This window comes from Pedobacter sp., from assembly GCF_037719805.1.
Taxonomy (GTDB): Bacteria; Bacteroidota; Bacteroidia; order Sphingobacteriales; family Sphingobacteriaceae; genus Pedobacter.
In genome coordinates, this window is the sequence record NZ_JBBJLZ010000001.1 from 173,015 (window position 1) to 288,357 (window position 115,343).

The window sequence follows — 115,343 nt, forward strand, 5'->3', positions numbered from 1 at the left end:
AACGCAACTTGTCAATGAAATCAGAAACATCCGGATTACTGTAATCTGCTGCACCCACATGTTTAAAAACGACATTTCCAGATTTATCAAGAATAACCGTTGTAGGCATAGCGCCAGAAAAGTACATTACGGGCGTGGCAATTGCAGGTACATAAACAGGCATCCCGAAATCACGCTTTTTCATAAATTCCATCGATGATTCCATTTTGCTGTCTACATCCACCATTAGGAAAACAATGTCATCTTCATTTTTGTATCTCCTGTGTAACCGATCAATGGAGGGCATTTCCGCGATGCAGGGGGGACACCAGGTAGCCCAAAAATTCAGGAATACAACTTTACCTTTCAGATCAGAAAGCCTGATCAATTTCACTTCCTGACTTTTGAAAGCCGCATCTTCAATGCCTGACGGCCTATTGTTTTTATTTATACTGATCGGAATGGCCGGCTGAAATAAGCCAATGTACATTAGCCCTTGAATAAGGCGTCCCTTCAATTCAGGACTAAAAAACATTGCAATAACAAAAGCCGCCATAGCAACGGCACCAATATTAGAAAAACTATACCACCTAGTGTCAGGTTTGCTTTTAAAATGCTTGTTCATAGATGATCGGGTTAATGTGGCAGACTTTCTTTGAAAACTCCATAAACATAAGTTCCTAAAACAGCACCGAAAGCGACTACAATCATCCCCAAATAGCCGTAGCCTATTGCAACGAAGATGGGACCCGGACATGCCCCTGTCAATGCCCAACCCAGTCCAAAAATTATACCTCCAAAGAGGTATTTTCTCCAAGCAGGTTCTTTATCATTAAAAATAATCGGTTCGTCATTAAGGTCCTTGACGCTAAATTTCTTTATCAAATACACCGCTGTAGTACCTAGAAAAACTGCGGTACCTATTATTCCAAACATATGGAACGACTGAAACCGAAACATTTCTTGAATTCTAAACCAGGAGATTGCTTCCGATTTGGTCATTACAATACCGAATAATATCCCTGTAAAAGTGTATTTCAGAAACTTCATAGCTTAAAAGATAATAGGGAAAAGAAGATGGGTCATAATAAGGCCGCCGATAAAAAAGCCGAAAACGGCAATCAATGAGGGGACTTGGAGATTAGATAACCCACTAATCGCATGTCCTGATGTACAACCTCCAGCGTACCGGCTTCCAAAACCTACCATAATACCTCCGAACAATAATAAACTAATCACTTTGAAAGACGAAAGGGATTGCAAACTGAAAAGTTGTTCAGGATTTAGCTGACCATCGAACTTAATCCCTAGATTTTCGAGGTCTTTAATGGTGTCAAAAGAGAGGTTCATAGGTGAATTACTCGCTAAAAAAGTATTAGAAATATAGCCGCCAAGAATTGCTCCCACTAAAAACAGCAGGTTCCATTGTTGTTTGCGCCAATCGAAGTCAAAAAACTTAACGTTCTTGCCTGCTCCAACCAGAGTACATATAGTTTTCAAATTGGAAGAAAAGCCAAAAGATTTCCCAAAGTAAAGCAGCAGGATCATCACCATCGCAATGACAGCCCCGGACGTGTACCAAGGCCAGGGTTGACTTATATATTCTAACATATGATTTAAGTTTTAATCGCGTATTCTGGTTATTGAAACGCTCTATTTCACAACTAATATAACTAATAACGACAACCCAATTTGAGTGCTTTTAACATTCTCTTTATTATCCACGATGTGCTTCAAAGTCTAAGCTCGATAAAGTCCAATTATTTACACTACCATTCTAGAGTTTTAGAACGTCCAGACCTCTATATGAAGTCAAGCAGACACCTAACAGGGGAAAGCCGTAATAGACTAGTAGATCAGTCCTGACGGAGGCCAAAGGCGCTGTAGGAAAGATTGAAATTCAAGTACTTGTGTTCGCCGATGCGGTGAAGGTAAGCTGTAATTTGCGTTATAAATACGGCGATAAGTGTAAAAATAACTATATTTAACTATTAGGGATTTTTCCTTAACCATATATAATTGAACATGAATGAAACGCTCAATGATGCAGTAATTTGGTTTTGCATTGGATTTGCCTTCTTTGTTCTGGAGTTTCTAATTCCTGGCTTCATTCTATTTTTCTTTGGCTTAGGAGCTTGGTTTGTGGCCATTGTATCCCTATTCTTTGATGTCTCCATCAATCTTCAAATCATCTTATTTATTTCCAGTTCCTTACTTACAGTCTTGTTGTTTAGAAAGTGGGTTAAAACGAAACTAGGAATGATAGGTGTGAATTCCAAACAACTCGAAGATGAATTCATTGGAAAGATTGGCCGGGCAGAGACGTCTATTATTCCAGGTTCCAATGGAAAAGTTGACTTTAAAGGAACAAGCTGGGACGCGACATCAAACGATGTCATTTCCGCTGGAGAAAATGTAATGATCACCGAAACCAGAAGTATATTACTCGTTGTTAAATCCCATAAAAGCTTATGACCCCTTCTACGTACATTCTCATTATCTTATCAGTCTTTATCTTTATTGCGTTCCTTTCTACGTTTAAAATCGTACCTCAAAGGTCCGTATTTATTGTAGAACGACTTGGAAAGTATAGTCGCTCACTGGAAGCTGGGTTCCATATCTTAATCCCTTTTATTGACAAGATTGCCTACAAGCAGAACCTGAAGGAGCAGGCGATAGATGTTGCCTCACAAATTTGCATCACCAAAGATAATATCGCAGTAGAGGTTGATGGAATTTTGTATTTACAAGTAATGGATCCACAAAAGGCATCGTACGGTATTGATAATTATCGCTTTGCAGTCATCCAGATTTCACAAACAACTATGCGAAGCGTAATTGGTAAAATGGAACTAGACAAAACCTTTGAGGAAAGAGAAACTGTGAATGCGACCATTGTAGGCGCTGTTGATAAAGCTAGCGAGCCCTGGGGCATAAAGGTTTCAAGGTATGAGGTAAAGAATATTTCTCCTCCACAAAGTATAAGGGACGCAATGGAAAAGCAAATGCGAGCCGAAAGAGAGAAAAGAGCCTTAATTGCGGAATCTGAAGGTGATAAACAGGCGAAGATCAACCGCGCTGAAGGAGATAAGCAAGAAATGATCGCCAGATCTGAAGGAGAAAAAATGCGTAAAATTAATGAAGCCAGCGGTACGGCATCTGAGATAGAAATGGTTGCTATCGCCACAGCAAAAGGAATACTGGAAATTGCGAAATCCATCAATCAAGAGGGTGGAATGAATGCGGTAAATCTGCGTATTGCGGAGCAGTACCTTACTGAATTTGGAAAACTCGCGAAGGTAAATAATACCATGATTGTACCGGCAGATCTCTCCAATATCGCTGGCGTGATCTCTAGTGTAACTTCGGTACTGAATACGACCAATCCAGCAGGAGTTTTTCCGAGAAAGGTGTAAATAAACAACCAAATATTGCACCTGCCAATTAATTCCGATATTTCGAAAGCCGTATATTTGGAATTTACAGGTAACTAAATGGAAAAATCAGCGATTGACAAGATAATGGCACCGGTAAGCCGGTTTATTCATTTGGAATATACCAGTGGGATCGTACTGCTTGTTAGTGTAATAATTGCCATTGTATGGGCTAATTCACCCTATCACGACTTTTACGAGCATCTCTGGCACATCAACTTTTCTGTAGGTTTTGACACCACCGTATTGAGCAAACCATTGCACATTTGGATAAACGACGGCTTAATGGCGGTTTTCTTTTTTGTGATCGGTCTGGAGCTTAAACGTGAATTTATGGAGGGGGAGCTATCTTCCCTTCAAAAGGCGTCGCTTCCGATGGCGGCAGCGTTAGGGGGAATGCTGGTGCCAGCAATCATTTATTATGCGATTAACTTTGGTACCGATGCGGCGCACGGTTGGGGAATCCCTATGGCCACCGATATCGCCTTCGCACTTGCATTATTGTCTATGGCAAGCAACAATATACCATCTTCACTAAAGGTGTTTCTCTCAGCCCTGGCTGTTGCAGACGATCTTGGAGCGGTATTAGTTATTGCTTTTTTTTATACAGCTGAAATTAACTTTACCTCTCTAGCCATCGGCGGGGGCTTTCTTGCCCTGTTAATAATTGGAAACCTCTTAGGTGTAAGAAACAGCTTTTTCTACCTGATCATCGGTCTCGGAGTCTGGATAGGCTTTCTGCTTTCAGGGGTACATGCAACCATCGCTGGGGTGCTTGTTGCTTTTACTATCCCAGCAGTCACCAAAATAAATGAACAAGTATACGCTAGCAATTTGCGCAGGCTTTCGTACGATTTTGAAGTAGACATTCCCGAAAGAGGTAGTTTGATCACCCCAAAGCAAAATAAGACGATACAAAGCGTTAAGACGTTAAGTATGGCAGCTGAAACTCCTTTACAAACGATAGAACATGGACTTCATCCCTGGGTAGCCTTCGGTATTATGCCTTTGTTCGCTTTAGCAAATGCTGGCATTGTAATCAATGCTGATTTCTTTTCGTCCGTAATTAACCCAGTCTCCATTGGTGTAGCTTGTGGATTGATCATTGGTAAGTTTGCTGGCATCCTGTTGTTTTGCTGGATAATGGTAAAATTAGGCTTCGCAAGCCTTCCACATGAGGCGAGTTGGAAACATGTTGCGGGGGTCGCCTTACTTGCAGGAATCGGATTTACAATGTCTTTATTTATCAGCGGCCTTGCTTTTGAAAACCCGTTGTTGATCAATCAGGCGAAATATGGGATCCTGATTGCTTCGATCGCTGCAGGTATTTTAGGCACATTAGTCTTAAGACGGCTTGGCAACTCTAACAAGAAATTCTGATCTTATAATAAAAAAAGCCACTCGATTGAGTGGCTTTTGCGGACCGGACGGGACTCGAACCCGCGACCTCCGCCGTGACAGGGCGGCATTCTAACCAGCTGAACTACCGGTCCGTTTTCCCGTTACTTTCGTTTCGGGATTGCAAATATAGTGCGATTATTTTAATTAGCAACAAATATTTTAAATTAATTGTAAGTCCTTAAGCTACAGAACCATCTTTCATCTTCTCGGCATTTTCAGCGAACTGAAGTGCATCAATTAGTTCCTGTACGCCCCCATCCATCACCCCATTCAGATTATAAAGCGTCAAACCAATGCGATGATCAGTAACCCTTCCTTGCGGATAATTGTAGGTCCGGATCTTCGCAGAACGGTCTCCCGTAGACACCATCGTTTTGCGACGTGCAGCAATATCACCATTCTTCTTTTGTAATTCTATATCATAGAGCTTACTTCGAAGCATCTCCATCGCAATAACCCGGTTACCAAGCTGTGAACGATCCTGCTGACAAACCACAACGATTCCTGAAGGCTTATGTGTTAATTGAACCTTAGTCTCCACCTTATTTACATTCTGTCCCCCTGCTCCACCTGAACGTGAGGTGTGTAACTCAATATCTGCAGGGTTAATGTATAGATCTATCTCCTCTGCCTCTGGAAGAACAGCTACCGAAGCTGCGGACGTATGAACACGACCCTGAGTTTCTGTATCAGGTACGCGCTGTACGCGGTGTACACCGGACTCATACTTTAATTGGCCATAAACGTCCTCTCCAGTCACTTTTAGTATTACCTCTTTATAACCGCCAGCAGTACCTTCTGTAACATCTACTGTTTCAACTCTCCATCCTTTTTGATCAAAAAACCTGCTATACATACGGTAAAGATCTCCGGCAAACAAAGCCGCTTCATCACCTCCAGTACCACCTCTAATCTCAAACACAGCATTTTTAGCATCTTCAGGATCAACCGGGATCAGCATTAAACGAACACGCTCTTCCAGTTCCTCTTGTTGCTTTAACAACATATCAAGCTCCTCTTTAGCCATCTCCCGCATTTCAGAGTCTTTCTCTATACTTAAGATCTCTTTATTTGCATCAATATTACTCATCACATTCTTGTAGACTTTATATTCTTCTACAATTTTACCTAAGTCTTTATATTCTTTATTCAACGCTGCGAAACGCTTCATATCCTGCATAGTATCAGGGTTACTTAGCTGTTCCTCAACATCTTCCCACCGAATTTTGATGGCTTCTAACTTTTCTAACATATCCTTTTCAGAGAAATTAATAAATGTAATATTTATTTGGGGAGCAAAAATACGGCTTTGCCCTAATAGTTTTTGAAATATTTGAGGCTTAAGTCCTTGCCGTCAAACTCCGCGTAACTGCAATGATTGAGCCATTCACCTGTATTTATATACCTAGACCCGTTACCCAGATCCAGCGATATTGGTAAATGCCTGTGACCGAACACAAAATAGTCAAAGTGTTCTCTTTGCAATTGCTCTTTGGCATAAACGGCAAGCCATTCATTTTCGTCGCCCATGAAAACTTCCTCGGAACTGCTTGCAAGTCTACTATGGCTCGACCACCAGTAACCAAATCCAAGCCCAATTCTTGGCGGCACCAAAGAAAACAACCACTGACACACCGGATTTCTGAATATCTTTCTAAGAAACTTATATTTACTATCACCAGGACCTAAGCCATCACCATGATGGATATAGAACTTTTTGCCACTACGTTCGATTAACAGTTCGTCGCTGACAACCTGAATGCCCATTTCTAAAGTAAAATAATCATTAACCCACATATCGTGGTTACCCTTAAAAAAATAAACCTTAATGCCGGCATCAGTCATCTCCGCAAGTTTTCCTTGAAGTCTTACATACCCCTTAGGAACTACCGTATTATACTCATACCAAAAATCGAAAACATCTCCGATAAGAAACAGCTCCCCACAGGTGGGCTCTATGGAATTCAACCAGCGAATTATAAGGTCTTCCCGCTTGCGACTGGCTTCATGAGTAGGAGATCCAAGATGAAAGTCTGAGGCGAAATATAGGTTCTTAGTCATTAATTAACAAATATAAGTAAAATATCAGATCAGAGGATCGTCAGAAGTTCTACAGGTTATATAGTATAATCAACAATAGCTTAATTATTAAAACAAAAGTTCGTAAATTCGCACAAAATTTAAATACATGATTTCTACTGATATAGCCATTATTGGCGCCGGACCCGTAGGTTTATTTGCAATATTTGAAGCTGGTTTACTAAAAATGCGCTGTCATTTAATTGATTACTTACCTCAGGTTGGCGGGCAATTGTCAGAAATCTATCCAAAAAAACCAATTTACGACATACCTGGCTACCCAACTGTTTTAGCACAGGAATTGGTTGAAAACCTAATGGAGCAGGCTAAACCTTTCCACCCTGGTTTTACATTGGGAGAACGTATAGAAGGATTGGAAAAAAGAGGTGAGGCAGATTTTGTGTTAACCACTAACATGGGAACTATCATTGAAGCTAAAGTAGTAGTGATTGCTGGAGGGCTGGGTTGTTTTGAACCCCGCAAACCTGTTGTAGCTGGCCTGGAAACTTTTGAAAATGGAAGGGGTGTCAATTATATGATCCTGGATCCTGAGAAATACCGTGACCAGAAAATGGTGGTCGCCGGTGGTGGTGATTCCGCTTTAGACTGGACGATCTTTTTAGCTGACATTGTGAGTGAACTAACACTGGTCCATCGCAGTGAAAGCTTCCGTGGCGCCCCTGATTCTGTAAACAAAGTGATGGAACTGGCCGCCAGTGGTAAAATCAACCTGATATTAAACAGTAACCTGAACTCAGTATCAGGAGAAGGAAAGCTCGAGACGGTAGAGATCGTTCATAATAAATCTTTAGAGAAAACTGTAGTTGAAGCTGACCATCTTATTCCCTTGTTTGGATTAAGTCCAAAATTAGGACCTATTGAGCAATGGAACTTGAACATTAGCAAAAGTGCTATTGAAGTAAATACAGATGATTATTCAACGAACATTCCCGGTATTTACGCGATAGGTGACATTAACACGTATACTAATAAATTGAAATTGATCCTCTGCGGTTTCCATGAGGCAGCATTAATGAGCCATAGCGCCTATCAATACATGAACCCTGGTGTTAAGTATACAATGAAATATACCACAGTTAATGGAGTTTCTCAATTCTAGTTATGGACGAAAATAATATCCTCATTCAAGTACAAAATTCTGATGGTTCACTAACCGAACTGGAAGCGCCTGTAGACATGGGCTTAAGTTTAATGGAATTTCTAAAGGCCTGTGAGTACGACATCCTTGCTACCTGTGGAGGCATGGCACTTTGTGCGACATGCTGTGTAGACGTTTTGGAAGGTGAAGAAAAGCTTAACGAAATGACAGATGATGAGTATAGTATGCTGGATACGCTGCCAGACCTCTTGCCAAATAGCAGGTTAGCTTGTCAGCTTCAATTAAACCATGCAATGAACGGCTTAGTAGTTAAGCTTCACTAATTTTTAGCGGCTATTGATTTTACAGGGCTGCCGATAGTTTTATACTCTCCGTCACCCTTTAGGATTGCGAGCATCTTTGTGGAGCTTCCAAGCACGGCTTTAGCTGCTGCAAGTTCTTTGTCGTATTGAAAGCCCTGTAAAACCTTTCCTTTTTCGTAATAATAACGGCTTACAATCTGGGTTTCCAATACACGTTTGATCTCCGATTTATAAGTTGTCAGATCTGTTTTTTTAGCTCCAAGCATCTTTTCTTTGAGATCGTCCAAATCAGCCTTAACCGCAGCAAGCTTATTCTCTTTTTCAGCTTCAGATCGTAAATCTGTTAGAAGGCGCTCGATTTGAGAAGAGTAGGAGTAATCTTTTCCTGCTAGTGAGGAAACAAACTCGGTATATTCTGCATCTGTCATCTTAAAACTAGAAGCAGGCGCAATTTCCTTATTTTTCTTTTTATATGCATTCGCAAAGTCAAAGAACAAATTCTTTGTAACGATGGAAGAAGTGATTGGGCTAGGCTTATTCGCGTTTACAAAAACATCTGGATACACTCCATTGCCATCATACACACTTCGTCCTGAACTTGTATTGAACTTACTCATTACTGAATCTGCATACTTTATAGTGTTTCCGCTTGCGTCTTTATGTGCATAATCCAGCGCCTGAATACACCTTCCCGAAGGAGTGAAATATTTCGCTACTGTTACTTTAACTAAGCTATTGTAGGGAAGATTAAACGTTTGCTGTACCAATCCTTTACCATAGCTCCGTTGTCCTACAATTATCGCCCTGTCCAGGTCCTGTAATGAGCCGGCTACTATTTCTGAAGCAGATGCAGAGGAAGCTCCCACAAGCACCACTAATGGCATTTGTGGCAATAAGGGGTCATTATAAGTTTTGTAGGTTATTGTTTTTTGCGGATTCCTCCCCTTTTGAGTAACAACCAAGACGTTTTTATTAACAAAGAGGTTAACAATCTTAACCGCTTCCTGAAGGATGCCACCACCATTGTATCGTAGATCCAGAATCATCCCTTTGGGCTGCTGTTTGCTTAGTACGCTGGCTGCGTCTTTGACTTCCTGAGCAGAATTTTCAAGAAACTTGTCTAAACGAATGTAAGCAAATTGATCTTCTGTCATTCCAGAATAGGTAACATTCGGCTGCCTGATCTCGTCTCTGATAAGCTTTTTAGTAATCACTGCGCCGTCCCTGATCACGACAAGATCTACTGTGGAGCCCTTCGGTCCACGAAGCAATTGACTTATTTGCATCCGATCTTTCCCCTTAACCTCGTTACTGTTTATTTTGACGAGTTGATCTCCTGGTTTAATCCCTTGTTTATCCGCGGGATAACCTTCACTTACCTCATTAACGAATAGCTTACCTTCGATATACAGTGTGCTGGCTCCGATGCCACCATATTGAGTGCTGACATATTTCAGCTTATAGTCCTCAACCTCGGATTCCGGTATATATTCCGTGTATGGATCCAGATTTTCTAGCATAGCATCGATACCGTTTTTCATCAACTCGGAAGGATTGGTTTCTTCGACGTAGTTGATATTGATTTCCTTATATAAAGAGGCAAAAACGTCAATGTTTTTAGATACCTGAAAGAGATCTTCTTTAAAAGACCAGGTGAGGCTTGCGAAAGCAACAAGACAAAAAGCTGAAAGTATTCTAATTTTTTTCATCGTTTAAGATCCGGGTAGAAGTAAACTTAAAAAAAAATGCGGTTAAAAGCAATCAGCTGAATAAGAAAGGGTATTTCGCTTAAATACTACAGACGGTTTCCGTCAGGGTCAGCTAAAGCTTTTTTAATCGTGAATTCTATGTATTCTCTGTCACGCTTTACCAGACCCATAAGTTGTTCTACCAAAAGATCTTCTTTCCCCGGTTCAAAAACAAGATCGACCTGTGCTAAATCCCGGTACTTTCTCAAGAACTTGATCTTAACTTTTTTCCAGGTATCGGTAGTAAGCGCAAAACTTGCCATAGTAGTTGTTTTAATGCAAAAATAGAAAAAATTGTAGGTTACACAATAAAGATCTGCCGGCAGAGACGACAGTTCAGACGGAGACAAAATTATTGAAGTGCAGATGGGCTTCATTAGAATGGCAAACAAATTTTCCCCATGGTGATCGAGGGCAAACCACTTCTGTTTGCAAAGTCGATAGCGTCTCCAACTAGAGTTTCGTTAGCAAGCAATGCGAACAATACCGCTTCTTTCGCATCCGGGATAATCCCTAATACATCAGTCGATGCAAAACTAATCTCAGGAAGATCAGATTTCAAGTGTGCTATCAGCAATTTATTATTAATACCGCCGCCACTATAATAGACGGTCACAGGCGCATCGCTTTTAATACATAGCTTGATAGAATTAGCAATCACAGCAGCAGTTAACTTGTTCAAGGTAGCAAGCACATCCTGAAAAGGGATATTTTGAGTATCCGAATTCACTTGAGCGGAAGCAAGGAAATGCAAGTTAAACAACTCGGGCCCTGTTGTCTTAGGAAATGGAAGTTTGAAGAACTCAGCTTCCAACATTCTATCCAGTAATTTAAGATTCACCTCGCCCTCAGCCGCTATTAACCCGTCTACATCATACTGCATGCCTTCAAAATTAGCTTGAACAAATTGGTCCATAATGGTATTTCCCGGACCAACGTCCGTAGAAAAAATACTTGCAGCATCTGCATCACCAGGCAAATAAGTAAGGTTGGCGATACCCCCGATATTAAGCATAATTCGAATCTCCTCAGGTTGTGAAAAATACAAGTAATCTCCGTAAACAGCTAATGGAGCCCCCTCACCGCCAGCAGCAAGATGCTTTTGCCTGAAATCTGCAATGGTGATAATGCCTGTTTTAACCGCAATATGATCTCCGTCCCCAATTTGAAGCGTTGCATTCGGATAACCGCCCATATTATGCAATGACTTAGGAGCATGGAAGATCGTCTGCCCATGACTAGCAATTAAATCCACTTCTGAAGGCTTGATGCCCCATTCCTCTAGTAAGTTTAAAATCATTTCAGCATGCAGTAGGCCTACCCTTTCGTTCATCACTGCGATCATTTGAAGGTCAACCAGGGCTTTAGAAAAGATGGCTTTGAGGTCCTTCTTGAAATCGTCGCCATAAGGAACAGTTTGGAACTTCAATATATCGAGCTCGGTATGAAGCCCCCAGCCCTTAATCTTACACAGCGCAACATCAAGGCCATCAAGTGAAGTACCTGACATCAGTCCGATAATCATCCGCTCCTCTTTTTCTAATATCTTATAAAAGTTCCTCCAGTTGTTGTTCATAATCTTTAATAATCAAAAATAGGGAATTTAGCCCACATCAAATATGATAGCTGATAAAACCCTAATAATCAACGCACAACAGACATATAATTATATTAAAAAGAAATAAATACTTTTTAAATTAGTTGGTAAAGTGAGCACAGGCGGCTATATTTACTGCTCCGTCAACCTTTAACAACATTTAAATGGCAAGATTAAATCTCCTTGAGGAAACCCGTTTTGAGAAACTCCCTGTTTCTGTCTTCGAAAATCAAACAAAGGCTTCTCTTAATGTAGCGCATCGCATTGGGAACATCATAAAGTCTAAACAGCAAAAGAATGAAATGGCTGTTTTAGGCCTGGCAACAGGTGCTACGCCAATTTCTGTTTATGCAGAACTGGTTAGGATGCATAAAGAAGAAGGACTAAGCTTTAAAAATGTGATAACATTCAATTTAGATGAATATTATCCTATGCAACCGGATGCTGCCCAGAGCTATGTATCGTTTATGAACGAAAATCTTTTTAATCATCTGGATATAGATAAAGCGAATGTAAACATCCCGGATGGAACGTTGAAATTAGAAGACATACCTGCATTTTGTTTAGCCTACGAGAAAAAGATTGGGGAATTAGGAGGCTTGGACATACAGATATTAGGTATTGGTCGTACTGGCCACATTGGCTTTAACGAGCCTGGATCCGCTCCGAACTCTGGTACCAGGTTAGTAACCCTGGACGATCTAACAAGAAGGGATGCTGCCAGAGACTTTGGTGGAAAGACTTTCGTTCCAACAAAAGCAATTACGATGGGAATAGGAACGATTTTCAAAGCGAGAGAAATCATATTGATGGCCTGGAATAGAAAGAAGGCATCCATCATCAAGAAAGCAGTGGAAGGGGAAATATCCAGTGAAGTCCCAGCCACTTACCTCCAGTTGTCTCAAAATGTTGAATTTATTTTGGATCAGGATGCAGCATCATTGCTTACCAGGTTCGACACCCCATGGCTTGTGAAAGATTGCGTTTGGGATGAAGTACTAACCAGAAAAGCTGTATTGTGGTTGGCGAACTCTTTAAGTAAGCCTGTATTGAAACTTACAGAGGACGACTATAATAACCACGGGATGGCACAACTAGCCTTGGATAATGGGCCTGTCTACAACATTAACATTCACATTTTTAACAAACTACAACATACTATTACCGGCTGGCCAGGTGGAAAGCCGGATGCGGATGACTCTCAAAGACCGGAAAGGGCCGAACCTTCCAAAAAAAGGACTTTGATTTTTTCACCACATCCAGATGATGACGTCATTTCCATGGGAGGCACTTTTATTCGTTTGGTAGATCAACAACATGACGTCCATGTTGCTTATCAAACATCGGGTAATACCGCAGTTTGGGACGATGACGCTTTGCGTTTTGTAGAATTTAGCATCGACTTCTCTGAAAAAATGGGCTTTACAAACGTGGAACTAACAACGCTTTATCAAAGTATGCGTGGTTTTATGGAACAAAAACTTCCCAACCAAATCGATACTCCGGAGATACAAACTGTTAAAGGCTTAGTAAGAAAAGGAGAAGCGATGGCCGGTGCACGTTTCTGCGGTCTTGAAGATAATCACATTCATTTTATGGCACTGCCTTTCTATGAAAGTGGTAAAAATCAGAAGAACCCCGTAACGGACCTGGATGTACAGCTTACTATGGATTTATTGCAAAAAATAAAGCCACATCAGGTATTTGCAGCCGGAGATTTTGAAGATCCACATGGAACCCACATTGTTTGTTTTAATATCGTTATCGAAGCGCTGAAAAGACTTGCGAAAACGGAAACTTGGGTTGCTGACTGTTGGGTTTGGATGTACCGTGGCGCCTGGAAAGAGTTTGAAACACACGAGATCGAAATGGCAGTTCCTTTAAGCCCGCAAGAGGTAGAAAGAAAAAAATACGCTATATTCAAGCATCAGTCGCAAAAAGACAGGGCAGTATTTCCTGGAGACGATGCCAGAGAGTTTTGGAAGAGGGCTGAGGATAGGAATAGAGAAACCGCAGAATCTTATGACAAACTTGGACTTGCAGAATATGAAGCGATGGAAGCTTTTGTTCGCTACAAGTTTTAGTACTTATCAACCAGATTAACATCACATGGCTACAAATTACCCTCAAACGGAAGCCCCTGCTCGTTTGCTTTCACTGGACTTTTTTAGAGGCGCCACTGTTGCTGCCATGATTTTAGTGAATAACCCGGGTGACTGGGGAAACATTTATTCACCATTAGAACACGCGGAGTGGAATGGCTGTACCCCAACTGATCTAATATTCCCATCCTTCTTGTTCATTGTTGGCGTATCTATCGCCTATGCTATGAGCAGTAAAAAAGCGGATCCCAACTTACACGCCTCAACCTTATGGAAAGCTTTTCGAAGAGCGTTAATTTTATTTGGATTAGGGCTCTTCTTATCACTGTTTCCCAAAATATTCACCGCTCCAATGGAGGCCTTGGAACATGTCAGAATCCCAGGCGTCTTACAACGAATAGCATTGGTTTTCTTTTTTGCCTCAGTAATATTTTTGAAAACCTCCGAAAAGAATATATTTAGATTGATCATCGTCCTCTTGGGGTTCTATTGGGCACTGATGACGTTTGTACCAGTTCCCGGTGTCGGCGCCGCCAATTTAGAGAAAGAAACAAACCTTGGTGCCTGGATTGATAGATTAGTCTTAAGTGAAGCCCATCTTTGGAAATCTTCAAAGACTTGGGATCCGGAAGGCATTCTCGGAACAATTCCAGCAATCGCTACTGGACTGGTTGGCGTTTTAGCAGGCGCCTATTTAAAACGAAAGGACCGTGATCCGGCAGCAAAGGTCAGCTGGCTTTTTTGCACAGGGCTTGTTGCCACCGGGCTGGGTTTATTATGGGGACTACAGTTCCCAATTAACAAGGCATTATGGACCAGTTCTTTCGTGCTGTATGCAGGCGGCATTGCAACAATGATCTTGGCATGTTGTTATTGGGTCATCGATGTGCAGCAGTATACCAGGTTCACCAAGCCCTTTGTTGTATATGGCGTCAATGCCATCACCGTGTTCTTTGTCTCAGGGTTGCTGCCAAGAATCATGAACATGCTCTCCTGGGAGGCAGCCGATGGATCTGCATGGAACTTAAATACCTATTTATTTTCAGGATTTCAGAGCAACCTGTCGCCACTTAATGCTTCACTTGCCTGGGCAGTATCATTCGTCCTTTTCTGGCTTCTGATTCTCTGGGTGATGTACAATAAAAGAATCATTATAAAGGTTTAGCTAACGCTGAATACCCACTGGACCACTGGGGTCGCTTTCATTTTTAAGACGGTCTAACGCAGTAATAAGATAGTTATAGCGCTTCCCTTTCTCTGCATTTGTGTCTATAAATGAGGTAAAGTCTTCGAAGCTGATTTTTAAGATGTTTTTAGGGTTCAGGATTTGTATTTCCTCACCCTCGTCAAAACGGTAGATTACATAACCCGATGCAGTCTCCCCATCCTGCGCTTTAAGAGGCTTGATCCATTTCAAATGAACACCGTCAGCCATCGCCTCTGCAGAAAACTGTTGGGGCGCATTAGGCATTACACCATCCAGCCAGGGCATTTGCGGGGGCAAAGCAGGGTATTTGTACAAATCGTTTTTTAACGAGTCGCCAACGGCTCGTGCTACAGTCGAAAATGACTTAGAACTAAAGTATACACTTCCCTGAACTCGTGAATTTTGTCGAATATATCGCACTTGATCCGGTATTTGACCAGGAATGCTCCAGGCGGCCTCAGATCGTTGATTTACCAAATAGGCTGCCTGACCAATGTAAAGGTGCCTTCCAAACGTATTGTTGCTCCACCAATCTACGAGCGTTCCAAAAGGGGCAACGCGGCGGGAAAAACTAAAATAGATTTGTGGATTAATGTAATCTACCCAACCTTCTTGTACCCATTTCCTCGAGTCTGCAAATAGCTCCGCATAGTTTGATAAACCGCTGGTAGCTGATCCAAGGGTATCTTCAGACTTATTTCTCCATATCCCGAACGGACTTACCCCAAACTTTACGTAGTTTTTGTAAAAATGAACGCTGTCATTTAATTTCTTAATAAGCAGGTTTACATTGTTCCTTCTCCAGTCGTTGATATTTGTAAAACCATCCGAATACTTACTAAAAGTTGTGGCATCATTTATCCGCTGACCTTCCACTTTATAGGGATAAAAATAATCGTCAAAATGAATACCGTCAACGTCATAACCTTTGACGACGTCAAGAATCACCTGAACAATATATTCCCTCACTTCTGGTATGCCTGGATCGAATTGCTTCTTACCTGCATAACTAAAAAACCATTCCGGGCGCTGTTTGGTCATATGGCTTGGATGAGTAATGGCACCAGCGCTGGTGGTAGCTCTATATGGGTTAAACCAGGCATGAAGCTCCATGCCTCTAAAGTGAGCTTCCTTTATCGCAAATTCTAAAGGATCATATCCGGGAGCAGGACTAAGCCCTTGTCTACCCATTAACCATTGGCTCCAGGGCTCTCGTGATTTGGCATAAAAAGAATCGGCAGATGGGCGGACTTGTAGCATTATCGCATTCATACCTTGCGCTTTATGCCTTTCAAGCAATCCAATTAACTCTTGCTGCTGTTGGTCCGCACTAAGCCCAGGTTTAGATGGCCAGTCAATATTAGATACTGTAGCAACCCAAACCCCTCTAAACTCTCTTTTTGGAGCAATTTTTGAGGTATTCTGCGCAAGAATCGGTAACGGTATAATTAGACATAATAAAAGCCAATAGATGCTGGTTTTAAGCATTTTTAATTACTGTATTTAATATAAAAATTGGTTTCAGTTGTGTGGTCATGTATACATTTTAGTTACAGACTTCAGCAAGTAAACGATTTTTTTCAAAGTCTCATATAAAAACTGTGTTTTTTTTACCTTTTAAACATATTTTATCTATGTTCGCGCTTTACTTAAAACGAAAAGATTTTAATAATGAATGACAAGGCTGAGTTAGTAAATAAGGGTGACCGCAATAAGATCTATTTTCTTATTGTAGTTATTGCTGCATTACTAGGCACTAATGCTTACCTTTTTTTAAAAGACAAACATGAAAGCCAGCGTTTTGTCAACGTGAACACCGAAAAAGACCGTTTGGAGCTTGAGGTAGAAAAGATCGAGGTGGAACTGGATAAAGTAAATTCATTAAATGTATCTCTAAATAATAAACTTATATCCGAGCAAAAGCTAGCTCGGGAAAAGATAGCTCAACTTAAGCAAGCACTTCAAAAGGGCACATTAACTCAGGAAGAACTCACTAACGCACAAAACCAGGTAAGAGAACTTAGAGAGTTCCTTCAAACTTATAATGAAGACATCTTGAAACTTAAGAGAGAAAACTATGATCTTAAGTCGGAGATGGATAGCATGGAGTCATCCGCTGTTAAAGCGAATCAGGAGGCGGAAGCACTTACAAAGCAAAATGAAGAACTTAACGCCAGAATAAAAACAAGCGCTGCATTAAAGGCATCAACAGTAAGTATAACCGCCTTTAAAGTCAAAAGCAATGGCAAAAGCATCAAAGTAACAAAAGCGAATACTGCTAAAAAGCTTACCGTTACCTTCGAGATCATACCTAACCAACTCGCGGATAAAGACTATCATAAAATATATCTAAGAATATTTAACCCCTCCGGTAATCTCCTCGCAGACGAATCAAATATGTTCGAAGCAGATGGTCAGGAAATGCAATTTACAAGCTCAACGTCCATTTCTTTCAATGATGATAACACAGCTTATAAAATGGATTGGATAAACCCCGCAACGTTTGTTAAAGGTGTATATTCTGTTATATTATATGCCGACGGACATACAATGGGCCGCGCTTCAATCGATTTAAGATAGAGGAAAGGTCAAGTAAAATGTGGTGCCTACATTGAGGAAAGATTTAAATGAAATGGACCCACCCGCATTTTCTACTGCCTGCTTCACAAATGCCAATCCAAGGCCGGTTCCAGATGACTTTGTAGTAAAATTAGGTACGAAGATCTTAGTCCGAAGCTGTTCATCTATTCCCTTTCCATTGTCCTCCACTTCTATATAAACTTGCTTTCTGTCATTAACTATTGTAATCTTAATTAAAGACTTTTGATTGTCTTTTGATGCTTCAATGGAATTTTTCAAAAGGTTATTAAATACACGAAGCAGCTGGTCTTTATCCCCCTGAATGCTAAGCTCCCCCCTGGCGTGGTTCAAAATATAAATCTCGACCTGCTCAAAGCTAGTGAACACATTCCCCGCCTGATTTATAATTGGAAGCAGGGAAAGCTTTTCTAATTTTGTATCAGGCATCTTTGCGAAGTTTGAAAATTCTGAAGCGATAGTTGATAAGCTATCAATTTGTTCAATGAAAGACTTATTAAAGCGCTCAAACTTTGACTCGAAATTGGGATCCTTTTCTTTCCAAGACTTTTCTAATAGCTGGACACCCAGCTTAAGAGGTGTTAAAGGGTTCTTTATTTCGTGTGCAACTTGTTTCGCCATCTCCCGCCATGCACTCTCGCGCTCAGATCTCGCTAACTTACTCGCACTTTCTTCTAATGCTGCTATCATTTTATTATACTCACGAATCAATGAGCCAATTTCATCATGTCTCGACCACTGAATCGGCTGGTTCTTTTGCCCTAGTTTCGTTTTACGGATGCTTTCCTGGATGAACGTAAGCGGACTGGTAATCTGATTTGCAAGAAAAACAGCAAGAATACCAATCCCTACAAACACTAAAGCGTAAATGTTAATTAGGGTATTAATGAAAATTCCAATCTTACTCTGATAATCAGCTTCATTTGCATAGTATGGAACTGCTATGTAACCTACAGTCTGGTTTTGCGCATCTCGAATAGGCGCATATGCTGCAGAGTATGTAAAAGAGCCGATCTTCTCACCAGCATTGACATATTCTGATTTCTGAAGCTTACTAAGATTAATAAAAGCCAGGGCTCCCATTCTTTTGCTAATTATACCGAGATCAAACATTTTAGGCAAGGAAGTATAGATAAGCATCCCATTCGTATCAAATAGATTGAGATAAGCGGCATTAATGTCTGCAAATTGGTTGAAGTCATTAATTGAGTTATCTGAAACACGTGGAATGCCACTAACTGCAATCTGCTTTTCGTAAGACTGTTGAACCTTTCTTATTTTGTCCTTAATAAAATCGTCCTGCTGTATCCGATACTCTTTGCTTATATAAAAGTAAGTTGCCCATCCTACAATCAATAATGTCGCTACCACAGACAGAACAATGGACAACTGAATCCTCGTTTTATAAAGTATCTTGTTGGCATTTATCATAAGAGATCTGTTGATATTAAACCAACCGCCCCAACTCTCATCGATATTTTTTAAAAGCCAGATCATAGTGTACAATATGACAGAGAATATAATAAATACTAAAAAGAAAAATGACAAGGTTGCCAAAAGCATGATACTGGAAACGTTTTCCTTGCTAATCACAACTAGTTTCGACTTTACCGGAGAATAGACAAGGTGCGAATAGTAAGAGGTATCACTATAAAAGAATGATTTTGCCTGCTTCAGGCTATATTCAGCGCTCGATATCTTGTAGGTATATTTCCCAGACTGACTTTCCAACTTTCCGTCTTTATAAAAAGCAATTGAGTAGTTGTTATAGTCATTGTCATTCTTAATTAACTGATCCACAAGTATCCCGGGAAGCTGACCTTTATAGTTATAAGATTGCGATTTAAGTTCTATAACTAATGTCCCTAGATTTCTCCCAGCCTCATAAATCGGAATAATTCCGAAATAATTTTGAAAGCCGAAAGTATCATTGAGACGATAAAAGAAGTTTGATTCCGAAATCTTAATCGAGCCAGCCTGTACAAGCTTTTTAAAGTAAGAAAGTGGTAGCGTCTTCTGTACAGCTGTCGACGAATCAAGGCTGTTATAAACAAAAATATTGTATTCAAAGCGGGGTAAAAAATCATCAAGATACTGCTTCTCAATGTTTTTTGTAAGCCCAAAAACGCTATTTAGCGCAGGCTGCTTGTAATAGTTGATTACAAAGTTATTAGACAATATGCCATTCTCTAAATTCTCAATAGTACTGATCACAGAGATGTCATCGGGTTCAATGAGTTTTTGACCAATTGCAATCCTGTTTGTTCTTTCTTTGTCGTCAATAAATTGCTGATACTTAAGAGAGGATATAGTCGCGAGACAAAAAAACAATGCGGCAAATACACTTATTGAGAACTTGTTTTCTCTGATATAAAAGTTCCATCCAATGATAAATACGAACAAGGCGTATAGAACAAAGTAACTTGTAAATCCGGCTTGAAGTCTAAACAGAAAATAAGCCAGAAAAACTGAAAAGAATAACAATAGGCGCTCTCTGTTCGTTACATTAAGCTGCAAAGAAACCTGCATAAAAACACTTGCAATGATATAGATATTGAACCATACAAGACACAGGATAATTATACTAATCCAGCTGATCCAACCCAGGTTAATAACATCAGTAATGTCAAAATCAATCTTTGAATTCTCGATAAGCCCTAAAAATATCTGGTCAAACAGAAAAGCCAGGAGACCAAAAATAATTAGCAGTATAAATTGAAAGATCAATCCTCCAATTTTAGTTCGCGACAGCCAGTCAGGAATGGTATACTTACTAGCATAAGTAAATATAAAAAGCACTACCCAGGATATTGCAATCACGTTAAGTAACAGATCCCCCAATGATGGCAGGAAGAAACTTTCCGCATACACACTGGGATCAAATATCGCTAGTTCGAACTGCTGATTAAACCAACCATATTCAAGATCAGTTATTCTGATCGTCAAAAAGAACAAAGCAATCAGTGCGGTTGCCGGAAGCAGGTTTCCACGCTTGGCAAGCCAGGAACAAAATGAATTAAAAAACAAGCAGAAACTGAAAAGGCCGATTACCCACAGCCAAATCTCGACGCTGGCATAAATACTCTTCGAGTATCCTTGTTTAAGTTTTACTTCAAAAAGAACTTTGCCATTTAAGTTGACAATAGGATGAACCTCATAGTCAGAAAAAGTAGCCCTTGTAAGCGAATTGTTGTTGAGGAGATACTTAGAAATACCATTTTCCAGGTATTGGTTTTGTATGGCATACTTGGTTTCAACCTGAATCAAAAACAAGATAGTCTCGTCCTCAATCGTCTTCTTGATCACCTCATACCAGCCGTTACTAAACTGTAAAAACGATGAACCTTCCCTAATTAGGTCTGGATTTGATGGAATGGCCCTAATTGAGCTCCAGTACACCAGCTCACTACCCTTATAAGTAAGAAGATTTACACCCTGGTCGCGATACCTTGCAACGAACGCAAGCCCTAGTTCTTCATTTTCATGAAAAAGTCTTGCATTTTTTAGCTCCTCTTTATTAGAAAGAAACTCGTAAACCTTCCGTTCTTTTTGAGCCAGGCTGGATTGAAGACTTGCGGCTTCATGCCGGAGGAGCTCCTTTTTAGTAATGGAGTGCCTTAATGAAACAGCTGTAACAATGCAGCAGGCGCCCAATATCAATAAAAGAAATCTTATTTTGCTCCCTATACTCACGCCGCTATGTTTAAACTGCCGCTAACTTTATTAAACTGCAGCTGTAGTCGCTGACCTTGTAGGCATTGTTCTGTTAAGTTTCTTCACGAGACCTTGTAAGACGTTCCCTGGCCCCACTTCAACAAACTCAGAAGCGCCATCTGCAATCATCTGCTCTATCGCTTGTGTCCACCTTACTGCGCCAGTGAGTTGTGTAATCAGGTTTTCTTTGATCTTTTTAGGGTCAGTGTTTGCTTGCGGAAACACATTCTGATAAATTGGACAGATCGGTGGCAAAACCGAAACTTCTTCAATCGCTTTTTGAAGCTCAACCCTTGCCGGCTCCATCAACGGCGAATGGAATGCACCACCTACGTTTAGCTTTAGTGCTCTCTTTGCACCAGCAGCGGTCAGTTGCTCACAAGCAATGTCTACACCAGCGATGCTTCCAGAGATCACAATCTGACCTGGACAATTGTAGTTGGCAGCAACTACAACCTCTTCAATTCCGGCGCAGATATCTTCAACGATATTATCTGAAAGCCCAAGGATGGCAGCCATAGTTGATGGCTGTATTTCACATGCTTTTTGCATGGCATTAGCACGCGCAATCACTAGCCTTAAACCGTCTTCGAATGACAGTGCCGAAGCCGCTACCAAGGCAGAAAACTCCCCTAGAGAATGGCCAGCCACCATGTCGGGTTTAAAATCGTCTCCAAGTGTCTTAGCTAAGATCACTGAATGCAAAAATATAGCTGGTTGCGTTACTTTGGTCTCTTTAAGTTCTTCCTCGGTTCCAGAGAACATAATGTCGCTGATCCTAAAACCAATGATTTCATTGGCCTGCTCAAAAAGCTCTTTAGCAATTGGGTTCTCATACAACTCTTTTCCCATCCCTGAGAACTGAGCGCCTTGTCCTGGAAATATATACGCTGTCATAATTTCTTATTGTTAATGTAGGTTGGCTGTAATCAGTCTCAAGAATTCAGCCCTCGTTTTATCCTTCGCAAACTCACCGGTGAAAGCAGAAGTTGTAGTTACTGAATTTTGCTTCTGTATGCCTCGCATCGCCATGCAAAGATGTTTACACTCGATCACAACAGCCACACCAGCAGGCTGCAATGTATCCTGAATGCAATCCCTGATCTCATTAGTGAGACGTTCCTGTACTTGTAAGCGTCTGGAAAAAGCATCTACCACCCGTGGAATTTTACTTAAACCCACTATATGACCGTTTGGAATGTAAGCAATGTGTGCCTTTCCAAAAAACGGAAGCATATGGTGTTCACACATAGAATAAACTTCTATATCTTTAACAACCACCATTTGACTATAGTCTTCCTTAAACATCGCACTACGAAGAATTTCAGCAGGGTTTAGGTCATAACCGTGCGTTAGATACTGCAATGCCTTTGCTACACGTTCTGGTGTCTTCAAAAGGCCTTCTCTTTCGGGATCTTCTCCAAGTTGACCTAAAATATCTTTATAGTGATGAGCTATGGATTCCGTTTTGGTTTCGTTAAAACGGTCTATCTTAATATAGCCGTTTTCCTCATCGTCTAAATGTTCTATTGAATTCATATACGCTTAGTTAACCGAAGTACTCTACAAAATTATTCTCAGTCTCATAAATTTTGATAGAGTGCAGTTGCGCACCTGACTCTGCAATCAAAGGGTTTAATTCGTTCCAAACTGCAATAGCAAGATTCTCTGTAGAAGCAAGTTTACCACTCATAAAATCAACGTCAAGATTTAGATTTTTGTGGTCAATTTTGTCTACAACAGCAGTGTTCATAATGTCTTTAAGCCATTTTAGATCGACTAAGAATCCAGTTTCCGGATTAATCTCCCCTTTAACGGTTACATAAAGCTGGTAGTTGTGCCCATGCCAATTGGGATTCGCACACTTGCCAAATACTGCTGTGTTTTCTTCCTCTGTCCAATCTGGTCGTGACAACTTATGGGCGGCATTGAAGGATGCCTTTCTTGTTATATATATCATGGCAGGTTATATTATGGACAAACTTAGATAAAAGTTTGTTAAATTCATGCCCTTAAGGTATTCCATCGATGAAAATCCTCCTTGTTGCCGCAACCCGCGCAGAAATAACAACGCTTACAGAAAAGTTTAATCTACCCGACGAAAACTTTGTTGCTTCTGATGACTTTGATGTACTGATTACAGGCGTGGGGATGGTAGCAACAGCTTTTGCGCTCGGACAGAGACTTTCCAATGCTTACAATCTTGTTTTGAATCTTGGTATTGCAGGCAGCTTTGATCCTACAGTTCCCCTTGGAACAGTGCTTAATATATATTCTGATGAATTTGCAGAGCTCGGTGCAGAAAACAACGATCAGTTTTTGACGATTGAAGAGCTCGGATTTGGAAAAGGAAACTTCAATGCATCCAATAATTTGCTAAATGATCACCTTAAAAGTTTAAAGAAAGTGAAGGGAATCACTGTGAACAAAGTTCATGGTAATGCTACTAGTATTAAGGAAATTGTTAATCGCCTAAATCCAACCACAGAGAGTATGGAGGGTGCCGCTGTTCTCTATTGCTGTGAGCAGCTTGCAATTCCTTGCCTTCAGATAAGAAGCATTTCCAATTATGTCGAACCACGAAATAAAGAGAAATGGCAAATAGCACTTGCCATATCAAACTTGAACAAATGGGCAATTGACTTTTTGACAAATACGTAACTAAGCAGTTTTCCTTTTGTAACTACCTTTAGCCCATGAAACTTACGCTTGGCTTCTCCCCATGTCCAAATGACACCTTTATTTTCGATGCACTAATCCATCATAAAATTGATACGGAAGGATTAGAATTTGAAGTTTTTTTTGATGACGTAGAAACACTTAACAAAAAGGCCTTTAATGCCGAACTTGACATCACCAAGCTAAGCTTTCATGCTTATGCTTATGTACACGAACAATACGTGCTTCTCGATGCAGGCAGCGCCCTGGGATTCGGAGTAGGGCCCCTGCTCATTTGCAAAAACCAGGATATAGCTAATGACCTTAGTCCGGAACTCCTGGTTGGAATTCCAGGGGAATATACAACAGCTAATTTTCTTCTTGGCATTGCTTATCCTCAACTAGGGAATAAACAGGTATTATTATTCTCAGACATTGAGTCTTTTTTACTGGAAGATAAAATAGATATAGGATTGATAATTCATGAAAACCGGTTCACCTACGAAGAAAAAGGTTTACATAAAATTATGGACCTGGGCAGTTACTGGGAAACATTAACGGGTAACCCCATTCCATTGGGTGGAATAGTAATAAACAGATCTTTGGACGCAGAGGTTCAAAATAAAGTAAACCGACTTCTTAGGAAGTCAGTAGAATACGCATTTGCCAACCCCAAATCTGGCTTAGATTTCATTAAAAGTCACGCTCAGGAAATGAGTGAAGAAGTAATGTATAAACATATTGATTTATACGTGAATAATTATTCGATTGACTTAGGCACAGAAGGAAAAGAGGCGATTAAAGTATTGTTTAAAATGGCTGAAGAAAAGGGTATCATTACTCCTCTAAAAAAGGATATTTTTATCAGCCCTTTCTCTTAATTACAAGGCCCGTCCGGAATCTCTTTTGTAATTTTTAAGACTTTTGTTACGACCATAGTGGAGTCGAAGTCAGCCGAAACCATCAAACTATCTGACTTGATCATGTGGCATTCAACTTCAATATAAACGGGTTCGTAAGGCTTTTCAAAATTGAAATTACTGTACGAAAGCTCCAGGGTTTTGGCGCTGTCCGCAACCCAGTACTCTTTACCTTCCTCACAGTCTGTAAAAGATTTAATCTCCGGACCAAAGCTGTATAGCCCTTTCAAAGTCTTTGATTCATTTTTGTTTTCCTCAACCTCATTACGATTACAGGCAGTTACCATTAACATCACGGCAAAAGCTAAAATGACTGATTTCCTAAAAAGGTTCATACGCTATAGTTCTTGATTTAAATGGTTAATTTCTTTAACGCTTAGATTGGAAGACAAAGCTGATGCCACAAACGAAAACACGGTTACGGTTAAAAATACGAGCACAAAGTCTGTCCATCTGAAGCCCACCGGATATGCATTGGAGATCATCAGGTTTTCTTGAGACATCTTAAACAGTCCAAACTTTTGTTGAATAAGGCAAAAGATGAAGCCCGCTAACAATCCAAATATGCATCCGGTCATCGTGATCATCATCCCTTCTAACAAAAATATGCGTTTGATTAGTTTCTTTCCTGCGCCTAAACTGCTTAAAATGGCGATATCCTTCAACTTATCAATCACTAACATAGTTAAAGAGCCAATTATATTAAAAATAGCAATAATTAAAATGAATGTCAAAATAATATAAACAGCCCATTTTTCGCTTCCTAAGATATTATAGAGGACCTTATTTTGCTGGATGCGATCCTTGACATCGAACTGGTCTCCAATCTTCTCTTCTATTTCATCTTTAAAATCGGCAGCATTAACTCCTGCCTTCAGGTTAATTTCTACGGAGGAGATGTTATAAGGCTCACCCAAGAGTTCCCGTGCAAATTTCAAAGGTACGATGGCTATGTTATCAAAATCCTGCTGTACTTCAAATACACCTGAAACAGGGATCGATAAAATAGTAAAATCATCGGCCGGGTTAATAGAACTAGCATTGGACCCTTTCTTCGGCGAAAAAACCTGTAGCTGGTTAAAGGGATCGGTGATATTCACCATAAGATAGGTTTGTATAGCGGAGCCCAGGATCGCAAAATTGCCGGTATTGTTCTTTAGCATAAATTTGCCTTCCACAGTAATGCTGTCCAGACTCTTATTCTTCAAATACTGGTCGCTTACGCCTTTGATTAAACCAACCGATTGTTTATCATTATACCTCAGCAACGCATTCTCTGAAAGCACTTCAGAATAGGAATAGACGTCTTTGTTCTTTTTAAGGGAAGTGAAATAGCTGGAATTGGGAGCGAATGTCTTACCCACTTTTGGTGAGATCACAATTTGTGGTGTAATCGTATTGAACATCTTTAACACCACCTCTCCAAAACCATTAAATACCGATAGGATAATAATTAATGCAGCACTTCCTACAAATACACCCACGGCAGATATCAGAGATATGATATTAATCGCATTAGTTGATTTTTTTGCGAAAAGATACCGATGGGCGATATAGAAGGGAGTATTCAACTGCTGTTTTATTTATTATTGTAAAAAAGGGTTATGTAGCTTTTCAAAACCGATGGTGGTCGAAGGCCCATGGCCGGGGAAAACCTCACAGTCATCCGGCAATATAAACAAGTTATTTTTGATGCTGCTGATCAATTGTGAATGATTTCCGCCGGGCAAGTCTGTTCTACCGATACTGTTGTAAAATAACACATCCCCCCCTATTAAAAAATTATCTTCAGCTGCATAAAAGCACAAATGAGCAGGGGAATGTCCCGGTGCAAAAATCAATTGCAAAGTACTGGAACCAAAGCTAACCGTTCCATTTTCCGGCAAGAAAAACTCCGGCTCCGGAGATAGTTCATAATTTAAGCCCATTTGCGGTACGTATCCTGGTATTGACTGCAATACAATTAACTCGCCCTTATGAAACTGAGGCTTTAAGGCCCAATTGTCAAACACAAATTTGTTACCAAAAACGTGATCATAGTGGCAGTGAGTATTCAGCAATAGTACAGGGTTCAAACCGTTCTCCTTAATAGCGTTGTAAAATTCATTTTGCTCGTCCGAATCATACATGCCAGGATCTATAATTACACAATCATTTGTCTCATCGAACAAAATATAAGTGTTTTCTCTGACAGGATTAAATGTAAATTTTTTAAGTTTTATCATACGACTAATTGTTCCACTTGAAAGTACTGATCATCCTGTCTAAATCCTGTTTTATAAAAGCAACAACCGGTTGTATAGAATCATATTGTGGCCGCTCATTGAAGTAGAGTGCCCCTCTAAAATAATGTTTAACACTATCTGTAAGGAAGAACTGAACTGACGACGCCGTGTTGCCATCGATCGCATAATAAATACCATAAACTTTCTTATCTGGATAGTTGATTAACTTTTGATCTATTGCATTAGCTTTTACAGTATGCTTGAATGCAAAAGTTCTCGCGTCTTCAACCAAACCTTCGTACTCATTCCTGGAAAGCACGTCATAGTAAGTCATATGAAGCTTCCCATTAAACTGTTTAAAATACAGGTTATACCAACACGGTGCTCCCGGGTTGCCGCCCTCAGCCACCATATCGGCATAGACGGGGTATTCAAACGAGTATGCACAGCCCTTATCGAATATGCGGTATTCCTTTTTCGGGAATTCAATTTTATAATAGGCCCTTGGTTTTGGAGAATAACTTTCTCCTCCACATGAAGAGAGCATAGCAACGAATCCCATAAATATCAAAACAATAAAGCCTCTCATGATCGGTTCCAAAGATACCACGATCTTTCCGCCTGTAAGTATAACATCTCCAGACCGTTTTTGATTTTAGCATCCTGAACTTTTGCGTGCTTTAAAAATACGGTCTCTTCTGGATTGTAAACAAGGTCGTAAACCAGGTGATTTCCAGTTAGGTAGTGATAAGGTAGATCAGGAGCACTCTCCACATTAGGCGACATTCCCAAAGGGGTAGTATTGATCATAAGTTTGTGTTCCAAAAGTATCTCCTCTGTGATATCTTTGTAGACAATCGAATGGCCAGCCGGCTTTCTGGTAACTATTGTATAAGGAATATGCAGCTTGTCAAGCACATATTTCACAGCTTTTCCAGCACCGCCATCGCCTAGAATGAGCGCCTTCTTATGCCAGGGTTCCAACAAAGGCTTCAAAGATTCTTCAAATCCATAAGCATCTGTATTGAAGCCCTTAAGATTCAAGGAGCCCCCTACTCTCGAAATATTAATACAGTTTACAGCACCTATTAGTCTCGCTGCCTCATCAATTTCATCTAAGAATTGCATGACATCCAACTTATAGGGTATGGTGACATTTAAGCCTTCTAGCTCTGGATTGTCTATCAGGACTTCAGTCAATAAGCCAACGGTTTCTATAGGATATAGTTCGTATTCACAGTTCTCAATTCCCTCAGCATCGAACTTCTGAGTGAAAAACTTTTTTGAAAAGGAATGAGATAGTGGATATCCTATTAGGCCAAACTTTCTCATTGGACTTACAAATTATTCAAGTCAAGGAAATGATCAAATGTATCTCCACGCAGTCCAAGTCTAATTGTTTCCAATGGTATAACTTCTGCTGGAGCGATATTACCTAAATTAACGTTAGCGCCCAGAAGCTTGATAAACCATACCTGTTGTTCCTTTTGCGGGGCTTCCCATATAATAGTTTCTTCAGGAATTTGAGTTAGTATCTCATCCACTAATCCTTCTCTTACTTCACCGGAACCACGATAAATCCCAACATTACCGCCTTCTCGTGCCTCGGCAATAACCTTCCATGAACCGGCATCTAATTCCGCCTGCATCAATTTAATCCATTTGTAAGGGGCAAATATCTTAGCCGCATCTTTTGAACCAACTTCTGAAATAACCGTAACGTGCTTCGACAACTTAGTTATATACTCACACTTAAGATCATGTTCAATCGTGATTGATCCATCAGAGACTTCTACGTATTCCATATCATACTTTTCCAGAACGCGACAATAGTCATCAAACTGGTTCCTGATGATGAAAGCCTCAAATAGCGTTCCTCCAAAGTAAGTTGGTATACCGGCAGACTTGTAAATTCCCAGCTTCTCTTTTAGTTTTGGAGTCACGAATGAGGTAGCCCAGCCAAGTTTCACAATATCAGAATGAACACCTGCAACATCAATAAAGTCTTCCGTTTGTCTTAAACTTAGTCCTTTGTCCATCACCATTGTAATGCCTTTATCGCGTGGCTTAACAGGGCGCTCTGGTATATTATTTAATGGATAATTCATATTGCTGACAAAGGTGAAAAAAAACAGACAGTTTTTATAGGTAATATTAAATAAACTCCCGAAGGCTATTTAATGTAACGGTTAATTACCTCTAAAATTGACCCATTTTCAGCCAGCTGTGGTAAGTATTCAAAAAGGATATGATGTTTATCGGGATCAGTAGCTAACGCTGTCTCTAAGTAAATAAGTGCCTCACTTTTCTGTCCCAGGGCAAATAAATAGGCGACCATCCTATAGTACAGTTCCGCGGCATCAGGGTTGTTTTTGATGGCATCAGAGATCGTTTCGGAAGCTTCAACAAGCTTACCCTGCTCATATAAAACAGTCGAGAAATCCAGCCAGGCTTCCACATCAAGCGGATTATATTCCAGCACCTTGTAGTAAGCTTCAACCGACTGTTCGATCTGACCAAGCTTATAATAAGCATCCGCCATAGCGAACCAGAAATCTGGATTCTCATCGTCAAGATCAATGGCTTTCTTATAAAAATGAAGAGATTCAAAGAAGCGTTCCTCAAAGTTGAGGGTCACACCGATTCCAAACCAGGCATCTGCCATCTTTGGGTCCATTTTTACTGATTTCTTATAATAAGATCTGGCCTCATCCATTTTTTCAAGCTTTTCATAGCATTCTCCTATTGCACAATAGGTATCAGCATTCGGCTTTTCGTACTCAAAAGTTTGCTTATAAACTTCTATTGCCTCTGCATACTTGTCCAGTTGCACGAGTGCATTTCCTTTATTGTAATAGGCAGAAGCAAAATTATCTTTGATCAGGATTGCATAATCATAGGCATCAATAGCTTTCTCAAACAAGTCAAGCTTGTGGTAAGAGTTAGCCAGATTATACCAAGCCGCATAAGAATAGGGATCCTTGTCTATATATTCTTCATAAAACTGGATGCTTTCTTCTTGTTTATCCAGAATATCATAACAAAAAGCCAGTTCATATAAACCATCTTTATTTTCCATATTAAGTTCCAGGCTCTGCTTAATATAGACGATCGCGCTCTCATAATCAAGCATATTTTGGTAGACATATGCTATTTGCAACAAGATTTCATCTATTGTTTCGGCAAATTCTAAAGCCTGCTTAAAATTATCTAATGCCTCTGGATACCGTTCCAGACTATTATAAATATTGCCCCTTAAAACGTAGATCTCGGATTCTGATGCTTCCAACATTTCCGCTTTTTGCAGTGCCAGAAAAGACCGTTCGATCTGATCAGTCACAAAAAACAACTGGGCCTGTTTAACAAGGAACACCGCAGCGTAAGGGTGCTGATTTGCGGCATATTCTATTACTTGAAGTGCCTTAACCGGATCGCTTTTTTCTATGTAGTAATCAATAATATTTTCAAAAGCCTGAGCATCGAAAAAATATTGATCTTGATTGCGTAACATCTCTTCATAACGCTCTACCGAACGTTGTGCATCGTCACTAAACTCAAAACTAAATTCCTCTTCCATATATCGACTCAATAAAAACAGATCCCTGTGTTAACTATACCTTATAAGTTTACAATAATATTTGTATAACCCATCAAATAATTTTCCACATACAAACAACTTTATGTATAATTAACTGATAACAAATGTAATGGGGTTTAGCTGCTGGAATGTTTTACAAAAATAAGGTAACTTAAGATGATTGCTGGTAATCACCATGTAAACTTTGGCATCGTCGATGCAGAGATTGGTTTCACCTTCCGCATTAAACGCTACTCATGCCTTAGATAAAGTTCTAACTTTAAAGAAAAGGTTAAAAGTTGGAATAAATGGCGGTTTATATTTGAAAGCACCCCAATTTGATGTAAGTTTAGAGATTTTAACACTTACGGCCCCAGCCATTTTAACTCTTGCTCAATGTTACGTGTAGATAATACCAAGCCTTGCAAAGTTGTATATTCGTTATGTAAGCATGCGTATCTTGGTTATCTGATTGAGCCTCATATTGTACAGCTCAATCCGCAGGGTGATTTTTCTTTAACCTATCAAAGGCTGTTTTCTCATACGGCAAAAGAATTTGCCAGGCACATTTCTGAGCAGGACTTTAAGCTGATTAAAATTCTTGATGAGACGGAGCAAGACTATATTATCAAAAAGTACCATAAGAAAGCAGTACGTCCGGTAGAATTTTTTGGTAAGTTTTTCAACGATAAATTCCATGATAACGTTCGTCCTAAAATAGAAAAAAGATTATCAGAAGTGCTTGAGGTTCTAAAAATTCATGGGTCCTTGTATCTGACTGATAACGATGGTTGGCCAGCAGAGCGAAAAATTGATATTGCAAATACTCCGGCTACTGTACTATTTCATTTTAGAAGGAACAACGTTGAAACAAGATATTTCCCAACGATTAAATATGAGGATCTGCGTATTGATTTTATGTTTAAGGATGCTCAGGTCATCAGCAACCAGCCCGCATGGCTTTTGTTAAATGACATGCTTTATTGCTTTGAACAGGATATAGAAGGAAAAAAACTAATGCCTTTTTTAAATAAGAGGTTTATTACCATCCCTAAAGTAACCGAAGAGACCTATTTTGAGAAATTTGTTGGACCCTTAATCGAGAAGTATCACGTCTACGCTGAAGGATTCGATATCAAAACCGTTAAACACGATCCAATCCCAACTCTGAAAATAATCTATGTGGAAGGCGGGATATCACAACTCCAGCTTTACTTCAAATATGGAAGCTATGCATTCTCGATGGGTAGCGAGAAGAAAGTTACCGTGTGTCTCGAAAAAGAAGCAGACAATTATGTCTTCACAAGGATCAAAAGAGATATCCTTTTTGAAAAACAACATTTTAACATACTTACTACGCTTGGTTTGAAGAAAACCAGCGCCTTATTTTACAATCTGGAAGCGGTTTATGATGCAGAAGAAGGCCATTCTTACGCCATCATAAATTGGATAAACGAACACATAGAAACGCTACAAGAAAAAGGCTTCGAAATTGAACCGCTTTCTGGAAACAAAAAGTTCTTGTTCGCAACCAATAAGATCGACTTTGAAATCAATGAGGATAACGATTGGTTTGACATCAATGCAATCGTTTATTTTGGTAATCATCCCATACCCTTTATTTCCCTGAAGCAACACATCTTATATAAAAAACGCGAGTTTACATTGCCAGATGGTTCGATTGCTATCATTCCGGAAAAATGGTTTACACAGTACAGCAGCTTATTCAGTTTAGCTGATAACTCAAAAGCACTCAGATTAAGAAAGCACCACATTGGCCTGATCAATGAACTTGCAGAAGATGGCATTGCCAGCGTCACGTTAAGCCGAAAGCTCGAGAAGTTAAATAGTTTCGAGAACATAGCAGACATTCAAATGCCTGTTAATTTTAAAGGTGATCTGCGCAGTTATCAGAAAGCAGGGTACAACTGGTTCAGCTTCCTAAGAGAATACAATTTTGGGGGTTGTCTCGCGGACGACATGGGTTTAGGTAAAACCATTCAAACACTGGCCATGCTCCAAAAGTTGAAGGAGGAAGATGATCAGATTAAAACCCATAGCACCTCCTTGATCGTTATGCCAACTTCTTTGATCTACAATTGGATGAATGAAGCAAAGAAGTTCACGCCGAAATTAAAGATCCATGCGCACACAGGCACAACGAGAGACAAGGACGTTAGCATATTTGCTAAGTACGACATCGTGATCACGACTTATGGAATAACGAGAGTGGACGTAGAAGTACTTAAATATTTCTATTTCAACTACATCATATTAGATGAGAGCCAGAACATTAAGAATCCTTCCTCGAAATCCTTCAAGGCCGTTAAAGCATTGAAATCAAGAAACAAGCTTATACTAAGCGGTACACCTGTGGAGAATTCAGTAGCCGACCTTTGGACACAGCTTACATTTCTTAATCCGGGATTACTCGGAACGCAGGCGTTCTTTAATGAAGAGTATGTTCAGGCAATTGAAAAGAAAAAAGACGAGGATAAAGCACGAAAACTCCAGGCAATTATTAAGCCTTTTGTATTACGCAGAACCAAAGAACAGGTAGCTTCAGAATTACCATCCAAAACTGAGCAGGTGTTCTATTGCAATATGAGCGAAGACCAGGCGGCTTATTATGAAAAAACGAAATCAGCGTACCGGAATGATATGCTCAGTAGCATGGATGATGGGACTTTCAAGAAAAAACAAGTACAATTGCTGCAAGGTCTTACCGCATTAAGACAACTCGCGAACCACCCTGTAATGATCGATCAAACCTATGAATCTGACTCTGGTAAGTTCGAAAATGTAATTCACACGCTTGATAACGTGTTAAAAGGCGGGCATAAAGTATTGATCTTTTCGCAATTCGTTAAGCATCTTGGGATCTTTAAAAGTTATTTTGAACGCGAAAGCATCCCGTTTGCCTACCTGGATGGTTCCACCAAAAACCGTGGTGAAATTGTTGCTGATTTTCAAAGTAATACAGAATTGAAAGTGTTTTTGATTTCAATTAAGGCTGGAGGAGTTGGCCTTAACCTTACCCAGGCAGACTATGTGTTCATACTTGATCCATGGTGGAATCCTGCAGTGGAGCAACAAGCAATTGACCGGACCCACAGGATAGGCCAAGAAAAAAAGGTTTTCATTTATAAGTTTATAGCAAAGGATACTGTTGAAGAGAAGATACTAGCGCTTCAGAACCGTAAAAAGCGCCTGGCTAGCTCACTGATCACCACTGAAGAAAGTTTTATAAAGTCACTCAGTAAAGAGGATATTAAAGAAATCCTAAGTTAGTGCTGAAGAAGCTGCATGTATTTTTCACGACTGATCATTTCAGCACCCATGCTTAACAGATGGTCGTTAGGAAGCTGACAATCGATGAGTTTGAATTGTCCAGACTGACAAAGAAAAATTAAAGCACTCTTCGATGCATTGCTTTCCAAACTGAACATGCTTTCTCCACAAAATACATCTCCCCTAACCACACCATAAAGACCACCTACGAGTGAGTTTGACTTCCAGACCTCCACGCTAAGCGCGTAGCCTTGCCGATGCAGAGCCGTATATGCAACTTGCATCTCTTCGGTAATCCAGGTACCAGGTTGATCTTTACGACCTACGTTTGCACAGTTGGCAATAACCGCTTCAAACGCCTGGTTGACAGTGAAAGTAAAATCACCAGAATTCACTATCTTTTTCATGCTTTTACTAACCTTGACCTTTTCAGGATAGATAACACATCGTTCATGCGGAGCATACCAGCAAATAGGATCTTCTTCACTGAACCAAGGAAAGATACCGTTTTCATAAGCCAATAAGAGTCGGTCTACACTTAAATCACCACCTACTGCCAGAAAACCGTCCGCATCCGCAAGTTCAGGATTCGGAAATACAACTTCATCATCAGGCAATCTGAAAACCATATGCAATATTAAACACTAATCTACAATTAGGCCAATACTTTTTGAGTGCAAAGCTGCCTCATCGCTATTATTAAAAAGGCAAGTGCTGATGTTCTGTGCACTTATCCGATCTAGAAGAGCTCTGGTTTGGATCTCGCGCCCTTTGCGAACGTTCCTAATATAGACCGCAGAAATGTTCTGCGGATACTTCTCTGCTATAGCCGTATAAATGTCTGGATCCTTTTGTGAGTTGTCTCCAAAGAATACAAACTTCTGGTTAGGGAAGGCATTTAATATCCTCATCACCCGTATTAACTTACCTTCATGCCCGGTTTTTCCAGTCTTCAAAAGGTCTTTCCAACGTTTAATCTGGTTAAGCAGAAATGCACCTTCCGGTAAATCATTGTACCGGAAAGTTTCAACCAAATAGTCATAGAGGTTCCATTCACTGCTTGAAACGTAAAAGAATGGATTCGGTTGATCAATATTAGTGTGTGATAATGCCAACGCAGTATAGTGTTCATTCAAGCCTTTGAATGTTTTCCGTGTGCGTGGGTTTTTAATAAAAAGTTCTCTTAACCGCTTTCGAACTTTTGCAGAATATGACACCATAATGGTATCGTCAATATCAGAGATAAACGCGTACTGCGTAATATGAGGAACAAAAATATTCCCCGCCCCTTCCGCTATTACCTCACCATCCTCTGTTAAAGCAGCTACCTGAACCGTATGCCAACCAGCTTTGACTTCTTTGTCGGCCTTCCATTCAAACTTAAAAAAGCCGTCATACTCGGTATTATTGTAAACTTCCTGGCCATTAAAGGAAAGCCTGACCTTTACAAAGGCATAGGGTTTTACGACGAATAGCTTGAGTAGATATAGAATATTAACGAAGAAGTTGTTACTGAAATTCTGACTTGTTTTAGCTTTAAACTTAAACACATGTCCGTAGACCACCAGATTCTGTGTATGCCCGTAGCCATGGTATACTTTAACACTTGCAGTTTTATTCATTACAAAACAAAACAGAGTAATGCATTACTTGTTTCTGTAATTACAAATTATAGCTATGAATTCGAAAGGCACAGGACAGAAAATATTATTTATTATAAACCCGGGTTCCGGAGATAATAAGGTTGACCTACAAGTGGTAATAAATGAATATTTCGAAGATTCCGAACATAGCGTGGAGCTGTATAGCCTTCCTAAAAGTTGTCACATTGATGAACTTAAAGCGACAATTGAGAAAGCTCAGGCAGATAAAGTTATTGCCGTGGGAGGAGATGGCACATTGAAGCTTGTAGCGGAATGCCTCTTGGGCACAGATACGCCCATTGGCATCATACCGGCTGGTTCAGCAAACGGTATGGCTAAAGAGCTGGGCATACCAGTAGATCCCCTTGAAGCTCTTGACAACTGCCTGAATGGAACGTCTAAGCAAATCCATGCGGTCACCGTAAATGATGAACTGTGCATACACCTTGCAGATATCGGTTTCAACGCCTATCTGGTTAAAAAGTTTGACAACTTGCAACACCGCGGAATGTGGGGTTATACAAAAGCAGCCTGGCAGGCATTGTGGAGTCACCGCAAAATGCAGGTAGAATTCAAAGTAAACGGTAAAATGATCCGTTCTGATGCAGCCATGGTAGTTGTCGCCAATGCAACAATGTATGGTACAGGAGTAAAGATCAATCCGGAGGGAAACTTAGAGGATGAGGCCTTTGAGGTGGTTCTTGTGAAAAATTATTCAGTAATGGAGATTTTAAAGCTGAAGTTCACAGACATGAAGCTAAACCCAAAGAATATAGAAACGTTCCAGGTAACCGAGCTGTCTATTAAAATGAAACACAGAGCTCATTTCCAAGTAGATGGAGAATCAAAGGGCAAAGTAAATCGCGTCAACGCATCGATCATCCCAAAAGCAATTAAAATGATTGTGCCAATAACTGCTGATAATAAAACCATCAATTAAACTGATTTGCATTATACTTATCTGCAATATTTTGCTAGTGACTCATTTGCCAACTCAGACCCCATATATTTCACAAACTTGAAATCTTCACAGGCACCCTGGTTGTCCTTTTGCTTTATCTTTTTTAAACCATCAGCCAGGCGCTTTCTAAGGTAATCCTCATCAATCCCTAAGTCTGCTTTTAACTCCGCTGCTTTGGCTTCAGTGATTCCCCCCGGTTTTCCCAATTCTTTATTCCGATAATAATTCAAAATGGAATTGGTCAGATCCGTGTTAGATTGATAAGCATCAATCGCAGCTCTAACATCTTGCGCACTCTTTCCTGAGCAATCGGTTAAAGAGAAACTTATCGGAACTATAATTGCTATTGTGCTGTCATGATCAGCGGGAACAATCCAGCGGCCACTACTCATCCTAATTAATCGCAATGCCTCATCATCAAGGTCAGTACCAACGCCTTTACGTATCTCCGAGTAGTTAATACTGCCTTTTCGGTCAAGCTTAAAAGCAATGTTAACCACACCTTGAATGCAATTGGTAAGCGAGTACCTGGGATACACTCTATTGTTTTGTACGAAAGACTCTAAGCCACCTTTCAAAGATGGTTGCGCCTTAAGCTGAACCCCAGCAAGAACAAGTGTAATCAAAAGTAATCTGCGCATAAATAATCCCCGCATTTTAGAACGACATAGTCTTAAAAGTATTGTTTAAAATAAAGTCAGGATTTGGACAGTTTGAGAGATATGCTTCGCGCTTTGAATATTGGCACACGCCCGGATAATCTCCTTTAAAGCCTTCCATATCTTTAATTACCTGAAAGTGCAGATGTGGTGGCCAGTGACCGTTTTCTTCCTGCTTACCAAATTGTGCAAAAGCGGTGCCCTTTTCAATTGATAACCCTTCTTTAAGTCCGTCCAGCGAGTAAAGACTTAAATGACCGTATAATATATAAAATTTCGACTCGCCGAAAATGTGTTCGAGGACAATCGTTGCGCCATAGTCCCCAAAGTGATCGTTGAATTGAAAACTGTGAACAATAGCGTCCGAGCAAGCGTAAACAGTCGTTCCAGCAGCGGCCCATATATCAATCCCTAAATGCAACCGTCGTGGCTCTTCGGAGTCGTTAAAATGCTCACTGCGCGAATAAATCGTCCTGTGCTCATCATATCCCCCAATTCCATATCTGCAACCGTGCTTTAAAAGTTTTTGGGAAACCCATTCAGAGAAGAGATCAGTATCAGAAATCAGGTCAGTAGTTAACTCCAAATTGGATAAAGTAAAGTCTAAGGGGTAGACCTGATCCTCAATCCCAAAATCAACAACCTTACCGAAGCCTTCCTTTACCATGCCTACTCTGAATCTTCGTCGGTTTCTTTACGTTCTTGCGATATCTTGTCAAAAATCTTATCCATATGCGCTACATATTGATTGGTATCATCTACAAAAAAGGTGAGCGTTGGCACTACCCTCGCCTGGTGGCGAATCCGCGCACCTAATTTATACCTGATCTCACCTGCGTGAGAATTTACCTCTGCAACAGACAGCGCAGGATTACTGGTGTTAAGGAAGCTTAAATAGACCTTCGCTACCGCCAAATCCGGAGAGACACGCACTTTCGTGATTGTTACCAATGTGTTCGGTAAATATGAAGAACCCTCGCGCTGAAAAATTGTCGCCAATTCTTCTTGTAGCACCCCGGCAAATTTCTGTTGACGTTTACTTTCCATATTTTGTTTTCTCTAAAGAGATTAGTATAGCAATTTATCATACGGATAACGCTCGGTATGTAATGCCAGAACCTTATCGTATAAGAGTTGCTTAAACTCCTCTAAATTTTCTTTGTGCAATGCTGATATGAACAATGCAGGAGCATTATTGATTCCCATCCAGCTTTTCTTAAAATCATCCAGCGTTAACACAGTTTGCTCGCCATCCTCATTCGTGTGCTCAGGATTAACATAGGCATCTATCTTATTAAACACCATAATTGTCGGCTTGTCCCGGGCTCCAAGGTCCTTTAGTGTTTCATTAACAACATGAATCTGATCTTCGAAGTGAGCATGCGAAACATCCACAACATGTATCAAGATATCAGCCTCTCTAACCTCATCCAGGGTAGATTTGAAGCATTCTACCAAGTGATGGGGCAGTTTACGAATAAACCCAACCGTATCTGAAAGTAAAAATGGCAGGTTATCAATTACTACCTTTCGAACTGTGGTATCAAGCGTAGCGAACAGTTTATTCTCCGCAAACACCTCGGACTTAGACAACATGTTCATTATAGTAGATTTTCCAACATTGGTATACCCTACCAAAGCTATTCTGATTAACTGAACCCGGTTTTTCCGCTGTGTTTCGTTCTGCCGATCGATTAATTTGAGGCGCTCTTTTAGTAAGGAAATTTTCTCCAGGATCATCCTTCTATCACTTTCGATCTGAGTTTCACCCGGACCTCTCATACCTATACCGCCTTTTTGGCGCTCTAAGTGAGTCCATAACCTCGTTAATCTTGGTAATAAATATTGAAGCTGTGCCAGCTCTACCTGCGTTTTTGCTTGTGCAGTTTGTGCCCTGCCAGCAAAAATATCAAGGATTAAATTGCTTCGGTCAAGTACCTTAACCTGCAATTCCCGCTCTATATTTCTTAACTGTGATGGCGACAACTCGTCATCAAACACCACTAAATCTATTTCTTCAGACTTTACATAAGCCTGTATTTCTTCCAATTTACCGGTACCTACAAAGGTTCCGCGATCTGGCTTCAACATCTTTTGAGTGAACTCATGCTCCACTACTCCTCCAGCAGTATCAACTAAAAAAGCAAGCTCATCAAGATATTCCCTAGTCTCCTCTGCCTTTTCTCCAGGCCTGATTACCCCAACAAGAACCGCCCGTTCTTGCCTTACTGCTGTATCGTAAGTTTTCTCTTTTCCCATGCAAAGTACAAAGCTACAAAAGTTATACCGATATCAGTTTACTGACAAAGTCGTTCATTGCTGCTCCCGGATCGCTTGTTTTCATGAAATTCTCTCCAATTAAAAACCCGTCAAAACCAGCTTGTTTTAAATCTTTTATAGTTGAAGCCTCACTAATTGCACTCTCTGATATCTTCATAAAGTCGTTAGGAATCTCATCTACCAGGTCGAACGACGTTTGAATGTTTACCGTAAAATCAGCAAGATTTCGATTGTTAATGCCGATGGCATTCAAATCCGGACAGATGCTTCGTTGTAACTCTTCGCGATTATGAACTTCTAATAGTACATTTAAACCCAGCGATCTTGCAAACGCAGACAAATGCCTGATTTCTGCAGGGCTAAGAATGGCAGCAATCAGCAAAATTATATCGGCTCCCCATGCCTTAGCTTCCAACAACTGGTATTCATCAATTATGAAATCCTTTCTAAGCAGAGGGATGTCGTTTGCAGCCCTCGCCTGAAGCAAATCCTGCGCATGACCCCCAAAGAAGTCAACGTCTGTAAGTACAGACAATGCAGAGGCACCGGCTGCAGCATAACCTTTCGTTACCTCAGCTACAGTGGAAGTTCCATTGATCAGTCCCTTTGATGGAGACCTGCGTTTAAATTCCGCTATAATACCTGTTCTCTCCTGAGCCAGCAAGAACTCCTTGAAGGAATACGTTTCGCGATTAAAATGTGTCGTATTTTCAAGCTCCTGGATTGCTATTTGATGTTTAGCATGCTCCACCTCGGCTTTCTTGCGAAATACGATCTGATCTAAAATATTCATATCTAGCTCTCTAACCAATTCTTCATCATCTGCTTACCATGTTCCGTCAGCACACTTTCTGGATGAAACTGCACTCCACGAACGTCCAGCACTTTATGTCTTAAGGCCATGATCTCATTCGTCTCATCCATTGCAGTTATTGTTAGGCATTCCGGTAAATCAGAATTGCTAACAACCCAGGAATGATAACGACCTACGTTTATCGTAGGTGGGCACTCCTTAAATAGGACTTCCTGTGCATCCAATACATTAATTGGCGTTGCAATACCGTGCATAGGTCTACCTAAATTTAATAGCGTTCCACCAAATGCCTCAGCAATTGCTTGCTGACCAAGACATACGCCAAAAATACTTTTGGTCGGTGCATAGGTTTTAATCACATCAAGCAGTAATCCAGCCTCTTCAGGAATACCGGGTCCTGGCGAAAGTATGATCTGATCATACTGATCAACATCGGCCAGCTCAAATTTATCATTACGCCATACTTCTACATCTCTCCCCAGTTCATTAACCAAATGCACCAGGTTATACGTAAACGAATCATAGTTATCAATAACCAATACTTTCTTTTGCATCACACTTTTATTTTCCATGCGTACGTAATTCCTTTAGATATGTGCTGCCATTTCTACTGCCTTGCGCAGCGCAGCAATCTTATTATTTACTTCATTCAACTCGTTTTCGGGTATAGAATCTGCAACAATACCTGCCCCAGCTCTATAATGCAGTTCATTGTTCTTGCTCATAAAGGTCCGGATCATAATGCAGTGGTTAAACTCATCATTGAAACCCATATACCCTAAAGCACCTGCGTAGAAGTTTCTTGCCAAGCCTTCATACTCATCAATGAGCTGCATTGCACGATACTTCGGTGCACCGCTCAAAGTTCCTGCCGGATAAGTATCTGCTACAATTTTAAATGCAGGAACATCAGCCTGCAGGTTTCCACTTACCTTTGATACCAGGTGGATCAAATGTGAATAATATTGCACCTCCTTAAAAGCTTTTACTTCTACCTTACTACAATGTCTGCTCAAGTCATTGCGAGCCAGATCTACAAGCATCACATGTTCCGCACTCTCCTTTGGATCCTGCTCCAGCTTTTTCGCTTGCTCTGCATCCTCTTCATCATTCCCCGTGCGCTTAAATGTGCCTGCAATAGGAAAAATGTTAGCCACTTTATTTTTTACTGTGATCTGTGCCTCAGGCGAAGAACCAAATAGCTTGAAGTTTCCATAATCAAAATAAAATAGGTATGGTGAAGGGTTGATCGATCTCAGACACCGGTAAACATTAAATTCGTCGCCTAAAAAGCTTTGCTTGAAAGCACGGGAAGGCACAATTTGGAACACATCTCCTCTTAAAATGTGCTTCTTCATCTTATCCACGATATCCAGGAAATCCTGATCTTTCAGGTTTGAAGATTCTTCACCTTGAGTTTTGAAGCTATACTCAGGGAAGTTCTTATTTTGAATAATGTATTCGATTTTGTCAAGATCGTCGGTGTCATCTCCATTAAAGGTATTCTTAAAAAGGGTGATCTCATTACGAAAGTGGTCTACCGCAATGATATAACGGTAGATGTGGTATTGCATCGTTGGTATCTCTTCACTCTTGGGTGACTTTGCTGAAAACGTAATGTCTTCAAAATGCTGAACAGCATTCCAGGTAAAGTAGCCAAACAGGCCGTTCGAGATGTACCGTTTGTCCGGTAGCTCAGATGTGATAAACGAGGCTTTAAAAGATTCGATCTCATCAGTGAGTACAAAAGAATCCTTCTGTTCCTTTCTTCCATCAGGGAAGTACGTCTTAAGCACACCATTCTCCAGCGTAATCCCGGCAACTGGCTGAGCACAAACGTAACTCACAGAGTTCTCGCGGCTATGGTAGTCAGAACTTTCTAACAAGATTGTATTCGGAAATACATCTCTTAACTTCAAATATATACTAACTGGCGTGGTGGTATCAGCCAGTCTCTTCTTGTAAGTTGTATTAATGTTATAATTCATAACGTATGACTTCGATATTTAATATTCCAAATTTATAACCGGTTGAAAAGCAAAAACCCGACGTGTGGTCTACGTCGGGTTTTCAATGTGGTTGGTTTAGGTTGATAAACTATAAGGTACACAAGGATACGACGAAACTCTTTTCGGAATCACTACGCCATTGCCAGGTATTTGTATTGTTGATCATGTCTAGCAAAAATATAAATAAAAGTAACAAAGCGAAATTAAATCGCAATTATTATGAAACACCAAACAGTGAGCGTGTTGGATCGGCCTTAACCATCGCAAAAATTGCAGCAGTTATTAAAATCAGCGCCAGCCCAAAGTATAAAGCAATATTTTTGTGTTTAACCGGACCTGCGTCTGCGGCTTTCTTAGAGCGTGCATTTCCGTAAGTGATCAATATAATCGCCAGGACCATCATCGCAATGTGCTCCATTTTCCAATAACGTCCAATGGCAACGCTACTGTCAGCTTTATACCAATCATGCATAAAATATAGCAAAAGGCCCAAAACTAACTGGATGTGCGCGGATATCAGGGTAAATACATTTAGTTTTCTATCACCTTCTGTATATTCTTTTTTACCTGCAGCACCAGCAATTGCCCGAATGACCGCTACCAATAACAAAATGACAACCAAATAACGCCATCCGGAATGAGCACTCTTTAAAATCTCGTACATAAACTTTTTTCTTTCAAACTTAGCAATTATGTTTCTTTTTACGCGTCAATTGCATCGTAAACCACCACTTTTTCCCAGAGAGAACTGCAATTCTTTATGAATTCAAGGTGTAGTGGATGGTCTTGGTAAACCGCCTGACCTTCAACGTCTGTAAAAAAGATCAATTCAGAAACACTCCAGCTCGTATCTACAACATCTCTTTTTTCAGTTGAAGCAACAACGCCAACATGAATATCTTTAACGGTTTCAATCTTCTTCAAGGCTTTGATACCTGCAATCAGTTTATCCTTATCTGCTTTTGATTCGGGGTTCTTTAACCAGAAAAACACATGGTGGACTACAGGGGTTTTACTTTTCATAATTTTGATTGGCATTGCGGTAGCAGCGAGTGTACCCGCAGCAAGTGCGGCGGCTGTTCCAATAAATTTTCTTCTGTTATTCATATTTTAGTTACTATTTATAAAGATAATACATTCTTTAGATCACTGTAGCGTTTCCATAAAATATCACGTACTCCTATAAAAAAATCAAATGAAAAAACTCTCCTTATTAATTCTATTCGCAGCTTTATTAATTTCTTGCGATAAAGAAACTCCGACCGGTTGTGGCACCCTGTATTGCGACGCAAGCTTCAAACTCTTAACGGTAGATTTTGTGAATAACCAAGGCCTGGGAGTTCCCATTAGCAATTACAGCGCGGTCAATTTGAGGACTAATGAGAAGGTTTTTAGCGAATTGAGCGCATCTGTCAATACTACACCGGGCACATTTGTCGTCCTGGATGATGGATACAGAAAGAACCTTTCTGCTACAGGCGACGATATTAAAATCACTGGTACCTACGACGATACGAAGCAGACAAAATCAGTAATTATAAAAGTCGCGAATCCAGTATGCGGATGTCATTTTGAAAAGATATCTGGTGAACAAATTGTAAAATTCGATTGACACTTGTTGTAGTTTGAGACTTGTCTCCTTTATGTTTGTGAGGTCCTTACTAAGGGGCTGCCAGGCCCTCGCTAGGGCTAAGGGATAAACCAACGCCCTAGCAAGGCCCTAGCAACCCCCTAGCAACGCCCTGGAAACCTCGAATAAACACCGAAAGAGGGACACAAAAAAAAGTTCCGCCCTTCGCCGAAATGACGATCTGCATACCCGAGGATTTACATGTCATTTTGGCGAAGGCCGGAACCTCAATCACTATTATTTTATTTGTTAACCGATAGCGCTTTGTCTATCGTGAACACTAAGGCTGCTCTATGTGCTTTAGTTTGCTCATCACTGCTAACAGCAGTTCCCAATTGCTCTTTAACTTTTAACAACGTAGATAAAGCCGCTGCTTTACTTGCATTGTCGTAACCTCCAGGTGAGGCTACAATTGCTGCGGAAGCTTTTACAAACTCCGTCTGCAAGTTCTGACGAAATAAATTCACATTCCCTTTCAGGTCAGCGGCAAAGATGTCGTCAGATAAATCGTTCATCACGCTGGCTACAGAATAAGTATTGCCATAAAGCCCACTATTGTTTATTCTGCTCAAAGTACTTGGGTGCAGCAGTTGCGCCAGGGTGCTCATTTGCAACGACAAATAAGTGCTTTGCGGTTTAATATCCTCGTTGTTTCCAGAGAAACCGAAACCTCTCCTTTGGATCTGAAGATAAGGGAAAAGGTCTTTATCTGCGTCAAATGCATCTGGTGCGAATACATAAGTATTCAACAACGAAAGCGCTTTCTTCTGGTAAGCTTCCGGTACAGGAGTGAACGGTGCTGTAGAGGTTTTCTGGCCTACAAAACTTCTGTCGACATACACTCCTCCAACAAAGCGACTCAATGCCGCTGCCATGCTTGCACGTTGGCCATTTAACTGCTGGTAACGTGTTCTTAGCTCCTGGTAACTTTGATTAGGGCGGCTAAATCTTGACTTAAGTTTAGGAATCATTGTGTTGATCAACTTAAACCGATCTTCACCGTAAGCTACCATATCATTTGTCTGATCGTTCACGTTTACCCTTGGGTCAATACCACCACCCGGACTTCTCATGTCATCAGCGTCATTACCAAAAGCCAGTTGTGGCTCCGTGCTCCGGCGAAGAATCTTATTCAATCCAGCTTCCTCTTCAGCCTCTGCGAATGGAGTATAACCATATTGTATTGCCCAAAGATCGTAGGGTCCAGCTTTAGTGGTGTAATAATCCCCTTGTTTACTTCTATCACTGCTTACATTAATTGCCGGGTAGTCCATTACCGAGCCTTGCAAGCCTATTTTACGCGTTAGTTTCACGTCATTCATTTGTGCAGGGCTTAACATCTGACTCGCCTTCATATTATGATTTAGGCCAAGTGTGTGGCCCATCTCATGCATAATCAGGTAGTAAAGAAATTGCTTATGCATTTCTTTAACCGTCTCGGCCCTTACAGCCTCAGAAGCATCTGCATCTAAGACTTCGATAGCAGCAAGTCCTGTTTGGTATTGGAGACTTAACTCCTGAGCCATCGCACAATTCGCCGTATGGTTATTATCGATATGATTGTGCCCTTGTTGAGTCTGCGCTAAAGCGGCTACAGGGTTTTCCCAAGGCAAAGAAATAGAAGCGCTTTGGCCGCCGTTATACAGATCGTCTTGCACGGCAGTACCCGCTCCGGATTTCCACTCTACAGTAATATCGGCTCCCAAAATTTGTCCAGTTCTTGGATTGAAAAAGCTTGGTCCGATTGCGCCATAAGACGGATAAGCTGAAGACACCCATCTGATTACATTATAGTCGATATCTGATGGATCCCATTTCGCATCATCCGGCATTTGTTTCATCACTACAGCATTTTTGAAGCCTGCTTCTTCAAACGCCTCATTCCACTTCTCACCAGCCTCTTTGATAATCGGACGGTATTCGATAGGTGTTGTGTTTTCTATCCAAAACACAATAGGTTCAACAGGTTCGCTCAGCTTTGCAGTTGGGTCTTTCTTTTTTAGATTCCACCTGCTGATAAAATCCTTATATGGAGTTGGTGAAAGCGAAGTAAGGTTGTCTACTTCTGCACCAAAATAACCAACTCTTGGATCGTCTTTCCGTGGTCGGAAATCATTCTTTGGCATATCAATAAAGGAGTGCTGCATTTTTACCCGTACATAACGGGCATCAGTAATGTCTTTACCCCCACCATTGAATGGCATTGGGTTATCATATGCTAAATCAACCACCACATCAGTGTTGTTAGCAAAGGATTTTACATTTTGATATTTCGACTTGGATGTATTTAGATTTCCAAGATTGAACATTGCACCAGGGGGCATGCCTGGAGGAGTCATCGGCTTTATAGGATCTAATTTATCAGACATAAATAATCCATCAACAGAAACTAGGTACCCACCTTCGTCGCTTGCACTATACTTATCAGCATAGAACACGGCATCAGAAACGTCTACATTAGCAGCTTTACTAACCGGATTTGATTTATCATAATAGAAGTTTGTGTTTTCCTGCAAGAATTCAATCTTATCATTTGCTTTTGCAATGTGAAACAACATGGTGCTTCTAATCATGTTCTGGTTAAGGAACAAGGTCGTTGGCCCGCCCATTGAAAAGCTCTGGTAGATAAAGTCTTTACCCAACTGGCCTTTCTTTACATATAGCTGCAAACTCCCTGTTAGGGTATCCTGATAAAGTGTAAATAATCCATCGATTTTTTTACTTGACTTAATCTTATCTGTAATGCTGGCTTTGGCAGGAGGGGCGATAACCTTTTTAACAGAATCAACCGTCTTCTCCAGTGCCTTTTTCTTATCCTGGGCCGAAGCACTGCATGCCAGCAGTAACGCCGCAGAGAATAGTAGTGTAAACTTTTTCATGAACAATAATTTTTACCAAAATAACGATTTTTGAGTATAAATTAAAGTAACGATGAAATATTGACAGCTTGCAACTGAAAACAACATGAAAATACTAGAGTTAATCGTAATTGTCAGATAAATGTTGCCTATTACTCGTAAAAAACGTGTTATAAATATATTGCGTGAGATTTTTATAATAGATTTAGACACTTAACTAAATTTTATGAAGAAAATTCTACTCAGCCTGGCTCTGGTGTTTTCTGCTACACTAACATTTGCTCAGCAAACTTATCCCGTTAATGGTTCTTACGACATCAGACAGGGTTTATTTGCATTCACAAATGCCAACATTGTAGTAAATGCAAACCAAACCATTAAAAACGGCACGTTATTAATCAAAGGCCAAACCATTCAGTCTGTTGGTACCGGAACCGCGATCCCTAAAGGATATGTAGTGATCGACCTGAAAGGCAAGTTTATTTACCCATCCCTTGTAGATGCCTTTACATCTTATGGGATGCCAGAAGCACCCACAACAGCAACACGTGGATTTGGGGGAGGCACCCGTCAGTCGATTTTTACGTCCACTAAAAAAGGTGCATATGGCTGGAATGAAGCCATCAGACCTGAGACTCATGTCTCCACTATTTTTGCTGCAGACGCTAAAAAAGCAGATGACCTTCGTAAAGTTGGTTTCGGAAGTGTTAACGCAATCAACCGTGATGGCATTGCGAGGGGAACATCGGCCGCTATTACCTTAAGTGATGAGAAAGAAAATGGCACACTACTAAGCGCGAAGGCCGCAGCGAATTACTCCTTCAGTAAAGGAACGTCGCAAAACGACTACCCAACTTCTTTGATGGGTTCTATCGCTTTGTTGCGTCAGACTTATTATGATGCACAATGGTATGCGAAACAGAAGGAAGAATACAACATTTCTTTAGCAGAATTCAATTCACAGCAAGCAATTCCGCAGATCTTTGAGGCCGATGGATGGTTAAATGTTTTACGGGCAGATAAGATCGGTAAAGAGTTCGGAAAACAATATATTATTAAAGCCGGAGGCGATGAATACCAGCGCATTGCAGCAATTAAAGCAACAGGAGCTTCGCTGATTGTGCCCATTAGCTTTGTTAAGGCCTATGATGTCGAAGATTCTGTGGAAACAAGAAACGTTACACTGGCACAGATGAAAAGCTGGGAGCTAGCACCCACTAATCCGGGAGTACTGGAAAAAGCAGGCATTAAGTTCGCCATTACTTCCTTTGGATTAGACAATGTAAAAGATTTCTGGACCAACATCCGCACGGCAATTGAAAATGGGCTTACAGAAAAACAAGCACTTTTATCTGTAACCGAAATCCCTGCTGGTATGATTGGTATCGCAGATAAAGTAGGAACATTGGAGAAAGGAAAACTGGCAAACTTTATCGTGACTTCTGACAGCTTGTTCAAGAAGACAAATATTATTGAAGAAAACTGGGTACAAGGAAAACGTTTTATACTTGTTCCTAAAAAAGACGGCGTGATTACAGCCGCAGCGAAAGACAGCTTAACGAAAGCAGCTATAAAAAAGCCAGAGCCTAAAAAGCCGCTGGTAATGGGCTCGTTAATCTATCCTTTCAGCGTATTTGGGAATGCAACTGCTCCGGTACAGGAAACGGTATTATTGAAAAATGCAACCGTGTGGACCAATGAAAAAGAGGGTATCCTGCAAAACGCAGACGTACTTATAGAAAACGGAAAAATCAAAGCAGTTGGTAAAGGCTTAAGCGCCGGATCCGCGAAAGTAATCGATGCGACAGGTAAACACATCACGGCAGGTATTGTAGACGAACACTCCCATATCGCCGGTACTGGAGGCATCAACGAAGGTGCGCAATCTTCTTCTGCAGAAGTAAGGGTCGCGGACATCATCAACTCTGAGGACGTGAATATTTACCGCCAGCTTGCTGGTGGAGTGACTACTTCTCAGATCTTGCATGGTTCTGCAAACCCTATAGGCGGACAGTCTCAGTTGATCAAGTTGAGATGGGGAAAACTACCTGAGGAATTAAAGTTCCAGGGTGCTGACGGTTTCATTAAGTTCGCTTTGGGAGAAAATGTTAAGCAAAGTAATTTCGGGACTGGGGCACGTTTTCCGGTAACGCGGATGGGTGTTGAACAATCGTTTGTAGATGAATTTACGAGAGCGAAAGAATACAAAAAGGCATCTGCTGTTAAAGGCAATGCTGTACGTAGGGACTTAGAACTGGATGCAATTGTGGAGATTCTTGACAACAAACGTTTCATCACTTGTCACTCTTACGTTCAATCTGAGATTAACATGCTAATGAACGTGGCTGATAGCCTTGGCTTTAAGATCAATACGTTTACACATATTTTAGAAGGCTATAAAGTGGCTGATAAAATGAAGGCCAGAGGGATCAATGCTTCTACTTTCTCAGATTGGTGGGCTTACAAATATGAAGTTGCTGAGGCCATCCCTTACAATGGTAAAATCATGCACAATGTAGGCATCACTACTGCCTTCAATTCTGATGATGCCGAAATGGCCAGGAGACTTAATCAGGAAGCTGGTAAAGCTGTCCTTTATGGTGGCGTTCCAGAAGAGGATGCGCTTAAGTTTGTGACCCTTAATCCTGCAAAGATGCTTCATATCGACAACAAGGTAGGAAGCTTAAAAGCTGGCAAAGATGCTGACGTAGTGGTATGGTCGGACAACCCATTATCGATCTATGCCAGAGCAGAGAAAACCTTTGTGGATGGGATTGCATATTGGGATATGGAAAAGGATGCACAGGTAAGAAAAGACCAGCTAGCGGATCGAAAAAGATTAATCCAGAAGATGGCGGATACTAAAAAAACTGGCTTAAAAACACAACGTCCGGTTGGCGATGCACCACGCTTGTATAACTGCGAAACATTAGAAGATTATTCATCTGAACTAAATGAATTAGAAGGGAACCATACTCATGAATAAATATATTTTAACATTGCTTTTGGCAGCGGCAGGTCTCAAGAGCTTTGCTCAGGCAGATATTATACCAGCAAAGGCTCAGGATAAAAAGACTGCGATCATGGGTGCCAAACTTCACCTGGGCAACGGTCAGGTCATCGAGAACGGCTACATCATGTTTGACAAGGGAAAGATCACCGGCGTTGGAGATGCAACGGTTGCAAAGTTTGATCTTACCGGGGTTACGGTGATCACAGCAAACGGGAAACACGTGTATCCCGGCTTTATTGCACCTATTACTACCCTTGGACTAACAGAGTTCGAATCTGTAAAAGCAACTTTAGATTTTGAAGAGATAGGCAACATCAATCCACACATCAGGGCTTTGGTGGCTTACAATACGGATTCGAAGGTTCCTGCGACACTTAGAAGCAATGGAGTATTGATGGCGCAGGTTACCCCACAAGGAGGTGCGATATCAGGAAGTTCTTCAGTGATGCAGCTAGATGCCTGGAACTGGGAGGATGCGGCAATTAAGGAAGATGATGCACAACATATGAACTGGCCGGTTACGCCAAGGTCAAGAGGTGGTTTTGGTGGTTTCGGAAGAGCAGGTGGCTTGACACCGGATGCTTTGCAGGAACGGACGCAAGCCTTGATCAACGAATTGGACGGACTCTTTGCGGAGGCTAAAGCCTATTCCGATACAGAAAAACCAGCGGTAACAAATGCACGCTTGGCCGCCATGAAACATTTATTTGATGGAAAGCAGAAACTATTTATAACTGCCAACGCTGAGAAAGACATTATAGCTGCGGTGAAATTTGCAAAGAAATATGGCATTACACCAGTGATTATTGGGGCTGATGAAGCGCATATGATCATTCCATTCCTTAAAGAAAATAACATAGCGGTTGTTGTTAAGCAGCCACATGCCTTGCCGAATAACAATGATGATGATGTAAATATGCCTTATAAAAACGCAGGCATTTTGGCTAATGCTGGTGTTAATGTTGTGGTAAGCATCGATGGGTATTGGCAGCAAAGGAATCTACCTTTCATGGCAGGAACTGTTGCTGCATGGGGACTAGATAAAGAAAAAGCACTTTCTACGATCACACTGAATGCGGCAAAGGCACTGGGAATTGACAAAACTACGGGTAGTTTGGAAATTGGTAAAGATGCTACTTTATTTATTTCGGCAGGCGACGCTTTAGATATGAAAACGAACAGTGTTGAAAAGGCATTTATTCAGGGCAGAGATATAAATTTGGATAACCTACATAAACAGTTAGACCGGAAATTTAGCGGAAAATACAGCGCTGAGAAGAAGTAGGGTACTTTCTGCGGTCATGTTTAATTACCCCCGTCATTCTGAAATAAATTCAGAATGACGGGGATTTTAAATTAAAAACGGGGGTGTTTTCTTAACATTCGCTTCACTTTCTCTTTACATAACCACACTGAACTTTATTCATATTTGCATATGTTTAAATACCACACTATGAAACGAATATTGACAATAGCAATTCTTGGCCAAATAGCATTATCTACAGTGACTTTTGCACAAACGAAAGTAGTTGCCCATCGTGGTGCATGGAAAAACACAGGGGCTCCTGAGAACTCGATTGCAGCTCTTAAAGCAGCAATTCAGATGAAATGTGACGGTACTGAATTTGATGTTCACATGTCTGCAGACTCTGTGCTTTTCATCAATCACGATGCGCATATTCAAGGTTTACCAATTGAAACTACGTCTTCTACCATACTATCTGCCCTAAAACTGAAAAACGGGGAAGCTTTCCCTACTTTGAAAGACTACCTTAAGGAAGGCATTAAACAGAAAAGAACCAGACTAGTACTTGAAATAAAGCCTTCGGCCGTTAGTAAAGAGAGAGGCATAGCCCTAACCCGCAAGGTAGTTGAAATGGTGAATGCGCTTAAAGCTGCACCAAAGGTGGACTACATCAGCTTCGATTACGACATCTGTAAAGAAATCACTAAGATTGCTCCAAAAGCAACCGTTCAGTACTTGAATGGAGATAAAACACCTGATGAGCTTTTAGCTGATGGAGTTCATGGGTTAGACTATAACTTGAAGGTTTTGGAAAAAAACCCAAATTGGGTTAAAGAAGCAAATGGCAAAAAGCTGATTACCAATGCATGGACAGTAAATGATGAGAAAAGTATGGATTGGTTGATTACTGAAGGGATTGATCTGATTACAACCAACGAGCCCGAAATACTTTTGAAAAAAGTTCGCAAATAATTTTACGCTTATAACTAAAAAAGAGTGACCCTATCCGGGGTCACTCGATTTTAACTAACTTATTATTCATAAAAAAACTGGCTGTTGGGGAAGGAGTCGAACCTTCAAGGGGTAGTTAGCTACAGTTCAAAAATTAATTTGTGGTCAACCCATAAACTGCGTTTATCCATTGGTCCCCACCACCGAGACAAGGAGGCGTGTCTGCCAATTTCACCACCCAACATTATATAAAGAACAAAATTAAGTGATTGGTTTAGGTTGATTGTTATCACTTAATAGCTGTAGGGGAAGGAGTCGAACCTTCAAGGAGTAGTTAGCCCTTACGGGTTTTCCAATTCTCCACCACCGAGACAAGGAGGTGCGTCTGCCAATTTCACCACCCTACAGAGTATAAACAAGTTTTAAAGAACTATTTTTTGTTACTTGCTTGATACAAATGTAACAACAACCTCATAACGTTGCAAATATTTTAAGTAATTAATTTTATTATTGTGAGTTTAATAATTAACTTCGATGTTAGTTACCAAATATTCAAACGATGCTTAAAAAAGAAAACCAAAATTTAGAAATTGATAACCTTGATGTCGATATTCTAAAGCAACTTATGCAGGACGCTACCAAGCCCTATACCGAAATTGCTAAGGATTTAATCGTATCAGGTGGTACCATACACGTCAGGATGAAGAAACTGCATGAAATGGGAATCATTAAAGGCTCTCATTTGATCATCGACCCTCAGAAAGCAGGTTATGATATTTGTGCTTTCCTGGGAATATATCTGGAAAAAGGAATACAATATAAGGATGCCGTAGCGCAGCTGAGTAAAATCAAAGAAGTTGTAGAACTACATTATACTACCGGCTCTTACAGCATGTTTGCGAAGATAATTTGTAGGGACACGAGTCACTTAAGACATGTACTTAATGAAGAAATACAAGCCGTAGAAGGGATTCAACGTACAGAAACGCTGATTTCCCTGGAAGAAAGTATTAAAAGGCAAATAGAGTTATAACTGAACCCTATTGCCTTTTAATTATTTAAATAGATTTTTTAACGCCTCTAGTTTTAATTGAAGATCGCCGTCGGCGTTCTTCTTTTCTTTTTGTACAGGCTTAGTTTGCATCGGTCTGGCATTTTGCGGCGAAGCAGCAGGCTTTCTCTGTTGATCAGATCTGCTTGCACCTGCTTTGGCTGTTGAAGGACCTTTTGACTTCTGATGGTCGCGCTGACGCTCTTGTTTCGGCTTAGGCGCGGCGACCTCAGTCTTCATTGACAGTGAAATTCGCTTCCTAACGACGTCCACTTCAACCACAGTTACCTCTACCCGCTGTGCTACTTTAACCACTTCGTTAGCGTTTGAAACAAACTTGTTTGCTAATTGGCTGGTATGGACTAACCCATCCTGATGAACACCAATATCGACAAATGCACCGAAATTGGTAATATTTGTTACAATACCAGGCAACTTCATGCCGATTTTTAGATCAGCAATGGCATTTACACCATCCGTGAAGCTAAAAACTTCAAACTGCTCACGGGGATCCCTCCCTGGTTTGGAAAGTTCTGCCATGATATCAGTCAAAGTTGGTAAGCCAATCTCCTCAGAAACATAATCCTGCAACTTGATCTGCTTACGGAGATCTGCATCCTTAATCAACTGCGCGAGATTACAATTCAAATCCCTGGCCATCTTGTTTACAAGCGCATATCTTTCCGGGTGCACACCACTTGAATCCAAAGCATGTTCTGCATTTCTGATCCTTAAAAATCCAGCGGCCTGTTCAAAAGCTTTATCACCAAGGCGTGGCACCTTTTTTAAACCTTCCCGATTTTTAAACGCGCCATGTTCATTGCGATAATTAACAATATTTTGCGCCAGTTGAAGCCCAAGCCCGGAGACGTAAGACAGAATTTGCTTAGAAGCAGTATTAAGCTCAACACCCACGGCATTCACGCAACTCATTACTGTATCATCCAATGATATCTGCAATTTACTTTGATCCACATCGTGCTGATATTGTCCAACACCAATCGACTTAGGGTCAATTTTAACAAGCTCTGCCAAAGGGTCCATCAAGCGGCGACCTATCGACACGGCTCCACGAACAGTGATGTCCTGTTTTGGAAACTCCTCTCTTGCTACCTCCGACGCGGAATAGACTGAGGCACCGTTTTCATTAACCATTACGACTAAAATATCAGGCAATGCCAACCCACGTATAAAAACTTCCGTTTCTCTACCAGCAGTTCCATTTCCGATTGCAATCGCTTCTATCTTATAAGTAGAGATCAGATTTTTAACAACAGTTGCTGAATCCTGCTCGGACTTCTTACCATTGTGAGGATATATTGCGGTGTTTTCCAGAAGCTTTCCTTGTGCATCCAGGCACACTACCTTACAACCAGTCCTGAATCCAGGGTCGATTGCCATTACGATCTTCTCTCCCATTGGTGCCGCAAGTAAGAGTTGCCGTGCATTCTCTGCGAATACCCGGATCGCCTCTTCGTCTGCCTTTTCTTTGGAAATACCACGGAATTCCGTTTCCATAGCTGGCCCTAGCAAACGCTTATAGCTGTCTTTGATGGCCAGTTTGACTTGCTCGGCACTTTTGTTTGCTGTTTTTACAAACTGAGTTTCCAAAATACTGACCGCAGCATTCTCTGCAGGCATAGTTTCGACTTTCAGAATCCCTTCGTTCTCCGCCCTTCTTATGGCTAATAAACGATGAGACGGAACTGTTTTAAGCGGCTCTTCCCAATCGAAATAATCTTTATACTTAATTCCTTCTTCTTCTTTGCCTTTGATCAGCGTTGATTTAAACGTTGCATTTTGCTGAAAGTACTTTCTCATGGAGGTTCTTACTTCCAAATTTTCGGAGATCAGTTCGGCAATAATATCCCTGGCACCGGAAAGGGCCTCGGTCTCAGTAGTAACACCAAGCTCTTGATTCAAATATTTAGCAGAGAGTTCATTCAGATCTCCTTTCCCTTGTTCAAGAATCAGTAATGCGAGAGGTTCTAATCCCTTTTTGCGGGCCTCGGAAGCTCTTGTTTTACGCTTTGGTTTATAGGGCAGATAGATATCTTCAATAGCCGCAATATTAGTGGCTGCATTGATCTTAACTTCTAACTCAGGAGACAACTTATCTAATGCATTAAGTGCTTTTAAAATCGCCTCTCTCCGCTTATCTAATTCTCTCAACTGCTGAAATCTATCCCGAACCAATGCTACCTGCACCTCATCGAGTGTACCTGTAGCTTCCTTACGGTATCTTGAAATAAAAGGGACCGTTGCCCCTTCATCCAGCAATTCAATAGTTGCAACAACCTGCTTTTCCGATACACCTAGTTCCGTAGCGATTATTTTGGAATGATTACTCATTTAATTCTCTTTGTTTTTTAGCACAACGGCGCCAAAATTAACTAAAAAATCCCGCAGGCTTTTCAGCAGCGGGATTATATTTTTATCAATAAATACGTATTATTTTGATACGTACATTACTTCTTTAACGGCTTTAACAACTCTTTCTGCATTCGGCAAGCTTGCTGCTATCAATGTTGGCGCATATGGCAACGGAACATCTGCACAAGTGATTCTTGTTACTGGCGCATCCAGGTAATCAAAAGCATTCTTCTGAATGTTAAATGCAATTTCTGAAGAGATTGATGCGAGTGGCCATGCCTCTTCAACAATCACCAAACGGTTCGTTTTCTTAACAGATGCGATGATAGTTGCATAGTCAATAGGACGTACGGTACGTAAATCAATCACTTCAACATTTACACCTTCTTTAGTCAATTCTTCAACAGCTGGATTTACTACACGTGTTAACATCTTTCCAAAAGTCACAATGGTAACATCAGTACCTTCCTTAACCACATTAGCTTTTCCGATAGGTAAATAATATTCGCCTTCAGGAACTTCTCCTTTATCGCCATACATTACCTCAGACTCCATAAAAATAACTGGATCCGGATCAATAATAGACTGCTTTAACAAACCTTTAGCTTCATAAGGTGTAGAGGGCACTACTACCTTTAAGCCAGGGCAGTTAGCAAACCAGTTCTCAAAGTTTTGTGAATGTTGCGCACCTAGCTGTCCAGCATTACCGGTAGGTCCTCGAAAAACAATGGGTATAGAGAACTGACCACCACTCATTGACAACATTTTCGCTGCACCATTGATGATTTGATCAATAGCTACTAATGAGAAATTGAAGGTCATGAACTCAATGATTGGTACTAAACCATTCATTGCAGCACCAATACCGATACCGGTAAAGCCTAATTCTGCAATCGGAGTATCAATGATACGTTTGTCACCAAACTCATCCAGCATACCCTGACTAACTTTATATGCACCATTATACTGCGCTACTTCTTCGCCCATTAAAAAAATGTTCTCGTTCTTGCGCATTTCCTCGCTTAAGGCCTCACGTAAAGCTTCTCTAAATTGAATCTCTCTCATTATCTATAGAAAATATTAATTAGAGCAAACTTAGATAAAATTGTTTTTATATGCAATTTATATAGGCGTCCCGGAAGCATTGAATTAAAGTGTTACACTTTGCTGGGAATTTCTTTAGCGTGGTGAACTAGAGAATAAATTTCACTGTCGAGAAACCTTCCGCTATAGTAGTAATTTTCCCTAAAATAGGCCTCTTTAACAAAACCATGCTTAAGAAGAAGCTTTTTAGATGCCTCATTCTCGGGATTTATGTTGGCTTCAATAGAGTGAAGTTTCATCTCTTCAAAGGCAAATGTTATAACCACTTTTAGTGCTTCTGACAACAACCCTTTTCTCCAATGTACCGGATCCAGGAGGTAACCGATCTCGGCACGGTAGTTTGCGAAATCCAACCTCCAAAACACGATATTACCAATCATTTGAGTCGGATCTTCCTTTAAAGCAATAACCCAACCCATGCTCTCGCCCTGCTCGAAACCCGAGATCAATGAATCTAAATAACCTTCAACTTCAGCGAGATTTGTTGGAGAATCCCGATCGATGTATCGCATAACATCCGGATTATGCCTCAGTTTAAACCAAGCCTCGGCATCATTTAAGGTATGTTCTCTTAAAATCAGTCTGTCTGATTCCATCCTGGGAAATGTAGTAAAGCTTAGTTTTAACATAGCTATTTACCAAATAACGTTTTGTATATTGAATACTTATAATTGTCCTCTACTTCAGAAACTTCAAAATAAGGACTCTCAAAAAGCTCAGTCAGCTTGTTACGCAACTGATCCAAAAACTCCGGCTTGATCTCCTCAAGGAAATCACCATTTAGATTTTGCCTGCCGGTCTTGAACCAAACGCCATCCTGTGTCATCGTTTTAACGATATATAAGTTAGGTTCGACACAAGTTTTACCAGTAAATTGCTCATATACGTAGGTATAAAGAAGCGTTTGTACCAAGGCTTTATTGATATTCTTTCCATTGGTATTGAAGAGCTCCGGCACATCCTTAAAAGTTAATTTGTCACTTCCGGTCTTATAATCAATGATCTTGGTGATCCCATCTTTTAAATCTACTCTGTCGATATAACCAATAAGTTTTACCATGGCAGGCTTTCCATGAATAGTAAAGCTAAGGTCTGCTTCAACTTTTTGCTCGAGGCTAATAATCTGAAACGGTGTCTGCGCCTCGTCTTGAGTCAAGATAATGTTTACGTAGGCATCCACAATCGAAAGAATGACTTTCTGCATCCCTTTATATTCAATTATCTTATCCGGACTCTTGAACATTACCGCAGCAAAAGCACGCTGTATCAAGCCAGGTACTTTTTTTCTTCTCACCTTAATCGCTTCTGCCGTAACTTCAGACCCTTTAAGGTCTGCATAGAAATAGTCCATCACCTGGTGCAGAATAGAGCCAATTTCATTTGCTTCTACTACAGCACTAACTTCCTTCGGCTCTTTAATCCCTGCAATATAATTGAAGAAGAAGTCGATCGGGTTAGAGATATATTGGGTTAGCGCCGAGGGAGAAAATTTCCTTTTACCCTCCAAATAGAGCGCCAAGGTATCCTGGATGAACTTATTGCCCGTTTTCTCAATCTTCACTTCTCTGGATACCTCCGTCTTGACATCAAGACTAAGCTCATGGTAGTTAAACGTAAATCCACTTTCATAAGAGAGCTGCTTTAGAATCCGACTGGCTTCCCCCGTGGTCGACTCATCAGTCAAGCTATTGTACACCAGGCTAATATTCCTCGCACGTTGTATCAATCTATAAACCATGTAGGAGGAGATCGCATCAAGGTTATCCAAGACAGGTAAGCCGTAAACCCTTCTCAAACTGTCTGGAATGAAGCTATTACCGATGGAGGACTTAGGAATGATTCCCTCATTAAAGCCTAAAATGACTACGTTCTCAAAATTCAGGTTTCTGGTTTCAAGCAATCCCATAACCTGTATCCCATTCAGTGGATCTCCTGACAATGGAACAGCAATCGCTTTCAATGCTTTTTGCACCAGGTAAATTACGAATGAGGTCTCTTCGTTACCTACATGTTTACCGAATGTATCATGAAGCCTGTTTAATTCCTGGATTGTTTTTACGAAAAGCTCCGCATCGATCTTCTTCAAGGTTTGAGAATTTGATAACCTGGTTAAAACAACGGTAAGCATGTTGATTAGATTAGTTACAACTTCCTCCGAATTGCCAATCTTCTTAAAGAAAACTTCGAAGAGACCGCTTTGCCGCAATAGCCTGGAATGCTCAATCTCTACCTGATTCTCATCCAGCAAGGCGGTCTGAATCTTGTCACGCATTTTATGACTTAATCCACTTAATGGATGCGTCAAAAATGCCTCTACACCCTGGTAAGAAACACTTTCCTTCTGCAATAACTCAAGCTGTGTGGATAGCCAGAGATCAATCAATCCAAATATACTGGATGTTGAAAGTGCAAACCCCATTGTAACATTTAGATCTACCTCATGCCCATTATGCGAAGTAGGAATGGTTTGCAAAGTAGGTATGAGTAAACTTTCATCTGCCAGAACTACGACTGTAGTACCTAAATCCTCGTTATTAGCATATTGATCCGCTAAGACGTTGTTCAATATCTTTGCCTGAGCAGACTGTCCCTGAACTTTATAAACGTCCACATTGTGAGGCTCTGCCATCGCACTTTCCTTATTGCTGAACACATTAATCAAACCCAGCTGCACAATACTTCTCCTTAGAAACAACCCGGCCTCTTGCAAAGGGTCATCGAGATAATAAGGATCTGTATCGAAATAAAATAGAGCTTGTCCTGATTCTTGCAAACGGCTGAATATTTTAGCTTCTGCACGGCTTAGTGCGTTGAAACCGACAAAAACAATTTTACCCTTGTCAAATCCTTTTATAAAAAGCAGTTCATTGATAGGCCCCTCGGCCAACTCGCGATAAACGCCCCCGTTAGTGATATAATTAAATGCCTTAAGACTTGCATGGAACTTATGGTAAAGCTTAGGCATTCTACGCCACATCCGAATGAACAGTTCTTGTTGCTTCTTGTGTTTTCCTTCAGAATAAGAAGTCCAGAACTGGGATAAAAATTCATACTGCTCCGGGCTCAGGTAGTCAAACTCCTGGTTAATTAGCGAGATATCTTCCAGATCACGGTAAAGTTTTCCTGCATCAACCAGGTCAATGTCGATCTGGTTAAAATCACTCAACATGATCTTTGCCAAAGGGAAGAACTTGTGGCTGCTGATGGGATCAAAACCTTCCTCTGCAAGAAGTTGGTTATAGATTTTATGGAGCGTAAAGAACTGCAGGTAGAAATCGGCCAACTTTTCCGGGGAGGCAGCTGCAAAAAACTCCTGAATGGTATAGAGAGTAGGACTGAAAAATGGCCTCTTAATACTATTTGCGAGGTATTTCTGCAGGTATGCTGCCGGTCGCTTGTTGTTAAATATGATGGCACAGTGCTGAAGCTGATCCCCGAACTTCGCTACCAGATCTTCCGCAACTTCCTGTAAAAATGGCTTCATAAGACTATACTAATTTTAATTTACCGCTAACGGCATAAAACAGATAAGTTTGGACATTTGGGTAGCCCATTGCAACCAGCAATTCTTTGTATTTATCCACCTGCTTTATGTGACTATCACTCTCTTCTAGTGTGAATTTATAATCAAGAATAATTACCCCTTCATTAGTAATCAGCACGCGGTCTGGCCGATGCATTTTGCCCTCTGCGTCTACGATATTTTTCTCCGTAATACTCTCAGTTGCTTTGCTAAGGAGAGCTTTCAGTTCCGCATTATCTAACACTTCAAGAACTGATGCTTTTAAATTGTCAACTTCATCCTCCTGAATGGTACCAAACAGGACAAGCTCTTCAACAAATCGGTTTACTTCTGTTTCTGAGCTTGCATTAGCAAGAATATCATGAAGTAATGACCCTTTCCGGCCCGACTTCTGAATGTTTAACACATGTTTTAAATGCTTTTCTTCGGAGGGCACATAGAGCTCAGCTAATCTTGAAGTAGTAGGATACCGAGATAAGTGAATTAGGCTTAAATCTTCGATACTACTGACCTTCTCGTAGTGTTCTACAATCTCATAACGGTTATTTCCATCAAAATCCGTCTCAAAAGTATGATTGAGCACATCTCCCATATTAGAAAGTTTAGCTTCTTTTTTAGCCATTGTTCCGATGTACAGGTAGTCTTTAGAACGCGTCGTAGCTACATAAAGCATGTTCAATGCATCCATATTATTATAGAGCAACTCTTCGTAGTAAGCTTTAGCTATAGACGAATCGGCAAGAGCTTCGTTAAATCTCAAAGGAATGCCTTTGAGTTCCTTATATACCGTCTCTTCAGCTGAAACCCAGAAGGTCGCATTTGTTTTTCCTTTAATATCCCAATTGCAAAATGGAATAAAGACAGCTCTAAAGGCCAGGCCTTTTGATTTGTGTATGGTGATTACCTGTATCGCGTCTGCACCCTCTGGAGACGGGAGCGATTTGTTAACTCCATCTTCCTCCCACCACGTAAGGAACGAAATGATTCCTTTTTCACCCAATTTGTTGGCATGGGCAGTCAGGTCTCTGAACGCTAGCAAGTACGCTAAGTGTTCAGTCAGACCTTTCAGGCCATAACTATCTATGAGTATCTCTATAAGCTCTGCTAAGGGCAATTGTAACCAGGTTTGCCAATTTTCGCAAAGTGCCGGAGGCAATACATGCCTAAGTTGTGTTAATGGAGTAATTGTTAAATTAAGGTAATGAATGGCTTCAGGCGTTTTTTGCTGTAGGGATTGATAAAGAGCAATGCAGTTTGCTTTGTATAGAGCGATCTGTGCTTCAACACCAACCAACATTTTTAATGTATTGATAATGAGTTGAACCGCCTTGTTGTTCGCAATCAACAATGCATCTCCAGAAATAACCGGAAGATTATGCTCCATTAGTTTTCTGACCGTGAGCAAGGCTTCTGAGTTTGACCTTACCAGGACTGCGATATCTTTCAGGGCAAAATGATGATCCGCTCTAAGCTCAGCTATCTCCTGAACCACGTCATCCAGGGCAAGGTCTCTGAAAGTAGTTTCCGTAAAACGCGCCTCCAATGGGGAGTCTTCTTTGCCAAACTTCTTAATCTTTATAGTGCCGCCTTTAGGAGTGTTTCCAGCAAAATTCTGTGTGGAAGTCGTGTATATGTCAGTTATTATCTGTGCGTAATTCTCATTTTGCCACCATGATTTTAGTGCTTCAGTTCTGCCCTCAATATTCTGATTAAGTTCAGTTTGCAAAGTCTGAGGAATGGTCTTATACAAGTAATTATTAAAACTTATGATATTTTCAGCGCTGCGATAATTTTCAGCTAAGCTTTCTTCGAGTACATTATGTGAACCGATATCTACTTTTGCGTGCTTATGCAGAATATTCCAGTCTCCATTTCTCCAGCGATAGATAGACTGTTTGGTGTCACCAACGATGAGGTGATCCGTCATTTCTTGGTTGGGGCTGGCAATAGCATTGGCAAGAAGAGATTTGAAGCTCCCCCATTGGCTCGTTGAGGTATCCTGGAACTCGTCAAATAAAAAGTTCTTATATCGATTGCCTACTTTCTCCCAAATAAAAGAAGGGTTATCCCCGGCATCTTTTGTGATCTCAGAGATCAACTTTTGCGCATCACTAATCAGCAAGTTCTCGTTCTCGGATCGATATTGCTTCAGTAAAACTGCGATCTCCTGCATCAGCCGCAGATAATATAGATTTTTATTAAAAGCAACCGCCAGACTATAATTAGGAAGATGGGTTTGATAATGTGCTTGAATCTCTTTCAATAATGGATTGACGACATCATAAAATCCTTGTTCCAGACTGTTTTTCTGAAACCAGTCGTCCGGCTCATCAATAAAGCAGAATAAACCATCCACTTTAGAAAGATCACCTCTTGCAACCATAATGACCTTAAGCAGGCCACTTCTACTTTTACCTTTTAGATTTTCAGTTTTTATACCGAATTGGTCAAATGCGGTATAAGCCTGCGTTGCTAATGCGATTATTTGCTCTTCAAAATTCTTAATTTCAGCTTTTGTGATAGCGCTGTAGTTTTTAAAAAGCTCATCAATGTTTTCAGGACCTAATGCTTCGATCGCGTCCTCAAATACCTGGAACCGTTCGGTAAAAATCTCTCCTATTAAATTGTAAAGTTCAGTTTTATAATTCCAGCTTTTATTGTCACTGATTCGTTCAATAGCGAGATCAATGATCCATTGCAAAAGTGGTTCATTATGATTTAGTGCCTCATCTAATTTAGTAACCAGGTCATCCTTTACTTTATTATAGTTCATTTCTAAACTATAATCTGCATTAAGTCCGAGTTCAAATGCAAAGCCACGGATTACCTTTTGGACGAACCCGTCAATAGTACTAACAGAAAAACGGCTGTAGTCATGCAGAATCTTACGGTAGATCTTATCAGCTCTGAATTGAAGGTCCCGGGGATTCAACAGCGGATGAGCCTTCAGAATAATAACCCGGTAGTCTTCAATCTTTCTGGAAGGATCACCCATCGCTAAACCGACCAGAACGTCCAGGATCCGGCTTTTCATCTCTTCTGTAGCCTTATTCGTAAAGGTTACAGCGAGAATCTCCCGGTATTTATTATCTCCTGAAAGCAGTAATGTTAGGTAATGTGCTGTTAAACTAAAGGTTTTACCAGAACCCGCTGAAGCTTGAAGAATTTTTAGAGGCAGTTGCGGCATTAGGTAAATCTAGCTAATTTTAGCTATTCACCATCGCCGAATTTAAAAAATGTATTGACAGTTACCGGGAGTTTACCGGTTGCAACAAACTGGTTTTTCAGCACAGAAGCTGCGGCCTGCTGCATGAAATCCTCCTTTTGATAAGCAACTATAAGTCCCTTGCTGTTTTCTAACCCAGGCAATGCGGACAGGTTATAAGGATTTGCAAACAATGCGAATGAAGCTCCCTTTTTAGCCATTTCACTGATCAGCATTTTAAGATCTGCACTTAACACCATTCCATTGCCGGGGCGGGTTCGGGTATCATGGATCCCTATAATGATCTGAGCAAACATATCCATGCTAGCCATCATTTTTGCAATGGTATTCGCATTTGCATTCTTATCAAGCGTGTAGTAGACAGAATTAGTATAATAGGCGCCAAGGCTTTTCTGAAAGGTGGTTACGTTCGGCGTACCAATACTAATAATCACCGTCCTCATGTCCTTCTTTAGAGACTGAATATTGGCTTTTCCTCTTAAGACGGTCATGGATGCATCCGCAAGTTGCTGTACCAATATTAGACTCTCTTTCCGGGTCACATCAGCAAGAACATTTTGCGTAACTATTGTGTCTGGTTTATTTAATCCCGACCAGTATTTCGCATACAAGATTTTTTTAACGCTTTCATCAATGCGTTCCATTGGGATTCTATCTTGACGTACAGCTCTACGAACGAATTTTATTGCACGATCACTGTTTTCAGAGAGTTCTAGAATATCGTTTCCAGCAATCACCCCCATAACATCTGCTTCACCGTCTTTGAAATATTTTACGACACCCTTCATTCCCATAGCATCGGATACGATTAGGCCTTTAAAACCAAGTTCTTGCTTCAAGATACCAGTTACAATAGGCTTGGACAAAGTTGAAGGCATATTTGGGGTAGCATCTAATGCCGGAATGTTCATATGGGCGATCATGACCCCCGAAGCTCCGGCTTGTACAAGTTCCCTGAACGGGTAGATTTCCAAGCTGTCTAATCTCGCTTTACTAAATGTTAGTTGAGGCAGGTCATAGTGTGAATCTACGTCGGTGTCTCCATGGCCAGGGAAATGTTTAAGACTTACCAAAAGACCTCCATCCTGCATTCCCTTCATATAGGCGCCCGCCTTTTGAGCAACATTGTATTTATCTTCTCCGAAAGAGCGGTAATTGATAACGGGGTTTTTAGGGTTGTTATTTACATCAACATCTGGTGCTAGATTTAAATGCATTCCTATACGCCTGAAGTCCCTCGCAACCTCAAGTCCCATGTGATAGATCAATTCTTTATTCTGAACTGCTCCAATAGCCATCTGATAAGGATAGGAAATTGTGCTATCCAAACGCATTCCTAGCCCCCATTCACCATCAGAAGCAATCATTAAAGGCACTTTTGCTAAGGCCTGGTATTTATTAGTGAGTATCGCCTGCCTTCCTGGACCGCCCTGAAAAAACACTACGCCACCTAATCGTTCCCTTTTAATAACCATTCCTACGGAGTCTTCATAAGCCTTGCCCAGATTTGTATGTGCCCTTACAAAGAACATTTGAGCAATCTTTTCTCGTCTGCTCAACTTGTTAAATACGGAGTCAACCCATACATTCGGTGTATTTAAGCTTTGAATATAGGAAGGCTTTTCTGCTTGTCCATTACAAAAGGTAGCTATAATTAGGAGCGGCAGAATTAGGAAATACTTATGAGTCATTATTAAAGATTGATCAGAAAATGCAAAGTTAGGCAAAATGAGCTAATGAAAAGCCGCCTGTTTGGTACAGGCGGCTGAACTTGGGATGTTATCCTCTTAAAAAAACGCGTTTAATGAGTTTGCGCTTGTTTATGAAATTGTATTAAAACTTAACTCCAACACCTACTGAAAACACTTGATTTTTGAATTCAGGCGTTCTTCTAGAACCATCTTCATTATTTTTTTGGAAGTCTAACGCATAGCGTCCGTGAATGTCAAACTTGTCGTTGATGTCAAATCTTAGACCAATCACACCACCTAATAAGCTTTTCTTGAACTTGTCAGAATCTTCATTGTATTCTGATTCTACTGTTCCAAAGCCACTATCAAATTTATTTTTAGTACTTGTTAAAAAAGATACTTGAGGACCAACTACAATGTTTAATCCACTACCTGCTACTTTAAGACTTGCGAGAATAGGAACATCAACAAAGTAAGTAGTTTGAGTTAACTCGCCGAATGTTGTATTGGCTTTATATCCTTTAGAAGCAAACAGAATCTCAGGAGTAAACGCAATCCCCGCTACTAGAGGGATATCAACAGTAACACCAGCGTTAAAACCAGGATTTACTTTTGTACTAAAATTATTGTCGCCATCATCCTTGATGATATTTGGTAGGTTTAATCCGGCTTTTACTCCAAATCTGATGTCTTGTGCATCTGCTGCTGATGCTGCGAATAGGCCAAGGGCCAAAATAATTATCTTTTTCATGTGTTTAATTTGTTAATCGTTTAATTTTTATGGGTTATGAAAGAAATGTGCCACAAAGATCCAGAGGCTTAATTTTAGAGTAATAAGAGTATATAACTTATAAACAAATGGATTTAATGTAGGGATGGTTCGACATGACTATTTTTTCCAAGACAAGATGTATCAAATTCAATACATCTTTTAGACAGGAAAGGTGAAGGATTTCAAAAGCTTTTAACATATGATTAGAAAGAGAAACAAGCAATGAATCGCTCAAAGGTATTTCGACCGCTTAGTTCGCATTGAAAAATTCTTTAACGATATGAAAAGATTCAAAATAGAATATAGTATTTAGATTTTTTAATATATTCACACTCAAAACCAATCAATTATAAACTCATAAGGAAAATTTAACTATGGACAAGTTTCAAAAAGTGAAAGATCTTGTGGATTCAATCCAAAAAGATGCAGAGAAATTTTACACCGGTGGCAATGGTGCTGCAGGTACACGTGTACGGAAAGGCATGCAGGATCTAAAAAACCTTGCCACGGAAATCCGTAAAGAAGTCACAGAGAAAAAGAACGCAAAATAATATAATAGTATTGTTTGTGAACCGGGATAGCTGCTTGATTAAATCAGGCAGCTATTTTTGTTTCTAATCTTTCCAGTCCAGACTTATCTTAAAATTTAGGCCTCTACAAGAAATTAGGTTCATTTGTTGCATAGAGGAGAACAAAGTCAAAACAGTTTATAATTATGTTATTAGTACAAAATATTCGTTTAAGCAAAATTTTAAGAAACACTTGGCAGGTTGACTTGATTATGATTGCTTCCTGTACAGGAGCATATCTCATTCGTGAGTACCTGATTGCCAATCATTTTGAAATACCTGCAATCATTCCTTCGCTATTAGGTACCGCTATTGCATTCTTTGTAGGATTTAATAATAATCAGGCCTATGACAGATGGTGGGAAGCCCGGAAGATTTGGGGCTCGTTAGTTAACGACTCTAGATCGTTTGCCCGTTCTCTTCTTACTTATCCAGAAGGCAATGACAATATTCCAAGGAGAATGATCTATAGGCATATTGCGTTTCTGTATGCACTAAAAGCCAACTTACGCGGCGCCACCGATGAAAACTTATCCAAATACTTAACCGAGGAAGATCTACAGGAAATAAATGGCCAAACCAACATGCACAACGCTTTACTAGGTATTCAGGCCAGAGACTTACAAAGGCTTTCACAAAACAATCAAATCGATGGTTTTCGGTTCATGGATCTTAACCAAATGTTGATTCGTTTTACTGATTCTATGGGGATGAGCGAAAGAATTAAGAACACGGTATTTCCTACCACATACAGCTATCTGACTAAGGTATTTATATGGCTTTTTGTAGTAAGTTTTACATTAGTAATTAGTCAATCCGCAGGAGTATACTCCATCTTTCTTGGATGGCTAATCGGCTTTGTGTTTGTTTCTACACAAATTAATGGGATGAGTCTCGTAGATCCTTTCTTAAATAATTCTGCCGGGGTTCCATTAAATCAGATCACAAGAACAATAGAGATCAATCTCTTAGAAATGCTTCATGAGACAGACATACCCGTACCTATTAAAGCAATTAATGACGAGTACATTCTCTAGTGTGCTATTCATTCTTTGGCTGAGTTTGACATTAATCCCATAATCATATTTGGCCAATTGAGTATCTTTATCAAAAGTAACTTCTAAGACACCATGACGGAATTGTCAATAAAAAATATGGTATGCGATCGATGCATCATGGCTGTTAGACAGGAACTACTTAGAAATGGTCTTGAACCCCTGGTCATCGACTTAGGAACCGTTCAATTGATTGGAGAAATCACCCAGGAGATTCGGGAAAAGCTTAAAAAAGAGCTGGAAGCCTTGGGTTTTGAATTGTTAGCTGATGCAAAATCAATATTGATTGATCAGATGAAAACATTGATTATTCAAAAAATTCATCATACTGAATCGTTCGAGATGACTGTCAACTGGTCGCAACTGCTTTCTACAGAACTTAACCATGAATATAAATCTTTAAGCAGCCTATTCTCTTCTCTGGAAGGAATGACTGTAGAACAATATATCATCCGACAGAAAATAGAGCGCGTTAAAGAACTGCTGTTTTATGAGGAGTTGAATTTAAGTGAGATCTCCTTCCAGATGGGATATAGCAGTGTTCAACACTTATCGCAACAATTTAAAAAGGTAGCTGGGTTAACGCCATCTGAATTCAAATTATCAAGGATGGTGGAAAAGAGAAAAGCACTTGACTCTATTTAAGAAATCATATAACTTTTACTGATAAAAGTATATCAACGGGGACGGCTGCATGCGCGATCTTTGCTGGTAAATATATAATGATGTCGACTCAAATTTCAAACAAGCTAATTCGAAAATCTTTTCCAGTAACAGGCATGAGCTGCGCGGGATGTGCAAGTAGCGTAGAATCAATACTTAAATTAGCACCTGGTGTTGAAGATGCAGGAGTTAATTACGGGAATCAAATCGCCTGGGCTTCGTTCCATCCTGAATTGACGGATTCAAGGGATCTGCAGAAGGCTGTCCAATCTGGGGGTTACGACTTGATCGTTGACGCAGATGACCCAGAACAAGCTCAGGACGAAGCTCAACAAAAAATCTACGAGGCCATCAAACAAAGAACAATATGGTCCTCAATTTTGGCCTTTCCTGTACTTATAATTGGAATGTTCTTTATGGATACTGTGCCTTATGGCAACTGGATTTCTATGGCGCTGACTATTCCAATTTTATTCTGGTTTGGTCGCCACTTTTTTGTGGGGGCATATAAGCAAGCCTTACATCACAGAGCAAATATGGATACCCTGGTTGCATTAAGCACTGGCATCGCTTTTTTATTCAGCGTTTACAACACAATCAATCCTGAATTTTGGATGAATAAAGGAGTAATGCCTCATGTATATTTCGAAGCGGTATCAGTCCTGATAGCATTCGTCTCTTTGGGAAAGCTATTGGAGGAACGGGCAAAGTCAAACACCTCCTCTGCAATCAGAAAACTAATGGGCCTTCAATCAAAGACTGTTAGAATTTTGGTAAGAGGAGTTGAGCAGGAAGTAGACGCGACATCGGTAGTCCCTGGTGATCTCATAATCGTTCGCCCCGGAGAAAAAATCCCTGTCGACGGAAAAGTTTCTTCCGGATCGTCTTATGTTGATGAAGCTATGATTAGTGGTGAACCGGTTGCGGTTCAAAAGGAAGTTGGTAACCAGGTTTTCGCAGGCACGATAAATCAAAAAGGAAGTTTTCAGTTTGTAGCTGAAAAAGTAGGAAGAGACACGATGCTTGCGCACATCATTAAAATGGTACAGGAGGCTCAAGGCAGTAAAGCGCCTGTGCAACGACTGGTGGATAAGATAGCAGGCATTTTTGTGCCGATCGTTCTTGGAATAGCTTTACTTACATTCGGACTTTGGATGCTTATAGGAGGTGAGCAGGCCTTTACACATGCCTTATTAACATCAATTACCGTATTGATTATCGCATGTCCCTGCGCCTTGGGTTTAGCAACGCCCACGGCCATTATGGTGGGCATAGGCAAAGGCGCTGAGCACAACATTCTGATTCGGGACGCAGAAAGTCTGGAGTTGGGTTATAAGGTGGATGCTATAATTCTAGATAAAACAGGTACAATTACGGAAGGGAAACCTGTGGTAACAAGTATTCTCTGGCTACCGGGACTTGAAGATCAGGAAAGTATGAAACCGGTACTTCTTGGACTAGAGCTTCTCTCGGAACATCCCCTTGCGGAGGCAGTTGTTAATGAATTAACCGCATGTAAAGCCGTAAATATAGAAGGATTTGAAAGCATTAGTGGACGCGGTGTTACCGGAACCTACAATAGTGATATGTATTTAGTAGGGAATCTTAAGCTTCTAGAATCACGTAGTATTGTCATTGATCAGTATCTGTCTGGACATGCCAAGGAACTGCAGTCGAAGGCAAATACTGTGGTATACTTTGCAGATGAAACCAGGGTATTAGCAATTATTGCAATCGCCGATGAAATTAAGGGAACCTCAAAAGCTGCGATCAACCAGTTACAAGCGCTAGGTATTGAGGTGTTTATGCTAACTGGAGATAATTGGGAAACTGCTGCTGCGGTTGCTAAAGAAATTGGCCTTAACCATTACAAAGCGGAAGTAATGCCATCAGAAAAAGCAGCATTTGTGAAACAATTGCAATCAGAAAGTAAAGTGGTAGCGATGGTTGGCGATGGCATAAATGACTCAGAAGCGCTGGCTAAAGCTGATGTTAGCATCGCTATGGGAAGGGGCTCTGATATTGCAATGGATGTAGCGAAAATAACCTTGATCACTTCTGATCTTCAGTCAATTCCTCAGGCCCTTAAATTGTCTCGCGAGACTGTTAAGACTATCAGGCAAAACTTATTTTGGGCGTTCATTTATAATCTTGTTGGAATCCCATTAGCGGCGGGAGCACTTTACTGGTACAATGGCTTTTTGTTAGATCCAATGATCGCTGGAGGAGCTATGGCTTTAAGTTCGGTCTCGGTAGTTACAAATAGTTTACGACTAAAGTCACTCCAATTGTAAACAAAACGCCCTAAGCTTTAAGCCTGGGCGTTTTTGTTATTCTGTATTGCTAATAGAAGGAATAACGCAAAGTAGCGCCATATGTTCTTGGATCACCAAGTACTCCTGCATACAGTCCTGAGTTACCTGCTGCTGCCTGTAGTTGCTCGTAATAATTAGTATTACCGATATTTCTCCCCCAAACTAGTATGGAGAATTTATCTGACTTAAATCCTAAACGCGCATTTAACAAAGAATACCCATCAACATTCAATACACGTGAAGGTGTTGGATTTGAGGAATAGCCAGAACGATAACTTGCGTCTCCAGCGATAAAATACCGACCAGCTTTGGTGCTAAGGTTACCTGGGGTACTTAATTCTGCTCCTCCAGAAACATTCCATTTAGAAATACCCGGCAATCTTCCTCCTGAGGCATCTTTGAACGCCACCTGCGTTGCGACGCCATTGACAAGTTCTGTATGACCAGTTTCTTCCAATGGTAACGGCGCGTTTGTGAACTTCACATATTTCCCATCAAGATAAGCTAAGGCAGCATTTACAGTTAGAAACCGCTCCAATTGATAGCTACCGTCAACTTCTAGTCCTTTTACATTAACTTTCTCAGCGTTTGCAAGATACCCTCTATTTACACCTAATTGTGGCGACTGTACATTGGTTTGATAATCTTTTATGTCCGTGTTGAAGGCCGTTAAATTTACGATAGCTCCTCTACCCGGCTTTGTTTTTACACCGAGCTCATAATGTTGTACGTATTCTGGTTTAACTACAGCTAATGATAGATCCGCTTCACCTGTAGAGGTGGTTGGTAAGCCGCCCACGTTTACTCCAACCGGCTTATAAGCCGTAGAAAATGTTCCGTATGCATTTAATTTAGCAGTAGGGCGGTAGGAAACTGTAAGGTTACCAGAAAGATTGTTATTGTCTACATTGGTAACAAATTGCTGGTTACTATAAACCGCCGCTTTTAATGCAAGTAATGCTGCGTCTGAAGTTTGCAATCCACCGTAAGTAACTCTATCATAGTCAACATCTTTTTTATCATAGGTAAACCTTAGACCAGGTAAAACATGAAGATTTTTCAAAAACTCCCAGTCCGCCTGGGCAAATATTGCGGTACTTAAGGACTTGATTGTTGAATTAGTTTTGATGCCAAAGCCATCTAGCAATCCAGGAGTTGAATATAATGCCTGCGCACCTGTAGCGCTGGTTTGTACAAATCTCCATTGATCCTTTCCAACCTCTTCCGTCTGCGCTAAACCCTTTAAGTTTTGTCCAAGAGCGAATAGGCCAATTACACCGCTTATCTTTTCGGTAATGTTTCCTGCATACCTGAATTCTTGCGAATACTGGTCATGGCGTGAATTTCCCTGTGATTTAGTAAGAGCTGATAGTTCCGAGAAGTCCCTGTCATTGGTTGGATCCCAATTCCAGAAGCGCCATGCCGTTGTAGAAGTAAGGGTTCCATTACCTATTTTGTAATCTACGTTTAAGGATGTCCCTCCAATGGATTGATTGTGTCTCCACGGCGTATTCGTATTGATTTCTCTTGAAAAGGGGTCTATTTTAGGCTGCTGGTATCCAAGATCCGATACGATCTTAGAATACTGACGATAAGCACTTCTTTCCGTTGTAGTAACCCCTGCAATAACTAGAGGATAACCTGCAGGATGCTGTATACTAACATCACCGCTTAACAGTACCGCTAACCTTTCAGAGGGTGTATAGTATAACTGGCCTTTGAAACCAAGGTTGTTCTGTCCACTATATCTCCGTTCTTCTCTCGTGTTCCATATCGTTCCGTCTCTTTGAGTTCCAGAAATTGATATTTTAGCTGCAAGGTTTTTGGCGACTCCACCAGAAACTGACGTTTTAGCCTGTATAAAGTTATAGTTACCAAAACCCAATTCAACTTTAGCGGTAGGCGTTTGAGTTGGCTTTGTTGTGGTAATATTAAATGCTCCTGCGGTGGTATTCTTTCCAAACAAAGTGCCCTGAGGACCCCGGATCACTTCTATTTGCTCAATGTCAAGAAAATCTGTTGAGGTTGCAGCGGGACGAGCGTGATAGACACCGTCTACATAAAAACCGACTCCGGGATCAATTCCATCATTAGTGAGACCAAAGGTTGATCCTAATCCCCGAATGTTAAGGGTAGTATTTCTCGCGTTTGAGGCGTATAACTGTACTGAAGGGACCAGCTCCTTCAAGCGATTTACATTAAACGCCCCAGCATTTTCTGCAGCTTGTCCGCCGATAACAGTAATTGCGATAGGCACCTCCTGCAAGATCTCTGATCTTCTTCTGGAAGTAACTACAATCTCATCTAACAAAGCATTTTCAACAAGGACCAATTCCAGAGGGGTTTCCTGAACCTTTAGAACTTGAAAGTCCTGGGCTTTATAACCTACTGAACTGACTTGAAGATAAAAGGGCGGCTCGGTGGTAATGAGTGTGAAAGCCCCACTGGTATCAGCGACAGTAGTAATCTTTGTTCCTCTAATGATCACTGTTGCGTTAGGTACCGGAGCACCTTTATCATTTTTAATAATGCCTTTTATGGAGATCTGCGCGGATGCGAATCCCGCTGAAAGTAGTATTAATAAGAGTAAGGGTAAGCTTATTTTCATGTTCTTAAACAGTTTATTTCGACAAATATAGAATGTTTTAAATCATTATCAATTAATTCTATAGAAATAGTAGTATTAATTAAGAACTGATACCATTTTTACTTAACACCTCTATGTGAAAAGACGCGAAATCAGCTGGAATGCGATTACTCCTATAAAAACTCAGCCCTTCATAAGTATTTATGAAGGGCTGAGTTTCTGCTGCAAGACAAAATTCTGTTCGTTTATTCCAAATTTTAAATCGTTGGATAACCGCCTGTTACCTGAACTGTTGATCCAGTCATATAACTTGAATCGGAAGAGGCGAGCAAGACGAAAGCGGCTGCAAGTTCTGCCGGTTGGCCTGGTCGCTTTAGAGGGACGTCCTGTCCGAAGATTTTCACCTTTTCATCCGGCATGGTAGATGGAATTAATGGCGTCCAAATGGGTCCTGGCGCAACGCAATTAACCCTTATGCCTTTCTCTGCCCAGAGCTGTGCCATGCTGACCGTAAAATTTTGAATGGCTGCTTTAGTGGCAGAATAAGCGACAAGCTGAGGTGGAGCTTTATAGGCGTTTACGGAAGTAGTGTTAACGACTGTGCTTCCTGGTCGTAAATGGGGCTCTGCCGCTTTACACAAATAGAATAATGGATAGATGTTAGTCTTGAAGGTGCGGTCCCACTCTTCTACTGAAACATCCTGTATGGAATCGCGAGACATTTGAAAAGCTGCGTTATTGACCAAAATGTCTATCTGTCCAAACTCTTCTAAAGTTTGACTAATTATTAGTTTACAGTGGTCTTCCGAACTAATATCCCCGGGAATTAGTATGGCTTTTCTCCCGGCTTCTTCAATCAAGCGCGCCGTTTCATTGGCATCTTCGTCCTCATTTAAATAAGATATTGCAACATCGGCACCCTCTCTCGCAAATGCGATAGCTACTGCACGTCCAATACCGGAATCACCACCCGTAATGATGGCTTTCCGACCAGTTAATTTTCCAGAACCTTTGTACGAATCTTCACCATGATCTGCTTTGAGATGCAGTTGGCCCTCTGTTCCGGGAACTTCCTGTTTATTCTCGGAGAAAGGAGGCTGATCATACTGTTTCAGTGGATTTTCTAGATTTGCTGTTTCATTATTTTCCATAAGCTTAATATTTAATGGTTGTACCCTTAACACACCAATTCAAATTGTGTTTTGGTAGCACATACGTGATCAGCTATAGAAAAATACTGTATTATAATACCTAGATTAAGCAAGTCGATTTTCCTATTCGACCTTCAATCTGAGGGGACCTGCTAAATGCGAATCTTCAATGCTCTTAGACGCTTGCAAAGATATTAATTGTTGGATTGCGAATCCTCTGATCTGCTACCCACTCCGCAGCATAAAAAAAAAGCCTCTGGCGGTTAGCCAAAGGCATTAATTTATTTTTACTTGGCGGAGAGTGAGAGATTCGAACTCTCGATACCCTTTTGAGGTATACACACTTTCCAGGCGTGCTCCTTAAACCACTCGGACAACTCTCCTTTTACCGAGGAGTGCAAAAGTAGAATAATTAATCGATTACCGTTACTTTTAGCATGTTCGTTTTTCCTTTTGCTTCCATTGGTATAGCGGCAGTGTTAATAATAACATCACCTTTTTTAACCAATTTGTATTCTTTCAGCAATTGGTTCACGTCCATAATTGTTTCGTCTGTACTTTCAAACTTATCATAATAGAAACCTTGAACACCCCAAATTAGGCTTAAGCTGTTTAATAAGCTCCTGTTACTGGTGAAAATATAAGTTAATGCTTTTGGTCTATGACTTGAGATTGCGAAGGCTGTGTAACCGCTCACTGTCAAGGAAACAATACCTACTGCATTCGTTTGCTTCGATAGAAAACATGCTGAATCACAAACTGCATCGCTCAAAAAAGTATCCGCTTTGGGCTTTAAGAACTTCTCAGGGTGGAAGGGGTAATTATTGTGTTCAATGTTCTGTATAATCTTTTGCATCGTTTCAATAACGATCAAAGGAAACTCGCCAACTGAAGTTTCGCCGCTAAGCATAACTGCATCAGCACCATCAAGTACGGAGTTAGCCACATCGTTAACCTCAGCACGTGTTGGTCTTGGCGTAGTGATCATGCTTTCCAACATTTGAGTAGCAACGATAACTGGTTTTGAGGCTGCACGACACTTCTGAACGATCATTTTTTGAAGCAAAGGAACTTCTTCCATTGGCATCTCCACTCCCAGATCCCCACGAGCAACCATGATACCGTCTGAAACTGCAATAATCTCATCAATATTTGCAATGGCTTCCGGCTTTTCAATCTTCGCAATAACTCTGGCAGTTTTACCTCTGGCCTTGATAATTTCTTTTAATTCAATTATGTCGGCGGCATTACGTACAAAAGATAATCCGATCCACTCCACATCGTTCTTTAAAACAAATTCAAGATTGTCTCTATCTTCTGGAGTTAATGATGGAATTGAAACTTTAGTGTTTGGAAGATTCACGCCCTTTCTGGAAGTAAGAATACCACCATGGACTACCTCACAAATCACCTCATCTTTAAGGTTTGTTTCAATAACGCGCATCTGCAATTTCCCATCATCTAAAAGGATGATCTCTCCAGGCTTCACGTCCTGAGGGAAAGTGTCGTAAGTAATGTAGATACGCTCCTCGTTACCTACACATTTTTCGGTAGTGATTGTAGTACGCGCACCATTAACAAGGTTTATACCACCTTCTTTTACGGTTCCAATCCGGATTTTTGGACCTTGTAAATCAGCAAGGATACCTACGTTGTAATCGTATTTTTCATTAAGGCTGCGAATGGTATCCAAAACGGCCTGGTGATCTGCTTGTGATCCATGAGAAAAGTTTAAGCGGCATACATCCAAACCGGCATTAAACATACTATATAAAACTTCAGGTTTGGCGGATGCAGGACCTAAAGTGGCTACAATTTTTGTTCTTGAATGAAATGGTTTCATTAATTATTAACTTTATTTTGTCTGAAATACTGAACTCAAATATAGTGTATTTAATACACCTGCAATATAAAATTTACATTACCAAGTTTTCCCTTGACTTTAATCTTTTAGGATCAATTTGTGCAGCAACCTGAATATCAGATAGTTTATTGAGTCCACTAAGGATGTAATTCAGATCATCCTTGTCAACATATTGGTGGATGACCATAAAAAAATCAACCTTGTTCATTTCGGGAATTAAAAACCCTTCTGTATTTCTGTTGTTAATCAGGAAATATTCAAGCTCGCCTTGCTCTACAAAAAAGTAATATTTTGAAAAAGCAAGAGGCGCTTCGTCTATATTAAAGTAGACTTCATGATCGTCTATTTTTTCAAAATCGAAGTTAAGGTTGATGTTGATCTTGTGACACAAAACGTAATCTTTTAAAGATGCAGTGATTGCGATTAATACGAAATCAAGGTCTAACGATAGCTTTAAATAAGTTTTGTTCAAAACGGATAGATTATAGAATGCGAAATTATAAAACTAATTTTACTTTAATGTTCCGATTAAAAACATTAAAATTGATAGAGAAATAAAAACATTTGAAATGTGTCAGAATTTATTTTTCTTTGCACTGAATTATTTAACCATTAAATTATAATCATTATGTCTGATATTGCTTCAAGAGTTAAGGCTATTATCGTTGAAAAATTAGGTGTGGACGAAAGCGAAGTTACACCGGAAGCTTCTTTCACTAACGACTTGGGTGCGGATTCTTTAGATACTGTAGAACTTATTATGGAGTTTGAAAAAGAATTCAATGTAGCAATCCCTGATGATCAGGCTGAGACCATTGGTACAGTTGGTCAAGCAATTGCTTACTTAGAGAAAAACGTTAAGTAATACGGTCTCCGTATAATCCGTATAAATGGAATTAAAAAGAGTTGTAGTTACAGGGTTAGGTGCGCTCACTCCAATTGGTAATACCATCCCAGAGTTCTGGGAAGGGTTACTAAATGGTGTGAGCGGCGCCGGTCCTATCACTGGTTTTGACACTTCTAAGTTTAAAACTAAATTTGCGTGTGAGCTTAAGAACTTTAAAGCCGAAGACTTTTTGGATAAAAAGGAAGCACGTAAATTGGATCCATTTGTTCAATACGCTTTAGTATCCACAGACGAGGCCATAAAAGATGGGGGATTTGATTTTTCAAATTTAGACACCAATCGTATTGGCGTTATCTGGGGTTCTGGTATTGGCGGATTTAAAACCTTTCAGGATGAAATGAAGAACTTCTTTTTAGGTGATGGTACGCCACGCATGAATCCGTTCTTTATTCCTAAGGTAATCATTGACATTGTTCCGGGCCATATCTCCATAAAATATGGTTTACGCGGTCCAAATTTCGCCACAGTTTCTGCTTGCGCATCTTCTACCAATGCGATGATTGACGCCTACAATTATATCCGTTTAGATATGTGTGATGTGGTGATCAGCGGAGGTTCTGAAGCTATTATTAATGAAGCGGGAATTGGCGGTTTTAATGCAATGCATGCTCTATCTACTAGAAATGATGATCCAGGAACAGCTTCAAGGCCCTTTGATAAAGATCGCGATGGTTTTGTTGCAGGGGAAGGCGCTGGAACGATCATTTTAGAAGAGTTAGAACATGCCAACAAACGTGGAGCTAAGATTTATGCTGAGCTGGTAGGCGGCGGAATGAGTGCAGATGCCAACCATATCACTGCTCCACATCCACAAGGCTTAGGCGCAAGAATGGTTATGACCAATGCTTTGCGAGATGCCGGAATGACTACTGCAGATATTGACTACATCAATGTCCATGGAACATCTACCCCACTGGGTGATATTTCCGAAACGCAGGCAATTGTAGACCTTTTCGGAGCCGATGCTTATCAGTTAAACATCAGCTCTACAAAGTCGATGACAGGCCATTTATTGGGAGCTGCAGGGGCTATTGAAGCAATCGCTTCTATTCTTGCCATTAAGTATGGCGAAGTACCTCCTACTATCAATCACTTTACCGATGATCCTGCTTTTGATCCAAAATTAAACTTCACATTCAATAAATCACAGAAGAGAGAGATCCGTGCTGCCTTAAGCAACACCTTTGGCTTTGGTGGTCATAATGCATCAGTGATTTTCAAAAAATACGAGGAGTAACACCTTTAATTTAATTAATGTCAATATTTGACCTATATAAGCTTTATCTCTCTGCAGATAAAGACTTTATAAAAAAGTTGAACAATATTTTAGGCTTCGTGCCTGGAAATACCGTTTTATATAAAATGGCGTTCAGACATAGGTCTGTGGCAAAAGTTTTAAAGAACGGAAGTAAAAGTAGTAACGAAAGGCTGGAATTCCTGGGCGATGCTATTCTCGGCTCTGTCATAGCTGAGCTCCTATTTAAAAACTATCCCTACAAAGAAGAAGGCTTTTTAACCGAAATGCGGTCTAAGATCGTAAACCGGGCGAACCTAAATCAATTGGCCAGAAAAATGGGCTTTGATCAACTTATCGTTTTTGATCAAAAGACAGTCAATATACAAACAAAGCATCACTCTATGTTAGGTGATGCCTTTGAGGCGTTAATTGGAGCAATTTATCTAGATAAGGGTTATAACTATACTAAAGACTTTCTACTTAAACGTATTGTCAAACCCTACATTGACATCCACACTCTGGAACTTACCGAGACTAATTTTAAAAGTAAGCTTATTGAATGGTGCCAGCGACATGGTAAAGACATTACGTTCGACATGGCTCAAAACGGAGAAGGAGAAAGTACTAAACTATTCACGATCAACGCGGTAATTGAAGGCGAAAGCTTCGGTGTTGGAAGGGACTACAATAAGAAAAACGCCGAAAAGCTAGCAGCCGAAAAAGCATGTGAGGCGTTGTCAATCTAACGGCTACTTCTTAAGCGTTGCTTTATAAGTTTTATACGCTTCCCTAATGTACTTTATAGCATCATAACGAGCCCAGTATTGAGCTTTTTCGTATTCCGGACGATAATTGATCATGAAGTTTTCAAGCTCCTCATTTTTTAGATCTGTATTCTCCTTTATAATGGTTTCATTAAAGAACCCATCAATGAGCGTCTGCTGCATCTCATTCTCATAGTACCTACCGAATCTTCTGGCATTCTTAGGTGTGCGACCAAAGGTCTCATATAAGGCAGTCAGTGGTTTAAATAAAAACGATAACACCGGTGGCTTCCCCGAATAAAACGCCCCCTTATTTCGATACTCCTGTTTCATATCGGTGAGTTCCTGCTTTTTCGTTACTAGATTTATGTTTACCTCTCTTAACGTCTGACTGCGTCTCAACTTGATTACAAGATTCGCTGCTGAAGAGACAACAATTGTCGAATCCGTATAATCCCGATTATAGATTTGAATAGTATCACCTAAAGTTGCCTTTATTTCGAATATACCCAGACTGTTACTCGAGGCAGTATAAGTAGTTCGCTTATTGTACAACTGCGCTCCAACTACCCTACTGTTGTTACCCAATTCCATCAGCACTCCAGTGAGCATGAAATCCTGGGCAACTGTTGGTGTTACCGAAAGCAGGCAAACCAGTAAAGTGAACAAGATATTTTTTTGAGTACCTGGCATTGGCAAATATTAATTTGTAAACTTAGGTAATGTTTGCCAATCCAATAAGTTAAAAAAAGTTAAATGGAGAGGAAAGCCAATAAATCATATCTTTGCACATGATAAAATCGATGACAGGGTACGGCCTGGCTATTGCAGATCAGGAAAATGTAAAGTTTTCAGTTGAGATCAAATCGTTAAATAGTAAGTTCCTCGAATTGAACTTAAAACTGCCGCGGGCATTTTCTGAAAAAGAGCTGCTTCTGCGGAACATTTGCAGCAAAGACATTGAACGAGGTAAAGTAAATATCGCTATCAACGTTGATCGCGGTGAGGAAAGCCTTAAAGGAGCTACAATAAATGCCGCCTTGTTGAGTAAGTACTACAAACAACTACAAGAAATTAATCTTTCATTAGGTGCTGATTCAACTAACTTGCTTCAGGCAGTTTTAAACTTCCCAGACGTAATTAGTTACACCGAAGAAGAAATAAATGAGGGAGACTGGGATATTCTACACCAGACATTTCTGAAAGCACTGGCAAACTTCAGTGAATTCAGAATGGATGAAGGGAATGTATTGAAGGTTGATCTTGAGCTCAGAATAAAAAATATAATGCAACTTTTCTCCGAAGTAGAAATATTGGAACCATTGAGGATTCCCTCCATTAAAGCGAGGTTAAATCAATTCCTTGAAGAAAATGTAGGCAAAGTTAATGTAGACCAGAACCGTTTAGAACAAGAGCTGATTTACTACATTGATAAGCTGGACATCACCGAAGAAAAAATCAGGCTTAAAAGCCACTGTGATTATTTTATTACAACATTGAAAAGTAAGGACGCAAATGGCAAGAAACTTGGATTCATATCCCAGGAAATTGGCAGGGAAATAAATACTATGGGATCTAAAGCTAACGACGCGCAAATTCAGCAGCTTGTTGTAGGCATGAAAGAGGAGCTCGAAAAAATTAAAGAGCAATTATTAAACGTTCTTTAAGCTTCTGCTTACTGATCAAATAAATAGAATGAAACAAGGCAAACTAATCATATTTTCAGCTCCTTCCGGAGCAGGCAAAACAACCATCGTAAAGCACCTTTTACAAAAGTTTCCTAACTTAAATTTCTCAATTTCTGCAACCACCAGAGAATCGAGAGGGGATGAGCAAAATACCAAAGACTATTATTTTATTACCAAAGAAGACTTTTTACACCGCGTTGCGCGTCAAGAATTTGTGGAATTTGAGGAGGTATATAATGGAACATTCTACGGGACTTTGAGGTCAGAAATTGAACGTATTTGGAACGAAGGTAAGCACGTAATTTTCGATATTGACGTAGAAGGCGGTTTAAGATTAAAGCGTAAGTACGAAGAATTCGCACTTGCAATCTTTGTTCAGCCACCTTCTTTGCAGGTATTGAAGGAGAGGTTAAGCGGTCGTGGCACTGACAGTCCGGAAAAGCTACAAGAGCGTTTTGTAAAAGCTGAGAAAGAGTTAGAATATGCCGATAAGTTCGATGTTATCTTAAAAAATCATGATCTAACCACTGCTTGTGCAGAAGCTGAGGAGTTGATTGGAAATTTCATAAATGCTTGATGACAATGAAAACAGGGTTATTCTTTGGTTCCTTTAACCCCATCCATATTGGCCATCTTATCATTGCCAATTACATGGCGAGCTTTAGCGGTCTTAAAGAGGTCTGGCTTGTCGTTTCCCCACATAACCCACTAAAGCAAAAAAGCGGTCTGTCTAACATGTACGATAGATTGGAAATGGCGAAACTGGCAACTGAAATCGCTCCACAGATCAAAGTGAGCGACATTGAGTTTGGACTGCCTCAGCCCTCTTACACGATTGATACCCTCACTCATCTTCAAGAAAGATATCCAGGTAAAGAATTCGTTTTGATCATGGGCGCAGATAATCTTGCCTCCTTCAAAAAATGGAAAAATTACGAGGTTTTGCTGAAGAACTTTGAGATCTACGTTTATCCCAGACCGGGTGTAGACCTGACCAATTGGCTGGACCATCCCTCGATAAAAATAACGGAGACGCCACAAATGGATATCTCCTCTACATTCATCCGAAAAGCAATTGCCGCTGGAAAAAATGTTCAATACTTCGTGCCGGATAGCGTACTTTCCTTTATAGACGGTAAAAGTATGTACCGTTAACTAGCTGCGGTATAGAAGAAAAATCGTCGGCTTTTTGTGAAGGTCAATACGCTCTTGTTTCCATTGACCAATCGACATCGTTTTAATGTATTCTTCTTCAGCGGTGATATTACAGGCCACGCACAGCAAGGTCTGTGCTGCAGTATTTTTAAGAATATCCTCAAAAAGGTGGTTGTTTCTAAACGGCGTTTCGATAAAGATTTGGGTCTGTTTTTTTTGCTGAGCAACCAATTCTAATTCCTTGATTCTTTTAATTCGCTCTACTTTATCTATAGGTAAGTACCCGTTGAAAGTAAAACTTTGCCCATTAAATCCAGAAGCCATTAATGCCAATAGAATAGAGCTCGGCCCTACTAAAGGAACGACTTTAATTCCTCGCTTATGCGCTTCCGAGACAACTTCTGCACCAGGATCGGCTACACCTGGACAACCAGCTTCGCTCATCAAGCCAACATCTTTACCCGTCATCAACTCTTTGAAGTATGGCACCATAGAATCATTCCTTTTGTGCTTACCATAGTCATGGATTACCAGATCTTGTTGCGGCGTTTTAATACCTGCTTCTTTAAGAAATTTCCGTGCAGATTTTTCGTTTTCTACAATATATGTTGTCAGAACGTTGATCGTTTCACCGAGGTAAGCAGTGAAAGATTTGTGTGCAGCGTTTTCTGCTAACGGAACCGGAATAAGAAAGAGTGTACCTTTTTGCATAAATGATAGAGGGGATTAATTAACATAAACTGTCCATTCCCACTGCAAAGGTGGCAAAATAATGTAATCCGGATGCAACCTTAACCGATTAATTATCATCATTACAAAAAGGTTTTGTAAATTGTATTGTGCCTAGGCAGATTATAACATGGCTAATATTAAATCTTAGCCAATTATATTACGTAAACACTAGCAAGCATAATGTAATATTTTATACACGATTAAACTTTTGAGCTGCTTTGGAACTCAAATTGATATATAAAGAACGTTAGGTAATATTAAAACACACACAAATGAAAAACATGATCAAATTACCGGCTATTGTGCTGGGGCTCATGCTCCTTCTAACCGGAACCACTCAAAGGGTTATGGCGCAAGACGAGGATATCTCGATGCAATCCTTTTATGATGAATTATCACCTTATGGCACCTGGATCCAGGATCCACAGTACGGGTACGTATGGAGACCTGACGTAGAGCAAGGTGAATTTAGACCTTACTATACCAACGGCCGATGGGCAATGACTGAATACGGTAATACCTGGGTGTCTGATTACGATTGGGGATGGGCACCGTTCCACTACGGTCGCTGGGTATATAACCGATACAGTCAATGGGTTTGGATACCAGATACTGTCTGGGGACCGGCATGGGTTAGCTGGAGAAGCGGTGGCGGATATTATGGCTGGGCACCAATGGGCCCCGGTATGAATATCAATGTAAACATTAACATTCCTAGTTTATGGTGGGTATTTGTGCCACAAAGAAACATTTATTATAACAGCTTCCCACGTTATTATTCCCGCAGAAATACGGTCATAATTAACAACACTACGATTATTAACAATACCTACGTCAGGAACAACCGATATTATTCAAGCGGACCGCGTGCCAATGACATCAGACGTTATACTGGTCGTGATGTTACTGTTTACAATGTGAACAGAACTACAAGACCAAGCAGAACTAACTTTGATGGAAACAGAATTGATATGTATACTCCTGGTAGAAGCAGCAGGCCGGGGAATGGAAATGGAGTCGCTGCCCCTAGAGAGTCAGTAAGAGGCGAGGGTTATGCTTCTGCAAGACCGGACCGTGCAACACAGGATGGCAGACAAGGATATAATAGAGATAACCGAACCACAGGAAGTAGAGAATCTGCAGAAGGTCGCCCAGCTAGAACCATTCAACAAGCACCTCCTCAACGGGAGCAGTTACAAAGAGGAGATGTCGCACAGCCTTCAAGAACAGAACGTGCCGGAAGACAAGAGCAAAACACGCCTCAGCGAATCGATCAGCCTCGTCAGGCTCAACCTCAACGCGTAGAACCACGAGTTGAACAAAGGGTTGAACAACCGCAGAGACAAGCGCAGCCAGAGAGACAACCGCAACCGCAAAGACAAGCGCAACCTGAGAGACAGGCACAGCCTCAAAGACAGGAAGCACCACAACGAATGGAAAGACGACCAGAAGTTCAACAGGCTCCACAAAGGATAGAACGTTCTTCACCGTCGCCGAGCAGGTCATCCGGAAGCGAAGGTCGCAGTAGCGCGGGAGCATCCAGACCTGCTAGAAGTGGACGAGGATAGTTAAAAGAGCGCGTAATTTAGAAAGCCGGCACACAGCCGGCTTTTTTAGTATCTTTGCAACTTTGCAAAAAGCACACATGCTTAACTCTTTATGATTAACCCGGAAATAGAAAAACGAAAAACATTCGCCATAATCAGTCACCCCGATGCAGGTAAAACTACTCTAACAGAAAAATTCCTTTTGTTTGGTGGTGCCATTAACACTGCCGGTGCCGTTAAACGGAACAAAGCGAACCAAAGCAGCACTTCGGATTTCATGGAAATCGAAAAGCAGCGGGGAATCTCTGTTGCCACGTCGGTGATGGGATTCGAGTATAGCGGCAAACGGATCAATATCCTCGATACTCCAGGACACAAGGATTTTGCAGAAGACACTTACCGCACCTTATCCGCCGTAGATAGTGTGATTTTGGTAGTTGACTGTGTAAAAGGAGTCGAAGAGCAAACAGAAAAGCTAATGGCGGTTTGCCGCATGAGGAACACTCCTGTAATCATCTTTATCAATAAGATGGACCGGGAAGGTAAAGATGCTTTCGACTTACTTGACGAGATTGAAACTAAGTTAAATATCAGCCTTTGCCCGCTGTCATGGCCAATTGGTCAGGGACATACCTTCAAGGGTGTATACAGTATCTATAACAAACACCTGAATCTATTCGAGCCAGATAAAACCAAGATTAGCGAACCTGTAATACAGGTTAACGACCTGAACGATCCAAACCTGAGTAATTTTTTAAAGCCCAAAGAACTTGATGGTTTAAAAAGTGATTTAGAATTAGTAGATGGTGTATATGGCTCATTAGATAAGTCTATGTACATTGAGGGACTCCTTGCTCCAGTATTTTTTGGTAGCGCAATTAATAACTTTGGCATTAAAGAACTGCTGGATACCTTCATCAACATAGCACCAAGTCCAAAAAGCCGCGAGGCAGAGCAGCGTGAAGTACTGGTAGATGAAAAGAACTTCACTGGTTTTGTCTTTAAAATTCATGCTAACCTGGACCCCAAACACAGGGACAGAATAGCTTTTTTAAGGGTGTGCTCCGGTAAGTTCGAGAGAAATAAATTCTATTATCATTCCCGACAAGAGAAGAAACTTAAGTTCTCTAATCCAATGGACTTCATGGCAAATGAGAAGAGTATTGTTGAAGAAGCCTGGCCTGGAGATGTTGTGGGTTTATATGATAGCGGAAACTTCAAAATTGGCGATACACTAACTGAAGGAGAAAAACTCCAATTTAAGGGGATTCCAAGCTTCTCACCGGAGATATTTAAAGAAGTAGAGAATAGGGACCCATTGCGCACCAAACAGCTCGAAAAAGGAATTCAGCAATTAACAGAGGAAGGCGTAGCACAGTTGTTTGTGCAACAGCCGGGAAACAGAAAGATTATTGGTGCCGTTGGTGAACTACAGTTCGAAGTAATTGCCTTCAGACTAGAGCACGAATACGGCGCAAAAGCTCATTTCAGGATGCTAACCTATGGTCGCTCCAATTGGGTAACTTCTAAAGACAAAAAGAAATTAGAGGAATTCTTAAAACGCAAGCAGGCACATATTGGAGAAGACAAAGACGGAAATCCTGTATTTCTCGCTGATAACGACTTCATGATCAACATGACGATGAGGGATTATCCGGATATTGAATTCCATAAGACTTCTGAGTTCAAATAAAGAAAGGCGACCTTGATGGTCGCCTTTTTGTATTACTTAAGCTGATCTAAAGCAACTTTGATCCTCGGCAGCATATCTTTTATATCCTGCAGGGTACAAGCCCCTACAGAAGCGCGATACCATGGCATGCTATCTTCATTCCCAAATGCTGAAAACGGTACTAATGCAACCTTAGCTTCTTTAATTAGATAAAAGTTTACTGCAGCACTATCGGTTAAAATCTCCCCGTCGGGTGTGGTTTTACCAATATAATCAATCTTGATAGTCAGATATATTGCGCCCATAGGTTGAACAGAATCCACCGCATAGCCTTCAGCCTTTAAAGCAAGGAAGCCCTCATATAAGGCGTTTAGACTATCTTGTATTTTGGATTTGAATGAAACCAAAAACGAATCAAGCACATCTTTCTTCCCGAAATATTCTGCCATTGCAACCTGCTCGGCTTTTGGCGCCCAGGCACCCATATGACCTACCAAGGCTTTCATCCTGTTGATAATATCGGCCGGGCCGAAACCCCATCCCACACGAACTCCTGTTGCGGCTAAGCATTTCGAACTTCCATCTACGAAAACTACATAGTCTCTGATCTCTGGTCTTAAACTTACAGGGTTAACATGGTCTACGCCGAAAGTTAATAACGAATAAATTTGATCATACATGATGTAGAGTGGCTTCTCATTTAAGCCCCTGGAATGATTCTCCTCAATTACTACATCACATATCTCGGCAAGCTGATCCGCTGTGAACATAGTACCAGTTGGATTTAATGGTGAGCATAACGCCAACAGCGTTGCACCTTTTAAATGTGGTTTAAGCTGTGCGGCTGTAGGCATAAAATTATGCGCTGCATCCGTTTCTACTGCAATTGCTCTTGCAGAGGTTAGGTGACAATAATGGTTGTTGTTCCAGGATGGCGCTGGGAAAACAACGGTATCTCCCGGATCAACCAACGCAAGGTAAGTCGCATAGATCAAAGGTCTGGACCCTCCCGAAACCAGTATTTCAGAAGTACTATACGCTAGGCCAAAGCGTTCTTTTAATATTTCAGAAACGGTCTCGCGGAGTGAAAGAATACCATCTGCAGGTGGATAGTTGGTTTGATGCGCATTATAAGCACTAACAATCCCTTCTTTTAATTCCTCAGGAATAGGAAAGATGGAAGGATCAAAATCACCGATTGTCAGGTTGGCAATCTGTGCACCTTTGCGCTTCATCTCATTAACTTCGTTACCTATTTTAATGATTTCTGACCCAATAAGGGAGTTCGCCAAAACTGATACATTCATTTCTATGTCTTTATATGATATTAGGCCAGCAACTTCTCGATGGCAACTTTTGTTTTTTCAAAATTGAACTGCTCCAATACCTCTTCCATCATCGCTACAATTTCAGGGTTGCAAAGGTTACCGATACTTCCTTCATGAGTATGGTTTACCTTAGTGCCAGGCGCAAAAGTTCCATTGTCTATCGTTTCGCCAACGATCTTATACGCCTCTCTAAATGGTGTACCACTTAACGCCAGCTCATTAACAACTTCTACGCTAAAAAGGTATGCGTATTTCTTGTCTTCCAAAATGCGATCCTTAACCGTAATATTCTGAAGCATAAAGGTGGTCATCTCCAGGCACTCGTTTAAAGACGTAATTGCTGGGAAAAGATTTTCCTTTAGTAGCTGCAGATCACGGTGGTAACCGGAAGGAAGATTAGTAATCATCATCGCAATTTCGTTCGGCAAGGCTTGTATCTTATTGCACCTAGAACGAATAAGTTCGAACACATCCGGGTTCTTTTTATGAGGCATAATACTCGATCCAGTAGTCAACTCATCTGGGAAAGCAATAAATCCAAAGTTCTGATTGATAAACAAGCAAACGTCCATGGCCATTTTAGCGAGTGTAGCTGCAATTGAAGACATGGCCTGACCAAGTATTCGCTCCGTCTTACCTCTACCCATTTGCGCATAAACAACGTTATAGTTTAGCTTTTCGAAACCGAGCAGTTCTGTAGTCATTGTACGGTTTAAAGGAAATGAAGATCCATACCCGGCGGCAGAACCTAAGGGGTTTTTATTACAGATCTTATATGCCGCCAGCATAAGCTCCATATCGTCTACAAGACTCTCTGCATAGGCACCAAACCACAACCCAAATGATGATGGCATCGCAATCTGCAAATGCGTATATCCCGGAAGAAGTTTGTCTTTATGAGTTTCACTTAGTGAGATTAACTGACTGAACAGCATTTCAGTGTTGCCGACCATTTTTTCAATGCAGTCTCTGAAATAAAGCTTCAGATCTACCAAAACCTGATCATTGCGCGATCGTCCGCTATGGATTTTCTTGCCAGCGTCACCAATCCGCTGAGTCAACATCCACTCCACCTGTGAGTGTACGTCTTCCACACTGCTTTCGATCACAAAATCTCCGGCTTCAATCTCTGAGTAAATGTTCTTCAGCTCTTTTTGCACCAATACAAGCTCTTCAGAAGTTAAAAGGCCGATGCTCTCCAGCATCTCTACGTGCGCTAGTGAACCCAGTACATCGAAAGCTGCCATCTGTAAATCCAGCTCCCTGTCTTTCCCTACGGTAAAAGTTTCTATATCTTTATTGACGGTTACGTTCTTTTGCCAGATCTTCATTAGTGTCTATTATTATTGCTGCAGAACAGCACAAAAATTCAGTACAAATATCATAAAAATAAGCACAATCAAAAACGCTGCTTTATTGCTAAATAATCGATAGAACAGCTAATTATTAGCGATAAATGTAATATTTTAGCAAAAAACAACTCCAACATCCATGTATAAGTATAAAGGCATCCTCTTGTTGTGTCTCTTAACGTTGTCGTTAGGCGTATCTGCACAGCAAAAGCCAGGTTTAACCTGGAAAGACGTATCCAAATGGAACTCGATTAGAAGTTTTACCAGTTCAATGTCGCCAAATGGCCAGTGGATGGCTTGGTCAACCGGGCCTACGGAGGGTGATCTAAAGCTGATCCTGCGCAAAACCATGGATACCACTTCGTTTACCTATCCTATTGGTGCAACAGCAACTGGCGCCTCATTTTCAAAAGATTCCAAATATGCCGCGTTTAAAGTTTCAGTGAACGATGCAGAAGCGAAGGCCGCCCGTAAAACGATGAAGCCGACCTACGACAAACTGATGCTCGTTTCCCTTCCCGCTAATGACAAGATTACTTTTGAGAGGATAAAAAGCTTTAGTTTTTCCGGAGACTCGCCTGAATGGATCGCGATACAATTTGCAGGGCTGGAGACGACTTCAAAAGAGAAAGATGCTCCAAAAGGAACGGATCTGTTGCTATACCAACTGCGTTCGAAAAAGAGCTTTAACCTTGGTAACGTTTCTGAGTATGCCTTCAACAAAAGTGGATCTCAGCTTGCGTATATTATTGACGCCAACGGGCAAAATGGAAACGGTTTTTATCTAAGAGATATGGTAACGGGGATTGTTACGGCCATCGATAATGATAAAGCAACTTACAAAAGCATTAATTGGAATGAAAAAGGAGACGCACTTGCGCTTCTGAAGGCCAAAAAAAATGAGAAATATAAAGACGAGGTTTTCACAGTTATTGGCGTCAATAAGATTGCCGGCGACAAAACTGCGAAAACCGTTTATACAGGGATTGAAAAGACAGGATTCCCTAAAAACATGGGTATTAGTGGGAACGGAACCCCTTATTGGTCAGATGATCAGTCCACACTTTACTTTGGAATCAACAAGCTAGAAAAAAAAGACGCAGATAGCATCAAAAAAAGTAAGACAGATTCCTTATCTAAAACTGCAATTGTAAGAAGTAAAGCTGACACCACAAAAACGCCTGTAAAGATTGTCGCCGCGGGCGTTCAGAAGCCAAATACGGATATAGAGAAACCGGACGTCATCATTTGGAACTGGCAGGATAAAAGACTTCAATCTGCTCAGCAAACTCAGGAGACTCGTGATAAAAACTACAGCTTTATCAGCGCTTACCGTGTAGCTGATCAGAGATTTTTTCAGTTAGCGGACAGCAATCTAAGATCTGTAAATGTTGCCCCAAAACAACAATTCGCACTTGCTTATGACAACAATGCCTATGAGCTAATGGGTAACCTGGATGGTCAGAGCTATATAGATGTGTATGTTATCGATCTTAAAACGGGTATAAAGAGCAAGTTGTTTGAAAAGTTCTACAGTAGCGGTGGTGGCGGCTTTTCCGTATCGCCAAACGGCACATGGGCAACATTTAACAGAGATGGAGCTTTTTACAGCATCAACCTGGCCACCAAACAGCAGTATAACCTGACAAAGAATATTAAAACATCCTTCGTTGATGCCCTGGATGACCATAACGTGCTCAAGCCTGCAACAAACAATCTTGGCTGGAGTTCAGATTCCAAATACGCCTTGATCATGGACAACAATGACCTGTATAAAATAAGTGCCGATGGGAAATCAGCAACCACACTGTCTGACAACCTCGGGACAAAAAAGCAGCTGATTGAATCTAGAATGAAAATTTATCCGGAAGAGAAAGGAACAGACTTAAGCAAAGATCAATACTTTGGGCTATTTGATTCCAGCAACAAAAAAGATGGAATTGGAATCCTTGAAGCTGGTAAGAATAAAATCAGACCGCTTTTTATGGATGACAATGTTTACAATGGCCTGGTTAAAGCTACGGATGGAAACGTCTTTAGCTTTGTTAAACAGAATAGCTTAAAGTCACCGGAAGTATATATAAGTGCTACGAAAACATTAGCAGATGGTAAAAAGATCACAACTAATACTCCTGATCAAGATAAATATTCATGGTCATCCGGTGTTAAATTAATCAGTTATGTAAGTGCCAACGGTGATACCTTACAGGCATCGCTTTATCTTCCTGCTAATTATGAGCCTGGAAAAAGCTATCCAACCATCACTTATATTTATGAGCGTTTAACAGATGATCTAAACGCCTATGCCATGCCTGCGTTTCCAGGTGGTGGTTTTAACCGATCGATGTATACTAGTAACGGGTATGCGGTTTTAATGCCAGACATTAAGTATAAATTGAACGATCCAGGAATGTCCGCCGTCGCCTGTGTAGTCCCTGCTGTGAAGGCAGCGGTCGCAACGGGTATTGTTGATGAAAAACGGGTGGCTATTCATGGTCATTCCTGGGGTGGTTACCAAACTTCATTTCTAATTACGCAAACAAACATCTTTAAAGCCGCAGCTGCAGGTGCGCCGTTAACCAATATGATTAGTATGTACAGTTTGATCTATTGGAATAGCGGCGGTACAAACCAGGCTATTTTTGAGGCCAGTCAGGGAAGACTCACTCCTGGATATTGGGACAACTGGGATGCTTTTGCAAGGAACTCTCCCGTTTATCACATCAAAAAAGTGCAGACTCCTTTGTTGCTGTTACATAACGATAAGGATGGCGCTGTAGACTATACACAAGGTATTGAGTATTACAACGGCTTAAGAAGATTGAACAAGCCGGTAGTAATGATCACCTATAGAGGGGAAAACCATGGTATAGCTAAGCTCCCTAATAAAAAAGACTATGCAGTAAGGATGATGGAATATTTCGATTACATGCTAAAAGACAAACCTGCACCAGAATGGTGGAGCAAGGGTGTTAACCGCATGGATATGGAAAAACACTTGGATACACGAGCTTTTGAAGAGTAAAATAGCTTACTTGCCGTTGATTACCGGCTTAAGCATTTCAATGTACAATTCAATACCTTCGCCAATTTCGTCAACAAATATAAACTCATCTGCCATATGAGATCGTCCCGAGTCACCCGGACCAACTTTAACAGATGGGATGCTTAGCAGTGCCTGATCTGATGTAGTAGGAGATCCATAGGTCGTTCTTCCAAGCGCAATCCCACTTTGAACAAGCGGATGACCTTTGTCGATTGAAGAGGGCTTAAGCCTGATAGAACGAGGCTTAACTTCACAAGCTACATTTGTTCTTATGATCTTTAAAACCTCTTCATTCGTGTAAGAATCGGTAACACGGACATCAACAGTGAACGTACATGTGGCAGGAACTACATTATGTTGTGAACCAGCGTTAATAATCGTTACTGTCATTTTTAAAGGGCCGAACACCTCGGATACCTTGGAAAAGCGATAGTTTCTAAACCATTCTATATCGCTTAATGCTTTGTAAATCGCATTGTCACCCTCCTCCCGTGCTGCATGACCTGCCTTTCCTGTCGAAGTACAGTCTAGTACTAACAAGCCACGTTCCGCAATGGCCAGATTCATTTGAGTGGGCTCGCCTACAATAGCAAACTCTAATTCACCAAGATCTGGCAATACACACTCTAACCCATCGTTTCCAGAGATTTCTTCTTCAGCAGTTGCAGCCAGGCAAATGTTATAGTTCAAGCCTTCCTGCTCATAGAAATAGAGAAAAGTACCAATCAGAGAAACTAAACAACCGCCTGCATCATTACTTCCGAGTCCGAATAATTTGCCATCCTCCACCGCAGCATCATAGGGATCTCTGGTATATCCCGAGTTAGGCTTTACAGTGTCATGGTGTGAGTTGAGAAGCAGAGTTGGCTTAGCCGTATCAAAGTGCTTATTATAAGCCCAGATATTATTTAGCTTTCTATTCGTTTTGATATCACGTACCTGCAAAAATTGTTCAATAGCATCAGCAGTCTTATCTTCCTCTTTGCTAAAGGATTGAATACTTATTAGCTTTTTTAAGAGTTCAAAACTATCTTTTTGCAGTTGTTCAATCATAATCAGTCTTTTGTATATAATGCTCCAGCTTTCACAGCGGATAATTTAATGCCTTTAATTAATGAGGAGCTGAAACCATTGTGCTCCATTTCATTCAGTCCCGCTATTGTACAACCCTTAGGAGAGGTTACTTTATCAATCTCTTGTTCCGGGTGCGATTGCATTTGAAGTAAGAGATCGGCCGCCCCTTTTGCCGTCTGAACTGCCATTTTTAAGGCTTCATCCGCATGAAATCCAATCTCAACACCACCCTGTGACGCTGCTCGGATCGCTCTTAAAAAAAAGGCGATGCCACAGGCGCACAACGCCGTTGCCGAAGTCATCAAATCTTCATTGATCTTTACAACAGCACCTACTGTTTCAAACATCCTAACAACTTCCTCTACATTTTCTTTATCCGCGCTGTCAGTCGCTACGCAAGTCATTGATTGGCCAATAGCAATTGCCGTATTTGGCATAGCGCGAATCACTTGAACATCCTCACCAATCTTAGTTCGAATATCCAGGCAACTTACGCCCGAAGCAACAGAAATCACAACTTGTGTTGCAGCCTTGATGGATGGCTGAATTTGCTCCAATAACCCGTTAAGCTGCTGAGGAAGTACTGCCAAAACAATAATGTCTGCATCTTGAACCACAGATGCATTGTCCGCGCTAATTAAAAAGCCTTCATCAGCTAATACAGAGAGATTAGAAATATTCCGCCTAGTGAGTGTGATCTGTCCGGGCAGCGCATAATTAGCTTTAACTAATCCTTTAGCTAATGAAATGCCAATATTTCCACTCCCTAATATGGCGATGCTGCCTTTAAACTGGTTCATATTATATGGTTAATCTGGTTCCAAATTGTTGATTACCGATCTCATGAAGCTCATCCGCCTTCCCGATATACACCTCTGCGACACCACTTTTAATGGCCTCAAAAGCATTGTGCAACTTCGGTATCATGCCTCCTGAGACTGTTCCATCCGCTTTCAAGCCCTCAAATTCAGCTAACTTAATTTCTGAAACTAAAGACAAGTCATCCTCAATATCCCTTAACACTCCCCTTTTTTCAAAGCAGTAGATAAGTGAAGTGTCATAGCTAGCCGACATGGCAACTGCAACCGCAGATGCAATCGTGTCGGCATTAGTATTTAATAACTGTGAATCACCGTCATGTGTAATTGCACATAGCACTGGAACCAATCCTGCTTTAAGCAGGTTCCCAAGAGTCTCGGAGGAGACGGAGGTTTCGTCAAGGTCGCCTACAAACCCGTAGTCAATATCTTGAACGGGGCGTTTAACAGCTTTAATGACATTACCATCAGCACCTGTCAAACCAATTGCATTGCAGCCCCTGGCCTGAAGCTGGGCAACCATATTTTTGTTGATTAAACCGGCATAGACCATGGTAACGATCCTTAGTGTCTCGATATCAGTGATTCTTCGTCCTTCAACCATTTTTGCAGTTACGCCTAAAGAATCACCCAACTCCGTGGCGATCTTTCCACCACCATGTACGAGGATTTTATAACCAGGAAGCGCTTTGAAATCCAGAAGAAACTGATGCAACTTGTGAGAGTTGTCAATTACGTTTCCACCTATCTTAATCACGTTTAATTTTTCCATGTATTGGTAAACATTTTGTTAGGGCAACTACAGGACCTCGACGTAGTCAAGCCACCTCCTTTTCTTTCTCTTGAGAGGTACCTATCGATAATCCTGCTAACAGCAACCTACAAGCAGGCCGTAAAACTACTACAATTTCTCCAATATTTGTTTCAAGACAGCCTGTGCCGCCCACAAACGATTTCCTGCTTCCTGTATTACCAAAGAGTTCGGGCCATCTAAAATCTCCGAAGAAAGCTCCAAATCACGACGAACCGGCAAGCAGTGCATCACCTTTGCGTCATTTGTCCCTTTTAACTTCTCATTGTTAAGCATCCAGCCTTCAGGATAAGTCAAAACTTTTCCATACTCTTTATAGCTCGACCAATTTTTCACATAGATATAATCTGCACCATTTAGTGCCTCATCAAGATCATGTGTAATCGAAGCACCAGGAGTAAAGTCTTCATTTAACTCATAACCCTTAGGCTGGGCAATTGTAAAATCAATCATACCATCTTCCTGCGCTTTACACATCCACTCGGCAAAAGAGTTAGGAACAGCCTGAGGTAATGCCTTAATGTGCGGCGCCCAAGCTAAAACAACTTTAGGCTTACCTTCACCCTTCCAGGTCTCTTTAATTGTGATCAAATCTGCTAAACTTTGCAATGGATGTCTGGTTGCACTCTCCAAACTCACTAACGGAACTCCGCAATATTTTATAAACTTATTAAAGAAGTCTTCATTGTAATCCTCTTCCCGATTAACAAGCTTAGGAAAAGAACGCAGCCCAAGAATGTCGCAATACTGTCCCATTACTGCCGCAGCTTCCCGGATGTGCTCCACGGTTGAACCGTTCATTACTACACCATCCTGCGTCTCTAAGGCCCATCCCTCCTTGTCCATGTTCATCACCATCACATTCATACCCAGATTCAGAGCAGCTTTTTGAGTGCTTAAACGGGTGCGCAAGCTAGGGTTCAAAAACACTAAACCAAGTGTCTTATTCTTTCCCAGATCCTGCAAACTATAAGGATTCTCTTTGAGTGTCAGCGCGTCTTTTAGCAATTGTTTGATGTCAGCTACATCATGTACGGAGGTAAATTGGTTCATCCTTTTAAAGCTATTTTAAATTCATTAAGAAACTGATCTGCATGCGCTTTAGTTAAGTTCAACGCAGGAAGAAGTCTGATTACATTAGGCTTTGCTTCACCCGTAAAGATCTTGTGCTTAAACAACAAGTCTTTCTTCACATTAGGCAAGGTGTCTGGCAATTCGATACCAATCATCAAACCTCTGCCACGTACTTCTTTTATTTCAGGAATCTCCTTCAATGCAGCGATCAGATAGTTCCCTACGGCTTCCGCATTTTTCATCAGGTCATCCTGATCCATTATTTCCAGAACAGCCAAAGCCGCAGCACAAGCCAGGTGATTTCCACCAAAAGTGGTTCCCAACATACCATGCCATGGCTTAAACTTTGGAGCGATAGAGATTCCGGCAACCGGAAAACCATTACCCATGCCCTTTGCCATCGTATATACATCTGCTTCTACTCCTGCATAGTCGTGCGAATAAAACAGACCTGTCCTACCATAACCACATTGTACGCTATCTGCGATGTAAACCGCATTGTATTCATCACAAAGCGAACGGATCAGTTGTAAAAAGGGAATAGACGCCTCTTTAATGCCACCAACTCCTTGTATTCCCTCAATAATCACGGCAGCAACCTCATTTCCGTATTCGGTAAAAGCTTGCTTCAAAGCAGCTTCATCATTATGAGGAAGGAAAACGACGTTATCAGTCTCGTTTACAGGCGCAATGATCTTCGGATTGTCAGTAGCGGAAACCGCCAGGGAGGTTCTCCCATGAAAAGCACCTTTAAATGCGATTACTTTCTTGCGGCCATTATAAAATGAAGCAAGCTTTAAAGCATTTTCATTCGCCTCTGCTCCCGAGTTACACAAAAACAACTGGAAGTCTTTCTTGCCAGAAACCTCGCCCAACTTCACAGCAAGCTCTTCTTGAATCGGGATCAACACAGAATTAGAATAGAAGCCTACTTTATTCAGTTGATCTGTTAAACGTTTTACATAGTGTGGGTGGGTGTGCCCGATAGAAATTACAGCATGACCGCCATAAAGATCTAAGTATTCTGTACCATCAGCGCCCCAGACAATGCTGCCAGATGCTTTTACAATTTCAATATTATTAAGTGGATAAACGTCAAATAAGTTCATTTCAAAAGATTTTAAGTGAAAAAAATTAGTTTAAATAGCTTGATGGCCCGACTAAAATGCCTGGGCCTTAAGCCGTAAACCTTCGCTTTCAGGCAAACCAAATATGAGATTCATATTTTGTACCGCCTGACCGCTCGCACCTTTCAACAAATTATCTATTACACTAACTATGAACAGCTTGCCGTCATGCTTTTCCATATGTACCAAGCCTTTATTTGTGTTCACTACTTGTTTCAAATCTATATTCTTCTTACTCACATAAGTAAAAGGATGCCCTTCGTAAAACGAGGTATACAAGGAAACGGCCTCTTCTTCCGTTAAATCACTATCTAAATATATAGCGGCTAGAATGCCCCTGGTAAAATCTCCTCTTTGCGGTATAAAGTTTATCGCACTGTTAAACTCAGCGCTCAATTGCTTTAAGCTTTCTCCAATTTCATTTAAGTGTTGATGACCAAATGCTTTGTAGACAGAAAGGTTGTTATTTCTCCAACTAAAATGAGAGGTTGGTGCTAAACTTTGTCCTGCACCAGTTGAACCAGTGGTAGCAGTAATGTGAATTTCTGCATTCAGTAATCCTTTAGCCGCCAACGGCAAAAGCGCGAGTTGGATACAAGTAGCGAAACAGCCCGGATTAGCAATATAACTAGCCCCTTTAATTTTTTCACGATTCAATTCAGGCAAACCATAAACCCATTCAGAGCCTGCGTCAGCTTTAAGCCTGTAATCCTGACTTAAGTCTATAATTTTAATGCCCTCGGCTACTGGATTCGCATCAAGAAACTTTTTAGCATCACCATGTCCGACGCAAAGGAACAATACATCGATATCAGAAGAAAGTTCTCCTATAAAACGAAGATCAGTATCACCCAGCAGATCGGTATGGACATCAGAAATGAGGTTGCCTGCATTGCTGTTGCTGTTCACAAAAACGATCTCTACTGAGGGATGGTTAACAAGCAAACGTAGCATTTCGCCACCAGTATACCCGGCACCGCCAACAATACCTGCTCTAACTTTCATGATTGTTTACTTTATTCCAGATCATCACCTGGTTACCAAATATTTTTGAGAAACCTTTCACATCTTCACCGCTCCATGCATTGTTCATTTCTCCATAGGTGCCGAATTTGCTGCTCATCAGGTCGTGATCAGACTCGATGCCTATGATGGTAAAACGATATGGTAACAGTTCAACGAATACTTTTCCGCTAACAACCTTTTGTGTATCGGTTAAGAAAGCCTCGATGTTTCGCATTATTGGATCGTGGAACTGACCTTCATGCAACCAGTTGCCGTAGAAAGAAGACAATTGCTCTTTCCAGGAAAGCTGCCATTTTGTTAGTGTATGTTTCTCTAATATATGGTGTGCTTTAATGATCAGGATTGGTGCTGCAGCTTCAAAACCAACACGTCCTTTAATCCCTATAATGGTATCACCAACGTGGATATCTCTGCCTATTCCAAAGGGCTGAGCAATGGCCTGCAACTTTTGAATGGCTCTTACAGGCTCCAAAATTTCACCGTCAATACCAACCAGTTCCCCTTTTTCAAAAGTAAGCTCCAGTTTACGTGCTTCCGTTTCAGAAACCTGTGTAGGCCATGCTTCTTCCGGAAGAGTCTGGTTGGAAGTCAGCGTTTCTTTTCCGCCAACTGATGTACCCCACAACCCTTTGTTGATCGAGTATCTTGCTTTTTCCGCACTGTAAACTACCCCACGGGCAGCTAAATATTCTATTTCCGCTTCGCGGGATAACTTTAAGTCTCTAATAGGTGTAATGATCTCCACATTCGGAATGATGATGTTGAAGATCATGTCAAAACGAACCTGGTCATTACCTGCTCCTGTACTTCCATGGGCAACGTAATCAGCGCCAATCTTCTTTACATAATTAGCAATCGCTGTTGCCTGACTTACACGTTCTGCACTTACCGACAATGGGTAAGTAGCGTTTTTAAGCACATTTCCGTAGATTAAATACTTAATGCAGCTGTCGTAGTAATTTGAAGTTTCATCAACCACGGCGTGCGAAACTACACCAAGGGAATAAGCACGTTTTTCTATCTCCTGTAATTCTTCATCAGAAAAGCCACCGGTATTAACAATTACCGAATGAACTTCCAGGTCTCTGTCCTGAGCCAGATAAATACAGCAAAAAGAGGTATCCAAACCTCCGCTAAACGCTAAAACAACTTTCTTCTTCATCTTAATATATAACAGCTATTTAAATAATATGGTAAACATTAGAAACAAGGCTTTAAGGCCTTTCTTGTCGGAAGGCTTAGCTTTTACGACCAATTTTGACTTGATGCTCATGAAACGTTCATAGAGCTTTGGCTTCTTATGCAACTCCTCTGCAAACTTTTTGGCGATATCATGCTTTTGTTCTACAGGATCGTAAAGCATTGCGGTGCACATACAGTTTTTGCGTTCCTTCATCTTAAGGATCTCAAAGTTCACGCAACTCTGACAGCCCTTCCAAAACTCTTCATCCTGCGTTAGCTCCGAGTAAGTAACAGGCTCATACCCCAGGTCAGAGTTGATCTTCATCACGGCAAGGCCTGTAGTAAGCCCAAAAATCTTGGCCTTAGGATACTTTATTCTGGATAATTCGAAGATCTTCTCTTTTATGGCATGAGCGAGACCGGCTTTGCGGTAATCAGGACTTACAATAAGTCCAGAATTGGCTACAAACTGGCCGTGAGACCAGGTTTCTATATAACAGAATCCAGCCCAGGACCCATCCTTGTGAAATGCGATGACGGCCTTACCGTCTGCCATTTTTGCTGCAACGTATTCGGGCGAGCGCTTAGCGATACCCGTACCACGGGCTTTTGCTGATTCTGCCATTTCATCGCAGATTTGTTCTGCAAAGACACGATGTTCAGGAAGTGCAACCTGCACTATAAAATCGTTTATATTCATTATTAGATAACGAAGAAAAAATAAATGTTCTGATTAATTGTTTTTTGAGAGGCAATCCTCTGTGGAATCTACTGCGCTAAAGCCAGAGATTTACTCAAATGCGCGGCGTGTAATTTTGCCGGTCCGTGATCACAAAAAATATGGGCTGCAAACGCTCAATAAACACATTCCTCAAAGCAAAAATCTTTGCTTGTCCGAATGAAAGTTTATGTGTTTGGTGATTGATCATTTTCTGTTTATATAAAGTATTTAAGTATGTTGAGGCGCAAAGGTTTAAATAAATATTGAGTTGTGCAATACGTTTTTGATTTTTTTACATTTTAGCAATACTCAATTAACATGAAATTAAAGTCAAAATCCTTGCCAAAAATGAAATTTTGATGATCAAATAAAAACCATTTCAACTGATCTTTGATTGTATTAGCTAAAGAACTATATGAGCTTACTGTTTTCTCCACTAGAAATAAAAAATATCCATCTTAAAAATAGGATCGTCGTATCCCCAATGTGCCAATATTCAGCGATTGATGGCTATGCCAGTGATTGGCATCTTGTACACCTTGGAAGTAGAGCCGTTGGTGGCGCTGCTTTAATTATACAAGAAGCTACCTCCGTATCTCCTGAAGGGCGGATTTCACCAGGCGATCTTGGCATCTGGAGCGATGATCATATCCCGATGTTTAAACGCATCACAGACTTCATTCACGAACAAGGTTCGATTGCAGGAATACAACTGGCGCACGCGGGTCGAAAAGCCAGCTTCGATGCGCCATGGAAGGGCAGCAAATGCTTAACCGAAGAAGAAGGAGGCTGGATTCCATTCGGTCCAAGTGCAATTCCCTTCAATGAAGGTGATACAATTCCACTGGAGTTAACACTTGATAATATCGAACAGGTAAAAGCTGAGTTCAAAGTGGCAGCGCAGAGAGCGCTTACTGCCGGATATAAAGTTATCGAACTGCATGGGGCACACGGTTATCTGATCCATGAATTCTTTTCTCCGTTGAGCAATAAGCGCAGCGATCAATATGGCGGATGCTTCGAGAACCGAATCCGCTTTCTTCTTGAGATTTTGGAAGAAGTTCAGCAGGTATGGCCGGCAGAGAATCCTTTGTTTGTAAGAATCTCAGCAACTGATTGGGCAGAAGGCGGATGGACCATTGAAGAATCTATCGCTCTTGCAAAGATTTTAATAAACAAGGGCGTTGACCTGATCGACTGTTCATCAGGAGGGTTAGTTTCCTACCAAAAGATCCCAGTCTTTTCAGGATATCAAGTGCAGTTTGCTGAAGCAGTAAAATCTGGAACTGGAATATTGACCGGTGCAGTAGGACTAATCACTGAGCCGCAACAAGCCGAAGAGATATTACAGGAATCAAAAGCAGACCTGATCTTCCTGGCGAGAGAATTATTGAGAGACCCATATTTTCCGCTGCATGCCGCTAAAGCTTTGGACGAAGACATCAAATGGCCCGATCAATATGACCGTGCCAAGCGCAAGCATTAAGGTAGTTTTAATAAAAGAGGCATCGGGTAACTAAACCCGATGCCTCTTCAAAATCACCCTCACCTATCCTACTATTTCGACAAACTGCTAACCGAAAAGTCTTTGGCCATCATTGCTTCAGACGCATATGATTCCGATCTTAAGCTGGCAAAGTTGTTCACTTTTACATTTTTCATATTACCCGCTATCATCGTGCTTTTATCTGCAGATCCTTTAAGTTTAAGCACTGCTTCATCCTTCACTACAGTATACAAACTACCTGTTGTTGTTTCAATCTTCGCTGTTGCGCTTTGATTGAGTAACACCTGAAGGTTTTTCACATCGAAGTTATTACTCGTTACCACTATCGATTGTCCGTAGGCTTCTACCCTTTGCAAATCTTTTACAGTAACGTTAAGTGTTACCATACCTGATTCCGTTGAATTTACATACAATGTTTGTCCGTTAGTCAATACCGACGTCTTAGCAGCATCATAATTGCTCATCCCTACTACGCTTTGTTTGTCGCCTTGTGTCAATACGATCTTTACATTTCCACTTACCCAGATTTTGTTGAAGCCTTCTGATGATGCCACTGTTTCCTTTGCTACAACTGGCTCAGCAGCGAAGGTTGTCATTGCCGATGATGTTAAAACTACTGCTGTTAATGCTACTGCGAATACTGTTTTTGTTAGAGTTTTCATGTCTTTATGTTTTAAGATTTTGTTTCTTTTTATGTTATTGAGACGACCTCAGCATCAAAACGTTTCAGACAAAAACGGGGTAATATACCAGCAAGAGTAACCTCTAGACGAACGCCTGTAATTTCTCGACCAACAGGAGTAATCGCCGTAGCGATGTCAATTATTATTTAAATGACTCCCAAGGAAACCAATTTTCATTAATTTCGTTCTATAAATAAAACCTAAGCATATGTTCGATAAACTAATGGCAGCTCAACAAAAGGCTGATGAAATAAAAGCAAGATTAGATACCATCTCCGTATTTGGAGAGGTAGAGGGCGGAGCAATTAAAGTTACAGCCACCGCAAATAAAGTGATCACTGGTATAGCAATCGATGAGGCCTTTCTTAAGGACGCCGATAAAGAAGAACTAGAAGAACTCTTACTAACGGCAGTCAATAAAGCACTTACTCAGGCGGAACAGGTGAGCGCAAATGAAATGTCTGCCATGACGAAAGACATGCTTGGCGGCCTGGGTGGAATGTTTGGTCAATAATTACACACACATGAAGTATACTTATTATGGACAGTCCTGTTTCCTATTGGAAGCATGTGGCAAGAAACTACTTTTCGATCCCTTTATCAGTCATAACCCACTGGCAAAGGACATAGATATTAGCAGCATTAAAGCAGATTATATCTTTGTAAGTCATGGTCATGACGATCATGTCGGGGATCTGGTACAGATCGCGAAACAAACCGACGCACAGGTTGTCGCGATGGTCGAAGTTGCCGCTTGGGCGAGCAAGCAAGGCATCGAAAAGCTTATTCCCATGAACTATGGAAGTATTACGCTTGATATCGGGAAGGTTAGAATGGTCTGGGCAACTCACTCCAGCAGTTTACCCGACTCCAGTTATGGCGGTAATCCGGCCGGCTATGTGTTAGAGCTGGAAGGTAAAGCAATTTACTTCGCTGGTGATACCTCGCTAACTCTGGAAATGAAACTTTTAGCAGACCTTTACAAATTGGATTATGCAATCCTTCCTATCGGAGGGCACTTTACCATGGATGTAGATGACGCGTTGATCGCAACCAAATACTTTGAATGCGACCAGGTTATTGGCGTTCATTACGATACCTTTCCTCAAATTGAAATAGACAAAGAAGAGGCCGTGGCCAAGTTTAAAAGAGAAAATAAAACACTTTTATTACCAGCGATCGGCGAAACCATTGACTTATAAAAGAAGAGACTAAGAATTGGTTAGTGTGCAGCTAACCAATTTTCTCCCTCACCTATTTCTACTTCAATGGGAACAGATGTCTTAATTGCTGTCCTCATTCGATGCGTAATAATCTCTTTCATCACTTCCACCTCACTCTTTAACACATCGAACACAAGCTCATCATGAACTTGCATAGTCATTTTAGACTGCAAGCCTTTCTCCTGAATATCCCTGTGGATATTGATCATAGCCACCTTAATCATATCCGCTGCTGATCCCTGAATGGGTGCATTGATTGCATTTCGTTCCGCGAAACCCCGCACAGTCTGGTTTGCTGAATTGATGTCTCTTAAATAACGTCGCCTGCCTAGAATCGTTTCCACAAAACCATTCTCCCTCGCAAAGTTCATGGTATCGGCCATGTACCTTTTAATTCCAGGGTACTGAGCAAAATACTGTTCAATGATCTCTGCTGCCTCTTTACGTGGAATCCCAAGGTTCTGAGAAAGTCCAAAGGCCGACTGACCATATATAATTCCAAAGTTCACAGCTTTTGCATTCCGTCGTTGAGTTGAGGTCACTTCTTCAATCCCAATCCCATATACTCTGGCTGCAGTCGCCGTATGAATGTCAATACCGTTGTTAAACGCATATAGCATGTTTTCTTCTTTGCTGATATCAGCAATAATCCGAAGCTCTATCTGGGAATAATCGGCAGATAACAACACGTGGTTTTCATCGCGGGGAATAAACGCCTTTCTTACTTCCCTACCACGTTCAGTACGGATAGGTATATTTTGTAAATTTGGATTGTTAGAGCTTAGCCTTCCCGTAGCGGCTACAGCCTGATTGTAACTGGTGTGTACACGACCTGTTTTAGGGTTAACCAATAACGGCAAGGCGTCCACATAAGTTGACTTCAGTTTCTGCAACTGACGGAAATCCAGGATGTCTTTTACCACGTCACTCTTTCCAGAAAGTGCCATCAAAACATCTTCACCAGTCTGATACTGACCTGTCTTTGTCTTCTTAGCTTTAGGATCAAGGCAGAGCTTATCAAAAAGTACCTCTCCCAATTGTTTAGGGGAGGCAAGATTGAAAGTTACCCCACACTTCTCGTACACAGTTTGTTCAAACTTCCTGATCTCTATTTCTAGTTCTTTGGAGTAATTGATTAGGGTGTCCATATCTATACGAACGCCTTCCTTCTCAATATCTGCCAGCACATAGATCAATGGATTTTCTACATCAGTCGCCAATTGCTCCGCGTTCAATTCTCTAAGCATCGGCTCAAAAACCTCTGCAAGCTGAAGAGTTACATCGGCATCTTCCGCCGCATAGTCAACTACCTTTTCAACAGGAACATCTCGCATTGTGCCCTGGTTCTTCCCTTTAGCGCCAATCAGCGTAGTGATAGATATCGGAGCATAGCTAAGGTAGTTCTCAGACAACAGATCCATATTGTGCCGGGTATCCGGATCAATCAGGTAATGCGCAAGCATCGTATCAAAAAGCCTTCCTTTAATATTTATACCGTACCACTTAAGGATTAGCATGTCGTATTTAATGTTCTGCCCTATTTTAACTATATTTTCACTTTCCCAAACCGGTCTGAACTCCATAATGATCAGCATTGCTTCTTCTCTTACGCTGGATAAAGGAATGTAATAACCCTCTCCCGGCTTGATGCAAAACGATAGACCGACCAAATCAGCAAGATTAGCATCAGTGCCTGTCGTTTCCGTATCAAAAGATATGCGTTCCTGTTGCAGTAGTAGATCAATCAACCACTTTCTGCCTTCCGGAGTATCAACGAGCTTATAATCATGAGCAGTGTTTTCTATGGTTTTAATCTCCCGTGCTTCTTCAAACATCTCAGGGGTAGCCACAAACACCTTCGTTGTTGATTCAGGTTGTATGGCTGTGTTACCAAAGAGATCAAACTGCGAGGTAACCTGTCCTTTCGAATCTGTAACATTGAAATCTTCCCCGAACACCCGTCTACCGATTGTGCGGAACTCTAACTCAGTAAACAACGGTTCCAAGAGCTCCCTGCTTGGTTCTTCCAGCAAAAGTGCGCGCTCATCAAATTCAACCGGAACATTAAGTATTATCGTTGCTAGTTTCTTAGAAACCATGGCTTGGTCTGCGAAGTTCTGAACGTTCTCCCGCAGTTTACCTTTAAGTTCGTGCGCATTGGCGATGATGTTCTCGATAGAACCGTACTGCTTGATCAAGAGCTTAGAGGTCTTTTCGCCAACACCGGGAACGCCAGGAATATTATCAACTGCATCACCCCATAAGCCAAGAATGTCGATCACCTGTTCTACATGTTCAATTTCCCACTTATCAAGAACTTCATTAACACCCATGATCTCCATATCATTCCCCATTCTCGCGGGTTTGTAAACGAAAATGTTTTCTGATACCAATTGTGCGAAATCCTTATCCGGGGTCATGCAAAACACCTGAAATCCTTGTCTTTCCCCCTCCTTTGCCATGGTGCCAATAATATCATCTGCTTCAAAGCCATCCATAGTGATCACAGGGATGTTGAAGCCTTCAATAAGCTTAAATATATAGGGTAAGGCTGCCGAAAGGTCTTCCGGCATTGCTTGACGGTGGGCTTTATAGGCCGCGAAATCCAGGTGTCTTTCCGTTGGTGCATCGGTATCAAATACCACGGCAATGTGACTAGGCTGTTCTTTTCTTATTACTTCCATCAAAGTATTGGCAAAACCCATTACTGCTGAAGTATTGATCCCTGTTGAAGTGAATCGCGGGCTTTTGCTTAGGGCAAAATGAGCTCTGTAAATGAGCGCCATGCCATCAAGAAGGAAGAGTTTTTTCATACTTATGTGATTTCTATTGCGAGTATAAAGGTAAGAATCATTCACTGATAATATTGTTCAAATGCTTATATTCATGGATCGTTATTAAAACCAAAATTTACCTAAAAGCTCTTAAAATGAAAAGAATTCTCGCCCTCCTCTTTGTCGCAGCTGCTACTGCAACTCAGGCCCAAACACCTTCTCCAGAACTACTGAACTACTTGACTTTTACCGGCCTAAAGACGGAAGTGAAAGCAGATTACGGTACAGCCGAAAATCCCTTACCTTCCGGAGCATTTGAAAATATAGCCGATCGAGCTGCCATACAAACGCAAATGCGTAAACTAAAAAACAGTTACCGCTGGCCCGACGGTTCAGCACTTGATTTCTCTAAAAGAGGAAGTATGAACGGTAAAACAGGCATAGTAGATGTGTACACCATAGTAAAAGCCGATGGGAAGGATACCGTACGTTTATATGTTGATCCCTACCACCATTCAGAAAATTATTATGTCCCTAAAGGGTTTGTGGCGCTCACAGGTAAATTGTTGGCCAAAGAACTGGCTCCGATGGTACAAATTGCCGAAGAACTCTACGCTGCACCAGATGCCCTGATGCTGAAGGAAAGTGCAAGCCAGCTATACGGCATGCTCACAAAACAGATAGGAACTGAGCTATTTCTCGATGCGGAGTTTGTAGATCCAATCCTTAAGGACAAAGAAGTCGACATACAACTAGGGGGATATCTTCTTAAAACCTATGTCGCCACCAAGTTTCTTGCACATGCAAAGAACATTAAAGACCCTAAGCAGTACGCCGCAAAAGAGCTGAAAGATAATTTCTTAAAGTTTACGGCCCTACATCCCGAAGTTAAGTACGGAAGCCTGAAAGACACGCTTAAATAATATTTTGCTGCTTGTTATACAAGTAGAATGGAATCTCCGTTATTTGGGTATGTTTAAAACGATACGCATCTTTTCTTTACTACTCCTCTTTGCAGCAATCCCTTTCTTCCTCCAGGCCCAAGACGCCGTTGTTATCTCTGAAGGCAACTTCCTTAGAGGAACGATAAAGGGAACTAGTCTATCTACAGTCGTGTTAAAAAAAGAGGATGAGGCAATCGTCATGTTCAAAGCCAAAGACATCAAAGAATTCCTTTGGAACGGAGAGACTTTTGCAAGTAAGCCTATCGTAATCGGCAAAAATCTCGAATACCGCTTTTTTAAGGTTATCGAGCTTGGAGCCGTAAACCTATATGCGATTGGAGGAGAGGTCCCAGTTGAAGAGCCCGTTCAAAAACGAGCCAAAATAAGACCATCTTTTGGCATTGGTGGTGGCACCGGAGGTTTTGGAGGTGTAGGCATGGGTGCTGGGATAAGTTTGGGAGGAGGCAGAAACAATGCCACTCTACCTTCCAAAGCAGTGATGCCAATAACTTACTTTATCGAGAAGTTCGGTACTGGTCCCATGCAAGAAATCCTGGTGGATAATGGATCTGCCGCAGCAAGAACTCCGGTAATCAAATCCATACTCCTTCAGAAATTAACCGGCGACGATGCCCTTTCTAATAAGATTAAGGCAACCGAAGTCATGGATGCAAAACTATTGGTATCCCTGATTTCTGCTTACAACGCAGGGAAAAAGTAACTTATCGGGCAATGCAATCCAGGCGGTGATCATTCACCATACCAGTAGCCTGCATATGCGCATAACAGATCGTTGTCCCAAAGAATTTAAACCCTCTCTTTTTCATGTCTTTGCTAATTGCATCAGAGATCTCCGTTCTTGCCGGAACATCTCCCATACTTTGAACGGGATTCTGAAGCGGCTTTTTATCTGGCAGAAAGCCCCACATGAAATCAGAAAATGAGCCATACTCTTTCTGAATTTCCGTAAATAATTTCGCATTCTTAATAGCCGAATTAATCTTCAGTTGATTTCTGATAATGCCTGGATCATTGAGCAAACGCTCGACATCTTGCTCATCGAAAGCCGCTACCTTTACCACATCAAAATCAGCAAAGGCCGTTCTGTAGGTTTCTCTCCTTCTTAAGATAGTGATCCAGCTTAGACCCGCCTGCGCACCTTCCAAAATCAGGAATTCAAACAAAGTCTTGTCGTCGTAAACAGGCTTACCCCACTCTTCATCATGATATTTTATATATAAGGGGTCCGACCCACACCAGCTACAACGTACCTTCGACTCTTCTTTAATTGCTTCCATATTTATCATTTTATGCTTAGAGCTCCCACATTTGATCCTAAAAGACACTTTACCCAACGCTTTCCCACCGAATCATAAAAAGATCCCATCTATTTAGGGATCAATCTAACACATTCAAGTATTGATCATAGAAAGACAGTTCTATAAATTGTTAAAGCTTATCCAAAGCGAACTGAATATAATTTATATTCTTATCGTGTTTTAAATAAATGCGTTCGTAATGTGTTTTAATGGAGAGAAGCTCATCATAAAATTCAGACTTATACAAGTGATCTGTCATTTTAAAACAAGAAAGTCCCAATTCTTCTACCTTTTCCACCGTATATAGATATAAATCATCGTTGTCGGTCTTCAGGTTTACCTTTCCTTCCGACTTAAGGAAGTGCTTATATTTCGCTAGAAAACCTGGATAGGTCAATCGCTTTTTCTCCCTGCTCTCCTGTGGCTGGGGGTCCGGGAAAGTGATCCATATTTCGTCAACTTCATCCTTTCCAAAATACTCCATGATGTCTTCTATCTGTATTCTTAAGAAAGCAAGATTGGCAATTCCCTCATCCACACCAGTACGGGCACCTCTCCAGATTCTATTGCCCTTAAGATCAATGCCGATAAAATTCTTTTGTGGGAATAGCTTCGCCAGATTAAGGGCATACTCCCCTTTACCACAAGCCAACTCCAGCACAATTGGGTTGTCATTCTTAAAATGATCCTTGCCCCAGTTGCCTTTAAGCACCTTACCTTCTTCCATCTGATATACATTTGGAAAGGTATCTATCTCTGCAAACTTTCTTAATTTGTCTTTACCCACGCGCGTTTATTAAATTGAATGGGTACAAACTTAAAGAAATTGTTATGCTACTGTACATTCCCGCTTAAAAATTAATGGCGAACGATAGGTGGAATTGATATCTTTGAAAAAGTAAATAACAATAAACTATATGACTCTAGTACAGCTGGAATATATTGTAGCCGTAGATACCTATCGAAGCTTTGTAGGCGCTGCCGAAAAATGTTTTGTGACTCAACCAACGCTAAGTATGCAAGTACAGAAACTGGAAGAAATGCTCAGTGTGAAGATCTTTGATCGCAGTAAGCAACCAGTCACTCCAACTGAGATCGGTGCACAAATCATTGACCAGGCCCGTATTATCCTGCAGGAAAGCCTCAAGGTAAAAGAGTTGATCAGCAGTCAGCAACAGGATGTCGTCGGCGAACTAAAGGTCGGAATCATTCCTACGGTCGCCCCTTACCTATTACCTAAGGTGATTGCTGCAATGATGGAGAAGTATCCGGATCTCAACCTTTTGATTTGGGAATATACAACGGAAGACATTATTCATCATCTGAAAACCGGAGTATTGGATTGCGGTATTCTTGCCACACCTTTAGCCGACACAGCCATTCAGGAGACGCCACTTTACTACGAAAACTTTGTGACTTATATCAGCAAGAATAGCAAGTTGTTTAAAAAGAAAACGATTGATGCGGATGACCTGGAAGATGAAAATATCTGGCTCTTAAATGAAGGCCATTGTATGCGGTCTCAGGTATTGAACATTTGTCGCTCTACCAGACAAAACCGCCTTCAGGGATTAACGTACAACACAGGTAGTGTAGAAACGCTGATTAGAATGGTCGACATAAATAATGGGGCTACCTTATTACCTGAACTGGCCCTGGAAGAATTGAGCAATAAACAGCTAAGTAAGGTCCGCTACTTTAAATCACCGGAACCAGTGAGAGAGATCAGTATTGTGACCCACAAAAACTTCATCAAGAAGCGTACGCTTAACGCGTTTAAAGAAGAAATCTTGGCTGTCATTCCGAAGACCATGCGCCAAAAAAAGAAAAAGGACATTATTGGAATTTAGTATGAATAGAGTCTTTGCCCATATCTTAATAACCCTTTGTTTTATCTATGGATGTAAATCCGCGGGTAATGGTGATCGTGAATCGAAAAAAGCAATTGTAGCGCCCGACTGCAGTAGCAATCTGCCCAAGCGGTTCGGCGTGATGCCATCGAAATCGGCAATAAAACAGGGAATAAGCATTGATACAGGAATGGTTTGGATCCCGGACTCTAAAGACCAGACAGGGTTCTGGATGGATGAAACTGAGGTAACAAATGCCCAGTTCACCAAATTTGTCAAGGCCACCAACTTTATAACTACCTCAGAACGTGTTCCTAAATGGGAGGATTTGCAAAAGCAACTGCCACCGGGAACACCAAAACCGCCTGACAGTGTCTTTGTAGCTGCTTCACTAGTATTTCAGGCGCCAACACAAGCTGTCAACGTCAATAACTCAGGCGGATGGTGGGTTTGGACGAAAGGTGCAAGCTGGAACCATCCCCAAGGCCCTAAAAGCTCGCTCAAAAGCATTGGTAATCTCCCGGTAGTACATGTTTCCTGGCAAGATGCAGTTGCTTACAGCAAATGGGCGGGTAAGCGTCTCCCTACTGCTGCCGAATGGGAAAGAGCTGCTCATGCTGGTGATCAAAAATCTAAATTTCCATGGGGCAATGAAGATATTGACCAGGCGAAAGCAAAAGCCAATACCTGGCAGGGAGACTTTCCTTACGCCAACACCAACCGTGATGGCTTTTATCGCGCCGCACCTGTGGCTTCATTTCCCGCTAATAGTTATGGTCTGTACGACCTTGCCGGCAACGTTTGGGAATGGTGTGCCGATGATGAACATGGCGAAAAAGTAGTCAAAGGCGGCTCCTTCCTTTGCAACGCTTCCTATTGCGAAGGATACCGTATCGATAAGAAAATGACTAGTTCCGCAGATACCGGCTTGGAACATACCGGCTTCCGCTGTGTAAAATAATTCTTGTATCTTCCTAAACAATATAAGTGATATGAAGCCCTTTATCCTCAAAAAAACTTTTATAGGCCTTATTATTTTGGCCATTGCTGCACCCTTCTCTGCGTTTGCAACTAAGCCTAAACCAAAAGCCGACAAGCGTCCCAACATCATTGTGATTTTAGCCGATGACCTTGGCTATTCAGATCTAGGTTGCTATGGTGGCGAGATCAAAACCCCAAACCTGGATAAGATTGCCAAACAAGGAATTCAGTTCAAACAATTCTATAACGTTTCCAGATGCTGTCCAACCCGCGCCTCTTTACTTACCGGATTATACAACCATGACGCCGGAATTGGGGCAATGACCACGCCACAAAACGATTCAGGCTACAGAGGTTACCTCGGTAAAAATACAGTAACCATCGCCGAAGTTTTAAAGGGTGCAGGCTATCGCACAGCGATGACAGGTAAATGGCATGTATCTAACACGATTGTACAGCCAAAACAACAGGACCAAATGGACTGGCTAAATCATAAAACGGAACATCCACTGTTTTCACCGATAGACCAATACCCAACTAGCAGAGGCTTTGAAAAGTTTTACGGAACGATCTGGGGAGTCGTTGATTTCTTTGATCCTTTTAGTCTTGTTGAAGGGACAAAACCTATAACTACAGTTCCAAAAAATCATTACCAGACTGATGCGATTAACGATAAAGCATCAGAATACATTCGTGAATTTGTAAAGGGTGATGCTCCATTCTTTCTTTATGTCGCTCACAATGCGCCACATTGGCCACTCCAGGCGCTACCTGAGGACATTGAGAAATACAAAGACACCTACAAAATGGGGTGGCAAGCGATTAGAAAGGCACGTTATCAAAAGATGGCCAAACTTGGCATTATTGATACGACCGTAACAAAGCTTTCCGACCGCAACCCAGCCGATAAGCTTTGGGCAGACAACCCAACAAAGGAGTTCGACGCAAGGGCAATGGCAGTTCACGCTGCTATGATCGATCGCATGGATCAGGGTATAGGTAGAATGCTGAAAACGCTTGAACAGACCGGCGAGATGGACAACACCATCATTGTGTTTTTGAGCGACAATGGTGCCAGTGCAGAGCTCAGCGAAGGGTACGGCCCAGGTTTTGATCGTCCGAATCAAACCAGAACAGGACAACGGGTTTCTTACAATAGAAATGAAGGTGTTATGCCAGGTGGTCAGAACAGCTTCTTTTCAATCGGCCCAAACTGGGCCAACGTGGCGAACACACCTTTCCGACTATGGAAATCCCAATCTATGGAAGGGGGCATACATACGCCTATGATCGTTTCCTGGCCAGCAGGCATAAAAACTAAGGGGGTTAAAACAGATCAAATGGGGCACGTGATGGACTTCATGGCAACGTTTCTCGAGGTATCAGGCGTAAAGTACCCCAAAACATTTAACGGAAATGCGATCTCCCCCCTGGAGGGACAAAGCCTTGCGGCTGTTTTCAAAGGGAAATTGGTTACCGGTGACAGGGCATTATTTAATGAGCACGAAGGCAGTAAATATGAACGGTACCAGAACTGGAAAATGGTAGTAGCGGGGCCTGATAGAAACTGGAGGTTATTCAATATGGCAGAAGATCAATCTGAGATAAAGAACCTGGCAGCTCAGTATCCCGAAAAGGTGGCTCAACTAACTAAAATGTGGGATGACTGGGCAGTTAAACATCATGTTTTACCTAAGCCCTAAAAATAAACTGAAAGTCCAATAATTAGATTTAACTTTAAAGATAACATACTCATTCAAAATGCCGACAACCTCTAGTTAAGAGGCAGATATGGTCTTAATTGACAGGGACCCGACAGGGACATAACAGGGAGGTAACAGGGAGATAACAGGGACGTTGCCCCTACCGACTCCCTGTTAACTCCGAATTAATTGCCTGTTACCTGTGGGTTACCTAAAAGCCTCTGCCGACTTGATTCCAAAGGTCCTATAGACTGCTTGCTCATACGTTATAAAGACAAAGAGGCCGTATCATCTAATATGATACGGCCTCTTTTATAATTGGTGACTTTTAGTGGTTACTATTTAGCTTTTTTAAAGCGATCAGCAACTGCATCCCAGTTAACTACATTCCAAAATGCGGCGATATAGTCTGGTCTTCTGTTTTGATATTTTAGATAATAAGCATGTTCCCAAACGTCCATTCCGAGAATTGGAGTTCCCTTTACTTCAGCAATATCCATCAAAGGACTATCTTGATTGGGAGTGGAAGAAACCACTAATTTGCCATCAGCACCAACACTTAACCAAGCCCATCCTGAACCGAAACGCGTAGTGCCTGCTTCAGCGAATTTAGTTTTAAAGTCTGCGAATGAACCGAAAGCAGCAGTGATTGCTTCAGCAAGGTCACCCTTAGGCTCACCGCCTTTGTTTGGACCAATAACCTGCCAAAACAACGAGTGGTTATAGTGACCACCACCATTGTTTCTAACTGCTGGTGGAAACTTTGATATATTTTTAACAACTTCCTCGATACTCTGAGTCGCCTCTGGTTTACCTTCTAATGCTTTATTTAGATTGGTAACATAAGCCTGATGGTGTTTACCATGGTGAATCTCCATAGTAGTTTTATCGATATGCGGTTCTAATGCGTCTGTTGCGTAAGGTAACGCCGGTAATTCAAAAGCCATGTGATATGTTTTAGGTTTAAAAAATTATTTCTAATGCAAACTAAGGTAATTTAACCTGCATTGTTCCTAACAAATATAACAACAATTTATCCTCTTTTGTTCTGGAAAAACTTCGTCATCAGGGCTCCGCAAGCCTCTTCAAGCACACCTGCTTTGAGTACTGTTTTAGGATGGAGTAAGCCAACTCCTTTGCCAATAAAGCCCCTTTTCGGCTCCCGGGCACCATAGACGATTTTGCCGATCTGAGTCCAGTAACTTGCGCCTGCACACATCACGCAAGGTTCAATTGTGACGTATAAAGTACAATCGCGCAAATACTTTCCGCCAAGTGTTTGAGCCGCCGCCGTTAATGCCTGCATCTCTGCATGGGCAGTAACGTCATTAAGCTGCTCGGTTAAATTATAGCCCCTCCCAACTATGCGTCCTTTACAAACTACAATGGCCCCAATTGGAATCTCCTCAGCATCGTAAGCTTTTTTAGCTTCCAGCAACGCAAGATTCATAAAGTGCTGATCTTCCGCTTGCGGATCATTCTCTTCAGAAAAATTGTAAAAACTCATAATTCAAAGATAAGACTATATCATTTTACTTCCATTAGGAACTGTACCGGCCAGTGCCGTTAACACGATATCTCCGTTTGCATCGGCAAATCCGGTAACTAAAAATTCTGACATAAACTTTCCAATCTGCTTCTTTGGAAAATTCACCACCCCAACGATTTGTTTTCCTACCAATTCCTCCATTGTGTAGTGACTCGTGATCTGCGCACTACTCATACGGATGCCATGCTCACCGAAATCCACTCTCAACTTATAAGCAGGCTTACGCGCTTCAGGAAACTCGAGTACTTCCAGTATCGTACCTGCTCTCAATTCAATTTTCTCAAAATCATTCCAGGTTATCTCTTCCATAACATATTAGCGAGTAACAAAGCTACAACTTCCCTTCCCTCTTTTCCCCTTTCCCTTCTTTTCCCCTCTCCCTTCTTTTCCCCTCTCCCTTCTTTTCCAAAAAATTCAGCTTCTCCTCGTCGGCCTAGGAAATTTTGCACTTCTTCAGTGCAAAAGATTCCAGCCGCAGAGGAGAACGCTTAATTTTTCTATTACTTTTGCACCATGATCGATATCATCCTTAAAAAAGGCAAAGAAAAAGCCGCCATTCTTCGCCACCCCTGGATATTCTCAGGTGCGTTAGACAAGATTAAAGGCAGCCCTGCAAATGGCGAAATCGTAGCAGTATGGTCTGCTAGCCAGGAATTTCTTGCCTATGGATATTTCAACGACCAGTCCAGAGTTGCCTTGCGATTAATGGAATGGGATCAGAATGTAACGATCGACGAGTCCTGGTACGCTCAAAGGCTTGAAAAGGCCATCGCTTCAAGAGCCCGCCTATTGAATGAAAACACCAATACCTGCAGACTCGTGTTTAGCGAAGCAGACCTGCTACCGGGGTTGATTGTCGACAAATATGCCGACTTCCTTTCGGTTCAAATACTTAGTGCAGGCATAGAAAACAATAAGGAAACGATCATCAACATCCTCAGGAATATACTTAACCCAAAAGGGATATTTGATAAGAGTGATGCAGGTGCGAGAAAGCATGAGAACCTGGAGCCCGCAGAAGGCTTGCTTTGGGGAGAACAGCCACCTGAATTCATTGAAGTGAAAGAAAACGGTATTGTCTATCATATTAATATTGCAGAGGGGCAAAAGTCTGGCTTCTACTGCGACCAACGTGACAACAGAGAGATATTAGCCGCTTACACTACGGGTAAAACGGTTTTAGACTGCTTTTGCTATAGTGGAGGTTTTACTTTAAATAGTTTGAAGGCGGGAGCATCACACGTAACTAGTGTGGACAGCTCGGCACTGGCGATTGAAACTTTAAGACATAACCTTGGACTGAACGGCTTTTCTGAATCTCTGCAGAGCAGTATACAATCTGACGTGAACAAGCAATTGCGCGTGTTCAAAGAAGAGAACCAGAAGTTCGGTGTACTGGTATTGGATCCACCAAAGTTTGCTCCTTCACGATCGGCGTTAGACCGTGCGGCAAGGGCTTATAAAGACTTGAACAGACTGGGAATGCTGTTGTTAGAACCAGGAGGAATTTTGGCTACTTTTTCATGTTCCGGAGCGGTAGATATGGAAACGTTTAAGCAGATCATTGCATGGGCAGCGCTGGATGCCGG

101 protein-coding genes and 4 tRNA genes (2 of these 105 running past the window's edge) are annotated in these 115,343 nt (G+C 41.1%); 39 read left to right on the top strand and 66 right to left on the bottom strand.

The genetic code is table 11. The features are described 5' to 3' along the window. The 3 genes in view from WKF66_RS00830 to WKF66_RS00840 are tightly spaced (at most 11 nt apart) and all read right to left on the bottom strand, a layout consistent with a single transcriptional unit that may run on beyond the window. On the bottom strand, positions 1 to 604 hold the 5' portion of the coding sequence (locus WKF66_RS00830; RefSeq protein ID WP_489672503.1) for a TlpA family protein disulfide reductase. 5 nt of this gene lie to the left of the window's left edge; only the first 604 of its 609 coding nucleotides appear in the window; its start codon is at positions 602 to 604; its stop codon lies off the left edge, out of view. A gap of 11 nt (positions 605 to 615) precedes the next feature. Beyond that, complete coding sequence (locus tag WKF66_RS00835) at positions 616 to 1,029, bottom strand: DUF6691 family protein (RefSeq protein WP_489672504.1); 414 nt, start codon at positions 1,027 to 1,029, stop codon at positions 616 to 618. 3 nt (positions 1,030 to 1,032) lie between these two features. Further along, entirely contained in the window at positions 1,033 to 1,590 is a 558-nt protein-coding gene (locus WKF66_RS00840) for a YeeE/YedE family protein (protein WP_489672505.1), read from the bottom strand. 414 nt (positions 1,591 to 2,004) lie between these two features. On the opposite strand from WKF66_RS00840, the gene WKF66_RS00845 reads away from it, so the two are divergent. The 3 genes from WKF66_RS00845 (at position 2,005) to nhaA (ending at position 4,793) form a co-directional block, all read left to right on the top strand. Continuing rightward, on the top strand, positions 2,005 to 2,454 hold the full coding sequence (locus WKF66_RS00845; RefSeq protein WP_489672506.1) for an NfeD family protein: 450 nt from the start codon (positions 2,005 to 2,007) through the stop codon (positions 2,452 to 2,454). Continuing rightward, positions 2,451 to 3,395, top strand: a complete 945-nt coding sequence (locus WKF66_RS00850; protein ID WP_489672507.1) for an SPFH domain-containing protein — start codon at positions 2,451 to 2,453, stop codon at positions 3,393 to 3,395. The genes WKF66_RS00845 and WKF66_RS00850 overlap by 4 nt, the downstream gene beginning before the upstream one ends. A 78-nt stretch (positions 3,396 to 3,473) precedes the next feature. Continuing rightward, entirely contained in the window at positions 3,474 to 4,793 is a 1,320-nt protein-coding gene (gene nhaA / locus WKF66_RS00855; RefSeq protein ID WP_489672508.1) for a Na+/H+ antiporter NhaA, read from the top strand. 39 nt (positions 4,794 to 4,832) lie between these two features. Here the strand turns inward: nhaA and WKF66_RS00860 are convergent. From WKF66_RS00860 to WKF66_RS00870, 3 genes are all read right to left on the bottom strand, one after another. Next, a tRNA-Asp gene (locus tag WKF66_RS00860) sits at positions 4,833 to 4,906 on the bottom strand. An 86-nt stretch (positions 4,907 to 4,992) separates the two neighbouring features. After that, positions 4,993 to 6,066, bottom strand: coding sequence for a peptide chain release factor 1 (prfA, locus tag WKF66_RS00865; RefSeq protein ID WP_489672509.1), 1,074 nt, complete (start codon positions 6,064 to 6,066; stop codon positions 4,993 to 4,995). A 62-nt stretch (positions 6,067 to 6,128) separates the two neighbouring features. Further along, entirely contained in the window at positions 6,129 to 6,875 is a 747-nt protein-coding gene (locus WKF66_RS00870; protein WP_489672510.1) for a UDP-2,3-diacylglucosamine diphosphatase, read from the bottom strand. A gap of 127 nt (positions 6,876 to 7,002) precedes the next feature. Between WKF66_RS00870 and WKF66_RS00875 the strand changes: the two genes are divergently transcribed. Beyond that, positions 7,003 to 8,013 carry an NAD(P)/FAD-dependent oxidoreductase gene (locus WKF66_RS00875; protein ID WP_489672511.1) on the top strand — a complete coding sequence of 337 codons (1,011 nt, stop codon included), beginning with the start codon at positions 7,003 to 7,005 and terminating at the stop codon, positions 8,011 to 8,013. Positions 8,014 to 8,015: 2 nt separating this feature from the next. Beyond that, positions 8,016 to 8,336, top strand: a complete 321-nt coding sequence (locus WKF66_RS00880; protein ID WP_489672512.1) for a 2Fe-2S iron-sulfur cluster-binding protein — start codon at positions 8,016 to 8,018, stop codon at positions 8,334 to 8,336. Here WKF66_RS00880 and WKF66_RS00885 read toward each other — a convergent pair. The 3 genes from WKF66_RS00885 to WKF66_RS00895 all read right to left on the bottom strand — a co-directional run bounded on the left by WKF66_RS00885 (position 8,333) and on the right by WKF66_RS00895 (position 11,639). After that, positions 8,333 to 10,024, bottom strand: a complete 1,692-nt coding sequence (locus WKF66_RS00885; protein ID WP_489672513.1) for a S41 family peptidase — start codon at positions 10,022 to 10,024, stop codon at positions 8,333 to 8,335. The two genes, WKF66_RS00880 and WKF66_RS00885, sit on opposite strands and share 4 nt — an antisense overlap. An 86-nt stretch (positions 10,025 to 10,110) precedes the next feature. Beyond that, positions 10,111 to 10,326: a hypothetical protein gene (locus WKF66_RS00890; RefSeq protein ID WP_489672514.1), complete on the bottom strand. Its 216-nt coding sequence runs from the start codon at positions 10,324 to 10,326 to the stop codon at positions 10,111 to 10,113. A gap of 113 nt (positions 10,327 to 10,439) precedes the next feature. Continuing rightward, positions 10,440 to 11,639, bottom strand: coding sequence for an anhydro-N-acetylmuramic acid kinase (locus WKF66_RS00895; RefSeq protein WP_489672515.1), 1,200 nt, complete (start codon positions 11,637 to 11,639; stop codon positions 10,440 to 10,442). Between the two features lie 185 nt (positions 11,640 to 11,824). On the opposite strand from WKF66_RS00895, the gene nagB reads away from it, so the two are divergent. Next, positions 11,825 to 13,744, top strand: coding sequence for a glucosamine-6-phosphate deaminase (gene nagB, locus WKF66_RS00900; RefSeq protein WP_489672516.1), 1,920 nt, complete (start codon positions 11,825 to 11,827; stop codon positions 13,742 to 13,744). A 25-nt stretch (positions 13,745 to 13,769) separates the two neighbouring features. Continuing rightward, positions 13,770 to 14,927, top strand: coding sequence for an acyltransferase family protein (locus tag WKF66_RS00905; protein ID WP_489672517.1), 1,158 nt, complete (start codon positions 13,770 to 13,772; stop codon positions 14,925 to 14,927). Here the strand turns inward: WKF66_RS00905 and WKF66_RS00910 are convergent, their stop codons facing one another. Further along, on the bottom strand, positions 14,928 to 16,457 hold the full coding sequence (locus WKF66_RS00910; RefSeq protein WP_489672518.1) for a glycoside hydrolase family 10-like protein: 1,530 nt from the start codon (positions 16,455 to 16,457) through the stop codon (positions 14,928 to 14,930). Positions 16,458 to 16,640: 183 nt separating this feature from the next. Here WKF66_RS00910 and WKF66_RS00915 point away from each other — a divergent pair, with 183 nt between their 5' ends. Then, positions 16,641 to 17,549: a hypothetical protein gene (locus tag WKF66_RS00915; protein WP_489672519.1), complete on the top strand. Its 909-nt coding sequence runs from the start codon at positions 16,641 to 16,643 to the stop codon at positions 17,547 to 17,549. Here the strand turns inward: WKF66_RS00915 and WKF66_RS00920 are convergent. The 4 genes from WKF66_RS00920 to WKF66_RS00935 are packed head-to-tail and all read right to left on the bottom strand — an operon-like array spanning position 17,541 to position 23,241. Continuing rightward, complete coding sequence (locus tag WKF66_RS00920) at positions 17,541 to 21,260, bottom strand: sensor histidine kinase (RefSeq protein WP_489672520.1); 3,720 nt, start codon at positions 21,258 to 21,260, stop codon at positions 17,541 to 17,543. The genes WKF66_RS00915 and WKF66_RS00920 overlap by 9 nt on opposite strands. A gap of 30 nt (positions 21,261 to 21,290) precedes the next feature. Next, a complete protein-coding gene (gene fabD / locus WKF66_RS00925) occupies positions 21,291 to 22,178 on the bottom strand; it encodes an ACP S-malonyltransferase (RefSeq protein WP_489672521.1) in 888 nt (295 codons plus the stop codon). Between the two features lie 12 nt (positions 22,179 to 22,190). Then, a complete protein-coding gene (gene folE / locus WKF66_RS00930; RefSeq protein ID WP_489672522.1) occupies positions 22,191 to 22,820 on the bottom strand; it encodes a GTP cyclohydrolase I FolE in 630 nt (209 codons plus the stop codon). Between the two features lie 10 nt (positions 22,821 to 22,830). Next, complete coding sequence (locus WKF66_RS00935) at positions 22,831 to 23,241, bottom strand: 6-pyruvoyl trahydropterin synthase family protein (protein ID WP_489672523.1); 411 nt, start codon at positions 23,239 to 23,241, stop codon at positions 22,831 to 22,833. Positions 23,242 to 23,309: 68 nt separating this feature from the next. Between WKF66_RS00935 and mqnB the strand changes: the two genes are divergently transcribed. After that, positions 23,310 to 23,942: a futalosine hydrolase gene (mqnB, locus tag WKF66_RS00940; protein WP_489672524.1), complete on the top strand. Its 633-nt coding sequence runs from the start codon at positions 23,310 to 23,312 to the stop codon at positions 23,940 to 23,942. A gap of 35 nt (positions 23,943 to 23,977) precedes the next feature. Further along, positions 23,978 to 24,820, top strand: a complete 843-nt coding sequence (locus tag WKF66_RS00945; protein WP_489672525.1) for a menaquinone biosynthesis family protein — start codon at positions 23,978 to 23,980, stop codon at positions 24,818 to 24,820. On the opposite strand, the gene WKF66_RS00950 is transcribed toward WKF66_RS00945, so the two are convergent. From WKF66_RS00950 to WKF66_RS00980, 7 genes are all read right to left on the bottom strand, one after another. Continuing rightward, positions 24,817 to 25,194, bottom strand: coding sequence for a hypothetical protein (locus WKF66_RS00950; RefSeq protein ID WP_489672526.1), 378 nt, complete (start codon positions 25,192 to 25,194; stop codon positions 24,817 to 24,819). The two genes, WKF66_RS00945 and WKF66_RS00950, sit on opposite strands and share 4 nt — an antisense overlap. A 3-nt stretch (positions 25,195 to 25,197) precedes the next feature. Continuing rightward, complete coding sequence (locus WKF66_RS00955; RefSeq protein WP_489672527.1) at positions 25,198 to 26,430, bottom strand: ABC transporter permease; 1,233 nt, start codon at positions 26,428 to 26,430, stop codon at positions 25,198 to 25,200. A 15-nt stretch (positions 26,431 to 26,445) separates the two neighbouring features. Beyond that, positions 26,446 to 27,084, bottom strand: a complete 639-nt coding sequence (locus tag WKF66_RS00960; RefSeq protein WP_489672528.1) for an MBL fold metallo-hydrolase — start codon at positions 27,082 to 27,084, stop codon at positions 26,446 to 26,448. A 4-nt stretch (positions 27,085 to 27,088) separates the two neighbouring features. Continuing rightward, positions 27,089 to 27,673, bottom strand: a complete 585-nt coding sequence (gene gldD, locus WKF66_RS00965) for a gliding motility lipoprotein GldD (RefSeq protein ID WP_489672529.1) — start codon at positions 27,671 to 27,673, stop codon at positions 27,089 to 27,091. Then, entirely contained in the window at positions 27,670 to 28,416 is a 747-nt protein-coding gene (locus tag WKF66_RS00970) for a shikimate dehydrogenase family protein (RefSeq protein ID WP_489672530.1), read from the bottom strand. The genes gldD and WKF66_RS00970 overlap by 4 nt, the downstream gene beginning before the upstream one ends. 5 nt (positions 28,417 to 28,421) lie before the next feature. After that, positions 28,422 to 29,192 carry a phosphosulfolactate synthase gene (locus tag WKF66_RS00975; protein WP_489672531.1) on the bottom strand — a complete coding sequence of 257 codons (771 nt, stop codon included), beginning with the start codon at positions 29,190 to 29,192 and terminating at the stop codon, positions 28,422 to 28,424. Between the two features lie 65 nt (positions 29,193 to 29,257). Continuing rightward, positions 29,258 to 30,661 carry a tetratricopeptide repeat protein gene (locus WKF66_RS00980; protein ID WP_489672532.1) on the bottom strand — a complete coding sequence of 468 codons (1,404 nt, stop codon included), beginning with the start codon at positions 30,659 to 30,661 and terminating at the stop codon, positions 29,258 to 29,260. A gap of 396 nt (positions 30,662 to 31,057) precedes the next feature. On the opposite strand from WKF66_RS00980, the gene WKF66_RS00985 reads away from it, so the two are divergent. Beyond that, complete coding sequence (locus WKF66_RS00985; protein ID WP_489672533.1) at positions 31,058 to 33,952, top strand: DEAD/DEAH box helicase; 2,895 nt, start codon at positions 31,058 to 31,060, stop codon at positions 33,950 to 33,952. On the opposite strand, the gene aat is transcribed toward WKF66_RS00985, so the two are convergent. Together aat and WKF66_RS00995 are read right to left on the bottom strand one after the other, a co-directional pair. Then, positions 33,949 to 34,581: a leucyl/phenylalanyl-tRNA--protein transferase gene (aat, locus tag WKF66_RS00990; protein ID WP_489672534.1), complete on the bottom strand. Its 633-nt coding sequence runs from the start codon at positions 34,579 to 34,581 to the stop codon at positions 33,949 to 33,951. The two genes, WKF66_RS00985 and aat, sit on opposite strands and share 4 nt — an antisense overlap. Before the next feature lie 15 nt (positions 34,582 to 34,596). Then, a complete protein-coding gene (locus tag WKF66_RS00995; protein WP_489672535.1) occupies positions 34,597 to 35,574 on the bottom strand; it encodes an App1 family protein phosphatidate phosphatase in 978 nt (325 codons plus the stop codon). Positions 35,575 to 35,629: 55 nt separating this feature from the next. Between WKF66_RS00995 and WKF66_RS01000 the strand changes: the two genes are divergently transcribed. After that, positions 35,630 to 36,535, top strand: coding sequence for a diacylglycerol/lipid kinase family protein (locus WKF66_RS01000; RefSeq protein WP_489672536.1), 906 nt, complete (start codon positions 35,630 to 35,632; stop codon positions 36,533 to 36,535). Positions 36,536 to 36,552: 17 nt separating this feature from the next. Here the strand turns inward: WKF66_RS01000 and WKF66_RS01005 are convergent, their stop codons facing one another. The 9 genes from WKF66_RS01005 to WKF66_RS01045 all read right to left on the bottom strand — a co-directional run bounded on the left by WKF66_RS01005 (position 36,553) and on the right by WKF66_RS01045 (position 43,425). Beyond that, positions 36,553 to 37,197 carry an energy transducer TonB gene (locus tag WKF66_RS01005; protein WP_489672537.1) on the bottom strand — a complete coding sequence of 215 codons (645 nt, stop codon included), beginning with the start codon at positions 37,195 to 37,197 and terminating at the stop codon, positions 36,553 to 36,555. Between the two features lie 16 nt (positions 37,198 to 37,213). Continuing rightward, positions 37,214 to 37,882 (bottom strand): peptidoglycan DD-metalloendopeptidase family protein, encoded by a 669-nt coding sequence (locus WKF66_RS01010; protein WP_489672538.1) that lies wholly within the window; start codon positions 37,880 to 37,882, stop codon positions 37,214 to 37,216. A 2-nt stretch (positions 37,883 to 37,884) separates the two neighbouring features. Next, complete coding sequence (gene rbfA / locus WKF66_RS01015; RefSeq protein WP_489672539.1) at positions 37,885 to 38,262, bottom strand: 30S ribosome-binding factor RbfA; 378 nt, start codon at positions 38,260 to 38,262, stop codon at positions 37,885 to 37,887. A gap of 21 nt (positions 38,263 to 38,283) precedes the next feature. After that, entirely contained in the window at positions 38,284 to 39,474 is a 1,191-nt protein-coding gene (gene hflX, locus WKF66_RS01020; protein ID WP_489672540.1) for a GTPase HflX, read from the bottom strand. 22 nt (positions 39,475 to 39,496) lie between these two features. Continuing rightward, positions 39,497 to 40,288 carry an indole-3-glycerol phosphate synthase TrpC gene (gene trpC, locus WKF66_RS01025; protein ID WP_489672541.1) on the bottom strand — a complete coding sequence of 264 codons (792 nt, stop codon included), beginning with the start codon at positions 40,286 to 40,288 and terminating at the stop codon, positions 39,497 to 39,499. A 2-nt stretch (positions 40,289 to 40,290) separates the two neighbouring features. After that, the gene (locus tag WKF66_RS01030) at positions 40,291 to 40,881 is read right to left on the bottom strand and encodes an anthranilate synthase component II (protein ID WP_489672542.1); all 591 of its coding nucleotides are present in this window, start codon (positions 40,879 to 40,881) and stop codon (positions 40,291 to 40,293) included. A gap of 15 nt (positions 40,882 to 40,896) precedes the next feature. Next, a complete protein-coding gene (locus WKF66_RS01035) occupies positions 40,897 to 42,297 on the bottom strand; it encodes an anthranilate synthase component I family protein (protein WP_489672543.1) in 1,401 nt (466 codons plus the stop codon). Positions 42,298 to 42,535: 238 nt separating this feature from the next. Then, positions 42,536 to 42,982 (bottom strand): cytochrome B, encoded by a 447-nt coding sequence (locus tag WKF66_RS01040; RefSeq protein ID WP_489672544.1) that lies wholly within the window; start codon positions 42,980 to 42,982, stop codon positions 42,536 to 42,538. Between the two features lie 38 nt (positions 42,983 to 43,020). After that, positions 43,021 to 43,425, bottom strand: a complete 405-nt coding sequence (locus WKF66_RS01045) for a Dabb family protein (protein WP_489672545.1) — start codon at positions 43,423 to 43,425, stop codon at positions 43,021 to 43,023. Between the two features lie 88 nt (positions 43,426 to 43,513). On the opposite strand from WKF66_RS01045, the gene WKF66_RS01050 reads away from it, so the two are divergent. Further along, positions 43,514 to 43,930, top strand: coding sequence for a hypothetical protein (locus WKF66_RS01050; protein ID WP_489672546.1), 417 nt, complete (start codon positions 43,514 to 43,516; stop codon positions 43,928 to 43,930). Positions 43,931 to 44,190: 260 nt separating this feature from the next. Here the strand turns inward: WKF66_RS01050 and WKF66_RS01055 are convergent, their stop codons facing one another. After that, positions 44,191 to 46,827 (bottom strand): zinc-dependent metalloprotease, encoded by a 2,637-nt coding sequence (locus WKF66_RS01055; RefSeq protein ID WP_489672547.1) that lies wholly within the window; start codon positions 46,825 to 46,827, stop codon positions 44,191 to 44,193. Between the two features lie 205 nt (positions 46,828 to 47,032). Here WKF66_RS01055 and WKF66_RS01060 point away from each other — a divergent pair, with 205 nt between their 5' ends. The 3 genes from WKF66_RS01060 to WKF66_RS01070 all read left to right on the top strand — a co-directional run bounded on the left by WKF66_RS01060 (position 47,033) and on the right by WKF66_RS01070 (position 52,037). Continuing rightward, positions 47,033 to 49,792, top strand: coding sequence for an amidohydrolase family protein (locus WKF66_RS01060; RefSeq protein WP_489672548.1), 2,760 nt, complete (start codon positions 47,033 to 47,035; stop codon positions 49,790 to 49,792). Next, on the top strand, positions 49,785 to 51,104 hold the full coding sequence (locus tag WKF66_RS01065) for an amidohydrolase family protein (RefSeq protein WP_489672549.1): 1,320 nt from the start codon (positions 49,785 to 49,787) through the stop codon (positions 51,102 to 51,104). Before WKF66_RS01060 ends, WKF66_RS01065 begins: the two co-directional genes overlap by 8 nt. A 168-nt stretch (positions 51,105 to 51,272) precedes the next feature. Next, a complete protein-coding gene (locus WKF66_RS01070) occupies positions 51,273 to 52,037 on the top strand; it encodes a glycerophosphodiester phosphodiesterase (RefSeq protein ID WP_489672550.1) in 765 nt (254 codons plus the stop codon). 78 nt (positions 52,038 to 52,115) lie between these two features. On the opposite strand, the gene WKF66_RS01075 is transcribed toward WKF66_RS01070, so the two are convergent. Beyond that, positions 52,116 to 52,260 (bottom strand) — tRNA-Asp (locus WKF66_RS01075). A 56-nt stretch (positions 52,261 to 52,316) separates the two neighbouring features. Continuing rightward, positions 52,317 to 52,423, bottom strand: a tRNA-Asp gene (locus tag WKF66_RS01080). A gap of 152 nt (positions 52,424 to 52,575) precedes the next feature. Here WKF66_RS01080 and WKF66_RS01085 point away from each other — a divergent pair. Further along, positions 52,576 to 53,049, top strand: a complete 474-nt coding sequence (locus WKF66_RS01085) for an Lrp/AsnC ligand binding domain-containing protein (RefSeq protein WP_489672551.1) — start codon at positions 52,576 to 52,578, stop codon at positions 53,047 to 53,049. Between the two features lie 21 nt (positions 53,050 to 53,070). Here WKF66_RS01085 and WKF66_RS01090 read toward each other — a convergent pair whose 3' ends face one another. From WKF66_RS01090 to WKF66_RS01120, 7 genes are all read right to left on the bottom strand, one after another. Continuing rightward, entirely contained in the window at positions 53,071 to 55,419 is a 2,349-nt protein-coding gene (locus WKF66_RS01090; protein ID WP_489672552.1) for a Tex family protein, read from the bottom strand. Between the two features lie 99 nt (positions 55,420 to 55,518). Continuing rightward, the gene (locus WKF66_RS01095) at positions 55,519 to 56,505 is read right to left on the bottom strand and encodes a pyruvate dehydrogenase complex E1 component subunit beta (RefSeq protein WP_489672553.1); all 987 of its coding nucleotides are present in this window, start codon (positions 56,503 to 56,505) and stop codon (positions 55,519 to 55,521) included. A 92-nt stretch (positions 56,506 to 56,597) separates the two neighbouring features. Continuing rightward, positions 56,598 to 57,140 (bottom strand): GNAT family N-acetyltransferase, encoded by a 543-nt coding sequence (locus tag WKF66_RS01100; protein WP_489672554.1) that lies wholly within the window; start codon positions 57,138 to 57,140, stop codon positions 56,598 to 56,600. A gap of 35 nt (positions 57,141 to 57,175) precedes the next feature. Then, complete coding sequence (locus WKF66_RS01105; RefSeq protein ID WP_489672555.1) at positions 57,176 to 60,028, bottom strand: PD-(D/E)XK nuclease family protein; 2,853 nt, start codon at positions 60,026 to 60,028, stop codon at positions 57,176 to 57,178. Positions 60,029 to 60,032: 4 nt separating this feature from the next. Beyond that, positions 60,033 to 63,254 (bottom strand): UvrD-helicase domain-containing protein, encoded by a 3,222-nt coding sequence (locus tag WKF66_RS01110; RefSeq protein ID WP_489672556.1) that lies wholly within the window; start codon positions 63,252 to 63,254, stop codon positions 60,033 to 60,035. Between the two features lie 23 nt (positions 63,255 to 63,277). Next, positions 63,278 to 64,984, bottom strand: coding sequence for a glycoside hydrolase family 3 protein (locus WKF66_RS01115; protein ID WP_489672557.1), 1,707 nt, complete (start codon positions 64,982 to 64,984; stop codon positions 63,278 to 63,280). 142 nt (positions 64,985 to 65,126) lie between these two features. Beyond that, positions 65,127 to 65,735 carry a porin family protein gene (locus WKF66_RS01120; RefSeq protein ID WP_489672558.1) on the bottom strand — a complete coding sequence of 203 codons (609 nt, stop codon included), beginning with the start codon at positions 65,733 to 65,735 and terminating at the stop codon, positions 65,127 to 65,129. 395 nt (positions 65,736 to 66,130) lie between these two features. Between WKF66_RS01120 and WKF66_RS01125 the strand changes: the two genes are divergently transcribed. From WKF66_RS01125 to WKF66_RS01140, 4 genes are all read left to right on the top strand, one after another. Further along, positions 66,131 to 66,307 (top strand): histone H1, encoded by a 177-nt coding sequence (locus tag WKF66_RS01125; RefSeq protein ID WP_489672559.1) that lies wholly within the window; start codon positions 66,131 to 66,133, stop codon positions 66,305 to 66,307. A 164-nt stretch (positions 66,308 to 66,471) separates the two neighbouring features. Then, entirely contained in the window at positions 66,472 to 67,362 is an 891-nt protein-coding gene (locus WKF66_RS01130) for a bestrophin family protein (RefSeq protein WP_489672560.1), read from the top strand. 138 nt (positions 67,363 to 67,500) lie between these two features. Then, on the top strand, positions 67,501 to 68,025 hold the full coding sequence (locus WKF66_RS01135; protein WP_489672561.1) for a helix-turn-helix domain-containing protein: 525 nt from the start codon (positions 67,501 to 67,503) through the stop codon (positions 68,023 to 68,025). Between the two features lie 77 nt (positions 68,026 to 68,102). Further along, positions 68,103 to 70,337: a heavy metal translocating P-type ATPase gene (locus WKF66_RS01140; RefSeq protein ID WP_489672562.1), complete on the top strand. Its 2,235-nt coding sequence runs from the start codon at positions 68,103 to 68,105 to the stop codon at positions 70,335 to 70,337. Between the two features lie 49 nt (positions 70,338 to 70,386). Here WKF66_RS01140 and WKF66_RS01145 read toward each other — a convergent pair whose 3' ends face one another. From WKF66_RS01145 to WKF66_RS01165, 5 genes are all read right to left on the bottom strand, one after another. Next, positions 70,387 to 72,966: a TonB-dependent receptor gene (locus tag WKF66_RS01145; protein ID WP_489672563.1), complete on the bottom strand. Its 2,580-nt coding sequence runs from the start codon at positions 72,964 to 72,966 to the stop codon at positions 70,387 to 70,389. Between the two features lie 236 nt (positions 72,967 to 73,202). Next, positions 73,203 to 74,096 (bottom strand): SDR family oxidoreductase, encoded by an 894-nt coding sequence (locus WKF66_RS01150; protein WP_489672564.1) that lies wholly within the window; start codon positions 74,094 to 74,096, stop codon positions 73,203 to 73,205. 292 nt (positions 74,097 to 74,388) lie between these two features. After that, positions 74,389 to 74,479: transfer RNA gene (locus WKF66_RS01155), tRNA-Ser, on the bottom strand. Between the two features lie 29 nt (positions 74,480 to 74,508). Next, complete coding sequence (gene pyk, locus WKF66_RS01160; protein WP_489672565.1) at positions 74,509 to 75,939, bottom strand: pyruvate kinase; 1,431 nt, start codon at positions 75,937 to 75,939, stop codon at positions 74,509 to 74,511. 73 nt (positions 75,940 to 76,012) lie between these two features. Beyond that, positions 76,013 to 76,432: an IPExxxVDY family protein gene (locus tag WKF66_RS01165; RefSeq protein WP_489672566.1), complete on the bottom strand. Its 420-nt coding sequence runs from the start codon at positions 76,430 to 76,432 to the stop codon at positions 76,013 to 76,015. Positions 76,433 to 76,588: 156 nt separating this feature from the next. On the opposite strand from WKF66_RS01165, the gene WKF66_RS01170 reads away from it, so the two are divergent. From WKF66_RS01170 to rnc, 3 genes are read left to right on the top strand one after another with little or no spacing between them, the layout of a single operon-like run. Further along, complete coding sequence (locus WKF66_RS01170) at positions 76,589 to 76,825, top strand: acyl carrier protein (protein ID WP_008508386.1); 237 nt, start codon at positions 76,589 to 76,591, stop codon at positions 76,823 to 76,825. A 25-nt stretch (positions 76,826 to 76,850) separates the two neighbouring features. Then, a complete protein-coding gene (gene fabF, locus WKF66_RS01175; RefSeq protein ID WP_489672567.1) occupies positions 76,851 to 78,104 on the top strand; it encodes a beta-ketoacyl-ACP synthase II in 1,254 nt (417 codons plus the stop codon). Between the two features lie 17 nt (positions 78,105 to 78,121). Next, positions 78,122 to 78,850, top strand: a complete 729-nt coding sequence (gene rnc / locus WKF66_RS01180) for a ribonuclease III (RefSeq protein WP_489672568.1) — start codon at positions 78,122 to 78,124, stop codon at positions 78,848 to 78,850. A gap of 3 nt (positions 78,851 to 78,853) precedes the next feature. Here rnc and WKF66_RS01185 read toward each other — a convergent pair whose 3' ends face one another. Beyond that, the gene (locus WKF66_RS01185) at positions 78,854 to 79,561 is read right to left on the bottom strand and encodes a hypothetical protein (RefSeq protein WP_489672569.1); all 708 of its coding nucleotides are present in this window, start codon (positions 79,559 to 79,561) and stop codon (positions 78,854 to 78,856) included. Between the two features lie 110 nt (positions 79,562 to 79,671). On the opposite strand from WKF66_RS01185, the gene WKF66_RS01190 reads away from it, so the two are divergent. Genes WKF66_RS01190 through nadD form a run of 3 tightly spaced genes read left to right on the top strand, consistent with a single transcriptional unit; the run spans position 79,672 to position 81,711 of the window. Continuing rightward, the gene (locus WKF66_RS01190; RefSeq protein WP_489673325.1) at positions 79,672 to 80,535 is read left to right on the top strand and encodes a YicC/YloC family endoribonuclease; all 864 of its coding nucleotides are present in this window, start codon (positions 79,672 to 79,674) and stop codon (positions 80,533 to 80,535) included. Positions 80,536 to 80,563: 28 nt separating this feature from the next. Beyond that, complete coding sequence (gene gmk, locus WKF66_RS01195; protein ID WP_489672570.1) at positions 80,564 to 81,133, top strand: guanylate kinase; 570 nt, start codon at positions 80,564 to 80,566, stop codon at positions 81,131 to 81,133. A 5-nt stretch (positions 81,134 to 81,138) separates the two neighbouring features. Then, entirely contained in the window at positions 81,139 to 81,711 is a 573-nt protein-coding gene (gene nadD, locus WKF66_RS01200) for a nicotinate (nicotinamide) nucleotide adenylyltransferase (protein ID WP_489672571.1), read from the top strand. On the opposite strand, the gene WKF66_RS01205 is transcribed toward nadD, so the two are convergent. Further along, positions 81,712 to 82,422: an SAM-dependent methyltransferase gene (locus WKF66_RS01205; protein WP_489672572.1), complete on the bottom strand. Its 711-nt coding sequence runs from the start codon at positions 82,420 to 82,422 to the stop codon at positions 81,712 to 81,714. 293 nt (positions 82,423 to 82,715) lie between these two features. Here WKF66_RS01205 and WKF66_RS01210 point away from each other — a divergent pair, with 293 nt between their 5' ends. Then, positions 82,716 to 84,011: a DUF6600 domain-containing protein gene (locus WKF66_RS01210; RefSeq protein WP_489672573.1), complete on the top strand. Its 1,296-nt coding sequence runs from the start codon at positions 82,716 to 82,718 to the stop codon at positions 84,009 to 84,011. Positions 84,012 to 84,102: 91 nt separating this feature from the next. Next, positions 84,103 to 85,683 carry a peptide chain release factor 3 gene (locus WKF66_RS01215; RefSeq protein WP_489672574.1) on the top strand — a complete coding sequence of 527 codons (1,581 nt, stop codon included), beginning with the start codon at positions 84,103 to 84,105 and terminating at the stop codon, positions 85,681 to 85,683. A gap of 32 nt (positions 85,684 to 85,715) precedes the next feature. On the opposite strand, the gene WKF66_RS01220 is transcribed toward WKF66_RS01215, so the two are convergent. Both WKF66_RS01220 and argH read right to left on the bottom strand, forming a co-directional pair. Next, complete coding sequence (locus WKF66_RS01220; RefSeq protein ID WP_489672575.1) at positions 85,716 to 86,969, bottom strand: pyridoxal phosphate-dependent aminotransferase; 1,254 nt, start codon at positions 86,967 to 86,969, stop codon at positions 85,716 to 85,718. 20 nt (positions 86,970 to 86,989) lie between these two features. Further along, positions 86,990 to 88,321 carry an argininosuccinate lyase gene (argH, locus tag WKF66_RS01225; RefSeq protein WP_489672576.1) on the bottom strand — a complete coding sequence of 444 codons (1,332 nt, stop codon included), beginning with the start codon at positions 88,319 to 88,321 and terminating at the stop codon, positions 86,990 to 86,992. A 160-nt stretch (positions 88,322 to 88,481) separates the two neighbouring features. On the opposite strand from argH, the gene WKF66_RS01230 reads away from it, so the two are divergent. Further along, positions 88,482 to 91,367, top strand: coding sequence for an alpha/beta hydrolase family protein (locus WKF66_RS01230; RefSeq protein ID WP_489672577.1), 2,886 nt, complete (start codon positions 88,482 to 88,484; stop codon positions 91,365 to 91,367). 6 nt (positions 91,368 to 91,373) lie between these two features. Here WKF66_RS01230 and WKF66_RS01235 read toward each other — a convergent pair whose 3' ends face one another. The 8 genes from WKF66_RS01235 to WKF66_RS01270 all read right to left on the bottom strand — a co-directional run bounded on the left by WKF66_RS01235 (position 91,374) and on the right by WKF66_RS01270 (position 99,200). Next, complete coding sequence (locus WKF66_RS01235; protein ID WP_489672578.1) at positions 91,374 to 92,441, bottom strand: M20 family metallo-hydrolase; 1,068 nt, start codon at positions 92,439 to 92,441, stop codon at positions 91,374 to 91,376. A gap of 2 nt (positions 92,442 to 92,443) precedes the next feature. Next, the gene (gene proC, locus WKF66_RS01240; protein ID WP_489672579.1) at positions 92,444 to 93,262 is read right to left on the bottom strand and encodes a pyrroline-5-carboxylate reductase; all 819 of its coding nucleotides are present in this window, start codon (positions 93,260 to 93,262) and stop codon (positions 92,444 to 92,446) included. 1 nt (position 93,263) lies between these two features. Next, a complete protein-coding gene (gene argB, locus WKF66_RS01245; RefSeq protein ID WP_489672580.1) occupies positions 93,264 to 94,052 on the bottom strand; it encodes an acetylglutamate kinase in 789 nt (262 codons plus the stop codon). Between the two features lie 129 nt (positions 94,053 to 94,181). Further along, positions 94,182 to 95,144 (bottom strand): Rossmann-fold NAD(P)-binding domain-containing protein, encoded by a 963-nt coding sequence (locus WKF66_RS01250; RefSeq protein WP_489672581.1) that lies wholly within the window; start codon positions 95,142 to 95,144, stop codon positions 94,182 to 94,184. After that, positions 95,141 to 96,274 carry an aspartate aminotransferase family protein gene (locus WKF66_RS01255; protein ID WP_489672582.1) on the bottom strand — a complete coding sequence of 378 codons (1,134 nt, stop codon included), beginning with the start codon at positions 96,272 to 96,274 and terminating at the stop codon, positions 95,141 to 95,143. Before WKF66_RS01255 ends, WKF66_RS01250 begins: the two co-directional genes overlap by 4 nt. Before the next feature lie 51 nt (positions 96,275 to 96,325). Next, entirely contained in the window at positions 96,326 to 97,297 is a 972-nt protein-coding gene (gene argC / locus WKF66_RS01260; protein ID WP_489672583.1) for an N-acetyl-gamma-glutamyl-phosphate reductase, read from the bottom strand. Beyond that, positions 97,287 to 98,480: an argininosuccinate synthase gene (locus tag WKF66_RS01265; RefSeq protein ID WP_489672584.1), complete on the bottom strand. Its 1,194-nt coding sequence runs from the start codon at positions 98,478 to 98,480 to the stop codon at positions 97,287 to 97,289. The genes argC and WKF66_RS01265 overlap by 11 nt, the downstream gene beginning before the upstream one ends. 15 nt (positions 98,481 to 98,495) lie before the next feature. Continuing rightward, on the bottom strand, positions 98,496 to 99,200 hold the full coding sequence (locus WKF66_RS01270; protein ID WP_489672585.1) for a GNAT family N-acetyltransferase: 705 nt from the start codon (positions 99,198 to 99,200) through the stop codon (positions 98,496 to 98,498). Positions 99,201 to 99,636: 436 nt separating this feature from the next. On the opposite strand from WKF66_RS01270, the gene namA reads away from it, so the two are divergent. After that, on the top strand, positions 99,637 to 100,707 hold the full coding sequence (gene namA, locus WKF66_RS01275; protein ID WP_489672586.1) for an NADPH dehydrogenase NamA: 1,071 nt from the start codon (positions 99,637 to 99,639) through the stop codon (positions 100,705 to 100,707). Positions 100,708 to 100,778: 71 nt separating this feature from the next. Here the strand turns inward: namA and WKF66_RS01280 are convergent, their stop codons facing one another. After that, on the bottom strand, positions 100,779 to 101,390 hold the full coding sequence (locus WKF66_RS01280; RefSeq protein ID WP_489672587.1) for a GIN domain-containing protein: 612 nt from the start codon (positions 101,388 to 101,390) through the stop codon (positions 100,779 to 100,781). A gap of 229 nt (positions 101,391 to 101,619) precedes the next feature. Here WKF66_RS01280 and WKF66_RS01285 point away from each other — a divergent pair, with 229 nt between their 5' ends. Both WKF66_RS01285 and WKF66_RS01290 read left to right on the top strand, forming a co-directional pair. Further along, positions 101,620 to 101,925, top strand: a complete 306-nt coding sequence (locus WKF66_RS01285; RefSeq protein ID WP_489672588.1) for a YbaB/EbfC family nucleoid-associated protein — start codon at positions 101,620 to 101,622, stop codon at positions 101,923 to 101,925. Between the two features lie 10 nt (positions 101,926 to 101,935). Next, positions 101,936 to 102,613: a metal-dependent hydrolase gene (locus WKF66_RS01290; RefSeq protein ID WP_489672589.1), complete on the top strand. Its 678-nt coding sequence runs from the start codon at positions 101,936 to 101,938 to the stop codon at positions 102,611 to 102,613. A 20-nt stretch (positions 102,614 to 102,633) separates the two neighbouring features. Here WKF66_RS01290 and polA read toward each other — a convergent pair whose 3' ends face one another. Next, positions 102,634 to 105,447 (bottom strand): DNA polymerase I, encoded by a 2,814-nt coding sequence (polA, locus tag WKF66_RS01295; protein WP_489672590.1) that lies wholly within the window; start codon positions 105,445 to 105,447, stop codon positions 102,634 to 102,636. A 116-nt stretch (positions 105,448 to 105,563) separates the two neighbouring features. On the opposite strand from polA, the gene WKF66_RS01300 reads away from it, so the two are divergent. Both WKF66_RS01300 and WKF66_RS01305 read left to right on the top strand, forming a co-directional pair. After that, positions 105,564 to 106,331, top strand: a complete 768-nt coding sequence (locus WKF66_RS01300) for a hypothetical protein (protein ID WP_489672591.1) — start codon at positions 105,564 to 105,566, stop codon at positions 106,329 to 106,331. 49 nt (positions 106,332 to 106,380) lie between these two features. Next, complete coding sequence (locus tag WKF66_RS01305; RefSeq protein WP_489672592.1) at positions 106,381 to 107,073, top strand: hypothetical protein; 693 nt, start codon at positions 106,381 to 106,383, stop codon at positions 107,071 to 107,073. A gap of 1 nt (position 107,074) precedes the next feature. Here the strand turns inward: WKF66_RS01305 and WKF66_RS01310 are convergent, their stop codons facing one another. Next, a complete protein-coding gene (locus WKF66_RS01310; RefSeq protein WP_489672593.1) occupies positions 107,075 to 107,650 on the bottom strand; it encodes a DNA-3-methyladenine glycosylase I in 576 nt (191 codons plus the stop codon). A gap of 151 nt (positions 107,651 to 107,801) precedes the next feature. Next, a complete protein-coding gene (trmB, locus tag WKF66_RS01315) occupies positions 107,802 to 108,458 on the bottom strand; it encodes a tRNA (guanosine(46)-N7)-methyltransferase TrmB (RefSeq protein ID WP_489672594.1) in 657 nt (218 codons plus the stop codon). A 130-nt stretch (positions 108,459 to 108,588) separates the two neighbouring features. Between trmB and WKF66_RS01320 the strand changes: the two genes are divergently transcribed. The 3 genes from WKF66_RS01320 to WKF66_RS01330 are packed head-to-tail and all read left to right on the top strand — an operon-like array spanning position 108,589 to position 112,205. Next, positions 108,589 to 109,521 (top strand): hydrogen peroxide-inducible genes activator, encoded by a 933-nt coding sequence (locus WKF66_RS01320; protein WP_489672595.1) that lies wholly within the window; start codon positions 108,589 to 108,591, stop codon positions 109,519 to 109,521. 1 nt (position 109,522) lies between these two features. Next, the gene (locus tag WKF66_RS01325; protein WP_489672596.1) at positions 109,523 to 110,482 is read left to right on the top strand and encodes an SUMF1/EgtB/PvdO family nonheme iron enzyme; all 960 of its coding nucleotides are present in this window, start codon (positions 109,523 to 109,525) and stop codon (positions 110,480 to 110,482) included. Positions 110,483 to 110,513: 31 nt separating this feature from the next. After that, on the top strand, positions 110,514 to 112,205 hold the full coding sequence (locus WKF66_RS01330; protein WP_489672597.1) for an arylsulfatase: 1,692 nt from the start codon (positions 110,514 to 110,516) through the stop codon (positions 112,203 to 112,205). Between the two features lie 338 nt (positions 112,206 to 112,543). Here WKF66_RS01330 and WKF66_RS01335 read toward each other — a convergent pair whose 3' ends face one another. From WKF66_RS01335 to WKF66_RS01345, 3 genes are all read right to left on the bottom strand, one after another. Beyond that, positions 112,544 to 113,152, bottom strand: a complete 609-nt coding sequence (locus WKF66_RS01335; RefSeq protein WP_489672598.1) for a superoxide dismutase — start codon at positions 113,150 to 113,152, stop codon at positions 112,544 to 112,546. An 86-nt stretch (positions 113,153 to 113,238) separates the two neighbouring features. Then, a complete protein-coding gene (locus WKF66_RS01340) occupies positions 113,239 to 113,712 on the bottom strand; it encodes a nucleoside deaminase (protein WP_489672599.1) in 474 nt (157 codons plus the stop codon). 15 nt (positions 113,713 to 113,727) lie between these two features. After that, complete coding sequence (locus tag WKF66_RS01345; protein WP_489672600.1) at positions 113,728 to 114,063, bottom strand: tRNA-binding protein; 336 nt, start codon at positions 114,061 to 114,063, stop codon at positions 113,728 to 113,730. A gap of 204 nt (positions 114,064 to 114,267) precedes the next feature. Between WKF66_RS01345 and WKF66_RS01350 the strand changes: the two genes are divergently transcribed. Next, positions 114,268 to 115,343, top strand: the 5' portion of a protein-coding gene (locus tag WKF66_RS01350; protein ID WP_489672601.1) for a class I SAM-dependent rRNA methyltransferase. It continues 109 nt past the right edge of the window; the window shows 1,076 of its 1,185 coding nt (coding positions 1-1,076); it begins with the start codon at positions 114,268 to 114,270; its stop codon lies off the right edge, out of view.

Coding starts and splice junctions, on each gene's coding strand:
- WKF66_RS01125 (WP_489672559.1), top strand. CDS start 66,131: ATGGACAAGTTTCAAAAAGTGAAAGATCTTGTGGATTCAATCCAAAAA.
- WKF66_RS00910 (WP_489672518.1), bottom strand. CDS start 16,457: ATGCTTAAAACCAGCATCTATTGGCTTTTATTATGTCTAATTATACCG.
- WKF66_RS01105 (WP_489672555.1), bottom strand. CDS start 60,028: ATGAAGCCATTTTTACAGGAAGTTGCGGAAGATCTGGTAGCGAAGTTC.
- WKF66_RS01190 (WP_489673325.1), top strand. CDS start 79,672: ATGACAGGGTACGGCCTGGCTATTGCAGATCAGGAAAATGTAAAGTTT.
- WKF66_RS01300 (WP_489672591.1), top strand. CDS start 105,564: ATGAAAAGAATTCTCGCCCTCCTCTTTGTCGCAGCTGCTACTGCAACT.
- WKF66_RS01150 (WP_489672564.1), bottom strand. CDS start 74,096: ATGGAAAATAATGAAACAGCAAATCTAGAAAATCCACTGAAACAGTAT.
- WKF66_RS01045 (WP_489672545.1), bottom strand. CDS start 43,425: ATGAATAACAGAAGAAAATTTATTGGAACAGCCGCCGCACTTGCTGCG.
- argB (WP_489672580.1), bottom strand. CDS start 94,052: ATGGAAAAATTAAACGTGATTAAGATAGGTGGAAACGTAATTGACAAC.
- WKF66_RS01265 (WP_489672584.1), bottom strand. CDS start 98,480: ATGAAGAAGAAAGTTGTTTTAGCGTTTAGCGGAGGTTTGGATACCTCT.
- WKF66_RS01330 (WP_489672597.1), top strand. CDS start 110,514: ATGAAGCCCTTTATCCTCAAAAAAACTTTTATAGGCCTTATTATTTTG.
- rbfA (WP_489672539.1), bottom strand. CDS start 38,262: ATGGAAAGTAAACGTCAACAGAAATTTGCCGGGGTGCTACAAGAAGAA.
- WKF66_RS00835 (WP_489672504.1), bottom strand. CDS start 1,029: ATGAAGTTTCTGAAATACACTTTTACAGGGATATTATTCGGTATTGTA.
- WKF66_RS01170 (WP_008508386.1), top strand. CDS start 76,589: ATGTCTGATATTGCTTCAAGAGTTAAGGCTATTATCGTTGAAAAATTA.
- WKF66_RS00945 (WP_489672525.1), top strand. CDS start 23,978: ATGAAACTTACGCTTGGCTTCTCCCCATGTCCAAATGACACCTTTATT.
- trpC (WP_489672541.1), bottom strand. CDS start 40,288: ATGAATATTTTAGATCAGATCGTATTTCGCAAGAAAGCCGAGGTGGAG.
- WKF66_RS01070 (WP_489672550.1), top strand. CDS start 51,273: ATGAAACGAATATTGACAATAGCAATTCTTGGCCAAATAGCATTATCT.
- WKF66_RS01055 (WP_489672547.1), bottom strand. CDS start 46,827: ATGAAAAAGTTTACACTACTATTCTCTGCGGCGTTACTGCTGGCATGC.
- WKF66_RS01010 (WP_489672538.1), bottom strand. CDS start 37,882: ATGGTAAAGGAAGGCTTCGGTAAGGTTGTTGATTTTGGGATTGAGGAT.
- WKF66_RS01325 (WP_489672596.1), top strand. CDS start 109,523: ATGAATAGAGTCTTTGCCCATATCTTAATAACCCTTTGTTTTATCTAT.
- rnc (WP_489672568.1), top strand. CDS start 78,122: ATGTCAATATTTGACCTATATAAGCTTTATCTCTCTGCAGATAAAGAC.
- WKF66_RS01335 (WP_489672598.1), bottom strand. CDS start 113,152: ATGGCTTTTGAATTACCGGCGTTACCTTACGCAACAGACGCATTAGAA.
- WKF66_RS00985 (WP_489672533.1), top strand. CDS start 31,058: ATGTTACGTGTAGATAATACCAAGCCTTGCAAAGTTGTATATTCGTTA.
- WKF66_RS01090 (WP_489672552.1), bottom strand. CDS start 55,419: ATGAGTAATCATTCCAAAATAATCGCTACGGAACTAGGTGTATCGGAA.
- WKF66_RS00950 (WP_489672526.1), bottom strand. CDS start 25,194: ATGAACCTTTTTAGGAAATCAGTCATTTTAGCTTTTGCCGTGATGTTA.
- gmk (WP_489672570.1), top strand. CDS start 80,564: ATGAAACAAGGCAAACTAATCATATTTTCAGCTCCTTCCGGAGCAGGC.
- WKF66_RS01095 (WP_489672553.1), bottom strand. CDS start 56,505: ATGAGAGAGATTCAATTTAGAGAAGCTTTACGTGAGGCCTTAAGCGAG.
- WKF66_RS01290 (WP_489672589.1), top strand. CDS start 101,936: ATGAAGTATACTTATTATGGACAGTCCTGTTTCCTATTGGAAGCATGT.
- WKF66_RS00870 (WP_489672510.1), bottom strand. CDS start 6,875: ATGACTAAGAACCTATATTTCGCCTCAGACTTTCATCTTGGATCTCCT.
- WKF66_RS01040 (WP_489672544.1), bottom strand. CDS start 42,982: ATGTACGAGATTTTAAAGAGTGCTCATTCCGGATGGCGTTATTTGGTT.
- WKF66_RS00975 (WP_489672531.1), bottom strand. CDS start 29,192: ATGAATTATCCATTAAATAATATACCAGAGCGCCCTGTTAAGCCACGC.
- WKF66_RS01145 (WP_489672563.1), bottom strand. CDS start 72,966: ATGAAAATAAGCTTACCCTTACTCTTATTAATACTACTTTCAGCGGGA.
- WKF66_RS00960 (WP_489672528.1), bottom strand. CDS start 27,084: ATGATAAAACTTAAAAAATTTACATTTAATCCTGTCAGAGAAAACACT.
- WKF66_RS00885 (WP_489672513.1), bottom strand. CDS start 10,024: ATGAAAAAAATTAGAATACTTTCAGCTTTTTGTCTTGTTGCTTTCGCA.
- argC (WP_489672583.1), bottom strand. CDS start 97,297: ATGAAAGTTAGAGCAGGTATTGTTGGCGGTGCCGGGTATACTGGTGGC.
- aat (WP_489672534.1), bottom strand. CDS start 34,581: ATGGTTTTCAGATTGCCTGATGATGAAGTTGTATTTCCGAATCCTGAA.
- mqnB (WP_489672524.1), top strand. CDS start 23,310: ATGAAAATCCTCCTTGTTGCCGCAACCCGCGCAGAAATAACAACGCTT.
- WKF66_RS01060 (WP_489672548.1), top strand. CDS start 47,033: ATGAAGAAAATTCTACTCAGCCTGGCTCTGGTGTTTTCTGCTACACTA.
- WKF66_RS00890 (WP_489672514.1), bottom strand. CDS start 10,326: ATGGCAAGTTTTGCGCTTACTACCGATACCTGGAAAAAAGTTAAGATC.
- WKF66_RS01140 (WP_489672562.1), top strand. CDS start 68,103: ATGATGTCGACTCAAATTTCAAACAAGCTAATTCGAAAATCTTTTCCA.
- WKF66_RS01310 (WP_489672593.1), bottom strand. CDS start 107,650: ATGGAAGCAATTAAAGAAGAGTCGAAGGTACGTTGTAGCTGGTGTGGG.
- WKF66_RS00840 (WP_489672505.1), bottom strand. CDS start 1,590: ATGTTAGAATATATAAGTCAACCCTGGCCTTGGTACACGTCCGGGGCT.
- WKF66_RS01235 (WP_489672578.1), bottom strand. CDS start 92,441: ATGATTGAACAACTGCAAAAAGATAGTTTTGAACTCTTAAAAAAGCTA.
- WKF66_RS01135 (WP_489672561.1), top strand. CDS start 67,501: ATGGCTGTTAGACAGGAACTACTTAGAAATGGTCTTGAACCCCTGGTC.
- WKF66_RS00970 (WP_489672530.1), bottom strand. CDS start 28,416: ATGAGAAAGTTTGGCCTAATAGGATATCCACTATCTCATTCCTTTTCA.
- fabD (WP_489672521.1), bottom strand. CDS start 22,178: ATGACAGCGTATATATTTCCAGGACAAGGCGCTCAGTTCTCAGGGATG.
- pyk (WP_489672565.1), bottom strand. CDS start 75,939: ATGAAACCATTTCATTCAAGAACAAAAATTGTAGCCACTTTAGGTCCT.
- WKF66_RS01270 (WP_489672585.1), bottom strand. CDS start 99,200: ATGAATATAAACGATTTTATAGTGCAGGTTGCACTTCCTGAACATCGT.
- WKF66_RS00995 (WP_489672535.1), bottom strand. CDS start 35,574: ATGAATAAAACTGCAAGTGTTAAAGTATACCATGGCTACGGGCATACA.
- WKF66_RS00850 (WP_489672507.1), top strand. CDS start 2,451: ATGACCCCTTCTACGTACATTCTCATTATCTTATCAGTCTTTATCTTT.
- WKF66_RS00905 (WP_489672517.1), top strand. CDS start 13,770: ATGGCTACAAATTACCCTCAAACGGAAGCCCCTGCTCGTTTGCTTTCA.
- WKF66_RS01030 (WP_489672542.1), bottom strand. CDS start 40,881: ATGGAAAATAAAAGTGTGATGCAAAAGAAAGTATTGGTTATTGATAAC.
- WKF66_RS01205 (WP_489672572.1), bottom strand. CDS start 82,422: ATGCAAAAAGGTACACTCTTTCTTATTCCGGTTCCGTTAGCAGAAAAC.
- nagB (WP_489672516.1), top strand. CDS start 11,825: ATGGCAAGATTAAATCTCCTTGAGGAAACCCGTTTTGAGAAACTCCCT.
- WKF66_RS01085 (WP_489672551.1), top strand. CDS start 52,576: ATGCTTAAAAAAGAAAACCAAAATTTAGAAATTGATAACCTTGATGTC.
- WKF66_RS01210 (WP_489672573.1), top strand. CDS start 82,716: ATGAAAAACATGATCAAATTACCGGCTATTGTGCTGGGGCTCATGCTC.
- WKF66_RS00880 (WP_489672512.1), top strand. CDS start 8,016: ATGGACGAAAATAATATCCTCATTCAAGTACAAAATTCTGATGGTTCA.
- WKF66_RS00895 (WP_489672515.1), bottom strand. CDS start 11,639: ATGAACAACAACTGGAGGAACTTTTATAAGATATTAGAAAAAGAGGAG.
- WKF66_RS01130 (WP_489672560.1), top strand. CDS start 66,472: ATGTTATTAGTACAAAATATTCGTTTAAGCAAAATTTTAAGAAACACT.
- WKF66_RS00875 (WP_489672511.1), top strand. CDS start 7,003: ATGATTTCTACTGATATAGCCATTATTGGCGCCGGACCCGTAGGTTTA.
- WKF66_RS00980 (WP_489672532.1), bottom strand. CDS start 30,661: ATGGAAGAGGAATTTAGTTTTGAGTTTAGTGACGATGCACAACGTTCG.
- WKF66_RS01250 (WP_489672581.1), bottom strand. CDS start 95,144: ATGAACCAATTTACCTCCGTACATGATGTAGCTGACATCAAACAATTG.
- WKF66_RS01220 (WP_489672575.1), bottom strand. CDS start 86,969: ATGAATGTATCAGTTTTGGCGAACTCCCTTATTGGGTCAGAAATCATT.
- WKF66_RS01285 (WP_489672588.1), top strand. CDS start 101,620: ATGTTCGATAAACTAATGGCAGCTCAACAAAAGGCTGATGAAATAAAA.
- hflX (WP_489672540.1), bottom strand. CDS start 39,474: ATGGGAAAAGAGAAAACTTACGATACAGCAGTAAGGCAAGAACGGGCG.
- WKF66_RS01050 (WP_489672546.1), top strand. CDS start 43,514: ATGAAAAAACTCTCCTTATTAATTCTATTCGCAGCTTTATTAATTTCT.
- nadD (WP_489672571.1), top strand. CDS start 81,139: ATGAAAACAGGGTTATTCTTTGGTTCCTTTAACCCCATCCATATTGGC.
- gldD (WP_489672529.1), bottom strand. CDS start 27,673: ATGAGAGGCTTTATTGTTTTGATATTTATGGGATTCGTTGCTATGCTC.
- WKF66_RS00845 (WP_489672506.1), top strand. CDS start 2,005: ATGAATGAAACGCTCAATGATGCAGTAATTTGGTTTTGCATTGGATTT.
- WKF66_RS01185 (WP_489672569.1), bottom strand. CDS start 79,561: ATGCCAGGTACTCAAAAAAATATCTTGTTCACTTTACTGGTTTGCCTG.
- WKF66_RS01000 (WP_489672536.1), top strand. CDS start 35,630: ATGAATTCGAAAGGCACAGGACAGAAAATATTATTTATTATAAACCCG.
- WKF66_RS01100 (WP_489672554.1), bottom strand. CDS start 57,140: ATGGAATCAGACAGACTGATTTTAAGAGAACATACCTTAAATGATGCC.
- WKF66_RS01280 (WP_489672587.1), bottom strand. CDS start 101,390: ATGAAAACTCTAACAAAAACAGTATTCGCAGTAGCATTAACAGCAGTA.
- WKF66_RS01120 (WP_489672558.1), bottom strand. CDS start 65,735: ATGAAAAAGATAATTATTTTGGCCCTTGGCCTATTCGCAGCATCAGCA.
- WKF66_RS01110 (WP_489672556.1), bottom strand. CDS start 63,254: ATGCCGCAACTGCCTCTAAAAATTCTTCAAGCTTCAGCGGGTTCTGGT.
- proC (WP_489672579.1), bottom strand. CDS start 93,262: ATGAACCAGTTTAAAGGCAGCATCGCCATATTAGGGAGTGGAAATATT.
- WKF66_RS01215 (WP_489672574.1), top strand. CDS start 84,103: ATGATTAACCCGGAAATAGAAAAACGAAAAACATTCGCCATAATCAGT.
- fabF (WP_489672567.1), top strand. CDS start 76,851: ATGGAATTAAAAAGAGTTGTAGTTACAGGGTTAGGTGCGCTCACTCCA.
- polA (WP_489672590.1), bottom strand. CDS start 105,447: ATGAAAAAACTCTTCCTTCTTGATGGCATGGCGCTCATTTACAGAGCT.
- WKF66_RS01320 (WP_489672595.1), top strand. CDS start 108,589: ATGACTCTAGTACAGCTGGAATATATTGTAGCCGTAGATACCTATCGA.
- WKF66_RS00935 (WP_489672523.1), bottom strand. CDS start 23,241: ATGATATATATAACAAGAAAGGCATCCTTCAATGCCGCCCATAAGTTG.
- WKF66_RS01065 (WP_489672549.1), top strand. CDS start 49,785: ATGAATAAATATATTTTAACATTGCTTTTGGCAGCGGCAGGTCTCAAG.
- WKF66_RS01035 (WP_489672543.1), bottom strand. CDS start 42,297: ATGAATTATAACATTAATACAACTTACAAGAAGAGACTGGCTGATACC.
- WKF66_RS01230 (WP_489672577.1), top strand. CDS start 88,482: ATGTATAAGTATAAAGGCATCCTCTTGTTGTGTCTCTTAACGTTGTCG.
- argH (WP_489672576.1), bottom strand. CDS start 88,321: ATGAAGATCTGGCAAAAGAACGTAACCGTCAATAAAGATATAGAAACT.
- prfA (WP_489672509.1), bottom strand. CDS start 6,066: ATGTTAGAAAAGTTAGAAGCCATCAAAATTCGGTGGGAAGATGTTGAG.
- WKF66_RS01305 (WP_489672592.1), top strand. CDS start 106,381: ATGTTTAAAACGATACGCATCTTTTCTTTACTACTCCTCTTTGCAGCA.
- namA (WP_489672586.1), top strand. CDS start 99,637: ATGAGCTTACTGTTTTCTCCACTAGAAATAAAAAATATCCATCTTAAA.
- WKF66_RS01340 (WP_489672599.1), bottom strand. CDS start 113,712: ATGAGTTTTTACAATTTTTCTGAAGAGAATGATCCGCAAGCGGAAGAT.
- WKF66_RS01345 (WP_489672600.1), bottom strand. CDS start 114,063: ATGGAAGAGATAACCTGGAATGATTTTGAGAAAATTGAATTGAGAGCA.
- WKF66_RS01115 (WP_489672557.1), bottom strand. CDS start 64,984: ATGACTCATAAGTATTTCCTAATTCTGCCGCTCCTAATTATAGCTACC.
- folE (WP_489672522.1), bottom strand. CDS start 22,820: ATGAATTCAATAGAACATTTAGACGATGAGGAAAACGGCTATATTAAG.
- nhaA (WP_489672508.1), top strand. CDS start 3,474: ATGGAAAAATCAGCGATTGACAAGATAATGGCACCGGTAAGCCGGTTT.
- WKF66_RS00915 (WP_489672519.1), top strand. CDS start 16,641: ATGAATGACAAGGCTGAGTTAGTAAATAAGGGTGACCGCAATAAGATC.
- WKF66_RS01005 (WP_489672537.1), bottom strand. CDS start 37,197: ATGCGCAGATTACTTTTGATTACACTTGTTCTTGCTGGGGTTCAGCTT.
- WKF66_RS01255 (WP_489672582.1), bottom strand. CDS start 96,274: ATGAACTTATTTGACGTTTATCCACTTAATAATATTGAAATTGTAAAA.